The sequence below is a fragment of the Duganella margarita genome, from assembly GCF_009857535.1.
In the GTDB taxonomy this organism is placed as follows: domain Bacteria; phylum Pseudomonadota; class Gammaproteobacteria; order Burkholderiales; family Burkholderiaceae_D; genus Rugamonas; species Rugamonas margarita.
In genome coordinates this window covers 1-109,089 of the sequence record NZ_WWCS01000002.1, presented here as the reverse complement: position 1 = coordinate 109,089, position 109,089 = coordinate 1, and the positions used below count along the sequence as shown (strand labels likewise).

Annotated in this window: 112 protein-coding genes, 1 pseudogene and 1 riboswitch (1 of these 114 only partly in view); of the genes and pseudogenes, 37 read left to right on the top strand and 76 right to left on the bottom strand. The window is 63.3% G+C overall.

What is annotated here, in order from left to right; genetic code table 11:
- Nucleotides 1-834: the 5' portion of an AI-2E family transporter gene (locus GTP55_RS03060; protein WP_161043515.1), read on the bottom strand. It extends 210 nt beyond the left edge of the window; 834 of the gene's 1,044 nt are visible here — the first part of the coding sequence; the start codon lies at nucleotides 832-834; its stop codon lies off the left edge, out of view.
- 14 nt (nucleotides 835-848) lie between these two features.
- Nucleotides 849-1,445, bottom strand: a complete 597-nt coding sequence (locus GTP55_RS03055) for an SCO family protein (protein WP_161043514.1) — start codon at nucleotides 1,443-1,445, stop codon at nucleotides 849-851.
- A gap of 73 nt (nucleotides 1,446-1,518) precedes the next feature.
- Between GTP55_RS03055 and GTP55_RS03050 the strand changes: the two genes are divergently transcribed.
- Nucleotides 1,519-1,785 carry a hypothetical protein gene (locus GTP55_RS03050; RefSeq protein ID WP_161043513.1) on the top strand — a complete coding sequence of 89 codons (267 nt, stop codon included), beginning with the start codon at nucleotides 1,519-1,521 and terminating at the stop codon, nucleotides 1,783-1,785.
- A 1-nt stretch (nucleotide 1,786) separates the two neighbouring features.
- Nucleotides 1,787-2,110 (top strand): hypothetical protein, encoded by a 324-nt coding sequence (locus tag GTP55_RS03045; protein WP_161043512.1) that lies wholly within the window; start codon nucleotides 1,787-1,789, stop codon nucleotides 2,108-2,110.
- Here the strand turns inward: GTP55_RS03045 and cyoE are convergent, their stop codons facing one another.
- The 4 genes from cyoE to GTP55_RS03025 are packed head-to-tail and all read right to left on the bottom strand — an operon-like array spanning nucleotide 2,111 to nucleotide 5,524.
- The gene (gene cyoE / locus GTP55_RS03040) at nucleotides 2,111-3,007 is read right to left on the bottom strand and encodes a heme o synthase (RefSeq protein ID WP_161043511.1); all 897 of its coding nucleotides are present in this window, start codon (nucleotides 3,005-3,007) and stop codon (nucleotides 2,111-2,113) included.
- A 13-nt stretch (nucleotides 3,008-3,020) separates the two neighbouring features.
- Nucleotides 3,021-4,175: a COX15/CtaA family protein gene (locus GTP55_RS03035; protein ID WP_202423505.1), complete on the bottom strand. Its 1,155-nt coding sequence runs from the start codon at nucleotides 4,173-4,175 to the stop codon at nucleotides 3,021-3,023.
- Between the two features lie 4 nt (nucleotides 4,176-4,179).
- Nucleotides 4,180-4,809, bottom strand: a complete 630-nt coding sequence (locus GTP55_RS03030) for an SCO family protein (protein WP_161043510.1) — start codon at nucleotides 4,807-4,809, stop codon at nucleotides 4,180-4,182.
- Entirely contained in the window at nucleotides 4,793-5,524 is a 732-nt protein-coding gene (locus tag GTP55_RS03025) for an SURF1 family protein (protein WP_161043829.1), read from the bottom strand. Before GTP55_RS03025 ends, GTP55_RS03030 begins: the two co-directional genes overlap by 17 nt.
- 33 nt (nucleotides 5,525-5,557) lie before the next feature.
- Between GTP55_RS03025 and GTP55_RS03020 the strand changes: the two genes are divergently transcribed.
- Nucleotides 5,558-5,764, top strand: a complete 207-nt coding sequence (locus GTP55_RS03020; protein ID WP_161043509.1) for a twin transmembrane helix small protein — start codon at nucleotides 5,558-5,560, stop codon at nucleotides 5,762-5,764.
- A gap of 41 nt (nucleotides 5,765-5,805) precedes the next feature.
- Here GTP55_RS03020 and GTP55_RS03015 read toward each other — a convergent pair whose 3' ends face one another.
- The 7 genes from GTP55_RS03015 to GTP55_RS02990 form a co-directional block, all read right to left on the bottom strand.
- Nucleotides 5,806-6,675, bottom strand: coding sequence for a cytochrome c oxidase subunit 3 (locus GTP55_RS03015; protein WP_161043508.1), 870 nt, complete (start codon nucleotides 6,673-6,675; stop codon nucleotides 5,806-5,808).
- Nucleotides 6,676-6,695: 20 nt separating this feature from the next.
- Complete coding sequence (locus tag GTP55_RS03010) at nucleotides 6,696-6,890, bottom strand: DUF2970 domain-containing protein (protein ID WP_161043507.1); 195 nt, start codon at nucleotides 6,888-6,890, stop codon at nucleotides 6,696-6,698.
- 1 nt (nucleotide 6,891) lies between these two features.
- On the bottom strand, nucleotides 6,892-7,431 hold the full coding sequence (locus GTP55_RS03005; protein ID WP_161043506.1) for a cytochrome c oxidase assembly protein: 540 nt from the start codon (nucleotides 7,429-7,431) through the stop codon (nucleotides 6,892-6,894).
- Between the two features lies 1 nt (nucleotide 7,432).
- Nucleotides 7,433-7,540 carry a cytochrome oxidase small assembly protein gene (locus GTP55_RS29740; RefSeq protein ID WP_217363440.1) on the bottom strand — a complete coding sequence of 36 codons (108 nt, stop codon included), beginning with the start codon at nucleotides 7,538-7,540 and terminating at the stop codon, nucleotides 7,433-7,435.
- A gap of 2 nt (nucleotides 7,541-7,542) precedes the next feature.
- Nucleotides 7,543-9,132 carry a cytochrome c oxidase subunit I gene (gene ctaD / locus GTP55_RS03000; RefSeq protein WP_110847327.1) on the bottom strand — a complete coding sequence of 530 codons (1,590 nt, stop codon included), beginning with the start codon at nucleotides 9,130-9,132 and terminating at the stop codon, nucleotides 7,543-7,545.
- A gap of 15 nt (nucleotides 9,133-9,147) precedes the next feature.
- Entirely contained in the window at nucleotides 9,148-10,377 is a 1,230-nt protein-coding gene (gene coxB, locus GTP55_RS02995) for a cytochrome c oxidase subunit II (protein WP_161043505.1), read from the bottom strand.
- 280 nt (nucleotides 10,378-10,657) lie between these two features.
- On the bottom strand, nucleotides 10,658-11,581 hold the full coding sequence (locus GTP55_RS02990; RefSeq protein WP_161043504.1) for a methyltransferase domain-containing protein: 924 nt from the start codon (nucleotides 11,579-11,581) through the stop codon (nucleotides 10,658-10,660).
- 96 nt (nucleotides 11,582-11,677) lie between these two features.
- Here GTP55_RS02990 and GTP55_RS02985 point away from each other — a divergent pair, with 96 nt between their 5' ends.
- Both GTP55_RS02985 and trmL read left to right on the top strand, forming a co-directional pair.
- Nucleotides 11,678-12,583 (top strand): ComF family protein, encoded by a 906-nt coding sequence (locus GTP55_RS02985; protein WP_161043503.1) that lies wholly within the window; start codon nucleotides 11,678-11,680, stop codon nucleotides 12,581-12,583.
- 19 nt (nucleotides 12,584-12,602) lie between these two features.
- Nucleotides 12,603-13,073, top strand: a complete 471-nt coding sequence (gene trmL, locus GTP55_RS02980) for a tRNA (uridine(34)/cytosine(34)/5-carboxymethylaminomethyluridine(34)-2'-O)-methyltransferase TrmL (protein ID WP_161043502.1) — start codon at nucleotides 12,603-12,605, stop codon at nucleotides 13,071-13,073.
- Nucleotides 13,074-13,124: 51 nt separating this feature from the next.
- Here trmL and GTP55_RS02975 read toward each other — a convergent pair whose 3' ends face one another.
- From GTP55_RS02975 to GTP55_RS02955, 5 genes are read right to left on the bottom strand one after another with little or no spacing between them, the layout of a single operon-like run.
- Nucleotides 13,125-14,072 (bottom strand): DMT family transporter, encoded by a 948-nt coding sequence (locus GTP55_RS02975; protein WP_161043501.1) that lies wholly within the window; start codon nucleotides 14,070-14,072, stop codon nucleotides 13,125-13,127.
- A 60-nt stretch (nucleotides 14,073-14,132) separates the two neighbouring features.
- Complete coding sequence (locus GTP55_RS02970) at nucleotides 14,133-14,870, bottom strand: AraC family transcriptional regulator (protein WP_161043500.1); 738 nt, start codon at nucleotides 14,868-14,870, stop codon at nucleotides 14,133-14,135.
- Nucleotides 14,871-14,874: 4 nt separating this feature from the next.
- Complete coding sequence (locus GTP55_RS02965) at nucleotides 14,875-15,162, bottom strand: hypothetical protein (RefSeq protein ID WP_161043499.1); 288 nt, start codon at nucleotides 15,160-15,162, stop codon at nucleotides 14,875-14,877.
- Complete coding sequence (gene rfaE2, locus GTP55_RS02960; RefSeq protein WP_161043498.1) at nucleotides 15,159-15,638, bottom strand: D-glycero-beta-D-manno-heptose 1-phosphate adenylyltransferase; 480 nt, start codon at nucleotides 15,636-15,638, stop codon at nucleotides 15,159-15,161. Before rfaE2 ends, GTP55_RS02965 begins: the two co-directional genes overlap by 4 nt.
- A 9-nt stretch (nucleotides 15,639-15,647) precedes the next feature.
- Nucleotides 15,648-16,829 (bottom strand): PilT/PilU family type 4a pilus ATPase, encoded by a 1,182-nt coding sequence (locus GTP55_RS02955; protein ID WP_161043497.1) that lies wholly within the window; start codon nucleotides 16,827-16,829, stop codon nucleotides 15,648-15,650.
- A 99-nt stretch (nucleotides 16,830-16,928) separates the two neighbouring features.
- Between GTP55_RS02955 and GTP55_RS02950 the strand changes: the two genes are divergently transcribed.
- From GTP55_RS02950 to GTP55_RS02940, 3 genes are all read left to right on the top strand, one after another.
- Nucleotides 16,929-17,864 (top strand): hydrogen peroxide-inducible genes activator, encoded by a 936-nt coding sequence (locus tag GTP55_RS02950; protein WP_161043496.1) that lies wholly within the window; start codon nucleotides 16,929-16,931, stop codon nucleotides 17,862-17,864.
- A 55-nt stretch (nucleotides 17,865-17,919) separates the two neighbouring features.
- Nucleotides 17,920-18,774 carry a 4-hydroxybenzoate octaprenyltransferase gene (ubiA, locus tag GTP55_RS02945; protein WP_161043495.1) on the top strand — a complete coding sequence of 285 codons (855 nt, stop codon included), beginning with the start codon at nucleotides 17,920-17,922 and terminating at the stop codon, nucleotides 18,772-18,774.
- A gap of 95 nt (nucleotides 18,775-18,869) precedes the next feature.
- Nucleotides 18,870-19,205, top strand: coding sequence for an ElaB/YgaM/YqjD family protein (locus GTP55_RS02940; RefSeq protein WP_161043494.1), 336 nt, complete (start codon nucleotides 18,870-18,872; stop codon nucleotides 19,203-19,205).
- 42 nt (nucleotides 19,206-19,247) lie between these two features.
- On the opposite strand, the gene proC is transcribed toward GTP55_RS02940, so the two are convergent.
- Together proC and GTP55_RS02930 are read right to left on the bottom strand one after the other, a co-directional pair.
- Entirely contained in the window at nucleotides 19,248-20,069 is an 822-nt protein-coding gene (gene proC / locus GTP55_RS02935; protein WP_161043493.1) for a pyrroline-5-carboxylate reductase, read from the bottom strand.
- 3 nt (nucleotides 20,070-20,072) lie between these two features.
- Nucleotides 20,073-20,786 (bottom strand): YggS family pyridoxal phosphate-dependent enzyme, encoded by a 714-nt coding sequence (locus GTP55_RS02930; RefSeq protein WP_161043492.1) that lies wholly within the window; start codon nucleotides 20,784-20,786, stop codon nucleotides 20,073-20,075.
- A gap of 59 nt (nucleotides 20,787-20,845) precedes the next feature.
- Here GTP55_RS02930 and GTP55_RS02925 point away from each other — a divergent pair, with 59 nt between their 5' ends.
- From GTP55_RS02925 to GTP55_RS02910, 4 genes are all read left to right on the top strand, one after another.
- Nucleotides 20,846-21,889, top strand: coding sequence for a type IV pilus twitching motility protein PilT (locus GTP55_RS02925; RefSeq protein ID WP_161043491.1), 1,044 nt, complete (start codon nucleotides 20,846-20,848; stop codon nucleotides 21,887-21,889).
- A 12-nt stretch (nucleotides 21,890-21,901) separates the two neighbouring features.
- Nucleotides 21,902-23,038, top strand: a complete 1,137-nt coding sequence (locus tag GTP55_RS02920; protein ID WP_161043490.1) for a PilT/PilU family type 4a pilus ATPase — start codon at nucleotides 21,902-21,904, stop codon at nucleotides 23,036-23,038.
- Nucleotides 23,038-23,523: a glutathione peroxidase gene (locus tag GTP55_RS02915; protein WP_161043489.1), complete on the top strand. Its 486-nt coding sequence runs from the start codon at nucleotides 23,038-23,040 to the stop codon at nucleotides 23,521-23,523. Before GTP55_RS02920 ends, GTP55_RS02915 begins: the two co-directional genes overlap by 1 nt.
- Nucleotides 23,524-23,690: 167 nt before the next feature.
- On the top strand, nucleotides 23,691-26,189 hold the full coding sequence (locus GTP55_RS02910) for a putative bifunctional diguanylate cyclase/phosphodiesterase (RefSeq protein WP_229257714.1): 2,499 nt from the start codon (nucleotides 23,691-23,693) through the stop codon (nucleotides 26,187-26,189).
- Here GTP55_RS02910 and glcF read toward each other — a convergent pair.
- From glcF to GTP55_RS02895, 3 genes are read right to left on the bottom strand one after another with little or no spacing between them, the layout of a single operon-like run.
- Entirely contained in the window at nucleotides 26,181-27,407 is a 1,227-nt protein-coding gene (glcF, locus tag GTP55_RS02905; RefSeq protein ID WP_161043488.1) for a glycolate oxidase subunit GlcF, read from the bottom strand. The genes GTP55_RS02910 and glcF overlap by 9 nt on opposite strands.
- Entirely contained in the window at nucleotides 27,388-28,455 is a 1,068-nt protein-coding gene (glcE, locus tag GTP55_RS02900) for a glycolate oxidase subunit GlcE (protein ID WP_161043487.1), read from the bottom strand. Before glcE ends, glcF begins: the two co-directional genes overlap by 20 nt.
- 2 nt (nucleotides 28,456-28,457) lie before the next feature.
- Nucleotides 28,458-29,936 (bottom strand): FAD-linked oxidase C-terminal domain-containing protein, encoded by a 1,479-nt coding sequence (locus GTP55_RS02895; RefSeq protein ID WP_161043486.1) that lies wholly within the window; start codon nucleotides 29,934-29,936, stop codon nucleotides 28,458-28,460.
- Between the two features lie 99 nt (nucleotides 29,937-30,035).
- Here GTP55_RS02895 and GTP55_RS02890 point away from each other — a divergent pair, with 99 nt between their 5' ends.
- On the top strand, nucleotides 30,036-30,590 hold the full coding sequence (locus GTP55_RS02890; protein WP_110847349.1) for a cob(I)yrinic acid a,c-diamide adenosyltransferase: 555 nt from the start codon (nucleotides 30,036-30,038) through the stop codon (nucleotides 30,588-30,590).
- A gap of 7 nt (nucleotides 30,591-30,597) precedes the next feature.
- Here the strand turns inward: GTP55_RS02890 and GTP55_RS02885 are convergent, their stop codons facing one another.
- Both GTP55_RS02885 and GTP55_RS02880 read right to left on the bottom strand, forming a co-directional pair.
- Nucleotides 30,598-31,338 carry a M48 family metalloprotease gene (locus GTP55_RS02885; RefSeq protein WP_161043485.1) on the bottom strand — a complete coding sequence of 247 codons (741 nt, stop codon included), beginning with the start codon at nucleotides 31,336-31,338 and terminating at the stop codon, nucleotides 30,598-30,600.
- Nucleotides 31,339-31,402: 64 nt separating this feature from the next.
- Entirely contained in the window at nucleotides 31,403-32,308 is a 906-nt protein-coding gene (locus tag GTP55_RS02880; RefSeq protein WP_161043484.1) for a LysR family transcriptional regulator, read from the bottom strand.
- A gap of 99 nt (nucleotides 32,309-32,407) precedes the next feature.
- Here GTP55_RS02880 and GTP55_RS02875 point away from each other — a divergent pair, with 99 nt between their 5' ends.
- Nucleotides 32,408-33,628, top strand: a complete 1,221-nt coding sequence (locus GTP55_RS02875) for an SGNH/GDSL hydrolase family protein (RefSeq protein ID WP_161043483.1) — start codon at nucleotides 32,408-32,410, stop codon at nucleotides 33,626-33,628.
- On the opposite strand, the gene dxs is transcribed toward GTP55_RS02875, so the two are convergent.
- The 3 genes from dxs to GTP55_RS02860 are packed head-to-tail and all read right to left on the bottom strand — an operon-like array spanning nucleotide 33,615 to nucleotide 36,634.
- On the bottom strand, nucleotides 33,615-35,486 hold the full coding sequence (gene dxs, locus GTP55_RS02870) for a 1-deoxy-D-xylulose-5-phosphate synthase (RefSeq protein WP_161043482.1): 1,872 nt from the start codon (nucleotides 35,484-35,486) through the stop codon (nucleotides 33,615-33,617). The genes GTP55_RS02875 and dxs overlap by 14 nt on opposite strands.
- Nucleotides 35,487-36,374, bottom strand: a complete 888-nt coding sequence (locus GTP55_RS02865; protein ID WP_161043481.1) for a polyprenyl synthetase family protein — start codon at nucleotides 36,372-36,374, stop codon at nucleotides 35,487-35,489.
- Nucleotides 36,371-36,634 (bottom strand): exodeoxyribonuclease VII small subunit, encoded by a 264-nt coding sequence (locus tag GTP55_RS02860; protein WP_110847355.1) that lies wholly within the window; start codon nucleotides 36,632-36,634, stop codon nucleotides 36,371-36,373. Before GTP55_RS02860 ends, GTP55_RS02865 begins: the two co-directional genes overlap by 4 nt.
- Before the next feature lie 328 nt (nucleotides 36,635-36,962).
- On the opposite strand from GTP55_RS02860, the gene GTP55_RS02855 reads away from it, so the two are divergent.
- From GTP55_RS02855 to GTP55_RS02845, 3 genes are read left to right on the top strand one after another with little or no spacing between them, the layout of a single operon-like run.
- Nucleotides 36,963-38,063: an aromatic ring-hydroxylating oxygenase subunit alpha gene (locus GTP55_RS02855; protein ID WP_161043480.1), complete on the top strand. Its 1,101-nt coding sequence runs from the start codon at nucleotides 36,963-36,965 to the stop codon at nucleotides 38,061-38,063.
- A gap of 9 nt (nucleotides 38,064-38,072) precedes the next feature.
- The gene (locus GTP55_RS02850) at nucleotides 38,073-38,996 is read left to right on the top strand and encodes a DMT family transporter (protein ID WP_161043479.1); all 924 of its coding nucleotides are present in this window, start codon (nucleotides 38,073-38,075) and stop codon (nucleotides 38,994-38,996) included.
- A gap of 11 nt (nucleotides 38,997-39,007) precedes the next feature.
- Nucleotides 39,008-39,859 (top strand): sulfurtransferase, encoded by an 852-nt coding sequence (locus GTP55_RS02845; protein WP_161043478.1) that lies wholly within the window; start codon nucleotides 39,008-39,010, stop codon nucleotides 39,857-39,859.
- Here GTP55_RS02845 and GTP55_RS02840 read toward each other — a convergent pair.
- The 4 genes from GTP55_RS02840 to GTP55_RS02820 all read right to left on the bottom strand — a co-directional run bounded on the left by GTP55_RS02840 (nucleotide 39,856) and on the right by GTP55_RS02820 (nucleotide 43,500).
- On the bottom strand, nucleotides 39,856-40,158 hold the full coding sequence (locus GTP55_RS02840) for a type II toxin-antitoxin system RelE/ParE family toxin (RefSeq protein WP_161043477.1): 303 nt from the start codon (nucleotides 40,156-40,158) through the stop codon (nucleotides 39,856-39,858). The genes GTP55_RS02845 and GTP55_RS02840 overlap by 4 nt on opposite strands.
- Nucleotides 40,130-40,411 carry a hypothetical protein gene (locus GTP55_RS02835; protein WP_161043476.1) on the bottom strand — a complete coding sequence of 94 codons (282 nt, stop codon included), beginning with the start codon at nucleotides 40,409-40,411 and terminating at the stop codon, nucleotides 40,130-40,132. The genes GTP55_RS02840 and GTP55_RS02835 overlap by 29 nt, the downstream gene beginning before the upstream one ends.
- Nucleotides 40,412-41,192: 781 nt before the next feature.
- Nucleotides 41,193-41,381, bottom strand: a complete 189-nt coding sequence (locus GTP55_RS02825; RefSeq protein WP_161043474.1) for a hypothetical protein — start codon at nucleotides 41,379-41,381, stop codon at nucleotides 41,193-41,195.
- A gap of 94 nt (nucleotides 41,382-41,475) precedes the next feature.
- Nucleotides 41,476-43,500 carry a M13 family metallopeptidase gene (locus GTP55_RS02820; RefSeq protein ID WP_161043473.1) on the bottom strand — a complete coding sequence of 675 codons (2,025 nt, stop codon included), beginning with the start codon at nucleotides 43,498-43,500 and terminating at the stop codon, nucleotides 41,476-41,478.
- 218 nt (nucleotides 43,501-43,718) lie between these two features.
- Between GTP55_RS02820 and GTP55_RS02815 the strand changes: the two genes are divergently transcribed.
- From GTP55_RS02815 to groL, 3 genes are all read left to right on the top strand, one after another.
- On the top strand, nucleotides 43,719-44,348 hold the full coding sequence (locus GTP55_RS02815) for a diguanylate cyclase (RefSeq protein WP_161043472.1): 630 nt from the start codon (nucleotides 43,719-43,721) through the stop codon (nucleotides 44,346-44,348).
- 142 nt (nucleotides 44,349-44,490) lie between these two features.
- Nucleotides 44,491-44,805, top strand: coding sequence for a co-chaperone GroES (locus GTP55_RS02810; RefSeq protein WP_161043827.1), 315 nt, complete (start codon nucleotides 44,491-44,493; stop codon nucleotides 44,803-44,805).
- A 24-nt stretch (nucleotides 44,806-44,829) separates the two neighbouring features.
- Complete coding sequence (gene groL / locus GTP55_RS02805; protein ID WP_161043471.1) at nucleotides 44,830-46,434, top strand: chaperonin GroEL; 1,605 nt, start codon at nucleotides 44,830-44,832, stop codon at nucleotides 46,432-46,434.
- Between the two features lie 6 nt (nucleotides 46,435-46,440).
- Here the strand turns inward: groL and GTP55_RS02800 are convergent, their stop codons facing one another.
- The 3 genes from GTP55_RS02800 to polA all read right to left on the bottom strand — a co-directional run bounded on the left by GTP55_RS02800 (nucleotide 46,441) and on the right by polA (nucleotide 51,148).
- On the bottom strand, nucleotides 46,441-47,145 hold the full coding sequence (locus tag GTP55_RS02800; protein WP_161043826.1) for a ZIP family metal transporter: 705 nt from the start codon (nucleotides 47,143-47,145) through the stop codon (nucleotides 46,441-46,443).
- Between the two features lie 259 nt (nucleotides 47,146-47,404).
- Nucleotides 47,405-48,289 (bottom strand): dienelactone hydrolase family protein, encoded by an 885-nt coding sequence (locus GTP55_RS02795; RefSeq protein ID WP_161043470.1) that lies wholly within the window; start codon nucleotides 48,287-48,289, stop codon nucleotides 47,405-47,407.
- 87 nt (nucleotides 48,290-48,376) lie between these two features.
- Nucleotides 48,377-51,148 (bottom strand): DNA polymerase I, encoded by a 2,772-nt coding sequence (polA, locus tag GTP55_RS02790; protein ID WP_161043469.1) that lies wholly within the window; start codon nucleotides 51,146-51,148, stop codon nucleotides 48,377-48,379.
- A 198-nt stretch (nucleotides 51,149-51,346) separates the two neighbouring features.
- Between polA and GTP55_RS02785 the strand changes: the two genes are divergently transcribed.
- Genes GTP55_RS02785 through GTP55_RS02775 form a run of 3 tightly spaced genes read left to right on the top strand, consistent with a single transcriptional unit; the run spans nucleotide 51,347 to nucleotide 53,520 of the window.
- Entirely contained in the window at nucleotides 51,347-51,754 is a 408-nt protein-coding gene (locus GTP55_RS02785; protein WP_161043468.1) for a hypothetical protein, read from the top strand.
- 27 nt (nucleotides 51,755-51,781) lie between these two features.
- Nucleotides 51,782-52,738 (top strand): homoserine kinase, encoded by a 957-nt coding sequence (locus tag GTP55_RS02780; protein WP_161043467.1) that lies wholly within the window; start codon nucleotides 51,782-51,784, stop codon nucleotides 52,736-52,738.
- The gene (locus GTP55_RS02775) at nucleotides 52,738-53,520 is read left to right on the top strand and encodes a BPSS1780 family membrane protein (protein WP_161043466.1); all 783 of its coding nucleotides are present in this window, start codon (nucleotides 52,738-52,740) and stop codon (nucleotides 53,518-53,520) included. The genes GTP55_RS02780 and GTP55_RS02775 overlap by 1 nt, the downstream gene beginning before the upstream one ends.
- Here the strand turns inward: GTP55_RS02775 and GTP55_RS02770 are convergent.
- From GTP55_RS02770 to thiC, 14 genes are all read right to left on the bottom strand, one after another.
- Entirely contained in the window at nucleotides 53,517-55,817 is a 2,301-nt protein-coding gene (locus tag GTP55_RS02770; RefSeq protein ID WP_161043465.1) for a UvrD-helicase domain-containing protein, read from the bottom strand. The two genes, GTP55_RS02775 and GTP55_RS02770, sit on opposite strands and share 4 nt — an antisense overlap.
- A gap of 33 nt (nucleotides 55,818-55,850) precedes the next feature.
- Nucleotides 55,851-58,016, bottom strand: a complete 2,166-nt coding sequence (locus GTP55_RS30015; protein ID WP_161043464.1) for a M56 family metallopeptidase — start codon at nucleotides 58,014-58,016, stop codon at nucleotides 55,851-55,853.
- Nucleotides 58,017-58,139: 123 nt separating this feature from the next.
- Entirely contained in the window at nucleotides 58,140-59,246 is a 1,107-nt protein-coding gene (locus tag GTP55_RS02760; RefSeq protein ID WP_161043463.1) for an S-(hydroxymethyl)glutathione dehydrogenase/class III alcohol dehydrogenase, read from the bottom strand.
- A 125-nt stretch (nucleotides 59,247-59,371) separates the two neighbouring features.
- Nucleotides 59,372-59,569: a hypothetical protein gene (locus tag GTP55_RS02755; protein ID WP_161043462.1), complete on the bottom strand. Its 198-nt coding sequence runs from the start codon at nucleotides 59,567-59,569 to the stop codon at nucleotides 59,372-59,374.
- The gene (locus GTP55_RS02750) at nucleotides 59,569-59,916 is read right to left on the bottom strand and encodes a hypothetical protein (RefSeq protein WP_161043461.1); all 348 of its coding nucleotides are present in this window, start codon (nucleotides 59,914-59,916) and stop codon (nucleotides 59,569-59,571) included. Before GTP55_RS02750 ends, GTP55_RS02755 begins: the two co-directional genes overlap by 1 nt.
- An 11-nt stretch (nucleotides 59,917-59,927) precedes the next feature.
- Nucleotides 59,928-60,302, bottom strand: coding sequence for a hypothetical protein (locus GTP55_RS02745; RefSeq protein WP_161043460.1), 375 nt, complete (start codon nucleotides 60,300-60,302; stop codon nucleotides 59,928-59,930).
- A 235-nt stretch (nucleotides 60,303-60,537) separates the two neighbouring features.
- Entirely contained in the window at nucleotides 60,538-61,470 is a 933-nt protein-coding gene (locus tag GTP55_RS02740; RefSeq protein ID WP_161043459.1) for a Gfo/Idh/MocA family protein, read from the bottom strand.
- Between the two features lie 99 nt (nucleotides 61,471-61,569).
- Nucleotides 61,570-62,022: a response regulator gene (locus tag GTP55_RS02735; protein WP_161043458.1), complete on the bottom strand. Its 453-nt coding sequence runs from the start codon at nucleotides 62,020-62,022 to the stop codon at nucleotides 61,570-61,572.
- A 202-nt stretch (nucleotides 62,023-62,224) separates the two neighbouring features.
- The gene (locus tag GTP55_RS02730; protein ID WP_110847373.1) at nucleotides 62,225-62,857 is read right to left on the bottom strand and encodes an ANTAR domain-containing response regulator; all 633 of its coding nucleotides are present in this window, start codon (nucleotides 62,855-62,857) and stop codon (nucleotides 62,225-62,227) included.
- 70 nt (nucleotides 62,858-62,927) lie between these two features.
- A complete protein-coding gene (gene thiE, locus GTP55_RS02725; RefSeq protein ID WP_161043457.1) occupies nucleotides 62,928-63,545 on the bottom strand; it encodes a thiamine phosphate synthase in 618 nt (205 codons plus the stop codon).
- Between the two features lie 15 nt (nucleotides 63,546-63,560).
- Nucleotides 63,561-64,484 (bottom strand): bifunctional hydroxymethylpyrimidine kinase/phosphomethylpyrimidine kinase, encoded by a 924-nt coding sequence (gene thiD / locus GTP55_RS02720; protein WP_161043456.1) that lies wholly within the window; start codon nucleotides 64,482-64,484, stop codon nucleotides 63,561-63,563.
- Complete coding sequence (locus GTP55_RS02715; RefSeq protein WP_161043455.1) at nucleotides 64,481-65,260, bottom strand: thiazole synthase; 780 nt, start codon at nucleotides 65,258-65,260, stop codon at nucleotides 64,481-64,483. The genes thiD and GTP55_RS02715 overlap by 4 nt, the downstream gene beginning before the upstream one ends.
- A gap of 12 nt (nucleotides 65,261-65,272) precedes the next feature.
- Nucleotides 65,273-65,476 (bottom strand): sulfur carrier protein ThiS, encoded by a 204-nt coding sequence (thiS, locus tag GTP55_RS02710; protein WP_161043454.1) that lies wholly within the window; start codon nucleotides 65,474-65,476, stop codon nucleotides 65,273-65,275.
- Nucleotides 65,477-65,479: 3 nt separating this feature from the next.
- Nucleotides 65,480-67,363 carry a phosphomethylpyrimidine synthase ThiC gene (gene thiC / locus GTP55_RS02705; protein ID WP_161043453.1) on the bottom strand — a complete coding sequence of 628 codons (1,884 nt, stop codon included), beginning with the start codon at nucleotides 67,361-67,363 and terminating at the stop codon, nucleotides 65,480-65,482.
- Between the two features lie 75 nt (nucleotides 67,364-67,438).
- Nucleotides 67,439-67,552: riboswitch (TPP riboswitch) on the bottom strand.
- 93 nt (nucleotides 67,553-67,645) lie between these two features.
- Between thiC and GTP55_RS02700 the strand changes: the two genes are divergently transcribed.
- Nucleotides 67,646-70,693 carry a diguanylate cyclase domain-containing protein gene (locus GTP55_RS02700; protein ID WP_161043452.1) on the top strand — a complete coding sequence of 1,016 codons (3,048 nt, stop codon included), beginning with the start codon at nucleotides 67,646-67,648 and terminating at the stop codon, nucleotides 70,691-70,693.
- Here GTP55_RS02700 and GTP55_RS02695 read toward each other — a convergent pair.
- Complete coding sequence (locus tag GTP55_RS02695; protein ID WP_161043451.1) at nucleotides 70,683-71,036, bottom strand: hypothetical protein; 354 nt, start codon at nucleotides 71,034-71,036, stop codon at nucleotides 70,683-70,685. The genes GTP55_RS02700 and GTP55_RS02695 overlap by 11 nt on opposite strands.
- A 165-nt stretch (nucleotides 71,037-71,201) precedes the next feature.
- Nucleotides 71,202-72,020, bottom strand: a complete 819-nt coding sequence (locus GTP55_RS02690) for a crotonase/enoyl-CoA hydratase family protein (RefSeq protein WP_202423492.1) — start codon at nucleotides 72,018-72,020, stop codon at nucleotides 71,202-71,204.
- Nucleotides 72,021-72,101: 81 nt separating this feature from the next.
- Here GTP55_RS02690 and GTP55_RS02685 point away from each other — a divergent pair, with 81 nt between their 5' ends.
- The 3 genes from GTP55_RS02685 (at nucleotide 72,102) to GTP55_RS02675 (ending at nucleotide 77,601) form a co-directional block, all read left to right on the top strand.
- Nucleotides 72,102-72,566, top strand: a complete 465-nt coding sequence (locus GTP55_RS02685) for a (2Fe-2S)-binding protein (RefSeq protein WP_161043450.1) — start codon at nucleotides 72,102-72,104, stop codon at nucleotides 72,564-72,566.
- A gap of 10 nt (nucleotides 72,567-72,576) precedes the next feature.
- Nucleotides 72,577-74,700 (top strand): xanthine dehydrogenase family protein molybdopterin-binding subunit, encoded by a 2,124-nt coding sequence (locus tag GTP55_RS02680; protein WP_161043449.1) that lies wholly within the window; start codon nucleotides 72,577-72,579, stop codon nucleotides 74,698-74,700.
- A gap of 105 nt (nucleotides 74,701-74,805) precedes the next feature.
- Nucleotides 74,806-77,601, top strand: a complete 2,796-nt coding sequence (locus GTP55_RS02675; RefSeq protein ID WP_161043448.1) for a valine--tRNA ligase — start codon at nucleotides 74,806-74,808, stop codon at nucleotides 77,599-77,601.
- A 42-nt stretch (nucleotides 77,602-77,643) separates the two neighbouring features.
- Here GTP55_RS02675 and GTP55_RS02670 read toward each other — a convergent pair whose 3' ends face one another.
- The 3 genes from GTP55_RS02670 to GTP55_RS02660 are packed head-to-tail and all read right to left on the bottom strand — an operon-like array spanning nucleotide 77,644 to nucleotide 79,545.
- Complete coding sequence (locus GTP55_RS02670) at nucleotides 77,644-78,612, bottom strand: threo-3-hydroxy-L-aspartate ammonia-lyase (protein ID WP_161043447.1); 969 nt, start codon at nucleotides 78,610-78,612, stop codon at nucleotides 77,644-77,646.
- Between the two features lie 18 nt (nucleotides 78,613-78,630).
- Complete coding sequence (locus tag GTP55_RS02665) at nucleotides 78,631-79,257, bottom strand: helix-turn-helix transcriptional regulator (RefSeq protein WP_161043446.1); 627 nt, start codon at nucleotides 79,255-79,257, stop codon at nucleotides 78,631-78,633.
- A 36-nt stretch (nucleotides 79,258-79,293) separates the two neighbouring features.
- Entirely contained in the window at nucleotides 79,294-79,545 is a 252-nt protein-coding gene (locus GTP55_RS02660) for a hypothetical protein (RefSeq protein ID WP_161043445.1), read from the bottom strand.
- Nucleotides 79,546-79,707: 162 nt separating this feature from the next.
- Between GTP55_RS02660 and GTP55_RS02655 the strand changes: the two genes are divergently transcribed.
- On the top strand, nucleotides 79,708-80,148 hold the full coding sequence (locus tag GTP55_RS02655; protein WP_161043444.1) for a DUF2147 domain-containing protein: 441 nt from the start codon (nucleotides 79,708-79,710) through the stop codon (nucleotides 80,146-80,148).
- On the opposite strand, the gene GTP55_RS02650 is transcribed toward GTP55_RS02655, so the two are convergent.
- The 14 genes from GTP55_RS02650 to tyrS form a co-directional block, all read right to left on the bottom strand.
- A complete protein-coding gene (locus GTP55_RS02650) occupies nucleotides 80,149-80,925 on the bottom strand; it encodes a ThuA domain-containing protein (RefSeq protein ID WP_161043443.1) in 777 nt (258 codons plus the stop codon).
- 152 nt (nucleotides 80,926-81,077) lie between these two features.
- A complete protein-coding gene (locus GTP55_RS02645; protein ID WP_161043442.1) occupies nucleotides 81,078-81,827 on the bottom strand; it encodes an SDR family oxidoreductase in 750 nt (249 codons plus the stop codon).
- 76 nt (nucleotides 81,828-81,903) lie between these two features.
- On the bottom strand, nucleotides 81,904-82,830 hold the full coding sequence (locus GTP55_RS02640; protein ID WP_161043441.1) for a LysR family transcriptional regulator: 927 nt from the start codon (nucleotides 82,828-82,830) through the stop codon (nucleotides 81,904-81,906).
- Nucleotides 82,823-83,284, bottom strand: a complete 462-nt coding sequence (locus GTP55_RS02635) for a YaiI/YqxD family protein (protein WP_161043440.1) — start codon at nucleotides 83,282-83,284, stop codon at nucleotides 82,823-82,825. The genes GTP55_RS02640 and GTP55_RS02635 overlap by 8 nt, the downstream gene beginning before the upstream one ends.
- The gene (gene ruvB / locus GTP55_RS02630) at nucleotides 83,284-84,342 is read right to left on the bottom strand and encodes a Holliday junction branch migration DNA helicase RuvB (protein WP_161043439.1); all 1,059 of its coding nucleotides are present in this window, start codon (nucleotides 84,340-84,342) and stop codon (nucleotides 83,284-83,286) included. Before ruvB ends, GTP55_RS02635 begins: the two co-directional genes overlap by 1 nt.
- 27 nt (nucleotides 84,343-84,369) lie before the next feature.
- Nucleotides 84,370-84,948, bottom strand: a complete 579-nt coding sequence (gene ruvA / locus GTP55_RS02625; protein WP_161043438.1) for a Holliday junction branch migration protein RuvA — start codon at nucleotides 84,946-84,948, stop codon at nucleotides 84,370-84,372.
- A 20-nt stretch (nucleotides 84,949-84,968) separates the two neighbouring features.
- Nucleotides 84,969-85,520 (bottom strand): crossover junction endodeoxyribonuclease RuvC, encoded by a 552-nt coding sequence (gene ruvC, locus GTP55_RS02620; protein ID WP_161043437.1) that lies wholly within the window; start codon nucleotides 85,518-85,520, stop codon nucleotides 84,969-84,971.
- 128 nt (nucleotides 85,521-85,648) lie between these two features.
- Nucleotides 85,649-87,235 carry a bifunctional phosphoribosylaminoimidazolecarboxamide formyltransferase/IMP cyclohydrolase gene (gene purH, locus GTP55_RS02615; RefSeq protein ID WP_161043436.1) on the bottom strand — a complete coding sequence of 529 codons (1,587 nt, stop codon included), beginning with the start codon at nucleotides 87,233-87,235 and terminating at the stop codon, nucleotides 85,649-85,651.
- A gap of 84 nt (nucleotides 87,236-87,319) precedes the next feature.
- On the bottom strand, nucleotides 87,320-87,553 hold the full coding sequence (locus GTP55_RS02610) for a helix-turn-helix domain-containing protein (RefSeq protein ID WP_072788986.1): 234 nt from the start codon (nucleotides 87,551-87,553) through the stop codon (nucleotides 87,320-87,322).
- A gap of 110 nt (nucleotides 87,554-87,663) precedes the next feature.
- The gene (dusB, locus tag GTP55_RS02605) at nucleotides 87,664-88,680 is read right to left on the bottom strand and encodes a tRNA dihydrouridine synthase DusB (RefSeq protein ID WP_161043435.1); all 1,017 of its coding nucleotides are present in this window, start codon (nucleotides 88,678-88,680) and stop codon (nucleotides 87,664-87,666) included.
- Between the two features lie 120 nt (nucleotides 88,681-88,800).
- Entirely contained in the window at nucleotides 88,801-89,451 is a 651-nt protein-coding gene (locus GTP55_RS02600) for a histidine phosphatase family protein (RefSeq protein WP_161043434.1), read from the bottom strand.
- Nucleotides 89,452-89,459: 8 nt separating this feature from the next.
- Nucleotides 89,460-89,933: a YbhB/YbcL family Raf kinase inhibitor-like protein gene (locus GTP55_RS02595; protein WP_161043433.1), complete on the bottom strand. Its 474-nt coding sequence runs from the start codon at nucleotides 89,931-89,933 to the stop codon at nucleotides 89,460-89,462.
- Between the two features lie 3 nt (nucleotides 89,934-89,936).
- Nucleotides 89,937-90,383, bottom strand: coding sequence for a D-aminoacyl-tRNA deacylase (gene dtd / locus GTP55_RS02590; RefSeq protein ID WP_161043432.1), 447 nt, complete (start codon nucleotides 90,381-90,383; stop codon nucleotides 89,937-89,939).
- Entirely contained in the window at nucleotides 90,380-91,633 is a 1,254-nt protein-coding gene (gene tyrS / locus GTP55_RS02585; RefSeq protein WP_161043431.1) for a tyrosine--tRNA ligase, read from the bottom strand. Before tyrS ends, dtd begins: the two co-directional genes overlap by 4 nt.
- Before the next feature lie 157 nt (nucleotides 91,634-91,790).
- Here tyrS and GTP55_RS02580 point away from each other — a divergent pair, with 157 nt between their 5' ends.
- Together GTP55_RS02580 and GTP55_RS02575 are read left to right on the top strand one after the other, a co-directional pair.
- Nucleotides 91,791-93,185, top strand: a complete 1,395-nt coding sequence (locus GTP55_RS02580) for a M23 family metallopeptidase (protein WP_161043430.1) — start codon at nucleotides 91,791-91,793, stop codon at nucleotides 93,183-93,185.
- Nucleotides 93,186-93,287: 102 nt separating this feature from the next.
- Nucleotides 93,288-94,385 (top strand): anhydro-N-acetylmuramic acid kinase, encoded by a 1,098-nt coding sequence (locus GTP55_RS02575; RefSeq protein WP_161043429.1) that lies wholly within the window; start codon nucleotides 93,288-93,290, stop codon nucleotides 94,383-94,385.
- A 3-nt stretch (nucleotides 94,386-94,388) separates the two neighbouring features.
- Here GTP55_RS02575 and GTP55_RS02570 read toward each other — a convergent pair whose 3' ends face one another.
- Nucleotides 94,389-95,054 (bottom strand): TetR/AcrR family transcriptional regulator, encoded by a 666-nt coding sequence (locus GTP55_RS02570; protein ID WP_161043428.1) that lies wholly within the window; start codon nucleotides 95,052-95,054, stop codon nucleotides 94,389-94,391.
- A 72-nt stretch (nucleotides 95,055-95,126) separates the two neighbouring features.
- On the opposite strand from GTP55_RS02570, the gene GTP55_RS02565 reads away from it, so the two are divergent.
- Entirely contained in the window at nucleotides 95,127-96,245 is a 1,119-nt protein-coding gene (locus GTP55_RS02565) for an FAD-dependent oxidoreductase (RefSeq protein ID WP_161043427.1), read from the top strand.
- Nucleotides 96,246-96,289: 44 nt separating this feature from the next.
- Here GTP55_RS02565 and erpA read toward each other — a convergent pair whose 3' ends face one another.
- Complete coding sequence (erpA, locus tag GTP55_RS02560; RefSeq protein WP_110847420.1) at nucleotides 96,290-96,640, bottom strand: iron-sulfur cluster insertion protein ErpA; 351 nt, start codon at nucleotides 96,638-96,640, stop codon at nucleotides 96,290-96,292.
- A gap of 85 nt (nucleotides 96,641-96,725) precedes the next feature.
- Entirely contained in the window at nucleotides 96,726-97,763 is a 1,038-nt protein-coding gene (gene argC / locus GTP55_RS02555) for an N-acetyl-gamma-glutamyl-phosphate reductase (RefSeq protein ID WP_161043426.1), read from the bottom strand.
- Between the two features lie 58 nt (nucleotides 97,764-97,821).
- On the opposite strand from argC, the gene GTP55_RS02550 reads away from it, so the two are divergent.
- Nucleotides 97,822-97,995 carry a hypothetical protein gene (locus GTP55_RS02550; RefSeq protein ID WP_161043425.1) on the top strand — a complete coding sequence of 58 codons (174 nt, stop codon included), beginning with the start codon at nucleotides 97,822-97,824 and terminating at the stop codon, nucleotides 97,993-97,995.
- 3 nt (nucleotides 97,996-97,998) lie between these two features.
- On the opposite strand, the gene rpsI is transcribed toward GTP55_RS02550, so the two are convergent.
- Nucleotides 97,999-98,391 carry a 30S ribosomal protein S9 gene (rpsI, locus tag GTP55_RS02545; RefSeq protein WP_110847422.1) on the bottom strand — a complete coding sequence of 131 codons (393 nt, stop codon included), beginning with the start codon at nucleotides 98,389-98,391 and terminating at the stop codon, nucleotides 97,999-98,001.
- Nucleotides 98,392-98,400: 9 nt separating this feature from the next.
- Nucleotides 98,401-98,829, bottom strand: coding sequence for a 50S ribosomal protein L13 (gene rplM, locus GTP55_RS02540; protein ID WP_056157909.1), 429 nt, complete (start codon nucleotides 98,827-98,829; stop codon nucleotides 98,401-98,403).
- A gap of 222 nt (nucleotides 98,830-99,051) precedes the next feature.
- Here rplM and GTP55_RS02535 point away from each other — a divergent pair, with 222 nt between their 5' ends.
- Nucleotides 99,052-99,477 carry an OsmC family protein gene (locus tag GTP55_RS02535; RefSeq protein ID WP_161043424.1) on the top strand — a complete coding sequence of 142 codons (426 nt, stop codon included), beginning with the start codon at nucleotides 99,052-99,054 and terminating at the stop codon, nucleotides 99,475-99,477.
- Here GTP55_RS02535 and cysS read toward each other — a convergent pair.
- The 3 genes from cysS to GTP55_RS02520 form a co-directional block, all read right to left on the bottom strand.
- Nucleotides 99,474-100,844: a cysteine--tRNA ligase gene (gene cysS, locus GTP55_RS02530; RefSeq protein WP_161043423.1), complete on the bottom strand. Its 1,371-nt coding sequence runs from the start codon at nucleotides 100,842-100,844 to the stop codon at nucleotides 99,474-99,476. The genes GTP55_RS02535 and cysS overlap by 4 nt on opposite strands.
- Nucleotides 100,845-100,994: 150 nt before the next feature.
- Nucleotides 100,995-101,636 (bottom strand): 2-polyprenyl-3-methyl-6-methoxy-1,4-benzoquinone monooxygenase, encoded by a 642-nt coding sequence (coq7, locus tag GTP55_RS02525; RefSeq protein WP_161043422.1) that lies wholly within the window; start codon nucleotides 101,634-101,636, stop codon nucleotides 100,995-100,997.
- 50 nt (nucleotides 101,637-101,686) lie between these two features.
- Nucleotides 101,687-102,121 carry a hypothetical protein gene (locus tag GTP55_RS02520; protein WP_161043421.1) on the bottom strand — a complete coding sequence of 145 codons (435 nt, stop codon included), beginning with the start codon at nucleotides 102,119-102,121 and terminating at the stop codon, nucleotides 101,687-101,689.
- 230 nt (nucleotides 102,122-102,351) lie between these two features.
- Here GTP55_RS02520 and GTP55_RS02515 point away from each other — a divergent pair.
- From GTP55_RS02515 to GTP55_RS02500, 4 genes and pseudogenes are all read left to right on the top strand, one after another.
- Nucleotides 102,352-103,014 (top strand): annotated as a pseudogene (locus tag GTP55_RS02515) (ABC transporter ATP-binding protein); the annotation flags it as partial.
- A 3-nt stretch (nucleotides 103,015-103,017) separates the two neighbouring features.
- Nucleotides 103,018-104,214, top strand: a complete 1,197-nt coding sequence (locus GTP55_RS02510; protein WP_161043419.1) for an ABC transporter permease — start codon at nucleotides 103,018-103,020, stop codon at nucleotides 104,212-104,214.
- A 180-nt stretch (nucleotides 104,215-104,394) separates the two neighbouring features.
- Nucleotides 104,395-105,288: an ABC transporter ATP-binding protein gene (locus GTP55_RS02505; protein WP_161043418.1), complete on the top strand. Its 894-nt coding sequence runs from the start codon at nucleotides 104,395-104,397 to the stop codon at nucleotides 105,286-105,288.
- Nucleotides 105,289-105,297: 9 nt separating this feature from the next.
- Entirely contained in the window at nucleotides 105,298-108,882 is a 3,585-nt protein-coding gene (locus GTP55_RS02500; protein ID WP_161043417.1) for an ABC transporter permease/M1 family aminopeptidase, read from the top strand.
- Nucleotides 108,883-109,089: the final 207 nt, after the last annotated feature.

Here is a 109,089-nt window from a genome sequence, read left to right as displayed (position 1 = left end):
GACGAACATGAAGATGGCCCAGCCGGTGTCGCCATGGTTGAACAGCCAGATGGTGGCCCCGCCCCAGATCAGCGGCGGCCCGACCGGAATCAGCGATAACAGGAACGTGGCGACCGACAGCAGCGCCACGGCCGGCACGCCGGCAATCAAAAAACCGACCGCCGCCACCGCCGCCTGCGCCAGCGCCGTGCCCAGCAGACCGTACATGACGCCGCGCACGGTGCGGCTGACGGTATCGACCACGGTGACGCTTTGTTCGCCGATCAGCTTGTTCATGCCGGTGGCCAGCGCCTGCAAAATGGCGTGGCCGTCGCGGTACAGGAAGAAACTGACGAACACCGCCAGGCTGACCTGCGCCACACCCGAGCCCAGCACCATGCCGCCACCCAGCAGCAGACGGCGGCCCGGCTCCAGCAGGTTCTTGGCGACGTTGAGCAGTTCCTCGCGGCTGTGCAGCAGCTTGCGCAGGTAGGTATCGACCATCTCGCCCACCAGCGGCACATCCTTCAGCCATAGCGGCGGGTCCAGCGTGCCGCTGTCGAGATTGGCCTTGATCTGGTCGTAGTACGACGAGGCGTTATCGGCGATATTCCACGTCACCAGCGTCAGCGGCACGATGATCAGCAGGGTCAGACCAATGCTCATCACCAGCGCGGCGATCACGCGGCGCTGCTTGAGCCGGGCCAGCAGACGCACATACAGCGGCCAGCTGGAGATGGTGATGGCGGCGGCAAACAGCACCGCCGCCAGAAACGGCCGCAGCACCACCAAACAGCCGATCACCAGCAGGATGACGGCGGCCAGGCGGGTGAAAGGCTGGAAGCGCTGTTGCATGCGGCCTCCGGCGCTCAGGACAGCAGCAGTTTCAGGTCATGCACGGTGGTGGAAGTCGGCTGGCCCGGACGCAGCAGCAGGCGGATCTTGCCCTGCTTGTCGAACACATAGCTGGCGGCGGTGTGATCCATCGAATAGCTGCCCGGCGTGGTGCCCGGCACCTTGGCGTACATCACCTTGAATTCCTTGGCGACGGCGGCGGTCTGCTCCGGCGTGCCGTACAGGCCGAGGAAGCGCTTGTCGAACACCGGCACATATTGCGCCAGCAGTTTTTGCGTATCGCGCTCGGGATCGACGGTGACGAACAGCACCTGTACCTGGTCGGCCTGCGGGCCGAGCTGCTTCATGACTTCCGACATCTCGGCCATGGTGGTCGGGCAGACGTCCGGACACTGGGTATAGCCGAAGAACATGATCACCACCTTGCCCTTGAAATCGGCCATGGTGCGCGGCTTGCCGTTGTGGTCGGTCAGGGCGAAATCCTTGGCGAACGACGCGCCGGTCAGGTCGGTGCCCTGAAACACCACCTTGGCCGGCGCCTCCGCCTTTTTCTCGCTGCAAGCGACCAACAGGGAAACAGCAATCAAAGCAAGGGCGAGAACTTTTTTCATCGAGATAGGTCTGTTAGTTGAACTTGGTCTGCTGAGGCAGGTCTAACAGCATGATACCGCCATGGAGGCCATCATGAGTGAAAGCGACGCTAAAGAAAAGATTCGTACCGCAATCCGCCAATCCAGCTATGTATGGCGTACGGCGACAAGCTTGGCTAAGGAAACCGGAATCCCGTTGGAAACGGTATTAACTTTACTAGAAACCAGCGGATCGTTTTTGCGCGCCTACAACACAAACGCCAGCGGGCAATCGCTCTTTACGACTAGAGAAAAATACCTTGCGGACTCTACATGGAACCGGCGATTGCTAGACTTACTAGCAAACAAGGTTGGGGTATAACATGGCAGCCATTGACCCGCTTACCACTTGGCAGCTCGTTACGATTGCCGGTTCTGGAGGTTTTGTCTGGAATATGATGGATCTGTGGGAGGACGGAAAAAAGCCGTCGGACAAGCGGACACCAAAAGATCTGCGATACTGGATTTTCTTTATCTTTTGGCCGTGTGCGGGAGCCGCCTTGGCTTGGCTCTACATCCTGGACGGCTCTACTTTGCGACCGCTACTGGCATTTTCTATTGGCCTGAGCATTTCCTCCACGCTGCAAGCCATGGTGGCAAAAGTCGTCCCTCTTCCGCCTCCAGATAAGGAGGAAAGGCAAAATTGATTAGATTTTGATGTAGTGATCCACCAGCAGCGCGAGGAACAGCAGGCCAAGGTAGATGATCGACCAGGTGAAGGCTTTGCGGGCAATCAGGTCGGTGTAGTGGCGGTAGATTTTCCAGGCGTGGTGCAGGAACACGGCGTTCAGGATCACGGCGCTGGCCAGGTAGATCAGGCCGCTCATCTGCACAGCGTACGGCAGCAGCGTGGTGGCCGCCAGCGCGATCGAGTACAGCCACACGTGGAACTGCGTGAACTTCATGCCGTGCGTGACCGGCAGCATCGGCAGGCCCGAGCGCGCGTAATCGTCGCGGCGGTACAGCGCCAGCGCCCAGAAGTGCGGCGGCGTCCAGACGAAAATAATCATCACCAGCAGCCAGGCTTCCATCGGCACATCATTGGCCACCGCGGCCCAGCCCAGTGCCGGCGGCATCGCCCCCGACAGCCCGCCGATGACGATGTTCTGCGGCGTGGCCGGCTTCAGTATCATGGTGTAGATAATCGCGTAACCGAGGAAGGTGACGAAGGTCAGCCACATGGTCAGCGCATTGACGAAGGTGTACAGCACCCACATGCCAGCGCCGCCGATCACCAGCGCAAAGATAATGGTCTGCGTCACGGTAATGTCGCCCATCACCATCGGCCGGCGCGCGGTGCGGGCCATGCGCGCATCGACTTCCCGCTCCGCCAGGCAATTGACCGCAAACGCCGCACCGGTCAGCAACCAGATACCCACCGTCGCATACAGCACCAGCGACAGACTCGGCAAACCGTTCGGGATGCCGAGGTACATGCCGATGACGGCACAAAACACCGCCATCATGGTGACGCGGGGTTTGGTCAGCGCCCAGAACTGCGCGACGAGCGGCGGGTGTTTGGAGGTTACGGTGTGCGTGGTCATGAGGGCAACTTAATCAATGCCGTACCGTCGACGAAGGGGGATGCGCGGCGCCCGAAGCTGCCTTTTTTGCAATGTCGTACTGGTACTTAGCCTTGTAGTTTAACATGGTCAGCAAAAGTACCAGCGCCGCCGCGCCGGCGTTATGCAGCACGGCGATGGTCAGCGGGAAACTCAGGTAGATGGTGGCCACGCCGGTAATGATCTGCGCAGCCAGCACCAAAGCGATGTTGCGTGCGGTTTTATGCAGCACGTCATGCCCCCACGCGCGCCACGCGGCATAGCCCGCCACCAGCGCAACGATGAAGCCGAAATTGCGATGCACCCAGTGGATCGCCGTCAGCGCCGAAAACGGCAGGTAGTGGCCGGCGGCCGTCTTGCCCAGCTCGCGCCACAGCGTGAAGCCATGTTCGAAGTCCATTTCCGGCACCAGCTTGCCGCCGCACAGCGGGAAGTCGGTGCAGGCCAGCGTGGCGTAATTGGTGCTGGTCCAGCCGCCCAGCGCCAGTTGCACCAGCAGCAGCGCTGCCGCCACGCCGGCCAGGATGCGGATGTTGCGCATGGCTGGCGGCGAGGCGCTGACCAGCGTACGCGGCGCGTTCAGATGATTCTGGCGGCCGCCGTACCACACCAGCATGGACAGCAGGCCCATGCCCAGCAGCAGGTGAATGGTGACGATCACCGGCTGCAGCTTGAGCGTCACGGTCCAGGCGCCAAACGCGCCTTGCAGGCAGACGAAGAAGAACAGCGCGGTCGGCAGCCATGGCGCGTATTCGGCGCGTCTGGTCTTGCGCCATTGATACCAGGACTGCGCCATCATCGCCACGATCAGCACGCCGATGGTCATGGCCAGGTAGCGGTGGATCATCTCGATCCAGGCCTTGAACACGGTCACCGGACCAGTCGGCATCAGCGCTTCGGCGGCGACGATCTGGTCATGCGCGAGGAAGGGATTGGCGGCGCCGTAGCAGCCCGGCCAGTCCGGGCAGCCAAGGCCGGAATCGGTCAGCCGCGTGAAGGCGCCGAACACGATCAGATCAAACGTCAGGAACACGCTGACCCACACCAGCTTGCGGTACTTGTTGGCGTCCGACGAAGTCCAGACAATGGTGGCCGGCAGCAGCGCGATCAGCAGCGCCGTTACCGCCATTTGTGCGAGAGTGAGATGCATAAACTTAACCTATGGCCGAAGCCTTCAACAATTTCGCGATGTCCTTCTGGACCCGCTTGACCTTCTCCACATCGCTGGACACCGCGCCTTTCGGGAAGCGCATCATCAGATTGCCCAGCGGGTCGATCAGGTACACATGATCGGACACGCGGTCCGCGCCGTCCGTACCACTACTGCCATCCAGCGGCAGCCACTGGTCCACCACGGCGGCCGGCGCGCGCAGCATGCGGGTGCCGTCATTCACGCGCAGCAGCATGGTTTCCAGCGGCTCGTTATCGGTGATCAGCCACACCCGTTCGATGCGCTCCATCTCCTTGCCCTGCATGGTGCGCAGCTGGCGCATCGCAAACAGCTGGTCCTGGCAGTCCTGCTGGCAATCGGACGGCCCGACTTTCAACATGATCCACTTGCCCTTGTAATCCTCCAGCCGCGCCGGCTTGCCATCCAGCGTGGTGCTGGCCATGGCCGGAATCGGATACTGGCGCGGATCGATCAGCGCGCCATAATTGGTGACGCCGCCCTTCGGTTTGATCACGTAATAGGTGAAGTATGACGCAATCAGCGGCGCCGCGCACACCGCCAGCACGGCCAGCAGTTTCCAGCGGCCGCGCGACACATTATTTGCTTTTTCCACGTCTGAATCCGTTCACCACAAAGAAGATAACCGCCATCGCCGACAGTGCGTACCACTGGAAGGCATAGCCCTGATGTTTTTCCACGCCCAGCGACGGCGCCGGCCAGTCGCGCACCAGCTGCGCATCGTCGCCGGCCGGCTGGGCCGGCATGCCCTGCTCCACAACGAACGGCTGCATGGTCAGGCCGCTGTCCTTGGCCACCTGCAGCGGATCGGCGTTCTGCACGATGGCGTTGGGTGTCAGCGGCGGCGTCGTGCCCAGTTCCATCACATGGCCGGCATTGAGCCGCGCCACGCCCTGCAAAGTGACCGTGCCATCCGGCGTGGCGTACACCGGCAACTTGTCGCGCACCGCCGGATCGCGCGGCAGCCAGCCGCGCGCCACCAGCACGTGCATGTTCGACCCCGCTATTTTAAACGGCATCAGCAGATAGAATCCGGCCCGGCCCTGGTACGGGCGGTTGTCCAGATACACCGGCCAGTCGCGCACGAACTCGCCGCTGACGGTGATGCGGCGCCAGGCCACGGCATCGGCCGCCAGCGGCGCGCCATCCAGCACCAGCGGCACCGCCTCAACGCCCTGCGCCAGCTTGTGCTGCAAGGCGATCTTGTCGTTGGCGCGGCGCTCCTGCCAGTTGCCCAGCTGTATGCCGAGCGCCACCACCAGCACTGTGGCCACGAAAGGAATCAATTTAAAGCGGAACGCCATTACAATGGAACCTCGATCAAATCGCCACTCCCTCATGAGATGAAAATTGCTATTGCCATTGCATTCATGCTGATCCTTGGCAGCCTGGGATCGGCGCTGTTCTTCCTGATGCGCGACAAGGGCCGCAGCAACAACACCGTGCGCTCGCTGGCGGTGCGGGTGGCGCTGTCGATCACGCTATTCCTGCTGATCCTGCTGGCCTACAAGCTCGGCTACATCCAGCCCAAGGGCATCCGCATGGGCTAAAAAAAAAGCCGCACCGTGTGCGGCTTTTGCGGCGTATGCCATTATAACCAGTAGACCACCACGTAGAGGCCCAGCCACACCACGTCCACGAAGTGCCAGTACCAGGCCGCGCCTTCAAAGGCGAAGTGGTTGTCCGGCGTGAAATGTCCCTTCAGTACGCGGTACAGCACCACCGACAGCATGATCGCCCCCATCGTCACGTGGAAGCCGTGGAAGCCGGTCAGCATGAAGAAGGTCGAACCGTAGATGCCCGAGGTCAGCTTCAGATTCAGTTCGGTGTACGCATGGTGATACTCATACGCCTGGAAGCCCATGAACACCGCCCCCAGCAGCACCGTGGCAAACAGCCAGATCGCCGTCTGCGCGCGATGGCCGGCGCGCAACGCGTGGTGGGCGATGGTCAGCGTCACGCCCGAGGTCAGCAGCAAGGCGGTGTTGATGGTCGGGATCGGGAACGGCCCCATGGTCTGGAACGCCTCCACCGTGCCGGCCGGCGTGGCGCCGCCCCAGGACGGCGCGTAGTCCGGCCAGACGAATTTGCTGTCCAGGTCGCCCAGCCAAGGCATCGAGATGCTGCGCGCATAGAACAGCGCGCCGAAGAAGGCGCCGAAGAACATCACTTCGGAGAAGATGAACCAGCTCATCGACCAGCGATAGGAATGGTCGATGCGCTGGCTGTACAAGCCGCCCTCCGATTCCTTGATGGCGTCGCCGAACCAGAAATACAGCACGGTAATGGTGCCAAGGATGCCGATCAGATTGGCGGCCGGCCCCCATGACGCATCATTGACCCAGGCCGAGGCGCCGATCATGGTCACCAGCAGCGACAGGCCGGCCAGCAGCGGCCAGCGCGACGGACCGGGCACGAAATAATACGGTGCCGCGGCGCCCTGTGGACTTGTTGAACTCATCTTCATCTCCCCATTTTCACTTATTTAGCGACTACGAATTTGACGATTGTTATCAGTACGCCGATGAACACCGCCACCGCCAGCAAGGCCGCGATGATGATGTGCAGCGGATTCAGTCCCTGCTGGTCGGCGTCGAAATCGCGCTTGCGGCGCAACCCCACGAACGACCACAGCACGGCCTTGAGCGAATACAGGAACCCGGGCTTGTCCGCCATCTCAGTTGGCCGCCGTCTTCACCAGCCCGCCGCCCACCTCGAAGAAGGTATACGACAGCGTGATGGTTTTCACATCCCTGGGCAGCTTCGGATCGATGTAGAACACCACCGGCATCTGTCGCGCTTCCTTCGGCTTCAGCGTTTGCTGCTTGAAGCAGAAGCATTCCACTTTCATGAAATACGGCATCGCATTCTGCGGCGCGTAACTCGGGATCGCCTGCGCATTCATCTCGCGCGGCTGGGTGTTGACCACTTCGTACATCACCGTGTTCAGTTCGCCCGGATGCACCGTCATGCTGGCCTGCGTCGGCCGGAAGCGCCATGGTCCCTGGGCGTTGCCGTCGAACTCGATGGTGACGTTGCGGCTCTTGTCCACCTGCGTGTTCTGGTCCAGCGCCACCGTGCCGTCCTTCTGGGTCAGCACATTGATGCCCAGCGCTTCGCAGATCTGGCGGTAGAACGGATTGAGCGCATAGGCAAAGCCGAACATCACCGTCGCGATGACGATCAGCTTGCCCAGCAGCTTTTTGTTCTCGGTCATGTCAGCTCAGCCAGATGCGCTTGACGAACACCGAGGCGAAGAAGAACGCCGCCAGGCCGAACAGGATCAAGGCGGTGCGCAGGTTGTTCGGCTTCTTTTGCCCGTTCATGATTATTTGAACTCTGGTGGGGTTTCGAAGGTGTGGAACGGCGCCGGCGACGGCACGGTCCACTCCAGGCCTTCCGCGCCTTCCCATGGCTTGGCTTCGGCTTTCTTGCCGCCACGAATGGTCGGCAGGATCACGAAGAACAGGAAGAACACTTGCGACAGGCCGAAACCGAAGGCGCCGATGGTGGCCACCATATTGAAGTCGGTAAACTGCGCCGAGTAGTCGGCGTAGCGGCGCGGCATGCCGGCCAAGCCCAGGAAGTGCATCGGGAAGAAGGTGACGTTGAAGGTGATCAGCGACAGCCAGAAGTGGGTCTTGCCCATGGTCTCGTTGTACATATGGCCGGTCCATTTCGGCGACCAGTAGTAGAAGCCGGCGAACAGCGCGAACAGCGAACCAGCCACCAGCACGTAGTGGAAATGCGCCACCACGTAGTAGGTGTCCTGCAGCTGGATGTCGATCGGCGTTACCGCCAGGATCAGGCCGGTGAAGCCGCCGATGGTGAACACGAAGATGAAGCCGACAGCGAAGAGCATCGGCGTTTCAAACGTCATCGAGCCGCGCCACATGGTGGCGATCCAGTTGAACACCTTCACGCCGGTCGGCACTGCGATCAGCATGGTGGCGTACATGAAGAACAGCTGCGAGGTCACAGGCATGCCGGTGGTGAACATGTGGTGCGCCCAGACGATGAACGACAGAATCGCGATCGACGCGGTGGCATACACCATCGAGGCGTAGCCGAACAGCTGCTTGCGGGCGAACGCCGGCAGGATCTGCGAGACGATGCCGAACGCCGGCAGAATCATGATGTACACCTCGGGGTGGCCGAAGAACCAGAAGATGTGCTGGTACATCACCGGGTCGCCACCGGCGGCGGCGTTGAAGAACGAGGTGCCGAAGTGGCGGTCGGTCAGCGTCATGGTGATGGCGCCGGCCAGCACCGGCATCACGGCGATCAGCAGGTAGGCGGTGATCAGCCAGGTCCAGCAGAACATCGGCATCTTCATCAAGGTCATGCCGGGTGCGCGCATGTTGAGGATGGTGACGATGATGTTGATCGAGCCCATGATCGACGAGGCGCCCATCAGGTGCATCGCGAAGATGGCCATGTCCATGCCCGGTCCCATTTGCGTCGACAGCGGCGCGTACAGCGTCCAGCCGGCGGCGGTGGCGCCGCCCGGCGCCAGGAACGAGGTGGCCAGCAGGATCGCCGCTGGCGGCAGCAGCCAGAACGAGAAGTTGTTCATGCGCGCGAACGCCATGTCGGAGGCGCCGATCTGCAGCGGAATCATCCAGTTGGCGAAGCCGACGAAGGCCGGCATGATGGCGCCGAACACCATCACCAGGCCGTGCATGGTGGTCAGCTGGTTGAAGAATTCAGGCTGGAAGAATTGCAGGCCGGGCTTGAACAGCTCGGTGCGTATCATCAGCGCCAGCACGCCGCCGGACAGCAGCATGATGAACGAGAACCACAGGTACAGCGTACCGATGTCCTTGTGGTTGGTGGCAAACAGCCAGCGCGCCGGACCATGGGGATGGTCGTGGGCGTGGTCATGCTCGTGGCCGTGATCCAAAGTAGTAGTGCTCATCTGTAACGCTCCTGATTACTTACGTGCAGCCACAACTTCGGCTGGTTGAACGATGTTTTCCTCAGCCTTGTTCGTCCAGCTATTGCGGGTGTAAGTAATGACAGCCGCGATATCCGTATCCGACAATTGCTTCCAAGAAGGCATTTCGACGGGATATTTCCCGCTCTTTTTACCGTGCAACAGCACGCTGATTTGTTCCGCTTTCGGTCCGGTCACCACCGGCGAACCGTCCAGCGCCGGGTAGGTCGAAGGCAAACCGCGGCCGTTGGCCTGGTGGCAGGCCACGCAGTTGGTGCTGTAGACTTTTTCACCCTTGGTCTTCAGCTCGTCAATGGTCCAGGTTTTGTTCGGATCATCGGCCAGCGCCGCCATTTCCTTCTTCTTGCCGTCGACCCAGACCTTGTAGTCGGCGTCGCTGACCACCCGCACCACGATCGGCATGAAGGCGTGCTCCTTGCCGCACAGCTCCGAGCAGTAGCCGCGGAAGGTGCCGGTGTGTTCGGCCTTGAACCAGGCGTCGCGCACGAAGCCGGGAATCGCATCCTGCTTGACCGCAAACGCCGGAATCGACCATGAGTGGATGACGTCGTTGGCGGTGGTAATCATGCGGATCTTGCGGTGCACCGGCACCACCACCTCATTATCGACTTCCATCAGATAGTTGTCGCCACGTTTCTCGGTCGGCGCGAAGCCTGGCGCGCCGACTTGCGCGCGCGGCGTCGACAGATTGGACAGGAAGGAAATCCCCTCGCCCTCGCCTTTCAGGTAATCGTAGCCCCACTTCCACTGCATGCCGGTGACCTTGATGGTGATGTCGGCGTTGGAGGTGTCCTTCATGCCGACCACGGTGCGGGTGGCGGGCAGCGCCATGCCGATCACGATCAGGAACGGCACGATGGTCCAGGCCACCTCGACAGCGGTGGATTCGTGGAAGGTGGCCGGCTTGTGGCCGAGCGACTTGCGGTGCTTGAAGATCGAATAGAACATCACGCCGAACACTGCAATGAAGATGACCAGGCAGACGCCCATCATCCAGTTGTGCAGGTCGTAGACTTCGGTGGCGATGCGGGTGGCGGGTGGTTGCAGGTTCAGTTCGCCGGCTATGGGGCCGCCGGTACCCCCGGTGGCGGCGCCGTAGGTGCCGGCTGCGGCGCCGGTTGCGGTGTCAGCTGCCCACGCTGGTGCCCCGGCGGCCAGCATGGCCAGCCCGAACATCAACGCTTGAAGTCGCTTCGCATATGTCATGTTTTCCCCAACTGCCCAAGAAATTAAAATATTTTTTTAACGTCCTGCCGGCTATCGGTGAACTGAACCGGCGACGCTCCTTAAACAACCACCGCATCGTTGGATGCGCGATTCTGCTTAATGCTTCTGCTTAATTCACTGCACGTTCGTATTCGATACCTTGTTTGCCATGGTGGCAAAGTTAGTGATTGATTATATAGAACAAAAACGTAGCACATCAAGCAATAAACTATGGTGTTGCCATACGGCCCTACGCCGCATGGCAACATGAAACCCGCATTTAGCGCGGCTTGCGCGGCGGATCGAAGCGGATGATCGCTTCGCCCTTGGAAGTCACCTTGGGCGCCGGGCGGAACGCGTGGCCGTAGATAACCTCGAAGGTCAAGCCCAGTTTGCCGTCGCTGCGGCGGCCCCGTTCCAGCGTGCCCAGCATGCGTTGCCAGGCCACCTTGCCCATCATGCTGCGGCGCAGCGTGGTGAGCGGATTGCCGCCCAAAGCGCGCACGTCCGACAACAACGCCAGCGGCGTATCGTAGGTCACGGTGATGGTTTCCATGTCCAGCACCGGGGTCGAAAACCCGGCTTCGACCAGCTGATCGCCGAAATCGTGCATGTCAACGAAGGGCAACACGTGCGGCGCCAGGTCGGCTTCGGCAAAGGCGGTGCGCAGCTCGCGCAGCGAATCCGGGCCGAAGCAGGAAAACATCAGCAGGCTGTTCACGCGCAGCACGCGGCGCCATTCGGCAAACACGCGGTCCGGCTGCGGGTGCCAGTGCAGCGCCAGGTTGGACCAGACCAGATCCAGCGAGTTCGGGCCCAGCGGTAAGTCGGCAAAATCGCCGCACAGCAGCTCGACGCCGCTCCTTGACGGCAATAGCTTGCTCAGCAGCTGGTTCAGCGACGACGACTTGGCGCCCGGGCCCTGGGCCGTGCGCAGCATCGCTTCGGCGGCGTCCAGGCCCACAATCTGGGCGGTGGGATAGGCTTTTTGCAACAACGGCAGATCGGCGCCGCTGCCGCAGCCGGCATCCAAAACGCGCGAAGGCGCTATTTTAATCAATTCCAGCCGGTCGAACATGCGCGATGATATTTCCCGACGCAGGAAATCGGCCGGGGCAATACGTTGCGGACGGGAAAACAGCTGACGGACGCGCTCGAGGTCGATCGGAGCGCTCAGTTTGGGGGGATTGGCGGGGACTTGCATGATGATAGGTCGTTGTAATGCGATAATGTCGGCAGTGTACATGGTTGAACGCCATCGCGACGACGACCGGAGCGGTTTTCAGGGCGGAGGCGTGGCATGAATGACAAGATCGGGGCTACGGCCGGCGATCCGGCGACTAGTACGGCGCCGGATGCGGCGCTGGCTGCGGCTGCGGCTGCGGGGCCAGCGTGCGGCGCGAGGCTACGCGCGTTGCTGCGACATAGTGCGCGTGGCCTGCTGCGCCACCTGTTGCCCAGCGCTTGCGCCCTGTGCGGCGGCGACAGCGACGACGCCTTGTGTGCCGGCTGCGCAGCGCAATTCTTCGGTCCCGCCGCCGCCATCGCCCGCTGCCCGCGCTGCGCCAACCCGCTGCCCGGCCAGGCGTCGGGTGCTGTTGAGGCAACAGCGGGAGCGCCGCAAGGCCGCCCCGGCGCGCCTGGGCGAACGGCGATGGCTGGCCAGTTGTGCGGCGTCTGCCTGACCGCCCCGCCGGCCTTCGACCGCACGCTGGCCGCTGCCGACTACGCTTTGCCGGTCGACCAGCTGGTGCTGCAGTTGAAATTCGGCCACCGCCTGGCGCTGGCCCCGCTGTGCGCGCGTCTGCTGCGCGACGCCGTGCTGGCTGAAGGCAATGTCGCCTTGCCCGCCCTGCTGTGCCCGGTGCCGCTGGGACCGCGCCGGCTGGCGGGACGCGGCTACAACCAGGCACTGGAAATCGCCCGGCCGCTGGCACGCGGCCTGGGCATCGCGCTGGCGCCGCGCCTGTTGCAGCGGGTCCGTGAAACCGCCGCCCAGAGCAGCGTCGCCCCCGAACGGCGCCAGCAGAACATCGCCGGCGCCTTCGCGGTGCCGGACGCCGCCCTGGTGGCAGGTCGCCACATCGGCGTCGTCGACGACGTCATGACCAGCGGCCGCACCTTGAACGAAGTGGCGGCAACATTAAAACGCCACGGCGCCGCGCGGGTCAGCAACTTCGTGTTCGCCCGCACGCCGCCGCACTGATATAGCAAAGGAAAAAAGCATGTTCCACGTCGTCCTGGTCCACCCAGAAATTCCGCCGAACACCGGCAACGTCATCCGCCTGTGCGCCAACACCGGCGCCCAGCTGCACCTGATCGAACCGCTGGGCTTCCCGCTGGAAGACGCCAAGCTCAAGCGCGCCGGCCTGGACTACCACGAATATGCCCGCATGAAAGTGCACAAGGACTGGGACGCCTTCTTGGCCGAGATTCAGCCCGACCCGGCGCGCATGTACGCGATGACCACGCACGGCTCGTCGCCGTTCGCCCAAGCCAGCTTCCAGCCGGGCGACGTGTTCGTATTCGGCTCGGAAACCGCCGGCCTGCCGCCAGCGCTGCGCGACACCTTCCCGCCGGCGCAACGCATCCGCCTGCCGATGCGGCCCGACAACCGCAGCATGAACCTCGCCAACACCGTCGCCGTGGTGGTCTTCGAAGCCTGGCGCCAGAACGGCTACGCCGGCGGCGCCTGAACTCCGGGGTCAGGTCCCCCATTTCTACACGACCTCAACCCTAGCCGGCTGCTACGGCTCAGCTCCTGTAGAAATGGGAGACCTGACCCCGGGTTGGTGTTTCCATACGGAGCCGGCGACGCCGGCGATCAGCAGCACGATGGCCAGCAGTTCCAGCGGACGCGGCATCTGGTGCTGGTAGAGGAAGCCGTACAACAGGCCGAACAGGGTTTCAAACAGCAGCAGCTGGCCCGACAGCGTGACCGGCACGCGCCGGCTCGCGAGGTTCCATAGCTGGTTGCCGATCACCGACGCGCCCAGCGCGACGATCGTCACCACGCTCCAGAAACGCCACCAGTCGCGCCCCGCTGCACCGTCGCCGCCAACCGCCATTACCACCGCCCCCAAGGCCAGCGCCACCAGGCCGGTACTTAAACCGTACAAGCCCGACCACTCGGCGCCGCTGAAATGCAGGTTGCGTTTGAGGAAGCGGGCGTTGTCCACCGCGTACCACGTCCAGCACAGCAGCGCGCCGAACGCGCACAACATGCCCAGCGCCACCTTGGTCCAAGGCTGCGTCGCGCCCTGCGCATGCGTGAACACGTCCAGGTTGATGCAGACGATGCCCGCCGCCACCAGCGTCAGCGGCCACGCCAGTTGCCGCAGTGGCAAGGCGCCATGGTCGCGTCGCCCCAGCAGGGTCACGCTCAACGGCAGCATGCCGATGATCAGCGACGCCGCCGCCACGCCCGCCAGTTGCACGCCGGTCGACAGCAGCAGGTAATAGACGATGTTGCCGGCCAGCGCGTGCCGCAACAGCACCGCGCACTCGGCCCGCGTCACGCGGCGCAGCAGGCCGTTCAGGCGCGGCAATAGTAACAACAAGGTCATCAGGCCATAGGCCAGGTAGCGTCCCAGCGCCAGCTCCATCGGCGAAAATTCCGCCAGCCAGCGCGGCATCACAAAAATCATGCCCCAGAAGGCTCCGGCCGCAAGGCCGCATAACACGCCATACCACATACAGTTCTCCTTTTCCGGGAACCATTGTGGCGGCGCGCACCGCGCAAGGATTGTGTGGGACTAGCGGATTTTTGTCTGGCCCTGCTTGCGGTAAGCCAGCGGCGTGATGTCCATCGCGCGCCGCATGGCGTGCGTCAGTGCGCTCTGGTCGGCGTAACCGGCCTGCGTGGCCAGCTGTGCAATCGGCTGCGACGATTCCACCAGCTGGCGGCAGACGAAGCGCAGCCGCATCGCGTTCAGCCAGGCCTGCGGGGTGGTGTCGAGTTCTTCGCGGAACACGCGGTGCAGGCTGCTGACGCTCATGCAGGCCAGGCGCGCCATGCTATCGGTATTCCATGGCTGGCCGGGCGCTGCTTCAAACTGCGTCAGCGCTGCCTGCAGGCGCGAGGCGGGCCGCAGCGGCTGGTGGGTCAGCGATTCCAGCAGCAATGGTGTCCAGTGCGTCAGTACACCGGCGCCGGCCGCGCCTTGCGCATAGATCAGGCCCATGAAGTCGATCAGCCTGGCGCTCGCCGCCCCGATCGGCGCATACGGACGTTCGGCCAGCCGCCCCGCCGTCTCAGGCGCCACACCGGCCAGGTCGAAGTCGAGGATCAACGATTGATTGGATTCCTGCGAAAACTGCGTGTGCACCAGTCCCGGCGCGATGAAGGCAGCGCGCAGCGGATGCAGCACACCGCTGGCGCCGTTGATATCCAGCATCAGCTTGCCCCTGAGCGGCAGCACCATCTGGGCGAAATCGTGCGCATCCGAGAATGGCGCGCTGTAGCTGCGCAAGTCGATTCCGGTCGCTGTCATGGCGTTAGCGGCGGACCGCCCACAGCGCCAGCAGGGCCAGCAGGCCGGCGCCCAGCAAGCCCACCAGAATCGTCGTGGCCGCCATGATGGCGGCCGGATTGCGCAAGCCGGAGAATTCGGCGGCAAAGGCCAGCGTCACTGCTGTGATCAATTGCCCCGGCAGCACGAAGCGCAGGCTACGGAATGCCCACGGATTGGCGCGTAGCCAGAAGCGGCGCGCCACCATCAGCGGCGGTCCCCACAGCGCCAGCAAAAACGCCAGCACCGCCACCAGGATAAGGATCAGTCTCATTTGAACGTGCGAACCTTGGTCAGCAGCTTGGTGGTCGAGCGGTCGTGCTCGAAATCGATGGCGACCGCCTGGCCGCCGTAAGCCAGCACCGCCTGACCTTCGGGAATCGCATCCATCTGGTAATCGCCGCCCTTGGCGTAGATTTCCGGACGCGCCTGCTGCACCACTTCCAGCGCGGTGTCTTCGTCAAAGTCCACCACCAAGCTGACCGACTCCAGCGCAGCCAGCACCGCCATGCGGTCGGCGGCGGTGTTGAGCGGGCGGTCGTCGCCCTTGCCCAGCCGTTTGACGGAAGCGTCGGTATTGGCGGCTACCACCAGCGAGGCGCCCAGCGCGCGCGCCTGCGCCAGATAGGTGACGTGGCCGCGGTGCAGGATGTCGAATACGCCGTTGGTCAGCACGACCGGCTTGGGCAGCGCCGCGACGCGGGCGGCCAGTTGTTCGCGGGTGCAGATTTTTTCTTCAAATTGAGGCATGGCTGGTTTCTAGGTGTTGGATTCGTGGTCTGGTGCTGCTTCTTGTTCAATGCTCAGCGCGCCAAAGGCGGCGCCGCCCTCGCCCGGTTCGGCGCGGCCGCCGTGCAGCTTGATCTGCAAGCGCAGGCCGTTGGCCGAGTCGGCATTGCGCAGCGCCTCTTCGTAGGCAATATAGCCTTTATTATAAAGTTCATACAGCGCCTGGTCGAACGTGCACATGCCCAGTTCGCGCGATTTGTGCATGATCTCCTTGATGCTCTGGAAATTCCCCTTGAAAATCATCTCGGCGATGGTGGGCGTGTTGAGCAAAATTTCAATCGCCGCCTTGCGGCCCGTGCCATCCTCGGTGCGGATCAGCCGCTGCGAAACGATGGCGCGCAGGTTGGACGACAAGTCCATCAGCAGCTGGTTGCGCCGCTCTTCCGGGAAGAAGTTGATGATGCGGTCCATGGTCTGGTTGGCGTTGTTGGCGTGCAGCGTGCCCAGGCACAGGTGGCCGGTTTCGGCAAAGGCAATCGCGTGCTCCATGGTTTCGGTGTCGCGGATCTCGCCGATCAGGATCACGTCCGGCGCCTGGCGCAGCGTGTTCTTCAGCGCGTTGTGCCACGACAGCGTATCGACGCCGACCTCGCGGTGCGTGACCAGGCAGGCTTTGTTCTTGTGCACGTACTCGACCGGATCTTCCACCGTGATGATATGGCCGGCCGAATGGGCGTTACGGTGATCGATCATCGCCGCCAGCGTGGTCGACTTGCCGGAACCGGTGCCGCCGACCACCAGCACCAGCCCGCGCTTGGTCATAACGATGTCCTTCAGCACCTCCGGCAGTTCCAGCTTTTCCAGAGTCGGGATCTCGGAGGCGATGGTGCGGATCACGATGCCCACATGCTGTTGCTGCACGAAGACATTGACGCGGAACCGGCACACCTCCGGTAGCGAGATGGCAAAATTGCATTCCAGCTCGGTCTCGAACTCGCGCTGCTGCTTGTCGTTCATGATCGACAGCGCCAGTGCACGCGTCACGCTGCCGCTCAGCTTCTGCTGGCTCAACGGCTTCATCGCCCCTTGCGCCTTGATACTGGGCGGGAAATCGGCGGCGATGAACAAGTCCGAACCGCCGGTGTGGTGCATCACCTTCAGCAACTTGTGCAGATAGGCCTGAGCTTCTTCCGGACCAAATGTGGTGGACATATACGCCTTTCGGATTGTCGTCGCATTATATTCCGCTACAATAGCTCAACTTGGCGTTCCTTTATTGCATCCCAGCATCGCCTGTGTTCAAATAACTTCATGACACTGACCGAACTGAAATACATTGTCGCCGTGGCAAGGGCGAAGCACTTCGGACACGCGGCCGAAGCCTGTTACGTTGCCCAGCCGACGTTGTCGGTCGCCATCAAGAAACTCGAAGACGAATTGGGCGTGGTCCTGTTTGAACGGGGCGGCGCCGAAATCTCCGTCACGCCGCTGGGCGCGCAGATCGTCGCCCAGGCCGAGCGCGTGCTCGAACAAACCGCCGCCATCAAGGAACTCGCCAAGCAGAACAAGGACCCGCTGGCCGGACCGCTGCGCCTGGGCGTGATCTACACGATTGGCCCGTACCTGCTGCCGCCGCTGGTCAAAGGCATGATAGCCAACGTGCCGCAGATGCCGCTGATCCTGCAGGAAAACTTCACCGTCAAGCTGCTGGAGATGTTGCGCCAGGGCGAACTGGACGCCGCCATCATGGCGTTGCCGCTGCCGGAACACGGTATGGCCATGCAAGTGTTGTATGACGAACCCTTCGTGGTGGCGATGCCGGCCGCGCACCCGTGGACCAAGCGCAAGCTGATCCCCGCCGACGACCTCAAGACCGAGAACATGCTGCTGCTTGGTAACGGACACTGCTTCCGCGACCAGGTACTGGAAGTATGTCCCGAGATGGCGCGTTTCTCTGCGCCGGGCAATGGCATGCAGCGCACCTTTGAAGGGTCGTCGCTGGAAACCATCCGTCACATGGTAGCCAGCGGCATCGGCCTGACCGTGCTGCCGCGCGCCTCGGTGCCGGACATGGACACCAAGGAAGGCATGCTGCAATTCCGCCCGTTCGAGGAACCGGCGCCGTCGCGCCGCGTGGTCATCGTGTGGCGCAAAAGCTTCACCCGCAAGGCCGCGATCGACGCCGTGTGCGACGTGGTGGCATCCTGCAACTTGCCGGGCATCACCACCCTCTGCGCCGAAGCATGACGCCGGGCGCCAGGATTTGCGATAATCACCGCTTTCCTGTTACCCGAAGTGACATATGAACAAGCTGGGGCTCTACCTTCGTCTGATCCGGATGGACAAACCGATCGGCACCGTGCTGCTGCTGTGGCCGACGCTGATCGCGATGTGGCTGGCCAGCGGCGGCGTGCCGGACTGGCACCTGCTGCTGATCTTCATCCTCGGCACCTTCCTGATGCGCTCGGCCGGGTGCGCCATCAACGACTACGCCGACCAGGACATCGACAAATTCGTCAAGCGCACGGCGCAGCGCCCGATCACCAGCGGCCGCGTCAGCGGCAAGGAAGCAGTGGCAATCGCCGTAGTGCTGACCTTGGTCGCCTTCTGCCTGATCCTGCCGCTGAATGCGCTGACCAGGCAGCTGTCGGTGGTGGCGGCAATTCTGGCCGGCACCTATCCCTACTTCAAGCGCTTCTTCGCGATTCCGCAGGCTTACCTCGGCATCGCCTTTGGCTTCGGTATCCCGATGGCGTTCGCGGCGATCCAGAACCACGTGCCGCCGGTGGCCTGGCTGCTGCTCATCGGCAACGTGTTCTGGACCCTGGCCTACGACACCGAATACGCCATGGTCGACCGCGACGACGACCTGAAGATCGGCATCAAGACCTCGGCGATCACCTTCGGCCGCTACGACGTCGCCATCATCATGGTGTGCTACGCGCTGCACCTGGCGATTCTGCTGGTGTGCGGCTGGCAACTGGGCCTGCGCCTGTGGTTCGTGGCCGGGCTGGCGGTGGCGGCCGGCATGGCCTGCTATCACTACACGCTGATCCGCAACCGCGAACGCGATCCCTGCTTCTACGCCTTCCGCCACAACAACTGGCTGGGCGGCGCCGTGTTTGCCGGCGTGGCGCTGGATTACGCGCTGCGCTAGGCTTCACAGCGTCAATTGAGCGCACGCAAAGTGGTGACTTGGCCGATACTTACACTGGTTCTCTTTTCCCACCAGCACACACAGACGAGGTCACCATGAGTCAGAACGACATTGCAGACAGCCAGTCCGCCAGCGCCACCGCCCGCGACCAGCTGATCGACGGCCTGAAAAGCTCCATCAACGAAGCCGAGAAATGGCTGGAGGACAGCGCCGACGACGTCAGCGAAGCCGCCTCCGCCGCCCGCATCCGCTTCGACGACACGCTGCGCACCGCCATCAGCGACCTGCGCAAGCTGGAAGACAGCATCCTCGCCCACAGCCGTGACGCCGCCGACAGCGTCAACGTCTACGTGCGCGACAATCCATGGAAGGCCGTCACCGTCGGCGCCACCATCGGCCTGCTGGTCGGCGTGCTGCTCAGCCGTAAATAATTCCGGACGCCGCGCCGTCGCGCGCGGTGGCCGGACAGCCGATCACACGCTGCCCAGCTCGTCGCCCAGCTCCTTGCCGCGGGCGGCGGCGGCTTTCATGGCGCTGATGATGGATGCTTTGATGCCGCTGCGTTCCATGCTGGTCAGCGCGGCGTAGGTGGTGCCGCCTTTCGACGTGACCCGCTCGCGCAGCAGCGACACCGGTTCGCTCGATTGCAGCGCCAGCTGGGCCGCGCCGGTAAAGGTGGCCAGCGCCAGCTGCTTGCCCTGCTCCGCGCTCAGGCCCATTTCCTCGGCCGCCTGCTGCATCGCTTCGATGAAGTAGAACACATAGGCCGGGCCGCTGCCGGAGACCGCCGTCACCGCATCGATCTTGCTTTCATCATCCAGCCACACGGTCGGGCCGACTGCGCGCAGGATGTCGTCGGCGGCCTTGGTCTGCTCGGCGCTGACGCCCGGCATGGCCACCATGCCGGTGATGCCCTGGCCGATCAGCGCCGGCGTGTTCGGCATGCAGCGCACGATGGCGCCATGGCCGCCGAGCCAGCGCGACAGGTCGGCGCCGCGGATGCCGGCCGCGATCGACACGATCAGCGGCGGCCGCGCCGCATCGAGGAACGGCAGCAGCTGCGCCGCCACTTCGCGCATGCTTTGCGGTTTGACCGCCAGCACGATCACATCCGCCGCGCCGACCGCTGCACCGGTTGCGGCGGCAGTGGTCACGCCGTACTGCTGGTGCAGCCGCGCCAGCGCGTCCGCGTTCGGGTCCGCCACGTGGATGTTGGCGCCGGCGGTCAGTTTATTCGCCAGGCCGGCGATCAGGGCCGCGGCCATATTGCCGCCGCCGATAAATGCAATTTTCATGATTCAAGCCTTGTTGTAATGGCGCGCGCCAAAAATCGCGCTGCCCACGCGTACGATCGTGGCGCCCTCGACAATCGCGGCCCGCAGGTCGGCCGACATGCCCATCGACAGCGTGTCGAGCGCCAGCCCGTCGGCGCGCAGTTGGTCATATACAGTCCGCAGCTGGGCGAAGGCCGCGCGCTGCTGGTCAAAGTCCTCGGCCGGCTCGGGGATCGCCATCAGGCCGCGCAGGGTCAGGTTGGGCAGCGCGGCGACCTTGTGGGCCAGCGCCGCCACGTCCTGCGGGGCGACGCCGCTTTTGCTGGCCTCGCCGCTGATATTCACTTGCAAACAAATCTGCAGCGGCGCCAGCCCGGCCGGCCGCTGTTCGGACAGCCGCTGCGCGATCTTTTCGCGCTCGACCGTGTGGACCCAGGCGAAGTGCTCGGCAATCGGCCGCGTCTTGTTGCTCTGGATCGGGCCGATGAAATGCCACTCCAGCGCCGGCCCGCTGTCCCCCAGGGCCTGCTGCACGGCGAGGATCTTGTCCACGCCCTCTTGCAGATAGTTCTCGCCGAACGCGCGCTGGCCGGCCGCAACCGCCTCCAGCACCGCCTCCGGCCCAAACGTCTTGGACACCGCCAGCAGCTGCACGGCGTCCGGCGGACGGCCCGATTCTTGGGAAGTGGCAACAATTGTCGCGGTGATGGCTTGCAAGTTCTGGCGGATCGGGGACATAATCAATGAGTAAGGACCGTTAAAACAGCTAGATAGACGTCTGGGCACAGGGATTATAAATGGACATCTCCGAACTACTCGCATTCTCCGTCAAGAACAAGGCTTCGGACTTGCACCTGTCCGCCGGGCTGCCGCCGATGATACGGGTGCACGGCGACGTGCGCCGCATCAACCTGCCGCCGCTGGAGCACAAGGACGTGCACGGCATGATCTATGACATCATGAACGACTCGCAGCGCAAGGCCTACGAGGAAATGCTGGAGGTCGACTTCTCGTTCGCGATTCCCGGCCTGGCGCGTTTCCGCGTCAACGCTTACAACCAGGAGCGCGGCGCCTCGGCGGTGCTGCGCACCATTCCGTCCAAGATCCTCAGCCTGGAAGACCTGAACGCGCCCAAGATCTTCGCCGAATTCGCGCTGAAGCCGCGCGGGCTGGTGCTGGTGACCGGGCCGACCGGCTCCGGCAAGTCGACCACGCTGGCGGCCATGGTCAACCACCTCAACGAAAACGAGTACGGCCACATCCTGACGATCGAAGACCCGATCGAGTTCGTGCACGAATCCAAGAAATGCCTGATCAACCAGCGCGAAGTGGGACCGCACACGCTGTCGTTCAACAATGCGCTGCGCTCGGCATTGCGGGAAGACCCGGACTGCATCCTGGTCGGCGAGCTGCGCGACCTGGAGACCATCCGCCTGGCCTTGTCGGCGGCGGAAACCGGCCACCTGGTGTTCGGCACGCTGCACACCTCGTCGGCGGCCAAGACCATTGACCGTATCGTCGACGTGTTCCCGGCCGATGAAAAGGAAATGGTGCGCGCCATGCTGTCGGAATCGCTGCAGGCCGTGATTTCGCAGACGCTGTTGAAAACCAAGGATGGCGCCGGCCGCGTGGCGGCGCACGAAATCATGGTGGCGACGCCGGCCATCCGCAACCTGATCCGCGAAGCCAAGGTGGCGCAGATGTATTCGGCGATCCAGACCGGCAGCAGCGTCGGCATGCAGACGCTGGACCAGAACCTGACCGACCTGGTCCGCCGCAACATCATCAGCGGCGCCGCCGCCCGCAGCGCCGCCAAGTCACCCGACAACTTCCCCGGTTAAAGAAAGCACAGAATGGAACGCGATCAGGCCTCAAAATTCATGTTCGACTTGCTGCGCCTGATGCTGGCCAAGAAGGGCTCGGACCTGTTCATCACCGCCGGCTTTCCGCCGGCCGTCAAGATCGACGGCAAGATGACGCCGGTGTCGGCCCAGCCGCTGACCGCCGCCCATACGCTCGATCTGGCCCGCGCCATCATGAACGACAAGCAGGCCGCCGGCTTCGAGCTGACCAAGGAAGCCAACTTCGCCATCAGCCCCGGCGACATCGGCCGCTTCCGCGTCTCCGCCTTCGTACAGATGGGCGCGGTCGGCATGGTGCTGCGGACCATCAACTCCGACATCCCCAAGCTGGAAGAGCTCGGCCTGCCCGAGGTGCTGAAGGACGTGGTGATGGCCAAGCGCGGCCTGGTGATCATGGTCGGCGCCACCGGTTCCGGCAAGTCCACCACGCTGGCCGCCATGGTCGGCTACCGCAATGAACACAGCTACGGCCACATCATCACCATCGAAGATCCGGTCGAGTTCGTTCACCCGCACAAGAACTGCATCGTCACCCAGCGCGAGGTCGGGGTCGACACCGACGACTGGGCGGTGGCGCTGAAGAACACGCTGCGCCAGGCGCCGGACGTGATCCAGATCGGCGAGATCCGCGACCGCGAAACCATGGACCACGCCATCGCCTTCGCCGAAACCGGCCACCTGTGCCTGGCCACCTTGCACGCCAACAGCGCCAACCAGGCGCTCGACCGCATCATCAACTTCTTCCCCGAGGAACGCCGCCAGCAATTGCTGATGGATTTGTCGCTGAACCTGAAGGGCATGATTTCGCAGCGCCTGATTCCGAAGAAGGAATCCAAGGGCCGCGCGGTGGCCATCGAAATCATGCTCAACTCGCCGCTGATCTCGGACCTGATCTTCAAGGGCGAGGTGCACGAGATCAAGGAGCTGATGAAGAAGTCGCGCGAACTGGGCATGCAGACCTTCGACCAGTCGCTGTTCGACCTGCACGAAGCCGACCTGATCACCTACGAGGACGCGCTGCGCAACGCCGACTCCGTCAACGACCTGCGCCTGACCATCAAGCTGGAAGGCAAGGCCGCGAAAAACCGCGACCTGTCGGCCGGCACCGAACATTTGGGACTCATTTAATGAACACGATTTTCGATCTCTCCGCCGACAGCCTGAGCGGCCAGCCGGTCGACCTGGCCCAGTACAAGGGCAAGGTGCTGCTGATCGTCAACACCGCCAGCAAGTGCGGCTTCACGCCGCAATACAAGGGACTGGAAGCGGTCTACCAGCAATTCAAGGACAAGGGGGTCGAAGTGCTGGGCTTCCCGTGCAACCAGTTCGGCGCACAGGAACCGGGCGCGGCCGACGAAATCGGCGCCTTCTGCGAGAAGAACTACGGCGTCACTTTCCCGCTGTTCGCCAAGATCGACGTCAACGGCGAACATGCCCACCCGCTGTTCCAGAAACTCAAGAAGGATGCGCCCGGCATCCTGGGCACCGAAGGCATCAAGTGGAATTTTACAAAGTTTCTGATTCGCAAGGATGGCACCGTCTACAACCGCTACGCCCCGACCACCAAGCCGGAAGAGCTGATCGCTGACATCGAAAAGCTGCTTGCTGAGTGATCTCGACAACAAAATGTCCAGTACAAAGGTTAAATGCCGAAAACGTTTTCCGAAAAAACGTGTCAGAGCTTAACTTTTAGGTAATAATGAATTTTGGTCGTTTCCTGTCGAATCCGTCGTCTATGTCCTTAATGGGAAAAATCCTGTCACCCTGGCTGCGGATGGGGATGTACTCCAGGCTGTTCCTGCCCATCTTCCTGATCATCGCGATGGTGGTGGGCATACGGTATCACCTGATGCTGGAGTCCGAGACCACCTACGCCAACGCGCGCTATCAGCATGATGCCGATGAGCTGGCCGCGCATTTGAGCAAGGCGCTGCTGCCGGCGCTGGCGGCGCCCGACCGCGCCGGCATCGATGCGACCTTGTCCTCGGCGCTGCTGCTCAACGCCGACCTCGACGCCGCGCGGCTCGACTATCCGGGGGGCCATCTGGAAGCGTTGCGCAGCGCGCATGCGGCGCCGGAATATCCGGCCTGGTTCACGCTGCTCAGCCCTATCGTCCATAACAGCCGCACGCTGGCCGTCGGCGACGCCACGCTGATGCTGGATTTCGAGCCGGTCCAGCCGCTGAACGGCGTCTGGCGCAACGTCCATCAGCAGGCCGTGATCTCGGCGCTCAACGTGGCCATCATCTACACCCTGCTGGGCATCATCATCTTCGCCAACAAGCGCATGTTGCGCCGCCTGGCCGACGCCACCAACCGCTTCCAGGCCGGCGACCACGACGTGCGCCTGCCGGTGCGCGGCACGCTGGAGGGACGCATGCTGGCCTCCACCTTCAACAACATGGCCCAGCGCGTGCAGGCGCTGGTGCACAAGCTGCAGCAAAGCCAGAATGACCTGAGCGCGCAGCTGACCCGCACCCTGCTGGCGCAGCAGCAGCTGCAAGTGGAGAAGGACCGCATCGAAGTGACGCTGGCGTCGATCGGCGACGCCGTCATCACCACCGATTTGCACGGCAAGATCGACACCATCAACGAAGTGGCGCAGCAGCTGACCGGCTGGCCCGAGTCGCGCGCGCGCGGCATGGAGCTGCACCAGGTGTTTGTGTTGGCGAATAACTTCGGCCAGCATTCGCTGCTGAAGGCGATGAAGCAGATCTACGCCGGCGGCGAAGTGGTCAAGGTCGGCAACCAGAGCCTGCGCAACCGCGTCGGCCAGACCAGCACCGTGGAATATACCGCCAACGCCATCCGCACGCCGCAAGGCGAGGTGCAAGGGTCAGTGCTGGTGTTCCGCGACGTGACCGAACGCCGCCAGCTGATGCAGCAGATTTCGTGGCAGAGCAATCACGACATCCTGACCGGCCTGCCCAACCGCGCCGCGCTGGCGCTGCGTTTCGAGCAGGAGGTGCAGCGCGCGCGTGAGCACAACTACCTGCTGGCCGTGTGCCTGTTCGACCTCGATCACTTCCAGCACGTGAACCAGACCATGGGCCAGGCGGTGGGCGACGAAGTCTTGAAGCAGGCCGCCAGCCGCCTGCACGACTTTGCCGGCCAGCGTCACTACGTGGCGCGCCTGGGCGGCGACGAATTCGTGCTGCTGCTGCCGGAACTGAACGACCGCGCCGCCATCGACTACGCCATGAGCAAACTGATGGCGGCCCTGGCGCGCGATTACGTCTGTAGCGGCAAGGCGGTCAGCATGTCGGCCAGCGTCGGCATCGCGGTCTATACCGGCAACGACATCAGCGCCGACAACCTGCTGCGGCATGCCGATCAGGCGCTGTACCAGGCCAAGATCACAGGACGCAATCGCCATCACTTCTTTGACGCCGACCTCGATGAGCAGGTCCGCACCCACCACAACCGCCGCACCGAAGTGCGGGCGGCGGTGCACGACAATGAACTGGTACTGTTCTATCAGCCCAAGCTGGATATGCGCAAAGGCCGCATCGTCGGCATGGAAGCGCTGCTGCGCTGGCAGCATCCGCTGCGCGGCATCATCTCGCCGGGCGACTTCCTGCCGATCGTGGAGCACAGCGATGTCATTGTCGATATCGGCGAGTGGGTGCTGCGCGAGGCCTTGCGGCAGCTGGAGTCGTGGCGCTCGTTCGATGCCGACTGGGTGATTTCCGTGAACATCGCGGCGCGCCATTTCCAGCGTCACGATTTCGTCGAGCGGCTGACAGAGATCCTGGCCGAATTCCCGGACGTGCCGCCGCATATGCTGGAGCTGGAGATCCTGGAGTCGTCGGCGCTGAGCGACATCGCCCACGTACGCAGCATCATGCTGGCGTGCCAGGCGCTGGGCATCAGCTTTGCGCTGGATGATTTCGGCACCGGCTATTCGTCGATGTCCTACCTGAAGCGGCTGCCGGCCGATGTGCTGAAAATCGATCAGAGCTTCGTGCGCAATATGCTGGTGGACCGGGATGACCTGCATCTGGTCAGCGCGGTGATCGGGCTGGCGCGCTCGTTCGGCCTGGGCGTGATTGCGGAGGGCGTGGAGACCATCGAGCATGGCGCCATGCTGATGCGCCTCGGCTGCGATCTGGTGCAGGGTTATGGCATTGCGCGGCCGATGCCGGCGGATGATGTGCTGGCGTGGGTAGGCAGCTTTGACACCGCAGCTGCGGTGTGGCAGGCTGCAGCCAGCTTGCCGCCGATCGTCAGCCTGCACGCGGACCCGGCGGGCGGCGGGTCGCAGCTGGCGTTAATTTAAGGCGCGGTCGATCAGTTCTATCCAGTGCATCACCGGCTTGTCGGTGCCGGATTGCAGATGCGCGCTGCAACCGACATTGGCGGAGACGATGGTGTCCGCGCCGGTGTCGTGCAGGTTGGCCAGCTTGCGGTCGCGCAGTTGTAGCGACAACTCCGGCTGCAATAGCGAGTAGCTGCCGGCCGAGCCGCAGCATAGATGGCTGTCCGCACACAGCACCACATCAACGCCCACCGCGCGCAACACGCCTTCGACCTTGCCGCGAATCTGCTGGCCGTGCTGCAGCGTGCATGGCGGATGATAGGCCACGCGCCCAGCCGTCTTCGCCGTCGCACGCCGCGCCAGTTCCGGCTCAAACTGCGGCATGACCTCACTCAGGTCGCGCGTCAACGCCGAGATGCGCTGCGCCTTGTCCGCATACGCCGGATCATGCGCCAGCAAATGGCCATACTCCTTCACCGTCACGCCGCAGCCCGACGCGGTCATCACAATCGCCTCCACCGCACCGGATTGCACATATGGCCACCACGCATCGATATTGCGCCGCATATCGTCCAGCGCCGCCTCCTGCTGATTCATATGATGCCGCAGCGCGCCGCAGCATCCCGCCTTCCGCGCCACGATCAACTGCACGCCCAGCGCATCGAGCACGCGCGCGGCGGCGGCATTGATATCCGGCGCCAGGGCCGGCTGCGCACAGCCTTCCAGCACCAGCATCTTGCGCGCATGCTCACGCGTGGGCCAGACACCGGCGGCCTGCTGGCGCGGCACCTTGTCCTGCATCGCCGGCGACAGCAACGGCCGGAAAACCTGCCCCGCCCGCAACGCCGTCTTGAAGACCGCCTTACGCGCCAAGCCCTCCACCAACACCTTGCGCTTGACCCGCTCCACCAGCGGACGCTGCACCCGCTCCTCCACCACCTTGCGTCCGATATCCAGCAAACGCCCATACCTCACACCGGATGGACAGGTGGTCTCGCAGTTGCGACAGGTGAGGCAACGGTCCAGATGCAGCTGCGTCTTGGCCGTCACCGGCTCCCCCTCCAGCACCTGCTTGATCAGATAGATACGCCCACGCGGCCCATCCAGTTCATCGCCCAGCAACTGATACGTCGGACAGGTTGCCGTGCAAAAGCCGCAATGCACGCAAGCGCGCAGAATCGCATCGGCCTCCTCGCCCTCGCGCGTATGCTTGATGAAATCAGCGAGATTGGTTTGCATACATACGTCCCGGATTGAAGATCCCGGCGGGATCGAACGACTGCTTCAAACGCTCCTGAATCTTTGCGACCGCCGGCGCCAGCGGATGGAATACACCAACGCTCTTGTCGCCACCCCGGAACAAGCTAGCATGACCGCCTGATGCTGCAACCGTGCGGCGTATGCTTTCCGCATCCGCATCATCCACCTTGAGCCAACGCTGCGAACCGCCCCACTCGATCAGCTGCTCCCCGCGCAGAATAATCGCGCTGGCATGCGACGGAACCGACATGCGCCACACGCTGCCGCCACTGAAATACGCGTGCGTCTGATCGCGCAACGCAGCCCAGAAGTTCGCCGCATCCGCTTCAGCAAGCGGCTGGCCGCCAAGGCGGCGCTGCGCCGCCTGCACCGCTGCATCCGCGCCGGACAGGCGCAAGGTCAACACACCCCGATGCCAGCAACTGGCCGATATCGGCAACGGCTGCCCAGCCCATTCGTTCAAGTGCGCCAGTGCGTCGATCTCGCTCATTTCAAACCGCAGGCTGGCTTCGCGCAGCGGTAACGGCAGCACTTTCAGCGACACCTCCAGGATCAAGCCCAGGGTGCCCAGCGACCCGGCCAGCAATCGCGAAACGTCATAGCCCGCCACGTTTTTCATCACCTGCCCGCCGAAGCGCAGCACCTCGCCACGGCCATCCATCAACACCGCGCCAAGCACAAAATCACGCACCGCACCTGCACTGGCGCGACGCGGCCCGGACAGCGCTGTGGCCACCACGCCGCCAATCGTGGACTCCGGGCCGAAGCGCGGCGGTTCAAACGCCAGCATCTGGTGGTGCTGCGCCAGCAGCGTCTCGATCTCCGCCAACGGCGTGCCGCAGCGCGCCGTGATCACCAACTCGGTCGGCTCATACGAAATGACGCCGCTGTTGGCGCGCGTATCCAGCAGCTCGCCGTCCAGCGCCTGTCCATACCAGTCCTTGGTGCCGCCGCCGCGCAGACGCAACGGTGCACCGGCGGCGCTGGCGGCACGAATACGGTCGGAAAAATCAGCGTAAGAAGTCATCGTCAAAAGCGCGGAAGGTGGGCAAACGGCAGCGCGCCGCCACTTACACGCATGCGGCCGAATTCAGCGCAGCGGTGCAATGTGGGAATCGCCTTGTCGGGATTGAGCAAGCCGGCCGGATCGAAGCTGCGCTTCACCGAGAAAAACGCTTCCAGCTCGGACGGCGTGAACTGCACGCACATCGAATCGATCTTTTCGATGCCGACGCCATGCTCGCCGGTGATGGTGCCACCGACTGCCACGCATAGCGCCAGGATCTCCGCGCCAAAGGCTTCGGCGCGCTGGAACTCGTCCGGGATATTCGCATTAAACAGTATCAGCGGATGCAGATTGCCATCGCCCGCATGGAACACGTTCGCGCAGCGCAGGCCGTACTTGACCTCCATCGCCGCGATGCCGGCCAATACCTGGCCCAGACGCTTGCGCGGGATGGTGCCATCCATGCAGTAGTAATCCGGAGAGATGCGGCCGGCGGCCGGAAAAGCGTTCTTGCGGCCGGACCAGAACTTGAGCCGCTCCGCCTCCGACTGCGAGACCGCAATCGCACTGGCACCGGCGCCGTTCAGCACCGCCGACATGCGCGCGATCTCTTCTTCCACTTCCTCGATGGTGCCATCGGCCTCGCACAGCAGGATGGCGGCGGCGTCGGTGTCATAACCGGCCTTGACGAACGGCTCCACCATGCGCGACGAGGTCTGGTCCATCATCTCCAGGCCAGCGGGAATGATGCCGGCAGCGATCAGCGCCGCCACCGCGTGGCAGCCCTTCACCACCTCATCGAACGACGCCATGATGACGCGCGCGGTGGCCGGCTTGGGCACCAGCTTCACCGTCACCTCGGTGACGATGCCCAGCATGCCCTCGGAACCGATAAACACCGACAGCAGATCCAGCCCCGGCGCATCCAGCGCGCCGCTGCCCAGCTCCACCACATCGCCCTCGATGGTGACCACGCGCACGCGCAGCACGTTATGCACCGTCAGACCGTATTTCAGGCAATGCACGCCGCCCGAGTTCTCGGCCACATTGCCGCCGATGGTGCAGGCGATCTGCGACGACGGATCGGGCGCGTAATACAACCCATACGGCGCCGCTGCTTCCGAAATCGCCAGATTGCGCACGCCCGGCTGCACCACCGCCGTCCGCGACGTCGCATCCATGCGCACGATCCGGTTCAGGCGCGCGGTCGACAACACCACGCCTTCGGCAATCGGCATGGCGCCGCCGGACAAACCGGTGCCAGCGCCGCGCGGCACAATCGGCACGTTCAACTCATGGCACACCTTGAGCACCGCAACAATCTGCGCCTCGCTATCCGGCAGCACGACAATCATCGGCAGCTGCCGATAGGCGGCCAGACCGTCGCACTCATAGGGACGGGTATCCTCCGGCGCCGACAGCACGGCACGCGCCGGCAGCACTTGCTGCAACGCCGCAGCCACTTGCTCACGCCGCAGACCTGGATCAGTTACAGTGTTCATTGGTGCTCACGCCTGAAAACACAGATACACGATTGTAAGCACAAATCAGTGGCCCGTTGTTGTATTCTTCGGTGCATAACCAATCAGAGGCTGAACATTATGGGTAACCGACTTTCTAAAATCGCCACGCGCACCGGTGACGGCGGCACCACGGGCCTCGGCGACGGCAGCCGTACCGACAAGGACAGCATCCGCATTATCGCCATCGGTGAGGTGGATGAGTTGAACTCGCATCTGGGCCTGCTGCTGTGCGAGGACATGCCAGCCGATCTGCGCGAGGAACTGATTACCATCCAGCACGATCTGTTCGACCTCGGCGGAGAGCTGTGCATTCCCGGCTATCAGATGATCAAGGAAGCGCACGTGGAGCGGCTGGATGTGCTGCTGGCGAAGTACAACGCCACGCTGCCGCCGCTGACGGAATTCATTCTTCCGGCGGGATCGCGCGCGTCGTCGCAGGCGCATGTGTGCCGCACGGTGTGCCGGCGCGCGGAACGCAGCATCGTCACGCTGGGCAAGGCCGAGACCATCCACGAACATCCACGCCAGTATGTGAACCGTTTGTCCGACCTGCTGTTTGTGCTGTCGCGCGTATTGAACCGCTACGCCGGCGGCAGCGACGTGCTGTGGCAGCACGAACGCAAGCGCGACTAGTCTGCCATTAATCGCCGAACAGACGCGCCATGCCGCGCGCCATGCTCAGACGCGAGGCGTTGGCGGGATAAGCGCTCGAAATCAGCGCAGACGACTCGCCTTCCGCCAGCTTGCGGTAGAAGCTGACGATGTCTTCCGCCGACCAGCCGGCGCGGTGCGCCAGCACCATGCCGAGGTGGTCGGCCTCCGATTCCTGCAGACTGGATAGCTTCGACAAGCGGATTTGCAGCGACAGGTCGCTGTCCAGCCGCGCCATCACCACGTCCAGCGGCACGGCCGGCAGACGATTCACCAGCATCGCTTCCGAAAAGGTTTCACGATGATGCTCGGCCACCGCGTGCGCCACTTCATGCGCCAGCAGCATCGCCAGTTCGCCGTCGGTCAGCGCCAGCTGGTGTACGAAGGCACTGCCGACCAGGATCTTCCCGCCCGCCATGCAGATCGCATCCACTTCGGTATCGCTGGTGGTGTGGACTTCCCACTGCCATTGGGCGGTCTCCGGTTTCAAGTCGATAGCCACGCGTATCAGTTCGGCGCTGATGTAGCGCAGTCGCGCCAGCAGCGCGCGGTCTTCATCCAGCTTGCCGGCCGCCGCCAGATCCACCGTGCGGTCGATATAGCGGTCCTCCATGCCGGCATCCACTTCCGCCGCGCTGTACAGCAGCTCCTGCGCACGGCCGGACTCCGGCACTTGCGCTTGCACGGTGCAGGCTAGCAGCAGTAACAAGGTTGCGCAGGCGGTTCTCATGCCATCCTCTGATATAAACTGTTTATATCAATATAGGACAGCTTGCCGGCTACGCAAGGAAATTTCAGGAATCGTTGTATCCGGGCAGCAGCGCGATTTGTTCGGCGAGATAGTCCAGCAGCAATCGTGCCCGCAATGGCTGGTAGCGGCGCGACGGCGACAACAGGTGCAACGGCTGTTCCTGTCCATACCATCGCGGCAGCACGCGCACCAGCGCGCCACTGTCCAGCAAGTCCTGCACCAGCCATAACGGACACAGGCCGATGCCGCCAGCGGCAGCCAGCGCTTCGCGGATGGCCAGTGCGTGATTGACGCGATAACGGCCCCGCGTCGGCACAGTTTCGGTCTGTTCGCCGTTATGCAATGTGAGCAGATCGCCATCCGCCAGCCAGGCGAAACGGATATAGTCGTGGCGCGCCAGATCCTGCGGCTGCTTTGGTTTGCCATGCGCGCGCAGATAGTCCGGCGACGCCACCAGCTGGCGCGGCGAGCTTCCCGCCAGCCGCGCAATCGCATCGGGCGGCAGTTCGCGTCCCTGGCGGACGGCGATATCGACGCCTTCCTTGACCAGATCGACCATGCGGTCATCGAGTATCAGCTCGATGTCGACTTGCGGATGGCGCGCCAGGAACGGCGCCAGCATGGCGTTGAGGCAGAACTGCCCGAATGCCGCCGGCGCATTCACGCGGATCAGGCCCGCCGGCGTTTCGGTCTGGCCGCGCGCTTCCGCTACCGCTTCCTGATATTCGGCCAGCACGCCGAGCGCGCGCTGGTAGAAGCGCATGCCTTGCGGCGTGGCTTGCAAGCTGGTGGTGCTGCGTTCCAGCAGCCGCACGCCCAGTTCCCGCTCCAGCGCGGCGACGATTTTGCTGATGGTCGGCTGTGTTGTGCCTTCCTCGCGAGCGACGGCCGACAGGCTGCCCAATTCAACGGCGCGCACAAAGCAGCGTAGCGAACGGATGGTATCCATCTGATCCTCATTCGATATTTGAATGAAGTATAGTCACAATCGCCGTCTTCTGCACTTGAATGGAATGTCATATCGTGAGCTTTTCGACAGGAGAGCATCATGAAGCGATACCTTGCGGCTGCCGCGTTGGCAGCCATAATCAATACGCCGCAGGCGGCAGAAAACTGGCTGGCGACCTGGCAGGCCAGCCCTCACGCGGTCTGGGATAGCAACGGGTTTGCGCTGCCGACCGGTGTGCCGGCGGTGTTGGAGCGGCAGACGGTGCGTGAGACGGCGCGCATCAGCGTCGGCGGATCACGGCTGCGCGTGGTGCTGTCAAACCGTTATGGCACGCAGCCGCTCCTGGTGGGCGAGGCGCGCCTGGGCCGCGCCGGTGAGACCACGCGGCCGCTGACTTTCGGCGGCAAGGCCAGCGTGGTGATCCAACCCGGCGCGCCAGCCGTCAGCGACGCTCTGGAAATGCCGGTGGCGGTACTGGAGAAGCTGGCCGTCAGTGTGTATCTGCCGGAGCGCACGCCATTGGCGACCTTTCATTGGGGCGCGCAGCAGACAGGCGCTATTATGGCTGGCAATCGCACTGCCGACGCCACGCTGGCGGATGCGCAGCCATTGCACGGCCGCGCGCTGCTCAGCGGGATCTGGGTAGATGCGCCGGCCGGAGCGGCGACGGCGACAGCGGCTCCGGCGGCGGGCGTGGTCGCCGCATTTGGCGACTCCATCACCGACGGCAATGGCTCCACGCCCGACCAGGACCGCCGCTGGCCCGACTACCTCGCCGCGCGCTTAAGCCCAGGCGGCGTTGCGGTAGTCAACGCCGGTATTTCCGGTGCGCGCCTGCTGGGCGACCGCATGGGCGTCAACGCGGCGGCGCGCTTCGAGCAGGACGTACTGTTGCAGCCCGGCGTCCGCACCGCGATTGTGCTGATGGGGATTAACGATATCGGCTGGCCCCAATCCATCTTCGCCCCGCATGAAGCGCCGATGACGGCGGACCGCATGATCGCCGCCTACCGCCAGCTGATCGCCCAGGCCCGCGCGCACCAGGTGCGAATCATCGGCGCCACGTTGCCGCCGTTTGAAGGCACGGCCATCGACGACTACTACACGCCCGCCAAGGACGCGCTGCGCCGGCAGGTCAATCAGTGGATCAGGGAGAGTAACGAGTTCGACGCGGTGGCCGATATGGATGTGCTGCTGCGTGACCCGCAGCAGCCGTCACGCATGCAACCACGCTACGACAGCGGCGACCACCTGCACCCGGGCGATGCGGGGTACGAGGCGATGGCCGCCGAAGCCGTTCGTGTGCTTAGCCGTTATTGACGACCAGGCGTGGTTCTTCGTTCTGGTAGCGCTGTTTGATCGAGGCTGTGATGCCGGCGGCATCCAGGCCCACGCTGGACAGCAGCTTGGCCGGGTCGCCATGGTCGATGAACTTGTCCGGCAGGCCAAGCATCAGCACCGGCTTGACGATGCCTTCCGCCGCCAGCGCTTCCGCCACGGCAGCGCCGGCGCCGCCCATGATGCAGCCCTCCTCCACCGTCACGAGGTAATCGTGATCGGCGGCCAGCTGCTTGACCAGTTCCACGTCCAGCGGCTTGACGAAGCGCATATTGGCCACGGTCGCGTTCAGCGTTTCGCCGGCGGCCACGGACGGCGCCACCATCGAGCCAAACGCCAGGATCGCGATTTTCTGGCCGGTGCGTTTGATCTCACCCTTGCCGATTTCAAGCGTGGTCAGCTCCGGCTTGATCGCCGCGCCGATGCCGGCGCCGCGTGGGTAGCGGATCGCTGCCGGACCGTTGTACTGGTAGCCGGTGGTCAGCATCTGACGGCATTCGTTTTCGTCCGATGCCGCCATCACCACCATGTTCGGGATGCAGCGCAGGTAAGCCAGGTCGTAATTGCCGGCGTGGGTGGCGCCGTCCGCGCCTACCAGGCCTGCACGGTCCAGCGCAAAGGTCACGTCCAGGTTTTGCAGCGCCACGTCGTGGATCAGCTGATCGTAGGCGCGCTGCAGGAAGGTCGAGTAAATCGCCACCACCGGCTTGAGGCCTTCGCAAGCCAGGCCGCCGGCAAAGGTTACGGAGTGCTGCTCGGCGATGCCGACGTCGAAGTAACGGTCCGGATACTCATGGTTGAAGCGCACCATGCCCGAACCTTCGCGCATGGCCGGCGTGATGCCGACCAGTTTTTTGTCGGCGGCAGCCATGTCGCACAGCCAGTCGCCGAATACATCGGTGTAGCTTTTCTTGGCCGGCGCTGCGGCTGGCTTGATGCCTTCGGCCGGATTGAATTTCGGCGTGCCGTGGTACAGGATAGGCTCGGCCTCGGCCAGCTTGTAGCCCTGACCCTTCTTGGTCACCACGTGCAGGAACTGCGGGCCTTTCAGGTGCTTGATGTTTTGCAGCGTCGGGATCAGCGAGTCCAGGTCATGGCCGTCGATCGGGCCGATGTAGTTGAAGCCGAATTCCTCGAACATCGTGGCCGGGACCACCATGCCCTTCGCATGTTCTTCCAGCTTCTTGGCCAGTTCCAGCACCGGGCCAGGCAGCACCGACTTGCCGACGTTCTTGGCGGCGGCGTAGAACTGACCGGACATCAAGCGCGCCAGATAGCGATTCAGCGCGCCGACCGGCGGCGAGATCGACATATCGTTATCGTTCAGGATCACCAGCAGATTGACGTCGTCCTGCACGCCAGCGTTGTTCAGCGCCTCGAACGCCATACCGGCCGTCATCGAGCCGTCGCCGATCACCGCGATCGCGTGGCGATGCTCGCCCTTGATCTTGGCCGCCTGCGCCATGCCCAGCGCCGCCGAAATGGAAGTCGACGAGTGCGCGGTGCCGAAGGTGTCGTATTCCGATTCGTCGCGTTTGGGGAAGCCCGAGATGCCGTTCAGCTGGCGCAGCGTGTGCATGCGGTCGCGGCGGCCGGTCAGGATCTTGTGCGAGTAGGTCTGGTGACCCACATCCCAGACGATGCGGTCGTGCGGCGTGTTGAACACGTAGTGCAGCGCTACCGTCAGTTCCACCGTGCCGAGATTGGACGACAGATGGCCGCCGGTCTTGGACACGGAATCGAGCAGGTAGGCGCGCAGTTCATGCGCCAGCGGCGTCAGTTGGCTGTACGGCAGTTTGCGTACGTCGGCCGGGGAATCTATTTTTTCGAGCAAGTTCATTTATGCCTTCCGCTGCACGATCAGGTCCGCGAGTTCGCGTAATCGCAAAGCTTTTTCTCCAAACGGCGCGAGCGCTGCATGCGCGTCGAGCCGCAATTTTTCCGCCAGTGCGCGCGACGGTTCCAGACCCAGGATCGATACATAAGTCGGTTTGTTGTCAGCGGCGTCCTTGCCGGCGGTCTTGCCCAGCGTGGCCGAATCGGCCGTCGCGTCGAGCACATCGTCCACCACCTGGAACGCCAGGCCGATGGCGCGCGCATACACATTCAGCGCGCTCAGTTCTTCATCCGTCAAATCCTTGCCGGCCAAGGCGCCCAGCACCACCGAGGCGCGCAGCAAGGCGCCGGTCTTCAGCTGGTGCATGCGTTCCAGCTGTTCCAGCGTCAGGCTGATGCCCACGCTGTCCAGATCAATCGCCTGGCCGCCGCACATGCCGGCCGAACCGGATGCCTCGCCCAGCAGGCGCACCATCGCCAGTACGCGTGCCGGCGGGATCTGGTCCGCTGCCGACAGCACCATGAAGGCCTGCGACTGCAAGGCGTCGCCGACCAGCAGCGCGGTGGCCTCGTCGTAGGCGATATGCACGGTCGGTTTGCCGCGGCGCAGTTCATCGTCGTCCATGCAGGGCATGTCGTCGTGCACCAGTGAGTAGGCATGGATCATTTCGACGGCGGCGGCGGCGCGGCTCAGGGTTGCCGAGTCGGCGCCGAACAGCGCACCGGCCGCGTACACCAGCAGCGGACGCACCCGCTTGCCGCCACCCAGCAGCGCATAGCGCATCGCCGCGTGCAGCTTGGCCGGGATCACGTCGGCTGCAGGCAGATAACCGGATAAATCGTTTTCCGATCCGGCCTGCACGGTTTTCATCCAGTCGTCAAAGGCGCTCATTGTTCGCCCTCGCCGGTGACGACGAAGGGTTTCAGCATCTCGCCTTCCAGCACTTTGACCTGGGATTCCACTTTTTCCAGCTGGGCGGCGCAGAACTGCACCAGCGCCGAGCCGCGCGCATAGGCGGCCACCGAAGCTTCCAGCGGCAGTTGGCCTGCCTCCATTTGCGCGACCAGCTGCGCCAGTTCCGCCATCGCCTCTTCAAACGAAGCGGGAGCGAGGGCGGCGGCGGTCGCGTCGGCAGTTAATTTCTTAGACATAGTCACTCAGTTATCTTTGGCATGCTTGGCACACTTGAGGCCCGCGCAGTGTAACCCGGTATTTTAGAACAAACCATCTTATCAGGTGGAACATTAGCGGGCCATGCAGCGGCGACTCTGGATTTTATCGCAATCGCCCCCATTTGCCTTGCAAGCATGCAGTTATTGCAATTTTTTGCACAATTAACGAGCACAGCATACTGTCAGTCGAGCGCAAAACACGGTATAATCGCCGGTTCCGTCCTAAATACCACCTCAACGCATTCGTATGCGGGTCTTTACGGATTCTGTCTCTTCTTGGTTTGAACATTAATTAAGGGGGGTTTGGATGTCCGATCTGGGTACCCACGCCAAGCTAGCGCGGCCAACTGCGCAACTTCCGGTAAGCGTCTATTTTGACGAATCGCTACTGCAGCGAGAAATGCAGCAACTGTTTAAGGCCGGTCCGCGCTATGTCGGACACGAGCTGATGGTGCCGAACGCCGGCGACTACGCCACCCTCGCCGCCGAGAATGAAGGCCGCATGCTGGTGCGTAACGCCGACGGCATCGAACTGGTGTCCAATGTCTGCCGTCACCGGCAGGCGCTGATGCTCAACGGCCGTGGCAATACGAACAACATCGTCTGCCCGTTGCACCGCTGGACCTATGACCTCAAGGGAGAGCTGATCGGCGCGCCGCACTTCCCCGAGACGCCATGCCTGAACCTGCCCAAGACCCCGTTGCAAAACTGGAACGGCCTGCTGTTCGAGCAAAACGGCTACGACGTCATGGCAGCGCTGAACGGCCTGTCGGTCACCAAAGACCTCGATTTCAGCGGCTATATGCTGGATCACGTGGAAGTGCACCACTGCGACTACAACTGGAAGACTTTCATCGAAGTCTACCTGGAGGACTACCACGTCGAGCCGTTCCATCCCGGGCTGGGCAGCTTCGTCACCTGTGACGACCTGCGCTGGGATTTCGGCCGCGAGTACAGCGTGCAGACGGTGGGCGTGCACAAGGGCCTGCAAAAGTCCGGCTCGGAAGTCTACAAGCACTGGCAGGAACAGGTGCTGAAGTTCCGCGGCGGCGAACCGCCACCATACGGCGCCATCTGGCTGACGCTGTATCCGAACATCATGGTGGAATGGTATCCGCACGTGCTGATCGTCTCGACCCTGTGGCCGGAAGGTCCGAACCGCACCAGGAACGTGGTGGAGTTCTACTATCCGGAGGAAATCGTGCTGTTCGAGCGCGAATTCATCGAGGCCGAACGCGCCGCCTACATGGAAACCTGCATCGAGGACGACGAAATCGGCCAACGCATGGACGCCGGCCGCAAAATCCTGATGGAACGCGGCGAGACGGACGGCGGGCCGTATCAGTCACCGATGGAAGACGGCATGCAACACTTCCACGAGTGGTACCAACGCAAAATGGATTTATAAGGTTTCACGATGCAGTCACTCTGGATGTTGTTTGCGAGTTTTATGTTTGCCGTCATGGGGGTCTGCGTCAAGCTGGCTTCCGCAGAATTCTCAACATCCGAATTGGTTATGTACCGGGGCGTGGTCGGCGTGATCACCCTCGGCACCATCATCACCTTGCGCGGCGAAACCTTCCGCACCGCGATGCCGGGCGCCCACGTGTGGCGCGGCCTGATCGGCGTCACCTCGCTGTGGCTGTGGTACTACTCGATCGGCCAGCTGCCGCTGGCCACCGCCATGACGCTCAACTACATGTCGCCGATCTGGATCGCCGTCTGGCTGTTTGCCATGGGCTGGTGGCATGCCAAGGGCGACATCAAATGGCCGCTGATGGTGGCCGTGGGGCTGAGCTTTGTCGGCGTCACGCTGCTGCTGCGCCCCGCATTCAATGCCAATCAACTGACGCCGGCGCTGATTGCGCTGGGTTCCAGCGTGATTACCGCCACCGCCTACATGCAGGTCCGCAAAATGGGCCTGGCCGGTGAGCCGGAAAACCGCGTGGTGTTCTATTTCACCGTCATGAACCTGGCTGCCGGCATCGTCGGCGTGTTCCTGACCGGCGGCAGCGACGGTCCCGTCTGGCATCCGATTGCCAGCCTGCGCAGCGGCTTGCTGCTGCTGGCCATCGGCGTGTGCGCCACCAGCGCGCAGATCGCCATGACGCGCGCCTACCGCCTCGGCAACACGCTGGTAGTAGCGAATTTGCAGTACACCGGCATCGTGTTTTCCAGCGTCTGGGGCGTGTTTATCTTCGGCGACGTGTTCGACTGGCATAGCTGGGCGGGCATCGGCATCATTCTCGCGTCAGGCATGGCCGCAACGTTCTACAATACGCGCAGCACCGACAAAGGCAAGGCTATTGCCGATACCGATCCCATCGCCAGCGAAGTATAAGGAAACCGTTCATGCACACCACCCTGATCGACGCCGCCACCCTGTCCCAGCATCTGGACGATCCGAAATGGGTCATCCTCGATTGCCGCCACGACCTGATGAACCCGAACGCGGGCTTCGACAGCTTCGCCATCGGCCACATCGCCGGCGCGCAGTTTGCCAATGTGGACACGGATCTGTCGGGCGCGAAAATTGGGGCGGATGGCAAGTTCCAGGGCCGTCACCCGCTGCCGGGCCGCGCTGCTTTCATCGAAACGCTGCGCGGCTGGGGCATCGACGACGACACGCAAGTGGTGGCCTACGATGCGCACGGCGGCATGTTCGCGGCACGCCTGTGGTGGCTGCTGCGCTGGGTCGGTCATCCGGCGGCCGCGGTGCTGGATGGTGGACTGGTGGCCTGGCAGGCGGCCGGCCAGCCGATGGTGACGCATGCCGAGCGCCGCACACCGGGTTCGATCAGCGAGCGTGATGCGCTGGTGTCGACGGTGAGCGTGGATGAGGTGGTGGCCAACCTGTCGACGCAAGCGCGCACCGTGGTCGACGCCCGCGCCGCCGACCGCTATCGCGGCGAGAACGAAACCATCGACCCGGTCGGCGGCCACATCCCCGGCGCCAAAAACCGCTTTTTCAAAGACAACCTGACTGCCGATGGCCGCTTCAAGGACGCCGCGCAGTTGAAGGCCGAATTTGCACCGCTGTTCGCCAGCGCACCAGAGGCCATCATGCAATGCGGCTCCGGCGTCACCGCCTGCCACAACCTGCTGGCCCTGGAAGTCGCCGGTTTGCCGGGTGCGGCGCTGTATCCGGGGTCGTGGAGTGAGTGGGTGGGTGATGCCAGCCGGCCGGTTGCGACCGGCAATTAAGATTTACGCCGTTGCCGCATCCACCGCAAGACCAAGATTTCACTCTGTTCAACGCGGTAGTCAATTGTGTGACCTGTCTTAGGAACAGGAAATCTGCGTGAGCGACGGCGATTTGTTGGCGTGCCGATATGCGGTTGAATTGCAATCAGATCGAGTGCGACCTGCAAGCGCTGCAAAACCAGCCGTCCTGCGGACTCATCTTGCGCGTTAATATGGGCCAGGGTTTGCTCTAAAGAGTGCTGGGCCTTGGCTGACCAGCGCACTGCCAGCTTAGCCGGTTTTGCGCTTGGTTTTGACATTGGCTTCCAGGATCAGCAGAGCCTTCGCCATGACTTCTTCGTGCGCGACAGTCCGGCCCGCCTTGATGTCTTCATCAGCATCCAATCCAGCTTGAACGCTCTCCTCTACATCCTCAAAACCGTACTGCCAAACTTCTGGCCATATCTCTTCTGGAGTAAGTTCAGCAAGCGCAGCAAGTCGCTCCAGACGAACATGGTCGTCAGCAGAAAGCGCAGCCAAAGCTTCAGCCTGTTTTTTAAGCCCCAGATTCATTTAGGATATCCCGACTGTAAAAGCATCATCTGCCACCAGTTCCTACCCCAGCGATCATACTACTGGCGATTACGATGGAGGCCGACAAAGGATTGAGGTGTCGCAAAAATACGTATCATCGGCTTCGGGCTGAATATAAGTCACGGTCGGACACCCAACCGCGTGTACGCTTGCGTTCAGGGCTTTCATACTCCACCCGCACCCAGCCAGATTGCGATTCGAATACACGTAGTACATTACCCTGAACTGCATAAGCTTTACGTGGACGAGTTCCCGACGAGTCATCGTGAAAATAAGCTCTCTTTGCAGAGACAACCCGGATGGCCTGCCAGCTTCCTTTTTCCGTAAGCCCAAATACCGCCGGTTCCGATGCAAAATGCTGTACATTCCAGCATCCTCCATGCTCCTCTTTCAACTTCACCCGAATAGCGCCCTGTCCCTTCTCCGCAAGAGACTCTATCGTTCCTGGAATTACATCTCTCGGGCTTAAATCTGTCGGGAACCAACTATCCACATGCGTTATGGGGGACGAGCCTGATTTTCCGTTCACGAAGAATATGCAACTGAATTGACCATTACCAGTTGAGCTTTTGAAATATCCAGTCAAAGCCCCCTCATTGTCTACGCCAATTAACATTCCATCATAATCGCCTGAAACTATGGGGGCGGCGATGCTGAACGCAGTGATCAAGCAGAGATTAAAGATAAGAAGAAATCTACACAATTCAAATAATTCCTTCATCCTTGGAAAAAAAACTTGCCTTTACGCAATGTATTGTCTTCAATGCCTAGAAATCTTCGCGATGAGCCAGCGGGCGGCGGCTGTGGTGGTGTAGAGGGCGATGCCGCTGACGAACAGGAACGCGCCGAGGGTCTGGCTGCCCCCCATGAAAGCCATGACGCCGATCAGCGCGAAGAAATCGCCAAAAACCATCCCGGCACTACGTTTGGTGCTTGTGATGTGTGACATAGCGTGGTCTCCAACGCTGCAGTGAGCTTCAGGATAACACAGTCAAATCCCCCTCGACTGCCTGATGCCGGCGAGGGGGACTCAACTTATATCATTACCACATGATCACGCGCTGCTCAGGCGGCAGGTACATCGGGTCGCCTGGTTTGATGCCGAACGCTTCGTAGAAGCCTGGCTGGTTCATCACGGTGCCCTTGGCGCGGAATTCGCCTGGCGAGTGCGGGTCGCTCTTGATCTGGGCGATGGCCGCTTCCGGACGCAGCTTGGCGCGCCATTTCTGCGCGAAGCCGATGTACAGGCGCTGCTCACCGGTCAAGCCGTCAATCACCGGCGATGGCTTGCCGCCCAGCGAACGCTGGTAGGCCTTCAGCGTCAGCGACAAACCGGAGTTGTCGCCGATGTTTTCACCCAGCGTCAGCTCGCCGTTGATGAAGTAGCCAGGCACCGGGCTGTACGAACCGTACTGCTTGACCAGGCCGGCAGCGCGCGCTTTGAAGGCGGCGCGGTCGTCGGCGGTCCACCAGTTACGCAGGCGGCCCTTGGCGTCGTACTGGCTGCCGGAGTCGTCGAACGCGTGGCTGATTTCGTGGCCGAAAGTGATGCCCAGCAGGCCGTAGTTGACCGCGTCTTCCGCTTTGACGTTGAAGAACGGCGGCTGCAGGATCGCGGCCGGAATGGTGATCGCGTTCAGCGATGGGTTGTAGCTGGCGTTGACGGTTTGCGGCGTCATCGACCATTCTTCGCGGTCGACCGGTTTGCCCAGTTTGTCCAGGTTGCGTTGACGCGCCCAGGCACGCGAGGCGCGGACGTTGGCGATCAGGTCGTTCGGCTGGGTTTTCAGCGCGCTGTAGTCGCGCCATTTATCCGGGTAGGCGATGTTCGGACGCAGCGCGGCCAGCTTGGCTTGCGCTTCTTTCTTGGTCTCCGGGCCCATCCAGTCCAGCTTGTCGATGCCTTCCTTGAACGAGGCGACGAAGTTGTTGAACATGGCCATCACGCGCGGCTTGGTTTCCGGCGCCAGGTAGGTCTTCACGTACAGCTTGCCGACCGCATCGCTGAGTGCGCTGTCGGTGAAGCGCAGCGCCAGTTGCCATTGCGGTTCGCTTTGCGGCACGCCGCGCAGCACGGTGCCTTCAAACGCAAAGCGTTCCTTGACGGTGTCGCTGTCCAGGTAGGACGCATAGCTTTCGATGATGCGCCAGGTGAAGTAGCTCTTCCATGCATCCAGCGGCACCTCGGCCACGACGTCGGAGAAGCCGGTCAGGAAGCTCGGCTGACGCACCACGGCCGACGACGCTTTTGGCGCCATGCCGCTGGCGGCGAAGTACGCCTTCCAGTCGAAGGCCGGCGCCAGTTCGCTGAATTTGTCGAAGTCGACGCGGTTGTACGATTTGACCGGATCGCGCATCTGCACGCGGGTCCATTGCACTTTGGCCAGGCGGGTCTCGATGTCGAGCACTTGCGCGGCGTGGGTGGCGGCATCCTTGTCGCCGCTCTTCGCCAGCAGCGTGGCGATGTGTTGCTGGTACTTGTCGCGCGCGCCTTTCAGTTTGACGTCGTCATCCTTCAGGTAGTAGTCGCGGTCCGGCAGGCCCAGGCCGGACTGGCCGACGTTCAGCGTGTACTGCTCGGGGTCTTGCGCATCGACCGACACGCCCGCCGAGAACGGCGTCTGGATGCTGTTGCGTTGCAGGTAGGCGAACAGCGCCGGCAGATCCTTCTTGTCCTTGATGGCGGCCACATGCGCCAGGTCGCCGTGCAGCGGCTTGAAGCCGGCCGCATTGCGCGCCTTCTCGTTCATGAAACTGGTGTACAGGTCCGCAATCTTGTGGGTCTCGCTACCGGCCTTGCCCGGATTCTTCACGGCCGCATCGATGACCGAACGCAGCTGGCCTTGCGCGGTTTCGCGCAGTTCGATGTAGGTGCCCCAGGTTGATTTGTCGGCCGGGATTTCGGTGTTGCGGGTCCAGATGCCGTTGACGTAACCGTAGAAGTCATCCTGCGGACGCACTGCCGAGTCCAGCGTTTTCAGGTCGATGCCGGAAGTTTGCTGAGCATGCGATGGGGAGGATAGGAAGAATAAGGCGCAGCAGGCAGCGCTGATAAGCGTACGGTTCACGAGGAATTCCTTTAATTGTAGTGAGAGTCGCGGCGCATGGACCTTGCGGCCATGCAGCGGACGATTATAGCGGTCCATTGCACATAGGTAATGCTGCGAAGCAGCACTTTGTGGTAAAGACGCTGCATTGGCTGAAACGTTGATTTACAATTCTCTGCCGCCCTGGCGATGGGGCGGTGCTCTGTTTGTCTAACGCGAATGATCAGGAGAACTTTCTCATGCACATTTTCGATATCGTCTGTGCCCACATGGACGCGGTGCGGCTGCCGCTGTACGCCGTCCACGCCACCCGCCTCAATCAGCCCGATAGCCCGACCCTCCTCTTCCTGCACTGGCACGGTTTCCGCCGCGCCACGCCGCTCCGGCTACCCGGTGTGACGCTGCCGGCCCGCGCCGTGCCCAGCTCCGCGCTGCAATTTGACGGCCCCTGGGCCAGCAGCAACGCGGCCGAGGAAGAACTGCTGGACGCCGCCTGGCGCCTGGGCGCGTGGGATGTGGAGCGGCTGCAGCAGCGCGCCTGCAATAGCGCCGGCGCGCCGGCCAGCGAGGCATACGCTTGCCGCCTGGCGTTCGGCGACAACGCCGCCGGCCATCCGGACGACGCCGTGCTGGGCGCCGGCGCCCCCGTGCGAGGCGAGCTGATGCGACAGGCCGCGCAACGCGGGTATGCGCGCTGGCTGTTCCAGCCGGTCAAGGGCGGCGTCTGGGCCGGGGTCGGCCCGGGCGATGACAGCCTGGACGCCGACGGCGGCCGCCGGTCCGCTTGCCCGGTGCGCCCGCTCCCGCGTGGCAGCGATTCGCGCACCGTTTACCGGCTGGGCCGCCTCGACCGGCTGCTGCTTCCTTGATACATTTTGTTACACATTGACCGTCAAACCGGCTCTTGAAAACAAAAAAATCCAAACCTACTTTTTGCATCGCTGAAGTCAGGTCCTGGGCATCAGGGCCGGTTCACTTTGGAATGATCTGTAACCATTGGAGATAAAAATGATCAAGATTCGTCCCCTTTACGACCGGGTTATTGTTAAGCGAATTGAGCAACAACGCCAAACCGCTTCGGGCATCGTCATCCCCGATGCCGCCGCCGAAAAGCCTGAGCAAGGCGAGGTGCTGGCGGTTGGCCACGGCCGCGCCCTGCCCGACGGCACCCTGCGGCCGCTGGCGGTGCATATCGGCGACTCCGTGCTGTTCGGCAAGTACGCCGGCCAGACCGTCAAGCTGGATGGCCAGGAAGTGCTGGTGATGCGCGAGGAAGACATCCTCGGCATTGTCGACAGCGCCCAGTCCACCCTCAAAGCTGCTTAACACTGACTCAACGGAGAAAAGAAAATGACTGCAAAAGAAGTACAGTTCCATGAAGATGCACGCGCCCGCATTGTGAAGGGCGTCAACGTGCTGGCCAATGCGGTGAAGGTCACGCTGGGCCCGAAAGGCCGCAACGTCGTCATCGACCGCAGTTTCGGCGCGCCGCACATCACCAAGGACGGCGTGTCGGTGGCCAAGGAAATCGAACTCAAGGACCGCCTCGAAAACATGGGCGCGCAGGTGGTGAAACAGGTGGCCTCCAAGACCGCCGACGTGGCCGGCGACGGCACCACCACCGCCACCGTGCTGGCCCAGTCGATCGTGCAGGAAGGCATGAAGTATGTGGCCGCCGGCATGAACCCGATGGACCTCAAGCGCGGCATCGACCAGGCCGTATCGTCCGCGATCGACGCGCTGAAGAACATCTCGCGGCCGATCGCCACCGGCAAGGAAATCGCCCAGGTCGGCGCGATTTCGGCCAACGCCGACCGCGCCATCGGCGACATCATCGCCCAGGCGATGGAGCGCGTCGGCAAGGAAGGCGTCATCACCGTCGAGGACGGCAAGTCGCTGGACAACGAGCTGGAAGTGGTCGAGGGCATGCAGTTCGACCGCGGCTACCTGAGCCCCTACTTCGTCAACGATCCGGACAAGCAGCTGGCGCGCCTGGAAGACCCGCTGGTGCTGCTGGTCGATAAAAAGATCGGCAATATCCGCGACCTGCTGCCGGTGCTGGAGATCTCGGCCAAGGCCGGCAAGCCGCTGTTCATCGTGGCCGAGGACGTGGAAGGCGAAGCGCTGGCCACGCTGGTGGTCAACTCGGTGCGCGGCATCCTGAAAGTGGCGGCCGTGAAGGCGCCGGGCTTTGGCGACCGCCGCAAGGCCATGCTGGAGGACATTGCCATCCTGACCGGCGCCACCGTCATCTCGGAAGAGACCGGCTTCACGCTGGAGAAAACCACGCTGGAGCAGCTGGGCAGCGCCAAGCGCATCGAGGTGCAGAAGGAAGCCACCACCATCATCGACGGCGCCGGCGAGCGCCAGCGCATCGACGCGCGCGTGGCCACCATCAAGACCCAGATCGAGCAGGCCACCAGCGACTACGACAAGGAGAAGCTGCAGGAGCGCGTGGCCAAGCTGGCCGGCGGCGTGGCGGTGATCAAGGTCGGCGCCGCCACCGAGGTGGAAATGAAGGAGAAGCGCGACCGCGTCGATGACGCGCTGCACGCCACCCGCGCCGCCGTCGAGGAAGGCGTGGTGCCGGGCGGCGGCGTGGCGCTGCTGCGCGCCCGCGCCGCCATCAGCCAGCTGAAAGGCGCCAACGCCGACCAGCAGGCCGGCATCCAGATCGTGCTGCGCGCGCTGGAAGAGCCGCTGCGGGTGATCGTCGCCAACGCCGGTGACGAGCCCTCCGTGGTGGTGGCCAAGGTGGTCGAGGGCCAGGGCAACTTCGGTTACAACGCCGCCACCGGCGAGTACGGCGACCTGGTACAGAACGGTGTGATCGATCCGACCAAGGTCACCCGCACCGCGCTGCAGAACGCGGCCTCGATCGCCGCGCTGATCCTGACCACCGAGGCGACCATCGCGGACACGCCGGCCGAGGATAAGGAAACGCAGCCCGCCTAAGCAGGCTTAGTGGTGGGTGCCGACCAGGAACACGACAATGGCGACACCCGCCGCTATCAGCAACACTTGCGGGACCGATTCCCGCAAGGTCGCGCGGCGCTGCATCTGCGGCATCAGGTCGCTGAGGGCGATGTAGATGAAGCCGGATGAAGCGAATACCAGCACGTACGGGATCAGGCTGCTGGCGCGGTCCAGCGTGTAGTAGCCCAGCAGGCCGCCGGCAATCGCCAGCAGGCTGCACAGCAGGTTGTACACATAGGCGCGGGTGCGCGAGAAGCCGGCATTCAACAACACAATGAAATCCCCGATTTCCTGCGGAATCTCGTGGGCGATGATGGCCAGCCCGGTCACCAGCCCCAGCTCGGGATTGGCCAGGAAGGCGGCCGCGATCAGGATGCCGTCGGTGAAGTTGTGCATGCCATCGCCGACCAGGATCATCCAGCCGGCCTTGCCGGCTTCGTGCTTGTCGTGGCCATGGTGGTGATGGTGGCCGTCATGCTCGTGATGGTGCGAGTGGCGCAGGATCGCCAGTTTCTCCAGCAGGAAGAACGCCAGCAGCCCGCCCAGCAGCGTGGCGAACAGGCTGCGCGCGCTGGCGCTCGACTCGAACGCTTCCGGCAAGGCATGCAGCAGCGAGGTCGACAGCATGATGCCGACCGACAGGCTGACCATGCGCTCGACCACCTTGGACAGCAAGGTAAACGAGAACACGGCCGCCGCAGTGATGCTCACTACGCCAGCCAGTGTGGTTGCCAATAAGATGGAGATGAGTACGGGATCGATGTTATAGCCTCTGGTGCTTGGGCGGTGCGCGCTGTCGCGCAGGCCGGGGCGTTATTTTACTCCCCAGCATGCTTTTTTGCTTAAAATCCGTTCAAATGCTTGCTGGTCATTCCCGCGAAAGCGGGAATCCATACTCAGTTTGCTGCTCACAGGCTATATGGCTTCCTGCTTTCGCAGGCATGACGGCTTAGCTGACGCCGTTTTGCTTGAACCAGGCCAGTGTGCGGCCCCAGCCGTCCTTGGCGTCGGCCTCGACATAGCTCGGCCGGTAGTCGGCGTGGAAGGCGTGGCCGGAGTTCGGGTAGATGATGAAGGTGGACTTGTTCGGGCCCTTGGCCAAGGCCGCTTTCATCACGGTGATCGACTCTTGCGAGATGCCGGTGTCCTTGGCGCCGTACAGGCCCAGCACGGGCACCGTCAGAGTGCCAGCAACATCGATCGGGTGCCTGGGAAAGTTGGCGTTGCTGTCCCCCATCAAACGGCCGTACCAGGCCACGCCGGCCTTGATCGACGGATTGTGCGCGGCGTACAGCCAGGTGATGCGGCCGCCCCAGCAGAAGCCGGTGATGGCGATCTTGTCGGCGTTGCCGCCGTTGGCCTTGGCCCAGTCGACCACGGCGTCGAGGTCGGTGAACACTTGCGCGTCGGGGGTTTTGGAGATGATGTCGCGTTGCAGGTCGGCGATGGAGGCCACCTTGGTCGGGTCGCCCTGGCGAATGAACAGGTCCGGCGCCAGCGCCAGGTAGCCTTGCTTGGCGAAGCGGCGGGCGACGTCGGCGATGTGCTCGTGCACGCCGAAGATTTCCGAGATCACCAGCACCACCGGCAGGTTGGTCTTGCCTTCCGGCTGGGCGCGGTACACGGGGACGTTCTGGCCGTTGACGTTGACCTGGATGGTGCCGGCGCTCAGGCCCACGGTGTCGGTCTTGATGACGTTTTGCGCCATCACCGGCAGGGTGGCGGCGGCGAAGCCGGTGCCGAGGGCGGTCTTGAGGAAGCCGCGGCGGTCGACGCCATCCGACAGCTTGGTTTTAGTCAGCAAACTCTCTGCATCACGCGTCAAATCGTCCATCTACCCTCCGTAATAAGGCCGTCGCTCCGGCGCAAGCCGGAGTCCATACTCAGCATGGGTCCCCGCTTGCGCGGGGATGACGAGGTGTTAGTGTGCTTCATCCCAGTTGCTGCCAACGCCGACTTCGGCAATCAGCGGTACTTTCAGCTGCGCCACGCCGGCCATCAGCTCCGGCAATTTCTGCTTGATCAGTTCCAGCTCGGCATCCGGCACTTCCAGCACCAGTTCATCGTGCACCTGCATGATCATGCGCGTGCCCAGCTGCTCGGCTTCCAGCCAGTTCTGCACCGCGATCATGGCCAGCTTGATCAGGTCGGCGGCCGTGCCCTGCATCGGCGCGTTAATTGCCGCGCGTTCGGCGCCCTGGCGGCGTGGGCCGTTCGGCGAATTGATCTCCGGCAGCCACAGGCGGCGGCCGAACACCGTCTCCACATAGCCGCGCGCTTTCGCTTGCAGGCGCGTGTCGTCCATATACTGCTTGACGCCCGAGAAGCGCGCGAAGTAACGCTCGATATAGCTCTGCGCCGCGCCGCGCTCGATGCCCAGGTTGCTGGCCAGGCCAAACGCGCTCATGCCGTAAATCAGGCCGAAGTTGATCACCTTGGCGTAGCGGCGCTGCTCGTTCTCCACCGTCTCCGGCGCGACGCCGAAAATCTCGGCGGCGGTGGCGCGGTGAATGTCCACGCCCTCGGCAAACGCGCGCAGCATGTTGGCGTCTTCCGAAATGTGCGCCATGATGCGCAGTTCGATCTGCGAATAGTCGGCCGACACAATGTGCGAGCCGGCCGGCGCCACGAACGCCTCGCGGATGCGGCGGCCTTCCTTGGTGCGGATCGGAATGTTTTGCAGGTTCGGATCGTTGGACGCCAGCCGCCCCGTCACCGCCACCGCCTGCGCGTAGTTGGTGTGCACGCGGCCGGTCTGCGCGTTGATGCCCTTTGGCAGCTTGTCGGTGTAGGTCGATTTCAGCTTGGACAGGCTGCGGTATTCCAGCAGCACTTTCGGCAGCGGATAATCCTCGGCCAGCTTTTGCAGCACTTCTTCGTCGGTCGATGGCGCGCCGCTCGGCGTCTTCTTCACCACCGGCAGCTTGAGCTTCTCAAAGAAAATCTCGCCGATCTGCTTCGGCGAACCGAGGTTGAACGGCTGTTCGGCCAGCTCATGCGCCTTGGCTTCCAGTTCGATGATGCGCGCGCCGAGTTCCGTGGACTGCTGCGCCAGCAGCGCAGCGTCGATCTGCACGCCGTTGCGTTCGATCTTTTGCAACACCACCGCCGTCGGCAGCTCGATGTTGCGATAGATGAAGTTCAGCTTCTCGTCCTTCTCCACCTCGCCGATCATGTTCTGGTGCAGGCGCAGGGTGATGTCGGCGTCTTCCGCCGCGTACTCGGTGGCGCGGTCAATCGCCACCTGGTCGAAGGTGATCATGTTGACGCCCTTGCCGCACACGTCCACGAAGGGAATCGTGGTGTGGTTCAGGTGGCGCAGCGCCAGGCTGTCCATGTCGTGCGTGCGGTGCGATTCAAACACATACGATTCCAGCAGCGTGTCGTGGTGAATGCCTTGCAGCGATACGCCATGGTTGGCGAAGATGTGGCTGTCGTACTTGAGGTTCTGGCCGACCTTGAGCTTGGTGGCGTCTTCCAGCCACGGTTTCAGCCTGGCCAGCACATGCTCGCGCTCCAGTTGCGCCGGCACGCCCTGGTAGGCGTGCGCCACCGGGATGTAGCAGGCTTCGCCCGGCTTGACCGACAGCGAAATGCCGACCAGCTGCGCCGTCATCGGCTCCAGCGAGGTGGTCTCGGTATCGACGGCGGTCAGTTCGGCGGCGTTGATGCGGGCGATCCACTGGTCCAGCTGTTCGTCGGTGCTGACCGTTTCATAGGTGGCGACCACCGGTTCGGCGAACAGGTCGCCATTCATGGAGGCGGCGCCGCCAACCGGCGCATCCAGCGACACCTTCACGGTCGAGGCCGGCGCACCGGCCGGCGTGCTGGCCGCCGCGCCCAGTTCGCGCAGCAGCGTCTTGAAGCCGTATTTGCCGAAGAAGGCCAGCAGCGCTTCCTTGTCTTCCTCGCGCGCGACCAGTGACTCGCTGATCGACACCATGTGGCCGCTCAGGTCGCAGTCCAGCTTGACAGTGATCAATTCGCGGCCTTTCGGCAGCCACTCCAGCGCATCGCGCAGGTTCTGGCCGACGGCGCCGCTGATCTTGTCGGCGTTGGCGATCACGCCGTCCAGCGAGTCGTAGGCGCTCAGCCATTTGAGCGCGGTCTTCGGCCCGCACTTGCTCACGCCCGGCACGTTGTCGACGGTGTCGCCGATCAGGGTCAGGTAATCGATGATGCGGTTCGGCGGGACGCCGAACTTGGCCAGCACGCCGGCCTCGTCCATCTTCTCGTTGGTCATGGTGTTGATCAGCATCACCTTGTCGTTGACCAACTGCGCCAGGTCCTTGTCGCCAGTGGACACCACCACGTTCATGCCGGCCTTGGCCGCCTCGTACGACAGTGTGCCGATCACGTCGTCCGCCTCTACGCCCTCGACCATCAGGATCGGCCAGCCCATGGCCTTGACCGCCTCGTGGATCGGCTCGATCTGCAGGCGCAGGTCGTCCGGCATCGAGGCGCGCGTGGCCTTGTATTCCGGATACATATCGTCACGGAAGGTCTTGCCCTTGGCGTCGAATACGCAGGCGATGTAGGCGGCCGGATAATCCGCGCGCAGGCGGCGCAGCATGTTGACCATGCCGTGCATGGCGCCGGTCGGATGGCCGTCGGCGCTGCGCAGGTCGGGCAGCGCGTGGAAGGCGCGATAAAGATAGCTGGAGCCGTCTACTAACAACAGGGTATTTTGCATAGGTACTAAGTGAGGATGCTTGGGCGTGAATGCAACATTATCGCAGGTTTTGACCGCCGTCCGGCAGCGCAGCAAAGTTTAAGAATTGGCAATTCCCCTGTCTCCCCCGAAGGGAAAGCACAGCGATGGGTGTCTGTTTGTTACAATGGATCATACATAAAAATTCCGCAGCCATCTCTCTGCTAAAGGCGACCCATCATGACGCGCACTTCCCTCCTCTGGCCTGCCCTGCTGCTGACGCTCAGCGCCCACACCGCGCTGGCGCAGTCGACGCCGAGCCAGGCGCCGCCCAAAATGGAAAAACTGGAAGAAGTGACGGATGATCCGGTCACCATCAGCGCCAAGCCGGCGCAAAACAAGATTACCGAACGCCGCGACAACAGCGGCAATGTGGTCGAAGCCACCGTCAAAAGCGGTCCCAGCACCTATACCTTGCGCCCCAACCACCCGGTCGGCACCTCCGTGCCGGGCGACGCCATGAGCGGCGCCCCACGCGGCGCGCAATGGACGCTGTTCGAATTCGACCTCGGCAAGAAAAAGAAAGCACCGGAAGACGACGCCGCGTCGGACAACAATCCGCCGCCACAGCCTGCTCCGGCCAAATAAACCACCACGGAATTACACACTTTTCACATGGCAGTCTTTACCCCGGTAGCGCTGGACGATGTCGCCCAGTGGATCACCCAATTTCCGCTCGGCAAAGCGCTTGAGCTCAAAGGCATCAGTTCCGGCATTGAAAACAGCAATTTCTTCCTGACGACGGAGCGCGGTGAGTATGTACTCACCATCTTCGAAAACCTGTCGTTTGAACAACTGCCGTTCTATCTCAACCTGATGCGCCACCTGGCCGAGCGCGGCGTGCTGGTGCCGGCCCCGGTAGCCAATGACAAAGGCGAGCTGATTGTCGCTCTGCACGGCAAGCCGGCCTCGATCGTCAGCAAACTGGAAGGCCGTTCACAAATGGACCCGCAGCCGGTGCATTGCGCCGCCGTCGGCGCCATGCTGGCCAGGATGCATCTGGCCGGCCAGGACTACGCCTTGCAGCAGCCTAACCTGCGCGGCCTGGCCTGGTGGCACGCCACCACGCCGGCAGTGCTGCCCTTCATCCCGGACGAGCAGGCGCACCTGCTGCGGGCCGAAGTGCACTTCCAGGACGCGTTTGCCGCCTGCGACATCCACAAGCAGCTGCCGGCCGGCCCGATCCACGCCGACCTGTTCCGCAACAACGTGATGTTTGACGGCGAACGCCTGACCGGCTTCTTCGACTTCTACTTCGCCGGCTGCGACACCTGGCTGTTCGACGTCGCCGTCACCGTCAACGACTGGTGCATCGATGTCGGCACCGGCGTGCTGGACCAGGCCCGCGTGCGCGCCCTGCTGGACGCCTACCACGCGGTGCGGCCGTTCACCGCCGCTGAACACACCGCCTGGCAGCCGATGCTGCGCGCCGGCGCGCTGCGTTTCTGGCTGTCGCGCCTGTATGACTTCTATTGTCCGCGCGCAGCCGAAATGCTGACCCCGCACGATCCCGGCCACTTTGAGCGCATCTTGCGCGAACGCATCGCCACGCCGGCGCCAGGACTGTTCTGATGGAAAAACTTCCCGCACGCGCAGGCTGGCAATGGGTCAAGCAGGGCCTGCAGCTGTTCCGCAAACAGCCCGGTGGACTGATGGCGCTGCTGTTCATCTGCATGTTCTCGTCCTTCTTCATCCTGCTGCTGCCGGTGCTGGGGCAGATCGTCTGGTGCGTGATGATGCCGCTGTTCAGCATCGCCCTGCTGCAGGGCTGCGCCGAGGTCGACCAGGGCCGGCGCGCCATGCCGCACCTGCTGCTGGTGGGCGTGCAGTCGCCGATGCGCAAGCAGCTGTTGCTGCTGGGCGGCATCAACTGCCTGCTGATGGTATTGGCGATGGTGGCGATCTACAGCCTGTCCGGCGACGCCATCAAGGCCATGAGCGAAGCCCAGGCCAAGGGCGCGATCAAGCCGGGCGATGTGGAAGGTTTGTTCAGCGGCATGCTGGCCGGCTCGGCCATTTACATGATCGGCTGGATATTGATGTCGATGACGGCGCCGTTGATTTTCTGGCAGAAGATAGCGCTGACCAAGGCGCTGTTCTTCAGCGTGGTCAGCGTGCTGCGCGGCGTCAAGGCCTTTGCCACCGCCGTGATCGTGCTGCACCTGCTGTACTTTGTCAGCGTGCAACTGGTGGTGCTAGTGCTGGGCATATCGAGCCTGACCGTGGCCGCCGTCTTCACGCTGTTTTTGATCTCGCTCGTGCTGGTGCACTGCATGGTATACGCAGCCTACACGCAGATGTTCGGCACGCCTCCGGCGCTGCCGGAGGTGATCGACCTGAACAAGCCGCTCTAGATTTTCTCCAGCTTGGCGATGCTCAAGTCAAGCACTTTCATGCCCGCGCTGCCGAAGTTGATCTGAGCGCGGGCGTTGTTGCCGCTGCCTTCGATATTCACAATCACGCCCTCGCCGAACTTGGCGTGGGCGACCGATTGGCCCAGTCGCCAGCCGGTGCTGGCCGCCAGCGACTTGCTGGCGATCTGCTGCGCCAGCGCCTTGTCCGACCCCACCAGCGGCGCCTCGTCCCAGGCCGATTTCTTGGCGCCGAACCAGTTCGGCTGCACCTTCGGTGTCAGCCACTTCAGCGACTCTTCCGGCAATTCTTCAAAGAAGCGCGACTTCATGTTGTAGCGGGTCTGGCCGTGCAGCATGCGGGTCTGCGCGAAGCTCAGGTACAGACGTTCGCGCGCACGGGTGATCGCCACGTACATCAGGCGGCGCTCTTCTTCCACACCGTCGTGCTCGCGCGAGCTGCTCTCGTGCGGGAACAAGCCCTCTTCCAGGCCGGTGATGAAGACATTGTTGAACTCCAGCCCTTTGGCCGAGTGCACCGTCATCATCTGCACGGCTTCCTGGCTGGCGGCGGCCTGGTTGTCACCGGCCTCCAGCGAGGCGTGCGACAGGAAGGCCGACAGCGGCGACATCACGGTCGACAGCGGCGCATCGGCATCCAGGATCTCGATGCCGTCCTGATTGATGATGGCGTCGCCGGACTGCGCCTGCGACTGCGGGCCCAGATGCGCCGGCGAGCCCTGGCCGTAGCCCTCTTCCGACAGGAACTGGGTGGCGGCGCTGACCATCTGCTCCAGGTTTTCGATGCGGTCGGCGCCTTCTTTTTCCGTCGCGTAGTGGGTCAGCAGCGTCGATTGCTCCAGCACGACGCGCACCAGTTCCGGCAAGGCCATCTGCTGCGTTTCAAAGCGCACACCCTCGATCAGCTTGACGAAGCCCGACAGCGAGGTGCCGGCCTTGCCGGTGATATACGGCACGGCGGCGTACAGCGAGATGCGGTACTGCTCGGCGGCGGCCTGCAAGGTCTCCAGCGTGCGGGCGCCGATGCCGCGGGTCGGGAAATTCACCACGCGCAGAAAGGCCGAATCATTGTGCGGATTGTCCATCAGCTGCAAATATGCAATGGCGTGCTTGACCTCGGCGCGCTGGAAGTAGCGCAGGCCGCCGTACACATGGTACGGAATGCCGGCCGAGAACAGCGCATGCTCGATCACGCGCGACTGCGCGTTGGAGCGGTACAGCACCGCGATCTCGCTGCGCGAGGCGCCGTCGTGGATCAGGTTCTTGGTCTCTTCGATAATCCACGACGCTTCGGACAGGTCCGAGTTGGCTTCGTAGACGCGCACCTGCTCGCCGTGACCGGCGTCGGTGCGCAGATTCTTGCCCAGGCGCTTGCTGTTATTGGCGATCAGGATGTTGGCCGCGTCCAGAATGTGGCCGTGCGAGCGGTAGTTCTGCTCCAGCTTGATCAGGTTCTTGACGTTGAACTCGCGCTCGAAGGCGCTCATATTGCCGACGTTGGCGCCGCGGAAGGCGTAAATCGACTGGTCATCGTCGCCGACGGCAAACACCACGCCGCCGCGCTGGGTGCCGTGACCGGCCAGCAGCTTCAGCCACTTGTACTGCAAATCATTGGTATCCTGGAACTCGTCGACCAGGATGTGCTGGAAGCGCTGCTGGTAATGTTCGCGCAGCGGCTGGTTGCGCAGCAGCAGTTCATAGGTACGCAGCAGCAGTTCGGCGAAATCGACCACGCCTTCGCGCTGGCACTGGTCGTCGTACAGCTGGTACAGCTCGACCTTCTTGCGCTCGTCGGCGTTGTAGGGATCGATCTTGTCGGCGCGCAGGCCCTGGTCCTTGGCGCCGTTGATGAAGTACATGATCTCCTTCGGGGGAAACTTCTCGTCATCGACGTTATTGGCCTTCAACAGGCGCTTGATGGCCGACAGCTGATCCTGCGAATCGAGGATCTGGAAGGTCTGCGGCAAGGCGGCGTCGCGGTGATGGGTGCGCAGCAGGCGGTTGCACAGGCCGTGGAAAGTGCCGATCCACATGCCGCGCGTATTAATCGGCAGCATGGCGGACAGGCGGGTCAGCATCTCCTTGGCGGCCTTATTGGTAAAGGTCACGGCCAGGATGCCGGATGGCGACACCTGGCCGGTCTGGACCAGCCAGGCGATGCGGGTGGTCAGGACACGGGTTTTACCGGAACCGGCGCCCGCCAGGATCAGGGCGCTCTGCGCGGGCAAGGTGACAGCGGCGAGCTGTTCCTCGTTAAGGTTGTGGAGAAGATTTTGCATCCCGTGATTATACCGGGATGCAAAATTCGCAGTTTAAGCAGATGGTGCCGGAACGGCTTTGCCGTTTTGCAGGGATTCCTGCATCAGCGCTTGCATGGCGCGTTCCGCGTCGCGCACGGCGTCAGCATGTTGAAGGTTGAGCTTGGCCATTTGCGCGCTCATCTCCCCCATGGGACGCGCGGCGTCGGCCATACGCTTGTTCAACGCATCCAGCGGGCGATTCTGCTCGCGCAACTTTTCCATCTTGGCTGACAGCTCGCGCTGCTTTTCAGCCATCTGCTTGCGCAGCGGCTCCATTTCACGCTGCAGGCTCGCCTGCTTTTCGTGGAAGGCACGGATTTTTTCAGGATTACTGCCGGCGCCCAGTTCCTGGGTGGCGGCTTCCGCCATGCGGCGCGACAAAGCCTCCTGCGCCCTGGCCAGTTGCTCGATCGCGCGGCGGTGCACCTCGGACTCCTGCAGCGATTGGCGGCCGAATTCACCGGCCTCTTTGCCGATCTGAGAGGCGGTGGCTTCAAGCAGCTTGCCTTGCGCATCGAGTTTTTTGCCTTGCTCGTCCATCTGGCTGCCGATGCGGTTGACCGGCGTCCACGCTTCGTCCAGACGGGCCAGCAGGGCGGGATCTTTGATGACGTAGGTTTTGTCGCCATCACGGAACCAGAGGAAATCGCCTTTCATGGTGGCCCGCAACTGCGCCACTTTGCGGATTTCAGCGGTACTGGCCGAGACAGTCATGCTGTCACTGCCGCCACGCACGATCGCGTAGGCACTGCGCTCACCTTTCGGAAAGCGTGAACTCAGCTGGTCGCTCTTGATGCGCAGCACGCCAGCGTCACCTGCCAGGCTGACTTTGGCAGAAATCGCGCCCAGCACGGGCGCGGGGGCGGCGGGAGCTGCTGGCGCGGCGGGAGCTGCTGGGGCTGCCGGAGCTGCTGGGGCCGCGGGGGCTGCGGGGGCTGCTGGCGCTGCGGGAGCTGCTGGCGCAACAGGCGCGATCTCTTCCGTTACCGGGTCTACTGGTGCCACGGGTGCAACCGGTGCCACCGGAGCGACTTGCGCCACCAGCTCAGGTGCGTCGGGTGCATCAGGTGCATCAGGTGCATCAGGCACGTCCGGCGCATCTGCAATGGCCGGCGTGGCGGGTACGGCTGGCACTTCGGCTTCCATCGGCGCGGCCGGTGGCGCGGGTGGTGCTGGCGGTGCGGCATGGGCATAGAACATGGCGCCGGCCGCCAACAGACCTGCCAACGGCATGGCAATTTTCCAGCTGACCGGTTCAACATCGGGACGCAGCAGGCGTTTGATACGAGACATGAGATTTCCTCCGTGAGCCGCGTGGGCTAGTTGGGTGGTGTCGAACTGAAAGCGATCCAGTTGCGACAGGGCTTGCGCCAGCCTTTGCGGCTGGCCGAGCATACCCACGGCCAGGTCGTCGGCGATTTGTTCCCGCTCGATCCGTATCCTGCGCGATAGTGCCCAAACACTAGGGTGATAGAACAGCCCGATTTCAATCGTGCTTTGTATGAGGTTGACCAGGTAATCGTGCCGCTTGATATGCGCCAGCTCGTGCGCCAGCAGCGCTTCCAGCAGATCGGCCGGCATGCCGGTGATCAGCGCGGTGGGCACCAGCACGATCGGCTTCCAGCAGCCCGCCGTGATTGGGCTGTCCAGCTTGTCGGCCACGCCCAGTCGGACGTGAAAATCGATGTCGAAACGGCGCGCCAGCTCGGACAAGCGGCGCTGCCAGTAAGGATTAGTGGTGTATTCATCGGGCCGCGTGCGATCCGCCACCCACTTGAGGCCGATGGCCAGGCGCAGTGCCATCAAGGCCGCACCGGCCAGCCACAGGCCGACCACCCACGGCAGTTGCCGGCGCAGCAGGTCTTTCAAGCTATCCAGCGCGCTATCGCTGAGCAGGGCGCCGGCGCTGTCGGCCCCGCCGGACACGGCCACGGACTGCGTCGCACCAAAGCCAGCGCTGGCCTGCAGGTCAGCCAGTTGAATAATGATGCTCGACAGCGGCAGCGCGGCGCACAACAGCATGCCGCCGCAGGCCACGGCGTAACGCGTCTGCGGACGCGCCTTGCGCAGCAGGTGCATGGCCAGCGTGACGGCCCAGCCGATCAACAGCCCCTGCCAGATAAAATGCAGCAGTGCCCAGCCCACGGCGGACACGATGGCTGACAGCAGGCTATTCATCGCCGCTGTCCGCCGAGAAATTGAGATTGAGATCCATGCCGCCCTCCGAGTCGATGGATGTAGAATAAATTATCTAGATTGCGAAGTCTAGAACTTTTTTTCTACATCCATCCGGGCACAGCTTTAGTACAGCACCACCGAGCGGATCGACTCGCCGCTCTTCATCAGGTCGAAGCCCTGGTTGATGTCTTCCAGCTTCAGGCGATGGGTGATCAGGTCGTCGATATTGAGTTTGCCTTCCATATACCAGTCGACGATCTTCGGCACGTCGGTGCGGCCGCGGGCGCCGCCGAAGGCCGAGCCCTTCCACTCGCGCCCGGTCACCAGTTGGAACGGACGGGTGGAGATTTCCTGGCCGGCCGCCGCCACGCCGATGATGATCGACTTGCCCCAGCCTTTGTGGCAGCACTCCAGCGCCTGGCGCATCAGCGTGGTATTGCCGACGCACTCGAAGCTGTAGTCGGCGCCGCCGTCGGTCAGCTGGATGATGTGGTCGACCACATTTTCCACTTCGTTCGGATTGATGAAGTGGGTCATGCCGAACTTGCGCGCCATGGCCTGGCGGGCCGGATTGATATCGACGCCGATGATCTTGTCCGCGCCGACCATCTTGGCCGCCTGGATCACGTTCAGGCCGATGCCGCCGAGACCGAACACCACCACATTCGCGCCCGCCTCCACCTTGGCGGTGAACAGCACGGCGCCCACGCCGGTGGTGACGCCGCAACCGATGTAGCAGACTTTATCGAATGGCGCGTCTTCGCGGATCTTGGCCAGCGCGATTTCCGGCACCACGATGTAGTTGGAGAAGGTCGACGTGCCCATGTAGTGATAGATCGGCTTGCCGTCGATGGAGAAGCGGCTGGTGGCGTCCGGCATCAGGCCGCGGCCTTGCGTGGAGCGGATCGACTGGCACAGATTGGTTTTTTGCGACAGGCAGAATTTGCACTGGCGGCATTCCGGCGTGTACAGCGGAATGACGTGGTCGTCTTTTTTGAGCGATTTGACGCCCGGACCGACGTCCACCACCACGCCGGCGCCTTCATGGCCCAGGATGGCAGGGAAGATGCCTTCCGGATCGGCGCCGGACAGGGTGTAGTAATCGGTATGGCAGATGCCGGTGGCCTTGATTTCCACCAGCACTTCGCCTTCGCGCGGGCCGCCCAGTTCGACTTCTTCAATCGTCAGGGGCTTGCCCGCTTGCCAGGCAACGGCTGCTTTGGTTTTCATGATGTTCCTTTCGCGTTGGAACATCATGATAACAAATTCCCCTGTACCAAAAGAACATCTAAGCTGAGGGAGATGCCTCGTTTTTTCTAAAAGCAGCGTTGTCGCATTGTTGACAATGCGGTGCGCTAAAGATCGAGCTTTTGTTGTGCCGACGCCGGATTCTCCGGCAAGTCTTCGATTGATAACGCCTTCATCCCAAGGCGCTCAGCAAATCGTCTCAGCCCTGCATCTTCAGAGTAAATGGTGGTCACCCTGTTGCACTTTGCAATTGCCACGATCTGATGATCAAACTTGATGAGTATCCCCGCATCGAAGAGCACCATCAATCAGATCCTCGCATGTGATGGTGTTCTTTGATCGGATCATCCAGTTCGTTCCATCCGTTGCCCTTCGTATTACGTGCAGCATTGACTATGTCAGCTATCGGCTTCTCGTCCAAAGATTCCCACGCAGTGATTTTGAACCTCTCTAACGTCCAAGCGCCATCCTCACCACGCAGCCAATCCCCCTGCCCTGTGACACGAAGTGGGCTCGAAAGATACTCTTTGATAAGCTCACGAGCCATTTCACTGTTTGCCTCGCATTTATGGATGGTGCCATCCATATCCTTGAGCCATACCGGCACAGTGTTGTCCTTGCCGCCAATACGGATAAGCACGCCATCAAGCACACCTACCTCTTTCACTCGATAGTTTTTTGAACCGGTGTATTCCTACCTGGGAATGCCAGAATCACGGCACCCTGCGCCTGTTTGATTTCGCCCACCGCCCTATCGGATTTCAGCATGCCGTTAAGGCTTTGATAGGCTCTTTTTAGATCATCAGGTGCGGCTTGGTCGTGCACCAGACGCAAACGTGACTCAACCGTCTCTGTAGCGGACGCATCCACAACAGCTTTTAAGATCGCACTTCCTGAGCGAAGCTCTTTGAAGTGTACCAACGGCTCGCTACCATACAGTGCAGCCAACTCGCTCATGTATTGGGCGAGCCGTGACATCGGAATAGTGTCCGGCTTGAAGATATCTATGCTGAATTCAAGTGCTTTAGGCGTTTCCATGGCACCACCATACTATAGATAGAAATTCAGGAAATTATGAGTTACAAAGTACCATACAGCTTAAACCGTGCCTATGCTCAGTATGAATCGACCGCAAGCAATGTCAACGCCCGGTGTATATGCTCACGCTCATCTTAATTCAGGACCGTCTGTCGGAGCGATTAGCATCCTACAAAATCACAAGGGCTCACATTTCTGTAAGCCCTTGGCTCATGGGTGCGGCTGCCGATATAAATCAGTCGTGGAAAGCGTCCACCACTTTGCGTTGGCCCAGCATGAACGCGTCGGCCACGTGACGCAGCGGCGCCACGTCCACGTCGGATTTGCCGGCGCGGATGATTTCAGCGAAGCGCTGGTACAGCGACGGGTATTCGGCTTCCTTGGGCAGCGTCTGCTCGTCGCCGTTGATCCACAGGCGTGAACCGCCGTCGGCCAGGCGTACTTCGCCTTTCGCCGTGGTGACGATGATGTCCCAGCTTTGCTTGCCGGTCTGGCGCCAGTCGAACTCGGCGTGCACCTTGACGCCGTCGGCGTCCTGGAAGTGCAGGTCGGCGCCGATCGGCGCGTCGCGGTTTTCCGGGAATTCCAGCGCGGCCTTGGTCAGGAACACGGCGGACGGCAGGATTTCGGTGACGATCGACAGCGCGTTGATTCCCGGATCGAACACGCCCAGGCCGCCCGCCTGCCAGATCCAGTCCTGGTTCGGGTGCCACTGGCGCACGTCCTCTTTCCAGATCACGTGCATGGCGGTGGGCTTTTGTTCGGCCAGATAGGCCTTGGCCGGCTGCACGCCCGGCGCATAGCGCGAGTGCCAGCTGGCGAACAGGCTGACGCCCTGCGCGGCGGCGAAGGCTTCCAGGTCTGCTACTTCCGACAGCGTGGCGCCCGGCGGTTTCTCCAGGAACACGTGCTTGCCGGCGGCCAGCGCCTTGCGCGCGGCGGCATAGCGGTATTGCGGCGGCATGCACAGCGACACGGCTTCGATCGATGGATCGGCCGCCAGCATGGCTTCGATGGTCGGGAAGCTCGGCACGTTGTCGATGGTGTTGTTGCGGCTGGCCGTCGCGACCAGCGCGTAGTCGGCAGCTTGTCCGGTGATGGCTGGCAAGTGCTGGTCGTAAACGATCTTGCCGACGCCGACGATGGCGAGTTTGATAGGTGACGTCATCTGGGTATCCTGATTGAGTGAACCGGCAGACTATCATCTCCGCCAGTCACGCAACAAGGTCAGGACGACGTCATCCTGTAATTATTATCAATAACGCGATTATTGGGGTTCAACCGGCATCGCAGGGCCGATGCCCAGTAGGTCCGACACGGTGCGCCACAACTGGCGCGGCGAGGTCCATGGCTTGGGCAGGAAGGCGCTGCCGGCGTTGTGGTGCTCCGGATGGCGCGCCGAATACATCAGCACGCGGGTGTCGGGCTGGTGGATGCGGACCTCGGCCAGCAGGTCGACGCCGTCGCCGTCCGGCAGGTCCGGGTCCAGCACCACCAGCGCGAATTTCTCGCTGTGCAGCAGCGACACGGCAGCAGCCAGCGTCGGCACGTGGGTGACCTGGGTTTCCGGCACCAGCAGCGCGGTCAGCACCAGCGCGGCGTCGTGGTCGCTGTCGACATGCAGCACGCGGGGTGCGGCGGCAAAGATGGAAAAACCGATGGCGCCGCCCGTCTCTTCGGTGAACGGACGATAGGTACTGGTAGGGTGATCGTTGGTCATGGCTGTCTCCGCTTGATAAGCTCAGTGCAAGCTCGGCGGAGTTGGGCCGAAAGAATCTGGGGTGGCGCGGGGAACAGGCGGCCAGTGAGGCGACAGGCGGCATTGGGCCCGGCGCGGCTGAGGCAGGCGGATGGCTCATCCGCTGCTCAGACCATAGTGTATAACAAAAGTACCTCAGGGCAAGAAAAATTACCCTGGGCGTCTATTTTTTGAGACGGCTGTTGAATGCAGCATGCAAGCTGTTGAGGGTCTCTTCGGCCGCCAGCAACTGATCCGCCACCTCGTTGACCTTGCGCCGGTTGGAGCGGGCATGGTCGCGCAGCACCTCGAAGGCGGTGTTGCGGTCGGTCTGGAATTTGCACATCAGCAGGCCCACGGCCAGGCTGGTTTCGCGGCCGGCGGCCAGCGCGGCATTCAGGTTGAGCTCGGTGCGGCGCAGCTGACGGATCTCGTCGGCGCGCGCCAGACCGGCGGCAAACGCCGGCATCAGCTGCTTTTCGTCGACCGGCTTGACCAGGAAACCGACCGCGCCATACGAGGCGGCCTGCTTGCCGGCGTCAGCGTCGCCGCGTCCGGACAGGAACATGAACGGCACCGAACTGGTGGCGTGCAGCTGCTTGGCCAGTTCCAGGCCATTCATACCGGGCATGTGGATGTCCAGCAGGGCCAGGTCGGGCTCGCGCTGGGCGATGGCTTGCAGGGCTTGTTCTGCGGATGAGGCCTTGGCGACGTCGTAACCGGCATGGCCCAGGACTTCGCCAAGGAAGTCGAGCAGCAGAGGATCGTCGTCGACAATGAGGATCAGACGCTTAGGATTGGCGGAAGTTAAAGGCATAGGGGCGGCTACCTCAGGCAATTGTGACGATTCCATTATAAAGCGGAAAACCGTCTGCACTCCAAGCGTTTTATTGCTGGGCGAAAAGCGTATGAAACTGGCCAACGGCCTGCGCCACACTTTCAGCTTGATAGACGCTGCTGATGGCGGCCACCATATTGGCGCCCCGGGCCACCAGCGGCGCAGCGTTGTGCGGCGTCATGCCGCCGATGACCACGGTCGGTACGCGGATCAGTTCGCGTGCCTGATCGAGGATGGCCGGCTGCGTGGTGACGGCGTATTGCTTCACGCGCGACGGATAAAAGCCGCCGAAGGCGACGTAGCTGGCGCCGGCATCCTGCGCGTGCAGCGCGCGCGGCAGGTCGCCATAGCAGGAAGCGCCGATGATTTTTTGCTGGCCCAGACGGGTGCGGATGGCGGCGACTTCGGCGTCGGTGCCGCCGAGGTGGACGCCGTCGGCATCCAGCTGTTCGCACAGGTCAACGAAGTCGTTGACGATGAAGGGCACGTTGTGGCGGCGGCACAGCGCCAGCAGCGCGGCGGCCTGTTCGGCGCGCTGGGCCGGGCCGGCTTCCTTGTGGCGGTATTGCAGCAGCGCGATGGGGGCGGCCTGCAGCGCCTGTTCGGTCAGTTGCAGCAGGCGGTCGGTGGCGTCCCAGTTGGGGGTGACGAGATAGAGTCCTTGCATGGTGTGATTTCCTGATTAGCGTAACGGAATGCGCTGGCCGGGGGCGATGGCGTAGGCCTCGCGCAGCGCGTGGTAGACGTAATGCTGGGCGTGTTCCAGCGCTACGGCGGTGGGCAGACCCAGCGCCAGCTGCCCGGCGATGGCGGATGCCAAGGTGCAGCCGCTGCCGTGAAAGGCGCCGTCAAGGCGGGGCCAGCGCCACGTGCGATGCTGCGTGGCGACGTGGCCGGGCGCCAGCACCGTCGGCCCGCCGGTGGCGCCGCCGGCCCCGCTGTCGGGGAAGCGGACCGCGCCGGCGGAGACGCTAGCCAGACGGCTGGACGCATCGGCCGCGCCGGGGCCGTACCAGCGGTTGATGATGTCGTCGCCGTCGCCATGACCACCGGTGATCAGCACGTGGCGACAGCCGCGCGCGCGCAGGGCTTGCGCTTGCGCGTCGGGCTGGGTGGCGTCGCTGAGGGCTTGCGCTTCCGGGCCGTTGGGTGTCAGCACGGTGGTCAGCGGCAGCAGCGGCGCCAGCGCCTGCACCGCATCGTCGCGCGACAGCAGGTCGCCATGGCCGCTGGCCAGCACCGGGTCCAGAACCACCGGCAGTTCCGGACGCGGCATCGCATCGCCGCGCGCACGCAGCCACACGATGAACTCCGCAATCGCCTGCGCGTTGGCGGCGCTGCCGGTGATGCCGATCTTGATCGCGCTGATCGCCATCTTGCCGGCCAGGGCCTGCGCCTGTCGCAGTACCAGCTCCGCTTCCACCGGCTGCACGCCATACACACGGTCGTTGTCCTGCACCGTGAGCGCCGTGCAGACAGTGAGCGCGTGCGCGCCCTGCGCTGAAATCGCCTGCGCGTCCGCCGTCAGCCCGGCGCCGCCGGACGGATCGAGTCCGGCGAACACCAGCACACAGGGACGCGCATCGACTCCCCCCACGCCATTCATGCCAGGCGGCCCGCCATTGGCGACGACGGCGACGCCGCAAACTTGCGCGCAATGCGGCCCGCCAGATAAGCCTCACGGCCCGCCTGCACGCCCAGCTTCATCGCGCGCGCCATGCGCACCGGGTCCTGCGCGCCGGCGATGGCGGTGTTCATCAGCACCCCATCGCAGCCCAGTTCCATCGCAATCGCCGCATCCGACGCCGTGCCGACGCCGGCATCCACCAGCACCGGCACCTTGGCCTGCTCGATAATCAGCGACAGGTTCCACGGATTCAGAATGCCCATGCCGGAGCCGATCAGCGACGCCAGCGGCATCACCGCCACGCAGCCGATATCCTCCAGCATGCGCGCCTGGATCGGATCGTCGCTGCAATACACCATCACATCGAAGCCGTCCTTGACCAGCAGTTGGGCGGCCACCAGCGTCTCCGGCATATTGGGGAACAAGGTCTTCTCGTCGCCCAGCACCTCCAGCTTCACCAGCTTATGCCCGTTCAGCAGCTCGCGCGCCATTTGCAGCGTGTAGATCGCGTCCTTGGCGTTGTAGCAGCCGGCCGTATTCGGCAGGATGGTGTACTGCGACGGCGGCAGCACATCCAGCAACGACGGCGCCTTCGGGTCCTGGCCGATGTTCACGCGGCGGATCGCCACCGTAATAATTTCCGCCTCGGCGGCGTCGGTCGCCTCGCGGGTCTGCTGCAAATCCTTGTACTTGCCGCTGCCCACCAGCAGCCGCGATTTATATGCCTTGCCGGCAATCGTCAACACATCATTCATCTCAATCTCCATTTAGCCGCCACCGATGGCGCGCACGATATCCACTTTGTCCTGCGCTTGCAGCACCCGGTCCGCCCACTGCTGGCGCGGCACCACGTTGCGGTTGACTGCCAGCGCCAGCGCCTGGCCGCTCAAGGCCAGCGCATCGATCAACTGATCCAGCGTCTGCTGCGCCGGCACGCGGTGCGGCGCGCCGTTCAATTCAATCTCGATCATGATTCAGGCCTTGGTGTACAGCTCGGCGCCGTTCTTGATGAACTCCACCGCCTTGACCTGCATGCCGTTCTCCGCATACGCGCGCACCTCCTGCGTGATCTTCATCGAGCAGAAATGCGGTCCGCACATCGAGCAGAAATGCGCCACCTTGGCGGAATCCTTGGGCAAGGTCTCGTCGTGGAATTCGCGCGCCTTGTCCGGGTCCAGCCCCAGATTGAACTGGTCTTCCCAGCGGAACTCAAAGCGCGCCTTGGACAGCGCGTTGTCGCGGATCTGCGCGCCCGGATGGCCCTTGGCCAGATCCGCCGCATGCGCCGCGATCTTGTATGTGATGATGCCGTCCTTGACGTCGTTCTTGTCCGGCAGGCCCAGATGCTCTTTCGGCGTCACGTAGCACAGCATGGCCGTGCCGTACCAGCCGATTTGCGCGGCGCCGATGCCGGAGGTGATGTGGTCATAGCCCGGCGCGATATCGGTGGTCAGCGGCCCCAGGGTATAGAACGGCGCCTCGTGGCACTGCTCCAGCTGCAGGTCCATATTCTCTTTGATCAGCTGCATCGGCACGTGGCCCGGACCTTCGATCATCACCTGCACGTCGTGCTTCCAGGCGATCTGGGTCAGCTCGCCCAGCGTCTTCAATTCGCCCAGCTGCGCCTCGTCGTTGGCGTCGTAGATCGAGCCGGGACGCAGGCCGTCGCCCAGCGAGAACGACACGTCATACGCCTTCATGATTTCGCAGATGTCTTCAAAGTGCGTGTACAGGAACGATTCCTGGTGATGCGCCAGGCACCACTTGGCCATGATCGAACCGCCGCGCGAGACGATGCCTGTCATGCGCTTGGCCGTCAGCGGCACATAGCGCAGCAGCACGCCGGCGTGGATGGTGAAGTAGTCGACGCCCTGCTCCGCCTGCTCGATCAGCGTGTCGCGGAAAATCTCCCAGGTCAGGTCCTCGGCCTTGCCGTTGACCTTTTCCAGCGCCTGGTAAATCGGCACCGTGCCGATCGGTACCGGCGAATTGCGGATGATCCATTCGCGCGTTTCGTGGATATGCCTGCCGGTCGACAGGTCCATCACCGTGTCGCCGCCCCAGCGGATCGACCAGGTCATCTTCTCGACTTCCTCGCCGATCGACGAGGTCACCGCCGAGTTGCCGATGTTGGCGTTGATCTTGACCAGGAAGTTGCGGCCGATGATCATCGGCTCCACTTCCGGGTGGTTGATGTTGGCCGGGATGATGGCGCGGCCACGGGCAATTTCCGCGCGCACGAATTCCGCCGTGATCTCGTCCGGAATACTGGCGCCGTAGTTCTGGCCCGGATGCTGGCGGCCCATCAGCTCCGCCAGCCGCTGGCCCATCGGGCCGGAGGTTTTCAGGCTCGCGATGTACTCCTTGCGGCGCAGGTTCTCGCGGATGGCGACAAACTCCATCTCCGGCGTGATGATGCCCTGGCGCGCGTAGTGCATCTGCGTGACGTTCTTGCCTTCACGCGCGCGGCGCGGCTGGCGGTGCAGGTTGAAGCGCAGTTCTTCCAGCGCCGGATCGGCCAGGCGCGCCTTGCCGTAGACGGAGGTCGGGCCATCCAGCGCCTCGGTATCGTCGCGCTCCAGGATCCACGGCAGGCGCGGCGTTTCGGCCAGGCCGGAGCGGATGTCGATCTGCGCGGCCGGATCGGTGTATGGGCCGGAGGTATCGTAGACGGTCACCGGCGGATTGGCCTCGAAGCCGAACGAGGCCGGCGTGTCGGCCTGCGTGATCTCGCGCATCGGCACGCGCAGATCGGCGCGGCTGCCTTGCACATAGATTTTGCGGGAATGGGGAAGTGGCTGTATCGCTGCCTCGTCCACCGTGGCGGTGGCGGATACGAATTTCAGGTTGGCGTTCATTTGGCTCCTTTGTTGGGCTACAGGAGCCAGCAAAGGAGGTTGGACGACGGCCCTTCCACACAAGGAATGGTGGCGGCACGGCATCCTAAGCTTCCCTTCGCTGGCATTATCCAGATCAGGTTCGGAGGGTATTTCTCACCCGCGACGCGCACCTTCAATTCGCGCGACGCAGGACCCCTAGCGTTTGCCACCAATGCGGTGGCGCACCGATTATAACCATCTGCGGCAGAAAGTGGCAAAAATCCGACAGGCGTGGCGCTGGTGCTCAGGTATAGTGTCCTCATGCCATACAGCAACGCTCACCAGTCCTCCGCCCCTGTAGCGCGCCTGACGCGCGTCACCGCCGCGCTGTGCCTGGTGCTCGGCCTGCTGTCGCCGGCGCACGCCAGCCAGGACGAACGCTGGACCGGCCTCAGCCACACCGCCTTCAAGCACACCGTGCACGCCGATCTCAGCAGCGGGCTGTGCTTCGCCCAGGACCGCCAGGGCTTTCTGTGGATCGGCACCCAGGCCGGCCTGACGCGCTGGGACGGCAACCGCCACGTCAAATACCTGGCCGACGCGCGCGAGGACGCGCTGCCCGACAGCTTCATCATGAGCCTGCACGTCGACTCCCAGGGCCGGCTGTGGGCCGGCATGAATTCCGGCGGCCTGGTGCGCTACGATCCCGACCACGACCGGTTCATCCGTTACCGCGCCAGTCCCAGCGGCCTGCGCGATCCGCGCGTGGCGGCCATGGCCGACGACGGCCAGGGCGGCCTGTGGATCGCCACCGGCAGCGGCCTCGACCACCTGGGCGCCGACGGCCGCTTCGACCGCCTGGGCGACAGCTTTGGCGCCGCCACGCTGCCCGACAGCGGCATCGACACGCTGCTGCGCGACGCCGACGGCGTGCTGTGGGCCGGCACCCGGCGCGGCCTGTTCCTGCTGCGCCAGGGCCAGCCGGTCCAGCAGATCACCTTGGGCGGCCAGGCCGGCCTGCCGGTCAACAGCCTGCTGCGCGACAGCACCGGCCGGCTATGGATCGGCAGCCGCACCAGCGGCGCCTACCTGCTGGCGGCCGGCGCGCCCAACGCCGCGCCGGTGCTGGAAAGCGGCGCCCAGCCGACGCTGCAAAATGAACGGGTGGCGGCCATCGTCGAAGCCACGCCGGATGAAATCTGGTTCGGCACCAATGGCGGCAACGGCGGCATCGTGGTGCTCGACGTGCCGCACCACACCACGCGCCGCATCCGCCACCGCAGCGACACCCCGGACAGCCTGGCCGACAATGATGTGCTGACCATGTTCCGCGAACGCAGCGGCATCATCTACGCCGCCAATATGGCAGGCATCAGCCAGCATGCGCCGCAGCCGCGCGCGGTGGCCACCATCCGCCACCTGGCGCCGGGCCGCAGCGGCGTGCTCAGCGTGCCGAGCGTGATGAACGCGCCGGACGGCAAGCTGTGGCTCAGCCTGATCAGCGGCGGGGTCGAGCTGATCGATCCGTATCGCGGCTACAGCGGCCGGCTGGCCGGCAGCGACGGCCTGCCGCCGGGGCGCGTGCTGACCACCGCGGCCGGTCCCGACGGCGAGACCTATATCGGCACCCAGCACGGCCTGTTCCGCGCCAGCGCCGACGGCCGCAGCGTGCAGCGCGTGACGCTGCCGCAGCGGCGCGACGAGGAAGAAGTCTGGAACCTGACGGTGGCCGGCCGCACCTTGTGGATGGGCGGCCTGGACGGCCTGTGGGCGCTCGCGCTGCCACCAGGCGGCGGCACGCCGCACCTGCTGCGCCACGAAAGCAAGAGCCTGGGCGATCCGCGCGTCACCGCCATTTTGCCGGCCGGCGACGACGTCTGGGTCGGCACCCGCACCGGCCTGGCGCGGCTGGGGCCGGACGTGGTGGAAGTCATGCCGGCCGACCTCGGCACGCCGGACCGGCTGCCGCCCGGCTATGTATCGTCGCTGCTGCTGGATGCGCAGGGGCGGCTGTGGCTGTCCAATTTCGGCACCGGCGTGGTCGTCCTCGAACGCACCGACGCCGACGGCCGCCGCCGCTTCCGCCGGATCGGCATGCAGCAGGGCCTGCCCGACAGCGGCGCCAATAAGCTGCTGCAAGACCGCCAGGGCATGATCTGGGCCAGCACCGACGCCGGCCTGGCGCGCATCGATCCGCGCTCGCTGGCGGTGCAGCCGCTCGGCCCCGGCGAAGGCGTGCAGGTCGGCATGTACTGGACCAATTCCGGCGCCGTCACCCGCGAGGGCGAACTGGTGTTCGGCGGCCTGTCCGGCCTGACCGTGGTGCGGCCGCAGGCGCTGGCCAGCTGGCACTACACGCCGCCGATGGTGGTCACCCGCATCCTGCTCAACGACAAGGAAATGCCGGTCGGCCCGTACAACGCCGGTCTCGGCGGCAAGGCTGCGCCGATCACCGTCGCCACCGCCGCGCGCGAACGCGGCTTCTCGGTCGAATTCGCCGCGCTGGACTACTCGGCGCCGGAACGCAACCGCTACGCCTACCAGCTGAAGGGTTTCGACCCGCACTGGGTCGAGACCGACGCCACCTCGCGCCGCGCCAGCTACAACAACCTGCCGCCGGGCGACTATGTGCTGCTGCTGCGCGGCTCCAACCGCAACGGCGACTGGGCCGCGCCATTGGAAGTGCCGGTGCGGGTGCTGCCGGCCTGGCACCAGCGGCCGGAGGCGCGGCTGGCGATGCTGGCGCTGGCGCTGCTGCTGGGCGCCGGCCTGGTGCAGACGCGCACCGCCTATCTGCGCCGCCGCCAGCGCGAGCTGGAAGCCATGGTCGAGGCGCGCACCGCCGAACTGCGCGCCACCCAGGCGCAGCTGGAAACGCTGGCTTACGGCGATCCGCTGACCGGCCTGGCCAACCGCCGCCTGTTCAACGACGAACTGCGGCACCTGGTGGCGCAGGCCGAACGCGGCGGCGGCGCCTTCACGCTGCTGCTGGTCGACCTCGACCGCTTCAAGCCGGTCAACGACACCCACGGCCACGACGCCGGCGACGCCTTGCTGGCCGCCGCCGCCGACCGCCTGTGCGCCGCCGTGCGCGAAGCCGACCGGCCGTTCCGCCTGGGCGGCGATGAATTCGCCGTGCTGCTGGCCCACACCGGCGACGGCGCCACGCTGGAACCGGTGTGTGCGCGCATTCTCGCCAACCTGGCCCTGCCGCTGTCGTATGGCGCGGCCACCATCGAAATCAGCGCCAGCATCGGCGCCGCCATCTACCGCGACGGCGAAAGCCACGAGCAACTCTACAAGCGCGCCGACCTCGCCCTGTACCAGGCCAAGGCGGCCGGCCGCGACACCTGGCGCCTCAGTCCGTGAAGGCGGGCGCGGCGGAGGTGTCGGCCAGGAACTGCCGCAGCACCACCCCCCATTCATCCCAGCGGAAGAAGGCGCTGGGATGGCGGATGAAGAGCAAGTCCAGCGGCCGCTCACCGAGGTTGACGGTCAGCCGCAGCGGGCGATTCCTGCCCACCGCCGGCAGGCGCTGCTCGGCCAGCAGCGCGCCAGGCGGCAGCACAGCGCGCAGCGCCGCGATCTTCGCCCCCTCCAGTCCATAAACAATGCAGCGGCGCGCGCCGATCAGGCCGGCCATCGTCAGCAACATCTGCCAGCCATCCCGATAATCCTGGCCGTCCGGCCGCTCGCGCAGGCTGGCCATCATGCGCGGCATCGCCGTTGCTGTAGTCGTAAATGCTCTCGCCCAGCACAATCGTGCGGCTTGCCGAGGCGCGAAAACCGCTGCCGATCCAGGGCAGCCAGGCCATGCCGGCAGCTTCAAAGCCGGCGTCGAAGTGGGTATCGAAGTAGGTGCTGTCGTCTTGCATCTTTAATCTCTAAAGGTCGGCGTGGATTTGCTCATGCCGGCCGTCATGGCGGCCTGCAGATCGGACGACATCAGCATGGCGGCATTCCAGGTGGCGACGTAGTTGAGGCCGTCGGCGACGGTGTGGTCGCGGGCGTAGCTGATCATCTCCTTGACGCCGCGCACCGACAGCGGTGACTTGGCGGCGATGACGTCGGCGATGGCGCGCACGCCGGCCCGCAACGCGTCCGGCGATTCGAACACGCGGTTGACCAGCCGCATCTCCCTGGCCTCGGCGGCGTCGAACTTGCGCGCGGTGTAGGCCAGTTCGCGCGCCATGCCGTCGCCGATCAAACGCGGCAGGCGTTGCAGCGTGCCCACATCGGCCACCATGCCGATGTCGATTTCCTTGATGGTGAACCAGGCGTCGGCCGCACAGTAGCGCATGTCGGCGCAGCAGATCAGATCGATGCCGCCGCCGACGCAGGCGCCGTGCACGGCCGCCAGCACCGGCTTGCGGCAGCGCTCCAGGCTGGTCAGCGTGTCCTGCAAATCGAGGATCACGCGGCGCAGGTTTTCGCGGGTGCGGCCGTCGCAGTCGTCGCGCACCTGGGCGCCGACGCCCATCATCATCTGCAGATCGATGCCGGCGGTGAAGGCCTTGCCCTCGCCTTCCAGGATGGCGACGCGGATCGCCGGCGTCTCGTCGACGTAGCGCAAGGCCGTGCGGATGTCATGCCACATGGCAAGGTTCATCGCATTCAGCTTGTCCGGGCGGTTGAGGCGGATGGTGGCGACGGCGCCGTCCACGGTCAGGCTGACGGCTTCCAATAATGGGATCATGCAAGTCTCCTTTTTGTCGTTGAAATACGTTATATTGGTCTTTGCGGCATGAATATTCCTAATGATAACGAGGAGATAGACATGGCAACACAGTTCAAGCTTAACGGCAAAGAAGTCAGTGTGCAGGCCGAGCCGGATACCCCACTGCTGTGGGTGATCCGCGACGAAATCGGCCTGACCGGCACCAAGTTCGGATGTGGCCTGGCGCTGTGCGGCGCCTGCACCGTCCACCTCGACGGACAACCGATCCGCTCTTGCCAGACGCCGGTCTCGGTAGTCGCCGGCAAAAAAGTCGCCACCATCGAATCGCTGTCCAAAGATAATTCCCACCCGTTGCAAAAAGCCTGGATCGCGCACGACGTGCCGCAATGCGGCTACTGTCAGTCGGGACAACTGATGAGCGCGGCCGCGCTGCTCAGCACTAACCAGCATCCCAGCGATACCGACATCGACAACGCCATGAGCGGCAATATCTGCCGCTGTGGCACCTACAACCGCATCCGCGCCGCCATCCACACCGCCGCCGCTGAAATGCGCAAGGCATAAGGAGACGGCCATGACCACCAATCGCAGGGAATTCCTGAAAACCACCGCCGTGGTCGGCGGCGGACTGACGCTGGGCGTGTTCCTGCCCGCGCAACTGGACCAGGCCGTGGCGGCCGGCACGCTGCACACGCCCAACGCCTGGGTCCACATCGCCGACGACAATACCATCACGCTGCTGTCGGCCCGTTCCGAAATGGGCCAGGGCGTCTACACTTCGATGCCGATGCTGATCGCCGAGGAACTGGGCGTGGACATCCGCAAGGTCAAAGTGGAAATCGCACCGGTGGCGCCGGTCTATACCAACGCCCTGCTCGGCGCGCAGATCACCGGCGGCTCGACCTCGGTGCGCGACGGCTGGGACAAATTGCGCATCGCCGGTGCCCAGGTGCGCACCATGCTGGTCAACGCGGCGGCGGCCAAGTGGAAACTCGACGCCGCGCAACTGCGCGCGGCCGACGGCAAGGTCACCGGTCCCGGCGGCCGCAGCGCCACCTATGGCGAACTGGCCGAGGCGGCCTCCAAACTGCCGGTGCCGGAGAAAGTGACGCTGAAACCGGCCAGGGACTTCAAGGTCATCGGCAAGCCGACCAAGCGGCTGGACACGGCGCACAAGGTCAACGGCACGGCCGAGTACGGCATCGACGTCAAGCTGCCCGGCATGGTGTACGCGTCGCTGGAGCAATGCCCGGTCATCGGCGGCAAGCCGGCCAGCTTCGACGCCGCCAAAGCCAAGGCCATGCCCGGCGTGATCGCCGTGGTGCAGATCCGCGACGGCGTGGCGGTGGTGGCCGATACCTGGTGGCATGCGAAGAAAGCGCGGGAGGCGCTGGCGGTGCAATGGGACGAAGGCGCGGTTGCGCGCATCAGCAACGCCTCGATGCAGGACGGTATCCGCAACGCCAGCGACGCCACCATCCCGATCAAGCAAACCGGCGACGCCAGGGCCGCGCTGGGCAGCGCCAGCAAGAAACTCAGCGCCGAATACTGGTCGCCGCTGCTGGCCCACGCGACCATGGAGCCGCAGAACTTCACCGCCTCGTACAAGGATGGCAAATGCCTGGTGATCGGGCCGGCGCAATACCAGCAAGGCACCCAAGGGAATGTCGCCACCGCCATCGGCCTCAAGCCGGAAGACGTGACGGTGAAAACCACCTTCCTCGGCGGCGGTTTCGGCCGCCGGCTGGAATATGACTTCGCGGTGCAGGCGGCCGAGATTTCCAAGGCGGTCGGCAAACCGGTCAAGCTGCTGTGGACGCGCGAGGACGACACCACGCATGACTTCTACCGGCCGATGGCGCTGCACCGCATGACCGGCGGCCTCGACGCCAGCGGCAAGCCGGTGGCGCTGACCTTGCAGCTGACCTCGCAATCGATCACGCAGCGCGCCTTCGGCCTGCCGAAGGGCACGCTGGATCCGTTCATGGCCGAAGCGGCGGTGGTCGGCTACGACATTCCCAATATGACGCAGGAACTGATCGAACACGACAGCGGGCTGCGGGTGGGCTACTGGCGCTCGGTCAGCCACGCGCTGAACGCGTTTGCCAACGAGAGCTTCATCGACGAGATGGCGGCGGCGGCCGGCAAGGATCCGTACCAGTTCCGCCTGGCGCTGCTGGGCCAGCAGCCGCGCTTTGCCAAGGTGCTGAAGCTGGCGGCGGACCAATCCGGCTGGGGCAAGCCGCTGCCGAAAGGCCACTATCGCGGCATCGCGCTGATGGAGGGCTACGACACGTATATGGCGCAGGTGGCCGAGATTTCGGTCGACAAGGACCACGCCATCAAGGTGCACCACGTGTGGGTGGCGGCCGACCTGGGCCAGATGATCAATCCGGACACGGTGGAAGCGCAAATCCAGTCCAGCATCGCCTTCGGGCTATCGTCGGCGCTGGGGGCGGAGATCACGCTGGACAAGGGACGCGTGCAGCAGACCAACTTCCACGACTACCCGGTGCTGCGCATGAACGAGATGCCGAAGATCGACATCACGCTGGTGCCCAGCAGCGAGAAGCCGGGCGGCATCGGCGAACCGGCGACGGCCCTGATCGGCCCCGCCGTCGCCAACGCCCTGTTCGCCGCCACCGGTAAACGCGTGCGCCGGCTGCCGTTATCCGCACAACACATCCAGTCCGCCTGATGCAGGCTTGATGCATAAAAATCATCGGCGGGCCATGCCAGTTTCCAGCGCACGGCTTGCCGGTCATCTATAATGGCTGTTTCGCCCAACAAAATCAGCCATATCATGGAATTAGCCAAGTCTTTCGAGCCTGCCGACATTGAACAGTTCTGGCGCACCGAGTGGGAAGCGCGCGGTTACTACACCGCCACCCTCGACGCCGGCAAACCTTCTTTCAGCATCCAGCTGCCGCCGCCGAACGTCACCGGCACCTTGCACATGGGCCATGCATTCAATCAGACCATCATGGATGGCCTGACCCGTTACCATCGCATGCTCGGCCATAACACCGCCTGGATTCCGGGCACTGACCACGCCGGTATCGCCACCCAGATCGTGGTGGAACGCCAGCTGGACGCGCAGAAAATCTCGCGCCACGACCTCGGCCGCGAAGAGTTCATCAAGAAGGTCTGGGAGTGGAAAGAGAAATCCGGCTCCACCATCACCGGCCAGATGCGCCGCCTGGGCGCCTCGCCGGACTGGAAACGCGAATACTTCACCATGGACGAGACCCGTTCCAAAGTGGTGACCGATGTCTTCGTGCGCCTGCACGAGCAAGGCCTGATCTACCGCGGCAAGCGCCTGGTCAACTGGGACCCGGTGCTGGGCACCGCCGTCTCCGACCTGGAAGTGGTGTCGGAAGAGGAAGATGGTTCGATGTGGTACATCAAGTACCCGCTGGCCGACGGCAGCGGCTCGCTGACGGTCGCCACCACCCGCCCTGAAACCATGCTGGGCGACGTCGCCGTGGCGGTCGATCCGACCGACGAACGCTATCAGGCGCTGGTCGGCAAGATGCTGACGCTGCCGCTGGTCGGCCGCGAAATCCCGATCATCGCCGACGAATACGTCGACAAGGCCTTCGGCACCGGTTGCGTGAAGATCACCCCGGCGCACGACTTCAACGACTACGCCGTCGGCCAGCGCCACAAGCTGGCGATGCCGTCGATCCTGACGCTGGAAGCCAAGATCACCGACGACGCGCCGGCAGCCTATCGCGGCCTGGACCGCTTCGTGGCCCGCAAGCAGATCGTCGCCGACCTGGAAGCGCAAGGCCTGCTGGTCGAAGTCAAGCCGCACAAGCTGATGGTGCCGCGCGGCGACCGCACCGGCGTGGTCATCGAGCCGATGCTGACCGACCAGTGGTTCGTCGCCATGAGCAAGCCGGCGCCGGAAGGCACGTTCTTCCCGGGCAAATCGATCGCCGAAACGGCGCTGGAAAAAGTCGCCAGCGGCGACATCAAGTTCGTCCCTGAAAACTGGAGCAACACCTACAACCAGTGGCTCAACAACATCCAGGACTGGTGCATCTCGCGTCAACTGTGGTGGGGCCACCAGATCCCGGCCTGGTACGACGACAACGGCAATATCTACGTCGCCAAGACCGAAGCGGAAGCCGTTGCCAAGGCCGCCGCGCAAGGCGTCACCACGCCGCTGCGCCGCGACAACGACGTGCTGGACACCTGGTTCTCGTCCGCGCTGGTGCCGTTCTCGACCCTGGGCTGGCCGGAAGAGACCCCGGACCTGAAAGCCTTCCTGCCCTCGTCGGTGCTGGTGACCGGCTTCGACATCATCTTCTTCTGGGTGGCGCGCATGGTGATGTTCACCCTGCACTTCACCGGCAAGGTGCCGTTCGAGACCGTCTACGTGCACGGCCTGGTGCGCGACTCGCAGGGCCAGAAGATGTCCAAGTCCAAGGGCAACACGCTGGACCCGATCGACCTGATCGACGGCATCGGCATCGAGGCGCTGGTGCAGAAACGCACCACCGGCCTGATGAACCCGAAGGCAGCCGAGAAGATCGCCAAGGCCACCCGCAAGGAATTCCCGGAAGGCATCGCCGCCTACGGCACCGACGCGGTGCGTTTCACGATGGCTTCGTACGCCTCGCTGGGCCGCAACATCAACTTCGACTTGGGGCGCGCCGAAGGCTACCGCAACTTCTGCAACAAGCTGTGGAACGCCACCCGTTTCGTGATGATGAACACGGAAGAGAAGGATTGCAGCGCCAGCGACGCCGACCTGTCCAACGCCGACAAGTGGATCATCTCGCTGCTGCAAAAAGCCGAGCTGGACGTGGCCAAGGGCTTTGCCGACTACCGCTTCGACAACATCGCCTCGACCATCTACAAGTTCGTCTGGGACGAGTATTGCGACTGGTATCTGGAAGTGGCCAAGGTGCAGGTGCAAAACGGCACCGAAGGCCAGCAACGCGCCACCCGCCACACGCTGCTGCGCGTGCTGGAAGTGGTGCTGCGCCTGGCCCATCCGGTGATTCCGTTCGTGACCGAAGCGCTGTGGCAAGCCGTGGCGCCGCTGGCCGGCAAAACCGGTGACTCGATCATGCTGCAACCGTACCCGATCGCCAACACCGCCAACATCGACGAATCGGCCGAAGCATGGATGCAACAGCTGAAAGCGCTGATCGACGCGACGCGTAATCTGCGCGGCGAAATGCAGCTGGCGCCATCGCTGCGCGTGCCGCTGATCGTCGAGCCGGGCAGCGCCGCCGACAAGCAAGCGCTGGCGCTGTGCGCACCGTACATCCAGGCGCTGGGCAAGCTGGCCGAAGTGCAGATCGTCGACGCGCTGCCGGATTCGCCGGCCGCCGTGGCCGTGGTCGGCACGACCAAGCTGATGCTGAAAGTGGAGATCGACGTCAAGGCCGAGCGTGAGCGCCTGAGCAAGGAGATCACGCGTTTGGAAGGCGAGATCAACAAAGCCAACGGCAAACTGTCGAACGAAAGCTTCGTGGCCCGTGCGCCGGCCGAAGTGGTGGCGCAAGAGAAGGAACGCGTCGCCAACTTCTCCGCCACGCTGGACAAGATGCGCGAACAGATCGCCAAGCTGCCCGCAGCTTGATGAATCAAAAGGCCGCTCAGTTGTGAACTTAGCGGCCTTTTTTTATCGCGCCAGCAATTCGGCGTAGCGGGCGATATCGACGTTGCCGCCGCTGATGATGATGCCGACGCGCTTGCCTTGCAGCTGCGCCTTCATCGCACGCGCCGCAGCCAGGCCCAGCGCACCGGTCGGCTCCACCACCATCTTCATGCGCTCGGCGAAGAAGCGCATGTCGGCGCGCAGCTGTTCGTCGCTGGCGGTCAGGATGTCATCGACGTCGCGCTTGATGATCGGGAAAGTCAGGTTGCCCAGGTGCTGCGTCTGCGCGCCATCGGCAATCGTCTTCGGCGTCTCGATGTGCACGATGCTGCCGCTGCGGAACGATTGCTGGCCGTCGTTGCCCGCCTCCGGCTCCACGCCAAACAGCTTGGCCGAAGGCGACAATGCCCGCGTCGACAGCGCCGTGCCGCTCAGCAGGCCGCCACCGCCCAGCGGCGCGAACACATAATCCAGCCGCCCCACTTCTTCAAACAGCTCCTTTGCGGCCGTGCCCTGCCCGGCGATCACGTCCGCATGGTCGTACGGCGGAATCAAGGTCAGGCCATGCCTGGCGGCGAGGTCGCGACCGATCTGTTCGCGGTCTTCCGTATAGCGGTCGTAAATCACCACTTGCGCGCCGTAGCCGCGCGTGGCGGCCACCTTGGCGGCCGGCGCATCATGCGGCATGACGATGGTGGCCGGCATCCCCAGCAGCCTGGCCGAGAGCGCAATCGCCTGCGCGTGATTGCCCGACGAGAACGCCACCACGCCGGCCTTGCGCTGCTCCGGCGTGAACCTGGCCAGCGAGTTGTAGCCGCCGCGGAATTTGAACGCCCCCATGCGCTGGTAGTTTTCGCACTTGAAGAAGATCTCCGCGCCCAGCTCGGCGTTGGCGGTGCTGGAGCTCAGCACCGGCGTGCGGTGCGCGACGCCGGCAATGCGCTCCGACGCGGCAACCACGTCTTCAAAGGTAGGCAGTTTCTGTTCGCTCATGATGATTCCTGTGGTGATTTAGCGGGCGTCGTTGTAGACGGTGGCGCGGGAGACGTTGAGATAGGCGGCGACGATGTCCATCGCCCGCCGCACATCGCTGAGGCCGGCTTCTTTCAGCTCGCGCATCAGCGCCTTGCGCTCCTCGGCTTTCAGCGCGCGCGGGGTGGTGCCCAGACGGGCGGCAAACTGGTCGATGCGCTGGCGGATGGCGTCGGCGCCGGCCGGCGCCATGGTTTCGCTGACGGCGATGGCCGTGTCGACGCTGCCGAATTGCGTCAGCATGCTGTTGAGGCTGCGGAAAACGGTCAGGTCCACATTCAGGCACAGCGCGGCGATGTACTGTCCCTCGCTGTCCTTGATGCCGACCGACGTGCTCTTGGCCAGGCGGCCATCGGGGAAGGTGTTGGGATAGTTGGCGATGACCTGCTCGAAGGCCGGATCGGCCGCGCGCGCTAGGCCGAGCTCGGTGGCGGGCGCGCCGACTGCGCGGCCGGACAGGTTGTTGTGGATCGCCAGGATGGCGTGTTCCGGCTGGGTCAGGTCGTGCAGCACCACTTCGCAAAACGGCGCCAGCGTCTTACCCAAGCCCTCGGCCACCTGCTGCAGTTGCACCAGCAGGTTTTGATGTTCAGATGTTTTCGTCATCTGAACATATTATCTCATTTTAGACTTTTCGTGCAATCACGGTCCGGGTTGCCGTTCCTCGACGTTTTCACGCGGTTCCTTTTGCATAACGCCGCTGCTGGACTGACGGCTGTCGGTGCTGTTGCCGCCCAGTGCCGGCGTCGGGTGACGCTCGGGGCCGCTGTTCGTCTTCGGCGGCGCGCCCTTGTCGACGCCGGCGCCGCTGGTGGCGCCTTCGGTGCCCGCCGGGCTGCCGGCGATGCCATCGGCGGCGCCGGGACCACCGATTGATTGATCATGCTGAGTCATGGCAATTCTCCTATGTGAGTGGAGCCATGCTAGCGGCGCACCCGGAGTGCCGCCATCGGCGCGCGCCGCACGGGGCTGTAGGAAATTGGATGAGAGCCTCTAATTAGCACGGTCGGTCAGTTCGTATAATAGTCCCACACAATAACTATCTGGAGACCCAAAATGAAAATCCTCGCTTTTCTCGCCGCCGCCGTCCTGAGCATCTCCCCGGCGTTTGCCGACAACACCTCGCCGGTCGGCCTGTGGAAGAACATTGACGATGTCAGCGGCAAACCCAAGGCGCTGATCCGCATCACCGAGTCGAATGGCGTCCTGCAAGGCAAGATCGAGCAGCTGTTCCGCGAGCCGAATGAAGACCCGGCGCCAAAATGCGATAAATGCGACGACGCCCGCAAGGACCAGCCGGTGCTGGGCATGACCATCCTGTCCGGCCTGAAGAAAGACGGCGATGAATATGCCGGCGGCGAGATTCTTGACCCGAACAACGGCAAGGTCTACAAGAGCAAGATGCACCTGACCGACGGCGGCAAGAAACTCAGCGTGCGCGGCTACATCGGCGTACCGATGCTGGGCCGCTCGCAAGTCTGGGTGCGCCAGGAGTAATCACGGTTTGACGCCTTTGCCGGTGGCAGTCCACCAGATGCCGCCCATCAGGTGCGCCAGGTATTGCGGGTCCTTGTACATATTGCCGTCGTGCCCCAGCGCGGTGACGAACACGCGGCTCTTGTCGACGTAGTGATACCAGCTGACCGGATGCTCCTTGCCCATGCCGTGTGACACCTGCCCCGGCCAGATCCTGGTCGGGTCGTAGCTGGTCTCGTCGACGTTCAGCACCGGGTGGATCCTGATCTGGTACGGATCGTCGAACACATACCATTCATCGCTCCAGATCCAGTGATCCGGCAGGCCGAAGGTGGCGGGAAATTTTTTATCGACCACGTCGGCCACGCCGGTTTGCAGCATCGGATGGGTGCCGACGTGGCGGCCGATCAGCTGTTCAAACCACGGCCAGGTGTTGGGCGGAATGATCAGCGAACGGTGCACCAGCATGGCGTTGCCGCCGTGCTGCATATACGCTTCAAACTTCTTGCGGCGCGCCTCGTTCAACTCTTCCGGCGGCGCGTTGAGGAACATCACGGCGGCATACTGGTTCAGGTCGCCATCGAAGACTTCCGGCTTGTTGGTGTAGGTCATTTCGAAGGCGTGCAGCTTGCCCAGCTTTTCCAGACTGTCGCGCGCTACCGGAATGTATTCGTAGTGGTACTTGCTGGGCATGGCCAGCACCAGGATTTTGTACTGGGTGTCGGCGTGGGCACCGGCCATCATCATCATCATCATCGTCATCAGACCGGCCACCAAGGCCAGCAAGCGTTGCTTCATCGTCTCCTCCTTAAGTTAGCGCTACCATTTTGTCATAGTCTAACGCAAGGTGATACGATTTGGCCAAATGAAAATATTCTCAACGTCGTCGGCCTGCTGGCGGTGATGTCGGGCTTGCTTTCGTGCCGACAATGCGCATCGACGAGGAGTGATTACGTGGCCTGCTTGGTCGGCATGACGACCACCTGTTGCAGGTTTACATGCTTAGGCTGCGCCGCCAGGAAAGCGACCACTTCCGCCACGTCCTGCGGCTGCAGGAATTCCATGTTCTGCGCCACACCGGCGATCCAGTCCTTGGCACCCTGGAAGGTCCAGTGGCCTTGCAACTCGGTCTCGGTGATGCCCGGTTCGATCAGCGACACGCGGATATCCTTGGGACCCAGTTCCGCGCGCAGGTGGCGGCTCAGGTGGCTGACATAGGCCTTGGTGCCGCTGTAGACCGCGAAGTACGGATAGATATTCTGCGCGGCGATTGACGAGGTGTTGATCAGATCCACCGTGGCGCCCTGCGCCGCGCTCTTGACCAGGTGCGGCACGAAGGCCGAGATCACGCGCATCACGCCGGTCACGTTCAGGTCGATCTGGTGCTCCCACACCTCCGTTTCACGCGCCTCGATGGCACCCGGCAGCATCACGCCGGCATTGTTGAAGACTAGGTTGGCCGGGCCGTAAGCGCGCTCCACGGCGGCGGCGGCGGCATCGACCGACGCCTGGTCGGTGACATCGACCCCCAGCGCCAGCGCCTCGCCACCGGCGGCGCGGATGTCGCTCACAACCTGGTCTAGCACTTCCTTGCGACGCGCCAGCAAGGCGACTTTGGCGCCGCGTGCGGCCAGCAGTTTGGCGGTGGAAAGGCCGATGCCGCTCGAGGCACCGGTAATAACAGCAACGCGATTGTTCATGGTAGTTCTCCTGTTGGGTTAAAAGACAGGTGAACTATAGGCGCGCTATCACAACCAAAGTAGTAGCAATAAGCCGTTACAGTGGAAACTTAAAGTTGATATAAAACTCCTGGCTATCGAGCAGGCGTTCGACGATGAAGTCGACAAAGCGCCGCACCCGGCCCGGCATGTCGGACCGCTGCGGGAAGTACAGGTAAAAACCCATGCGCTCGCTAAGGTATTCGGTCAGCAGCGGTTGCAACTGGCCGGCGCGGATGGCGGCGCTGGCGTTGATGCTGTCGATCTGGCCGATGCCGATGCCGGCCAGCACGGCGTGCATTTCGGTGTCTGGATCGTTGCTGAGCAGGACCGGCTGGACGTGGTGGAACACCGTCTCGCCATCGATCTCGAATTCCCACGCCATGGCGCGTCCACTGCCCGGCTGGCGATAGGCGGTGCAGCGGTGCGCCGCCAATTCCTGCAGATTGCGCGGCGCGCCGTGGCGTTGCAGATAGGCCTGTGAAGCGCAGACGATTTGCTGGACCGGAAACAGCCGCCGGCTGACGATCTGCGCTTCCGGCGCATTGCCGCCGCGGAAGCCGACGTCGATGCGGTCCTGCACCAGATCGCTGAAGCCGTCGTCCTGCACCAGGTTGATCTGGATGCCCGGATAGGCCAGCTGAAACTCGGCCACCAGCGGCATCAACACGCGCCGCGCAATCGAGCCGGACGCGGCCACGCGGATCAGCCCCTCGTCCTCGCGCGCGGCGCTGCGGACCCGCGCCAGCGCGCCGACCACGCCATCCAGGCTGGGCTTGATCGATTCCAGCAGGCGCTGTCCCTCTTCGGTCAGCGTGCTGTTGCGCGTGGTGCGGTGGAACAGGCGCACGCCGAGGTGCTGCTCAAACTGGCGGATGGTTTTGCTGACGGCTTGCGGCGTGCTGCCCTGCGCTGCGGCGACCTTGTTGAAGCTGCCCAGTTCGGCAGCGCGGATGAAGGTCGAGATGGCGCGCAGTTCATCCATTGCTGCTGCGTTTGTGCTTGGCCAGATGGCGGTCGAGGCTGTTGGCGAAACTCTGCCGGTCAGCCTGGCTGAAGGCGGCCGGGCCGCCGGTGTCGACGCCGCTGCCGCGCAGTTCGTCCATGAAGGCGCGCATGGTCAGCATCTGCGCGATGTTGTCGTTGGTGTAGAACTCGCCGCGTGGATTGAGCGCGTAGCCGCCCTTCTTCAACACGTCCGACGCCAACGGGATGTCGCCGGTGACCACCAGGTCGCCGGCCTCCAGCAAGCGCACGATTTCCTGGTCCGCCACATCGGCGCCGGACGGCACCTGCACCGAGCGGATGAAACGCGACGGCGGCACCCGCAGCAGCTGATTGGCCACCAGCGTCACCTGCATCTGCATGCGGTCGGCCACGCGGTACAGAATGTCCTTGATGACGGCGGGACAGGCGTCGGCGTCAACCCAGATCTGCATTACAGATCGCTCCACAGCTCGCCATTCGGATTTGTGCGCGGCGGGCTCATGCCGAAATGCTTGTAGGCGGCCGGCGTCGCCACCCGGCCGCGCGGCGTGCGTTGCAAAAAGCCTTGCTGGATCAGGTACGGTTCCAGCACGTCTTCGATGGTGTCGGCCGCTTCGCCGATGGCCGCCGCCAGGTTGCCGATGCCGACCGGGCCACCGCCGAATTTATACAGCACCGCTTCCAGCAGCTTGCGGTCCATGACGTCGAAGCCGACCGTGTCGACGTCCAGCATCACCAGCGCGGCGTCGGCCACGGTCTTGGTGATTTCGCCATTGCCCTTGACCTCGGCGTAATCGCGCACACGGCGCAGCAGGCGGTTGGCGATGCGCGGCGTGCCGCGCGCGCGGCGGGCGATTTCGCGCGCGCCGTCTTCATCGATGTGGGCCTTCAGCAGCGCGGCGCTGCGGCTGACGATCTTGGTCAGTTCGTCGGTGGTGTAGAACTCCAGCCGGGCGACGATGCCGAAGCGGTCGCGCAGCGGATTGGTCAGCATGCCGGCGCGGGTGGTGGCGCCGACCAGCGTGAACGGTTGCAGGTCGAGCTTGACCGAGCGCGCGGCCGGCCCTTCGCCGATCATGATGTCGATCTGGTAGTCTTCCAGCGCCGGGTACAGGATCTCTTCGACCACCGGCGACAGGCGGTGGATTTCGTCGATGAACAGGACGTCGTTGGCTTCCAGGTTGGTCAGGATGGCGGCCAGGTCGCCGGGGCGTTCCAGCACCGGGCCGGAAGTCTGGCGCAGGTTGACGCCCATCTCGCGGGCGATGATGTTGGCCAGCGTGGTCTTACCCAGGCCCGGCGGGCCGAACAGCAAGGTATGGTCGAGCGCTTCCTTGCGCTTGCGGGCGGCGGAGATGAAGATTTCCAGCTGGTCGCGGATCTTGGACTGCCCGACATATTCATCGAGATGCTTGGGCCGCAGCGCGCGTTCGATCGCCTCTTCATTCGGCGATGAGGGGGCGGCGTCGATGATGCGCTGCTCGGTAAAACTGTCGGTCTGTATGCTCATACAGGTATTTTACCCTGCATTGAGCGATCAGCCCTTCGACAGCGCCTTCAACGCCTGCTTGATGCCGTCGGAGACGGTGGCGCCGGCGGGCACGGTTTTGAGTGCCAGCAAGGCTTCCTTGTCGGAGTAGCCCAGCGCCAGCAGGGCGTTGAGGATGTCCGATTTCGCGTCCGGCACGGCGGCGACGCCACCGGCGCCGATGTCCGCCCCCAGCTTGCCCTTCAATTCCAGCAGCAGGCGCTCGGCGGTTTTCTTGCCGATGCCGGGCACTTTCACCAACCGGCCCGCTTCCTGCAAGGTCACCGCCTGCGCCAGGTCGGCGATCGACATGCCGGACAAAATCGACAGTGCCGTGCGCGCGCCGACGCCGGTGATCTTGATCAGCTGGCGGAACACCGCGCGCTCCTCGGCATTGCCGAAGCCGAACAGCAAATGCGCATCCTCGCGGATCGCCTGGTGCGTGAACAGCACCACTTTCTCGCCCACGCCGGGCAGGTTGTAGAAGGTGCTCATCGGCACATCGACTTCATAGCCGACGCCACCTACGTCCACCAGCAATTGCGGCGGATTTTTTTCGAGCAGAATACCGGACAGACGACCAATCATGTGTGAGACCTTAGGAAAATTTAACCGACCAGGCGGCCGCGCCGCATGCGCAGCCCGGCCAGCGGGCCGTTGGCGGTGGTGTTGGTGGCGCCGGCAATCAGCGTCAGCGTTTCGCGGCTGTGGGCGTGGCAGATGGCGATGCCGAGCGCATCGGCGGCATCGGTGCCCGGCAGGCCGGGCAATTTCAGCAGGCGCGCGACCATGTCCTGCATCTGCGCCTTGACCGCGCGGCCGGTGCCCACCACCGCTTGTTTGATTTGCGTCGGCGAATACTCGGCCACGCTCAGGTCCGCCGACACCAGCGCGCAGATCGCCGCGCCGCGCGCCTGGCCCAGCAGCAGCGTCGATTGCGGGTTGACGTTGACGAACACCTGTTCGATGGCCGCGCAGTCCGGGGAATAGGTGCGCGCGACTTCGCCCACGCCGTCCAGGATCACCTTGAGCCGCGCCGGCAAACCGCCCTCGCCGCTCTTGATGGTGCCGGAGGCAATGTAGAGCAACTTGCTGCCCTGCTTGTGGATGACGCCAAAGCCGGTGGTGCGCAAGCCGGGGTCGATGCCGAGAATTATCATTAGGGGATTGTATGCACTAAGGCAAGCGTCAGCAAGCTTAGTTGCACGTCGCCCCCGCGCACGCGGGGGCCCATGGCCAAGTTGCTCAGCATGGGTTCCCGCCTGCGCGGGAACGACGCAGCGGGAAATTAATGGCGGAAGTGGCGGGTGCCGGTGTACACCATCACCACGCCGCGCTCGTCGGCGGCGTCGATCACTTCCTGGTCGCGCATCGAGCCACCCGGATGGATCACGCAGGTCGCGCCGGCGTCCACCACCACATCCAGGCCGTCGCGGAACGGGAAGAAGGCGTCCGACGCCACCACCGAACCCGCCAGCGACAAGCCGGCATTCTGCGCCTTGATCGAAGCGATGCGGGCCGAGTCGATACGGCTCATCTGGCCGGCGCCCACGCCCAGCGTCATGTTATTGCCGCAGAAGACGATGGCGTTCGATTTGACATACTTGGCCACGCGCCATGCAAACATCATGTCCTGCAGTTCCTGCTGGGTAGGCTGCTTCTTGCTGACCACCTTGACGTCGGCCAGCAGCACGTTCTTCGAATCGGCCGACTGCACCAGCAGGCCGCCGCCGACGCGCTTGAAGTCCATGGCGTTGACGCCATTGCCCAGCGGGATTTCCAGCAGACGCACATTCTGCTTGGCCGACAGGATCTGCTTGGCTTCGTCGGTGAACGACGGCGCGATCAGCACTTCCACGAACAGCTTGGCCAGCTCGGTCGCGGCGGCCGCGTCCACATCCACGTTGAAGGCGATGATGCCGCCAAACGCCGACGTCGGATCGGTCTGCAGCGCGCGCTTGTAGGCTTCGACGGCATTGCTGCCGAGCGCCACGCCGCACGGATTGGCGTGCTTGACGATCACGCAGGCGGCCGACTGCTCGAAGCCGCCCATGCTCTTCACGCATTCCCACGCTGCATCGGCGTCGGCGATGTTGTTGAACGACAGTTCCTTGCCTTGCAGCTGCTTGTAGTTGGCCAGCGCGCCATCGGTCTTGGTGACGTCGCGGTAGAACGCCGCCGACTGGTGCGGATTCTCGCCGTAGCGCATGTCCTGCACTTTTTCAAATGCCACGTTCAGCTTGGCGGGATAGGCGCTGCGGCTGCCGTGCGCACGGGTCGCGTCCAGGCTGGTCAGGTAGTTGGCGATGGCGCCGTCGTACTGCGCGGTGTGCGAGTAGACCTTGGTGGCCAGCGTGAAGCGGGTCTCGTAGCTGACGTAGCCTGGAGCGTTGTCGGTGGTCTTCATTTCCGCCAGCACCACGCCGTAGTCGGCCGGGTCGCAGATCACCACCACGTCCTTGTGGTTCTTGGCGGCGGAACGCAGCATGGCCGGGCCGCCGATGTCGATGTTCTCGATGGCGTCGTCCAGCGTGCAGTCATCCTTGGCGACCGTGGCCTGGAACGGGTACAGGTTGACCACCACCATGTCGATGGTCGGAATGGCGTGCTCTTCCAGCTTGGCCACGTGCTCAGGGAAGTCGCGGCGCGCCAGAATGCCGCCGTGAACTTTCGGGTGCAGCGTCTTGACGCGGCCGTCCAGCATCTCCGGGAAACCGGTGTAGTCGGCCACTTCGGTCACGGCCACGCCGTTATCGGCCAGCAGTTTGGCGGTGCCGCCGGTCGACAGGATGTTGACGCCCATGGCGGACAGCGCGCGGGCGAAGTCCAGCACACCGGTTTTGTCGGAGACGGAGATGAGAGCTTGTTTAATCATGGCGATGAAAGGCGAGGTGGTTGAATATTCGGTCAGCAACAGCGGCTGTCCCCAGCCACTTCATGCCGGATAGAACGGGCGCTTTTACAGCAGGCCGTGTTCCTGTAATTTCTTGCGCAAGGTATTGCGGTTGATGCCCAGCATCTGCGCGGCATGCGACTGATTGCCGTCGGCCCGCGTCATGACCACTTCCAGTATCGGTTTCTCGACGGTCAGCACGACCATGTCGTAGATGTTCGAAGCCTGTTGCTCGCCCAGGTCGGCGAAGTATTCTTCGAGACTCTTCTGGACTACTTCCTGGATACTTTCTTTGCTCATTGTCTTGTCGTTCGGCTAATTAATCTATAACGCTGGCAAATCGTCCGGCTTATGGCTGGAAACGTTTGCCCTTCTGATGATGTGACTTTTTTGTACTCTCTCGCCGCCGTTCAGGCGGCCTGCAAATCTTCAGCGAGGCGGTATTGTAACCGGTCGCCGTACCGCCATTGCGATTCGAAGAATTGGTCGACGGCAAGTAACTGTTCGTCGACGGATTCCAGCAGGTTCATTTTCTGGCGGAATTCCTCGCCGCCCTGCAGGTCGCGCACATACCAGCCGATGTGCTTGCGCGCGGTGCGCACGCCAAGGTAGTCGCCGTAGAAGGCGTAGTGGCCGCGCAGGTGTTCGTCCATCAGCGCCCGCACTTCGTCCACCAGCGGCGCCGGCAGATGCTGGCCGGTGCGCAGGTAATAATCGATCTCGCGAAAGATCCACGGCCGGCCCTGCGCCGCGCGGCCGACCATGACGGCGTCGGCGCCGGTGTAGTCCAGCACAAATTTGGCCTTCTCCGGCGAGGTGATGTCGCCATTTGCCACCACCGGAATTGAAACCGATTTCTTGACGGCCGCGATCATGTCGTACTCGGCGTCGCCCTTGTAGCCGTCGGCGCGGGTGCGGCCATGCAAGGTCAGCATGGCGATGCCGGCGTCCTCGGCGATGCGGGCGATGTTCAGCGCATTCTTGTTGTCGCGGTCCCAGCCGGTGCGGAACTTCAGCGTAACCGGCACGTCCACCGCGCCGACCACCGCATCGACGATGCGCTTGACCAGCTCTTCATCCTGCAACAGGGCCGAGCCGCACCAGGCGTTGCACACCTTCTTGACCGGGCAGCCCATATTGATATCGATGATCTGCGCGCCGCGCTCGACGTTGAAGCGCGCGCAATCGGCCAGATCCGTGGGGTCGGCGCCGGCGATCTGGACCGCCTTCGGCTCCATCTCGCCGGTGTGGTCGGTGCGGCGCGAACTCTTTTCCGTCGCCCACAGGCGCGGATTGGAGGCCGCCATTTCGGACACTGCATAACCCGCGCCCAGCTCCTTGCACAGCTGGCGGAAAGGACGATCCGTCACGCCCGCCATGGGGGCGACAAAAACGTTGTTACGCAGTAAATGAGGGCCGATTTGCACTGACGATACCTGAATGTCGGGAGAGGGAACCGTCTATTTTAACCGAAGCCCTGCTCAAATAATAAGCACTATTTTTTATGGATTCGGCAAATGTGCAGCCTGGCCGTTATGAAGCGTGTACTAAATGACATCATCCCTGGCGGTCACCGCAAGGTGGTCCACCTCGCCCCAGCTAGTGAGTACCAACTTGCCGCTGACGCAGTTAAACCGATTGATGCTGGCGTTTTTGACCTGAAAGTCGCGCGGACTGTCGAGCTGGATGCCGCGCGCTTCGCGGTAGGCGCACTCCAGCACGCCGCCGTGCGCCACCACCGCCACCGTCTGGCCCGGATGGCGCGCGGCCACCTCGCGCAGCGCGGCGATCACGCGGTCGTAGAACTGGCGAAAGCTTTCCGCCAGACGGTCGCCGTGCGGCATCATGGCGTCGATATCGCGCGACTGCCACAGCTGGAAGTCGGCCGGGTATTCGTCCTGGATGTCCTGGTACAGCATGCCTTCGAAGACGCCGTAAGCGCGTTCGCGCAGTTGCGCATCGGTGCTCGGCGTCAGGCCGGGATGATACGCAGCCACCGCCTGGGCGGTCTGCATGGCGCGTTGCAGGTCGCTGCTGAGCACAGCATCAAGCTTTTCGGCGGCCAGCGCGCGGCCCAGCGCGGCAGCCTGGCGTTCGCCCTCCTCGTTCAGCGGGATGTCGATATGACCTTGCAGGCGGCGCACGGCGTTCCAGGCCGTCTCGCCGTGGCGGATCAGCAGAATGGTGGTTTGAGTCATTGGTAGGCTTATTTATTGGGATATGCGCCAATCAGCTGCGCTTCGTCGATGATATGGCCGTAAATGGCGCTCAACACGTCGGCACAGGAGAAGCCGGGCGGCAATTCCAGCCGGGGCACGTCGAGCGCATAAATGCGGAAAATATAGTGGCGGGCGGCGTCTGGCAACGGCCCGGGGCCGTCATAGCCGGGACGGCCGTTGTCGCTCAGCCCCTGACGCAGCGGCACGCCGTCCAGCATGGTTTCTTCATCGCCCGACAGCGCGCCGGCGGCCAGCGACGACAGCGTCGGCGGCAGGTCTACCACGCTCCAGTGACAGAAATCGCCGTCCGGCCTGTCCGCAGCCAGGCACAGCACCACAAACGAGGCGGTGCCGGCCGGCACGTCGCGCCAGCGCAGTTGCGGGTGGCGGTTGCCGCCCCCGGCTGCATGCACCGTCGGCATGGCGGCGCGATTGCGGAAACTGTCGCTGGAAAGCTTCATCGCTTATTTCGCGTTGGTTTGCAGCCAGAAGGTCACCGGGCCATCGTTGGTCAGCGACACTTTCATGTCGGCGCCGAATTGACCGGTTTCCACTGTGGCGTGCTTCAGTCGCGCCTGTTCGACAAAGTAACTGAATAGACGCAGGCCATCGGCCGGCGCCGCCGCCGGCGTGAACGATGGCCGCGTGCCGGACTTGGTGTCGGCCGCCAGCGTGAACTGCGGCACCAGCAGCAGGCCGCCGGCGATATCGGACACACTGCGGTTCATCTTGCCGGCATCATCGCCGAACACGCGGTAAGCCAGCAGCTTGGTCAGCAAGGCGTCGGCGTCTTTTTCGGTGTCGTTGCGCTCGGCGCACACCAGCACCAGCAAGCCGGCGTCGATGGCGCCGATGGTCGCGCCATCGACCACCACGCTGGCATTGCTGACGCGTTGCAGCAGCGCGATCATGCCGACAAGGTCACGCGCGCAAACTTGCGCTTGCCGACCTGCAGCACAAAGGTGCCGGCTTGCAGTTGCAAGGCTTTGTCGCTGATGACGGTGCCGTCGACGCGCACGCCGCCCTGCTCGACCATGCGCATCGCTTCCGAGGTGGACGCGCACAGGCTGGCCTGCTTGAGCAACTGCGCCACGCCCAGCGGCGCGCCGCCCAGCGCCACTTCCGGAATGTCGTCCGGGATGCCGCCTTTCGAGCGGTTGACGAAGTCGGCCAGCGCATCTTCTGCGGCCTGCTGCGAGTGGAAGCGCGCGACGATTTCTTGCGCGATGGCGACTTTGGCGTCGCGCGGATTGCCGCCGGCGGCCACGGCCGCCTTCAGTGCGGCCACATCGGCAATCGAACGGAACGACAGCAAATCGAAGTATTTCCACATCATCTCATCGGAGACGCTCATGATCTTGGCGAACATGGTGTTGCCCGGCTCGGTGATGCCGATGTAGTTGTTCTTCGACTTCGACATTTTTTCAACGCCGTCCAAACCTTCCAGCAGAGGCATGGTCAAAATACATTGAGGCTCCTGGCCGTAGTCCTTTTGCAGTTCGCGGCCGACCAGCAGGTTGAACTTCTGGTCGGTACCGCCCAGTTCCAGATCGGACTTCAGCGCCACCGAGTCGTAGCCTTGCATCAGCGGGTACAGGAATTCGTGCACGGCAATCGGCGTGCCATTTTTAAAGCGTTTGGTGAAATCGTCGCGCTCCATCATGCGCGCCACCGTGTAGCGCGAGGCCAGCTGGATCATGCCGCGCGCGCCCAGCGGGTCGCACCATTCGGAGTTGTAGCGGATTTCGGTCTTGGCCGGGTCCAGCACCAGCGAGGCTTGCTTGAAGTAAGTCATGGCGTTTTGCTCGACCTGCTCCTTGGTCAGCGGCGGCCGGGTGGCGTTGCGGCCGGACGGGTCGCCGATCATCGAGGTGAAGTCGCCGATCAGGAAGATCACCTGATGGCCGAGGTCTTGCAGCTGGCGCATTTTGTTCAGCACCACGGTGTGGCCCAGGTGCAGGTCGGGCGCGGTTGGATCCAGGCCCAGCTTGATGCGCAGCGGCACACCGCTTTGTTCCGAGCGCGCCAGCTTTTGGGCGAACTCACTTTCAATCAGCAACTCGTCGACACCGCGTTTGGTGATGGCGAGCGCCTCCAGCACGCTGTCAGTCAACGGCAACGCTTTAGAGGGAGCCGACGGTATCGAAGAAGAAGTAGTCATGATTTTTTTACGGTTTTTTCAGAAAAAGGTAGCGGGGCTCAGGAGTTTGTTATAATCCCCGATCCATCAATCTTGCCGCATGAAAACGAACAAAACCGATAATTAGAAGAAATAAAACGTTCCTGAATAGTTCAAGCGGCAAATTTTAACTGATTGCATGAACCAAATACATAAATTCACAAGCTCACGCTTGTTCAGTCTGCTAGGTTCTACGCACAAGGCGCGCATCATCAGCGCGTCTGCATTGTTTCTCGCAGTATGTGCGTTTGGTGCCGCCGGCGTAGCGCCGCTGGCGCCTGACGCCTCGGATCTGCCCGTGAAAACTGTTCAGGAAGCGGTCGTCGTTCCTGACCTGAGCGCGCAGATCAACAGCCTGGAACAGCAGTCTTCTAACGCGCACTTCGTACACGAAGAGAAAATTCGCGCCGGTGACACGCTGGCCACCTTGTTGACCCGCCTCGGCGTGGACGACGATGCGGCTGAAAACTTTATCAAAAAGGATAAGGTCGCCAAAGGCGTGATGCAGCTCAAGACCGGTAAACGCGTCCAGGCGCAAACCGATGACGAGGGCAACCTGCAGTGGCTGCGCGCCACCGTGGTTGACGGCAAAGACGATCCCGTCACCAACATCAAGATCACCCGCCAGGGCAACGGCTTCGTTGCCAGCGCCGAGCCAGCCAAGCTGGAACGCCGCATCGAAATGCACGCGCGCAACATTACCTCGACCCTGTACGCAGCGACCGACTCCAGCGAAGACGGCGCCAAGCTGCCGGACAATATCGTCAAGCAAATCATTGAGATGTTCTCGACCAACGTCGACTTCCGCGGCGACCTGAAGCGCGGCGACAGCTTTAACGTGGTGTACGAGACGTTCTGGCAGGATGGCGAGTTCGTGCGCGCCGGCCGCGTGCTGGCGGGCGAACTGACCAATAAAGGCACGACCTATCAATCGGTGTGGTTTGAAGATCCGCAAAGCAAGCAAGGCGGCGGTTACTACAGCTACGACGGCAAATCCCTGAAAAAAGCGTTCCTGAAATCGCCGGTGGAATTCTCGCGGATTTCGTCCGGCTTCGCGATGCGCGTGCATCCGCTGTCCGGCCAATGGAAGCAGCACAAGGGCATCGACTTCCCGGCGCCGACCGGCACCCCGATCCGCGCAGCGGGCGACGGCGTGGTCGATTTCGCCGGCACCCAGAACGGTTACGGCAATTTCGTCGTGCTCAAACACTGGAGCAACTACACCACCGCCTACGCGCACATGAGCCGCTTTGCGCCAGGCCTGAAAAAAGGCGCGCGCGTCAGCCAGGGCGACATCATCGGCTACGTCGGCACCACCGGCTGGTCGACCGGCGCTCACCTGCACTACGAATTCCGGGTCGCGGGCGAAGCCAAAGACCCGAGCAAGATGAACGTGCAGGCCCAGGCGCCACTGACCGCAGCCGAAATGAGCCGTTTCAAGGTCTACTCCAACGACATGATGCACCGCTTCGCGCTGCTGCGTCCGGCGGGATCCGGCGGCGGGACGCGCATGGCGTCCGTCGCCTCCAAATAAGCTTTTCTGAAACAGGCCGCCTAGCGGCCTGTTTTTTTATTATCATGCGCTGTTGAGCACGTTTCTTCCGTGCGCCATACCACACAGATCGCGAGGCAGGGAATGACGTTGTATATCGGGTTAATGTCGGGCACCAGCCTGGACGGCGTGGACGGCGCGCTGGCGCAGTTTGACGGCGCTGTCACCACCACCGTGGCGGCGGCGTATATCGCCTTCCCGCCCTTGCTGCGGGCCGAGCTGATGGCGCTGCAAGCCAGCGGCGACAACGAAATCGAACGCGAGGCGATGGCCGCCAACCAGCTGGCGCAGTATTACGCCCAGTGCGTGGCCGAGCTGCTGCGCGTCTCGGGCCGCGCGCCGCAGGACGTGCGCGCGGTGGCGGTGCATGGCCAGACCATCCGCCATCGCCCCGAGCTGGGCTTTACGCGCCAGACCAACAACCCTGCCCTGCTGGCCGAGCTGTGCGGCATTGACGTGATTGCGGACTTCCGCAGCCGCGACGTGGCCGCCGGCGGCCAGGGGGCGCCGCTGGTGCCGGCCTTCCACCAGGCCTTGTTCGGCAAGGAGGGCCAGCCGCGCGTGGTGGCCAATATCGGCGGCATTTCCAATATCAGCGTGCTGAGCGGCGATGGCCGCGTGGTCGGCTTCGATACCGGTCCCGGCAATGTGCTGATGGATGGCTGGATCCACCGCCATCGCCGCCAGGAATATGACGCCGACGGCGCGTGGGCGGCCAGCGGCAAAGTAGTACCAGGCTTGCTGGACGAACTGCTGAAGGAGCCTTACCTGGCCCGTGCGGCGCCGAAGAGCACCGGCCGCGAGCTGTTCCATCTGGCGTGGCTGGATGCGCGGCTGGCCGCGCACACGGCGGCCGCGCCGGAAGACGTGCAGCGCACGCTGACCGAATACACGGCCGTCACGCTGGCGGACGCCATCAAGGCCTATGGCGGCGGCGCCGATGCAGTCTATATCTGCGGCGGCGGCGCCTACAACAGCGTGCTGATGCAGGCGTTGGGGGCGGCGTTGGGCAACCAGGTGATGGTGGCGTCGACGCAGGCGCTGGGCGTGGCGCCCAACTGCGTCGAAGCGCTGGCGTTCGCGTGGCTGGGCTACCGCTTCACCGAACGGCTGGCCGGCAACCTGCCGGCCGTTACCGGGGCCAACGGCGAACGCGTGCTCGGCGCGCTCTACCCGCGTTAATCCTTAGCCGGGCAAGGCCATCCCGCGCAGGATCAGGTCGATGCCGGCGAGGAAATCGGCCCGGTCGTCGTGCTCGCGGAACTGCGGCGCGATGCTGCGCGTGAACGGATAGGCGTCCGCATCCAGCGCCGACCATGCAGCGGCCACCTGCGCAAGAATCGCCTCGCGGTCACCGCCCAACTCCTTGCCGATCTGCGCATTGGCCGCGTTCTGCCCGCTGACGCCGAGGATGTAGCTCAGCAGCGCTGACACAGCCGCAAATTGCCCGGCCGGCGCCACGCCCATCGCCCTTACCTGCTGGCCCAAGCGCTCCAGCAAACGCACAATCGGCGACTGCCACGGGGCGCGCGCCAGCGCCGAGCCGATCCATGGATGGGCGTTGATCGCATCGAACATACCGAGCGCCACCGCGCGGATAACATCCTGAGGCGCGGCCTCGATTACCGGCACCTCCAGCGTGCGGGCCACCAGGGCATCGCAGGCAGCGGTCATCAAATCGTTCTTGTTGGCGACGTGCCAGTAGATGGCGCCGGCGCCGGTGGACAATTCCTCGGCCAGCGCGCGGAACGTCAGGCCGCTTTCGCCCCGGCTGTCCAGCAGACTGATCGATGCTTCAATAATGCGCTCGCGCGTCAATGCCTGTTCGCGGCGGGGGGTGTTTTTTGCCATGGCCGCTATCTTGACATATCTGGCTGACTGCCGCAAAATCCTTGTGGAACAACGTTCCATTATCGGATAAATATGAAAATTCCCTCTATTGCCATCATCGGCGCCGGCCCCGGCGGACTAACGCTGGCCCGCGTGCTGCACCTTCAAGGCATCGCCGCGACCATCTACGAAGCAGAGGCCTCGGCCCAGGCGCGCTCGCAAGGCGGTATGCTCGACATTCACGATTTCAACGGCCAGCTGGCCATCAAGGCGGCCGGACTGTTTGAGGAATTCCAGGCGCTGATCCATCCCGGCGGGCAAGCCACGCGCGTGCTGGGCCACGACGGCGCGGTATTGTTTGAGCAATTGGACGACGGCAGCGGCGGCCGGCCGGAAGTGCAGCGCGGCGAACTACGCCGCATTTTGCTGGAATCGCTGCCGGCCGACGCGGTGCAGTGGGGACGCAAGCTGACGCAGGTAACGCCACTCGGCGACGGCCGTCATCATCTGACGTTTGCCGACGGCACGCTGGTGACCTGCGGCCTGCTGGTCGGCGCGGACGGCGCCTGGTCCAAGGTCCGCCCGCTGCTGTCGGATGCCAAACCGGCCTACGCTGGCATCTCGCTGATCGAAACCTGGCTGCGCGACAGCGACCGCCGCCATCCCGCCAGTGCTGCGGCGGTCGGCGATGGGGCGCTGTTTGCCGTCGCGCCAGACAAAGGCATCCTCGCGCACCGCGAGCCGGACGGCGTCCTGCACGCCTATATCGCGCTCAACAAACCGGAGGCATGGCTGGAAGACGCCTTTGCCGACCCGGCCGCCGCCGCAGCCCGCATCGCCGCCGAATTCGACGGCTGGGCGCCAGCACTCACCGCGCTGATCACCGACAGCGACACGCCACCAGTGCTGCGCGTGATCCGCCAACTGCCGGCTGACCACCACTGGCAGCGCGTGCCGGGAGTCACCCTCGTCGGCGACGCCGCCCACCTGATGGCCCCGTCCGGCGAAGGCGCCAACCTCGCCATGCTGGACGGCGCCGAACTGGCCCAGGCCATCGCCGCCCACGCCGGCAACCTCGAAGCAGCGTTAACCGCCTACGAACGAGCGCTCTTCCCCCGCAGCGCCCAAGCCGCCGCCGAAGCCGCCGACCTGCATGAGATCCTCTATGGCCCCAACTCCCCGCACAGCCTGGTCAAGATGTTCAGCCAATAAAAAAGGCAGCCCGCAGGCTGCCTTTTGGCGGGTAAAGCTAAAACTTATACCGAGAACGACGAACCGCAACCGCAGGTCGAGGTAGCGCTCGGATTTTTGATGACGAACTGCGCGCCTTCCAGATCATCCTTGTAGTCGATTTCCGCGCCGACCAGGTACTGGTAGCTCATCGAATCGATCAACAGCTGGACGCCGTTCTTGACCATGGTGGTGTCATCTTCATTCACAATTTCGTCGAAGGTGAAGCCGTACTGGAAACCAGAGCAGCCGCCGCCCTGCACGAATACGCGCAGTTTCAAGTCGGGATTGCCTTCCTCTTCGATCAGTTGGGCGACCTTATCAGCAGCGCTATCGGTGAAAACGATAGGTGCTGGCATTTCGGCAACAGCGTTCATTTCTAACTCCTACGAGAAAACAATTAGAGGCCATTATAGACCCTGAAGATAAGTTCTGCTGCGGACCCCGCAAAAACAGCGGGTTTTAAGGCAACAGGGCAATCTGCATCAAGCCGGTGGTCTCTTCCAGACCGAACATCAGGTTCATACACTGCACCGCCTGGCCGGACGCGCCCTTGACCAGGTTGTCCTGCACCACCAGCACGATGACGGTGTTGCCGTTGTCCGGACGGTGCAAGGCCAGACGCAGCATGTTCGAACCACGGGTCGAGCGGGTTTCAGGATGCGAGCCAAACGGCATCACGTCGACGAAGGCACTGTCCTTATATTGGTCTTCAAACAGTTTCTGCAAGTCTTCGTTGCTGATGTCCTTGGTCAGGCGCGCGTACAGCGTCGAGTGCATGCCGCGGATCATCGGCACCAGGTGCGGCGTGAAAATCAGGCTGACCTTGTCCGACGTGAAACGTTGCAGCTGGGCCGAGGTTTCCGGCGTGTGGCGATGGCCAGCCACGCCGTAGGCCTTGAAGTTGTCCGACGATTCCGAGAACAGGGTGCCGATTTCCGCCTTGCGGCCGGCGCCCGACACGCCCGACTTGCAGTCGGCGATCAGCGAGCCGGCATCGACCAGGCCGTTCTTCAGCAACGGGTAGTAGCCCAGCTGCATGGTGGTCGGATAGCAGCCCGGATTGGCGACCAGGTTGGCTTTTTTGATGTCTTCACGGTTCAATTCGGCCAAGCCATAGGCGGCGTGTTCCAGCAGGTCCGGGCAGGTGTGCTCGATCTTGTACCATTTTTCGAAGACGGCCTTTTCCTGGATGCGGAAGTCGGCCGCCAGATCGATCACCTTGACGCCCGCTTTCAGCAGCGCCGGCGCCTGGGCCATGGCGACGCCGTGCGGGGTGGCGAAGAACACTACGTCGCACTTGGTCAGGTCGGCGTTGTCCGGCGACGAGAATTTGAGGTTCACGCGGCCGCGCAACGATGGGAACATATCAGCGACTGGCAAGCCGTCCTCTTTGCGCGAGGTGATTGCCGTCAGTTCCACATCCGGGTGGACTGCCAACAAACGCAGCAGTTCTACCCCGGTGTATCCGGTGCCGCCGACGATGCCAACTTTGATCATGTTATTTCCTTAAAAGAGTTTCAATGTACCGACGTCGTCCCCGCGCAGGTGGGGCCCCATGGCACGGCCGATCCGGGTCAGCATGGATGCCCGCGTGCGCGGGCATGACGCCTGGAATTCTATCAGCCATGCGCGACAGGCGTATGACCATAGCCAGATGGAAAAAAAGCCGCCCGGCACAAGGCCGGCGGCTTTTTCGGAGATGCGCCGCAAGCAGCGCACCAGAGCGTAAAAATTAACGCTTCGAGAATTGTTTTGCGCGACGTGCTTTGCGCAGACCAACTTTTTTACGTTCAACTTCACGTGCATCGCGGGTGACGAAGCCGGCGCGTGCCAGATCGCCCTTCAGCGTTGCATCGTAGTCGATCAGAGCGCGGGTGATACCGTGGCGCACTGCACCTGCCTGGCCGGACTCGCCGCCGCCGTGCACGTTGACTTTGATGTCAAAGCGCTCAACGTTGCCGGTCAGTTCCAGTGGTTGACGAATAACCATCAGGCCGGTTTCGCGCGAGAAGTATTCCGCTGCTGGCTTGCCGTTAACGATGATTTGGCCAGTGCCCGTTTTGATGAAAACGCGAGCCACTGCACTCTTGCGACGGCCGGTGCCGTAGTTGTAGTTACCGATCATGTCAGTTCCTTAGATTTCGAGTGCTTTAGGTTGCTGGGCAGCGTGCGGGTGCGAACCTTCGGCGTACACTTTCAGCTTCTTGATCATTGCGTAGCCCAGTGGGCCTTTTGGCAGCATGCCCTTGACGGCTTTTTCCAGAGCGCGACCTGGGAAACGCTGTTGCATTTTCAGGAAGTTGGTCTCGTAGATGCCACCTGGGTAGCCCGAGTGACGGTAGTAGGTCTTCTCGGTTGCTTTGGTGCCGGTCACGCGCAGTTTGCCTGCGTTGATGATGACGATGAAATCGCCGGTATCGACGTGAGGGGTGAACTCAGGTTTGTGCTTGCCGCGCAGTCGGAGTGCCACTTCGCTGGCAACACGTCCGAGGACTTTGTCCGTCGCGTCAATCACGAACCAGTCGCGCTGGACTTCATGTCCTTTAGCGGAAAAAGTTTTCATGTGATGACTTTCTGTATATAGAAATTACCGCTCATATGGTGGTTCCGCCATTGCTTCAGCGGACTCGGCCTTTTTATTTACTTTCCTGAGCGAATGGAAAGCCGACAACTATAACCGCTTGTGGGGTCGGCCGTCAAGCCCCATCGACGGCGCAAGCCGCACAAACACAGGGTTTGCGCGCTCCATTACAATGGGGACAAAGTTTTTCTTACGGAGAATGCAATGGAATGCAAAGTTAGCTGGAATGGCCCGTCGGGCATGAGTTTTCTGGCCCAGACCGGCTCCGGTCACCTGGTCACGATGGACGGCGCGCCCGAAGGCGGCGGCCACAATCTGGCGCCGCGGCCGATGGAAATGGTGCTGCTCGGCACCGGCGGCTGCACCGCCTATGATGTCGTGCTGATCCTGAAAAAAGGCCGCGCCGACATCCGCGGTTGCGAATGCGTGCTGAAAGCCGAGCGCGCCGACACCGAGCCGAAGGTCTTCACCAAGATTAACTTCCACTTCGTCGTCACCGGCAAAGGCCTGAAGCCAGAGCAGGTCGAACGCGCCATCACGCTGTCGCACGACAAATACTGCTCGGCCTCCATCATGCTGGGCAAGACCGCCGACATCACCCACTCGTTCGAGATCGTCGAAGTCGCCTAACGCTGCACGCTGGTGCCCGCTGGCGTGTCGCGCACGGTGAAGCCGGATGACTCGATCGCCTGGCGCAGCGTATCGGCGTCGGCCCAGCGTTTTTCCTGGCGCGCCTGGTCGCGGGCGGCGACCAAGGCCTGCACTGCGTCCGGCACTTGCAGCACTGCCGGTCCCCACTCCGCCAGCCCCAATCCCAGAACCTGATCCAGCCAGCGCAGCGTGGCTTTTTGCGTTGCGGGCGGCAGGTCGGATTTCAGCAGCTCCCACATCAAGGCCAGCGCGCGCGGCGTATTCAAGTCCTGGTTCAGTTCGGCCTGCATGGCCTGCTGGTAGCCGGCGTCAGGCTGGCCGCCGTCCGGTAAGCGATGGTACGCCAGACGCAGGCGGCCGAGCGCGGTCTGGGCCGCGTCCAGCGCCGCCCACGAGAACGTCAGCGGCGAACGGTAGTGCGCCGACAGTACCAGGTAGCGGTAGGCCAGCGGATCGAAGCCGCGCTCCACCAGCGTGGCCAGCCGCAGGAATTCGCCGGCCGATTTCGACATCTTGTCGCCGCCGTCCACGTTCAGGAAGGCGCCGTGCAGCCAGTAGCGCGCTGGCGGATGGGCGTGGCACGCCTCGTGCTGGGCGATCTCGTTGCTGTGGTGGACCGGGATGTGGTCCTCGCCGCCGATGTGGATGTCGAACAGCGCGCCGAGATACTTGGTCGACATGGCCGAGCATTCGATGTGCCAGCCGGGAAAGCCGCGTCCCCACGGGCTGTCCCATTCCATCTGGCGTTGCTGCGCGCCGCTGAATTTCCACAGCGCGAAATCGGTGGCGGCGCGCTTGTCGCGCAGGTCGACGCGGTGGCCCGATTGCAACCCGCCGATATCCAGCCGCGCCAGGTGGCCGTAGCGCTCCAGCTTTTGCGTGTCGAAATAAATGCCGTCGGCGGTGCGGTAGGTAAAGCCGTTGCGCTCGATGTCGGCGATGAAGTCGATCTGCTCCTGGATGTGCTCGGTCGCACGCGCCCACACGGCCGGCGCCAGGATGTGCAGCGCGGCGATGTCCTGCTGGAACGCGCGCGTATAAAACGCGGCAATCTCCCACGCCGACTGACGGGTGCGGCGGCTACCCTTCTCCATCTTGTCCTCGCCGGTATCGCCGTCCGAGGTCAGGTGGCCGACGTCGGTCACGCAGATCACGTGATTGACCGCATAGCCGTTCAGCGCCAGCACGCGCCGCAGCAGGTCGCCGAACAGATAGGTGCGCAGATTGCCGATGTGGGCGTAGTCGTAGACCGTCGGGCCGCAGGCGTACAAGCCCGCCGTGCCGGTCTGCAAAGGAACGAAGGGACGCAAGCGCCGCTCGTAAGTATCGTAGAACATCAACTCCATGGCCGCTCCAAAAAGAAAAAGGCCACAGGAGCAAACTCGCTGTGGCCTTTAGAAAACTGTAGATGTGCAAATACGATCAGCAGGCTTCTATGGCCTGCGGGAACACGCTCCGAATCGGGATGGTTGCTTGATCATGCTGCAATATTAGCATCAAACGTAGTAGGCGGTGGTGGTCATCACCTTGCCCATCACCGCCATCACGCCCTGCACCGGCGCCGGCACGTTGACCGCGCCGAGACGCTGGGCGGCCGCGCCGTGTTCGATTTCGTCGAGGCGCATCTGGTCGACGATCGCGCGCGACTTGGCATCCTGCGGCGGCAATTTGTCCAGATGGCTGGCCAGATGCGCTTCCACCTGGCGTTCCGTTTCCACCACAAAGCCCAGGCTGCGCGCATCGCCCAGCACCGCCGCCACCGTGCCCAGCGCGTAGGCGCCGCCGTAGAACAAGGGATTGAGCACGCTGATGTGCGAGTTCAGCTCGCCCAGCCGCTGCGCGGTCCAGGCCAGATGGTCTTCTTCCTCGCGGCTGGAATGCTCGAACTGTTCGCGGATCGCGTCGGTGCGGGCAAAGCGCGCCTGGGCGTTATACAGCGCCTGCGCGCACACTTCGCCGACGTGGTTGACGCGCATCAGGCCGGCCGCGTGGCGGCGTTCCGCCTCGCTCATTTCCGCATCCGCCGCGCGCGCCGCCGGGTTTGGGCGCGATGCCGAGGCCACGCCGGCAATGACGCGCAGCGCCTTGTCGGCGCCGGCAATGAATCGGTCCAGGGGATGGTGGTGATAGGCGGCCATAAACGAACTCGTGTCTGCGATGGAAAATCCCATTATAAGGGAGCGCCTGTTTATTTTGCGTCTGCCGCCTCACGCAGCTGCCGCTGGCGCTCGATGTAGTCGGCCACCGGCCCGCGCACGTCGATCTTGGAGATGTCCTTGGCAACGCCCAGGTTCAGCCCCAGCAGGAAGGGAATGTTTTCCACCGGCACCTCATCGCAATGCTCGGCGAACGCTTTCAGGAAACGTTTAGACTCGACCACCCGCACCACTTTCTCGCCGCTCATATATTGCAGCACGCTGGTGATGCTGTGGCCGCGGCCGATGGCGTGGTAGATGAAGCGGTTGAAATCGGCATCCAGCTCGGCGAAATCCAGCGTTTCCTTGGTCATCAGACCGGCCAGGTAATACAGGCCCAGCGCCACGCGGAAGAAACCGGTGGACTCATCGCGGTCGACGCCGTACTGCATCACCGCCAGGATTTTTTCCTTCAGTTGAGGACTCATTTTTCGCTCCGCTCCTGTGTGCGACTATAGCAAGAGTTCTCTACAATCAGTAGCTTGCGTGTCAGAATTTTTGCATGCTATTCTTGAAACTTTTTAACCCCGGGACAAGTCCGATGATCGAGGTAAACAACCTGGCCAAGCGCTTTCGCCTGCCGTCACGCGGCGCCAAGTCGCCGGCCGCGCGCGATCCGCGCGATCATGACGGCTGGTTCCACGCGGTGCGCGACGTCAGCTTCCGCTGCGCGCCGGGCGAAGTCCTGGGCCTGCTCGGGCCAAACGGCGCCGGCAAGACCACCACACTGCGCATGCTGTCGAGCGCGCTCAAGCCGGACGGCGGCAGCATCCGCGCCAACGGCATCGACCTGCTGGCCGACCCGCTGGCGGCGCGCCAGCACATCGGTTTCCTGTCCGGCTCGACCGGCCTGTACGGCCGCCTGACCGCGCGCGAAAACGTCGAATACTTCGGCCGCCTGCACGGCATGAGCCCGGTCCACCTGCAGCGCCGCTGCGACGAGCTGTTCACGCTGCTGCAAATGCACGAGTTCGGCAACAAGCGGGCCGACCAGCTGTCCACCGGCATGAAGCAGAAATGCGCGATCGCCCGCACCGTGGTGCATGAGCCGCAGATCGTCATCCTCGACGAACCCACCACCGGGCTGGACGTGATGTCGGCCAAGATCCTGCTGGATTTTATCGCCAGCTACAAGGCGCTGCGCGTCCCGCTGATTTTCTCCACCCACCACCTGCACGAAGTGGAAAAACTGTGCGACCGGGTATGCATCATCAACCATGGCAAAACCGCCTTCCACGGCAGCATGGATGCGCTGCGCCAGCAAGGCGGCAGCGCCGATCTGTACGACGCCTTTGTCGGCGTCATCCACCACGGAGCTTGAGCCATGTGGACCATTTACCTCAAGGAATTGCTGGAACTGGTGCGCGACCGCCGCACCTTCATCTTCACCGTGTTCATTCCGGTGTTCGGCATGCCGCTGATTTTCTCCGGCTTCGGCTACCTGTCGTCGACGCTGTTCAAGCAGGCCAGCACGGCCGACATGACGTATGCCGTATTTGGCAAGGAACATGCGCCGCAGCTGGCGGCACGCTTCGCCCGCGAAAAAGGCTTCCATGAAATCGTGCTGGCCAGCCAGGACCAGATCAAGCCCGCCATCGGCGCCGAGCGCATCAAGTTTGCGCTGGTGATCCCGGCCGGCCTGAGCGACCAGCTGGCGGCCCAGCAACAGGGCAGGATCGAGCTGCATTACAACAGCGCCGCCACGGTCGACGTCACCCGCAAGCGCGTGCTGGCGGTGCTGGGCGCCGAGAACGGCGCGCTGCGGGAACAGGCGATGGCGCGCTTCAACCTCAGCCCGCAACAACTGGCCTACACCCTCGATCCGATCCGGCTGGAAGACCACTCCACCGCCGACAAGCGCGAACAGATGGGCGCGGTGATCGGCGGCATGCTGCCCTACATCCTGCTGATGGTGTGCCTGATGGCGGCGATGTACCCGGCGATCGACACCGGCGCCGGCGAGAAGGAGCGCGGCACGCTGGAAACCCTGCTGCTGGCGCCGGTCTCGCGCAGCGCCATCGTGTTGGCCAAGTTTTTGATGCTATTCACCGTCGGCCTGACCTCGGCGCTGCTGATGATCGTCAGCGTGGGGGTGCTGATCCACTTCTTCGGCAGCCTGGCCGGCAGCGAACTGGTGCAGATGCTGCACGCCATCGGCCCGCTCGACCTGGCGATGGTGGCGCTGATGCTGGTGCCGACCGCCGCCATCTTCGCCGCCATCCTGCTGTCGATCTCGATCTATGCCAAAAGCTACAAGGAAGCGGCCGGCATGATCTCGCCGCTGATCATCGTCACCATCCTGCCCACGCTGGTGGCGCTGCTGCCGGGCGTGGAACTGAACTGGCGCTGGGCCATGGTGCCGCTGACCAATGTGGCGCTGGCGATGAAGGAACTGGTCAAGGGCACCATGGACTACCGCATGTTCTCGGTGATCCTGCTGTCCACCGCGCTAACCGCCGGCCTGCTGCTGGCCCTGTGCCGCTGGTGGTTCCACCGCGAGCAGGTGTTGTTCAGGAACTAAGGCGTCCCAGCTTCAAGTTGTCTATTCAACCACCGAACCCAGCCTGCGGTCTGTGCCGCCAATTTTGCACTCTGGCGCAGCATAATGCGGCCCATCGCAATGGCGCCCCCCAGTGTGGACCAAATTCAATACAATGCCATCATGTGAAAAGTGGTTGTTCGCGCGGAATCAGGAGTTAGCATGGAATTAAGCATCAGCAATTTGTCGAAGACCTACGCCAATGGCGTGGTGGCGCTGGACAAGATCTCGCTCACCATCCCGGCCGGGATGTTCGGCTTGCTCGGCCCGAACGGCGCCGGCAAGTCGACGCTGATGCGCACCCTGGCCACTTTGCAGGAATGCGATTCCGGCTCGGTGTTCTTCGGCGACCTCGACGTGCTGGACGAGAAAGACGAGCTGCGCCGCCAGCTGGGCTACCTGCCGCAGGACTTCGGCGTCTACCCCAAAGTCACCGCCTACGAAATGCTGGACCACTTCGCCGTGCTCAAAGGCCTGAGCAACCGCCACCGCCGGCGCGAGGTGGTCGACGGACTGTTGCAACAAACCAATCTTTTTGAAGTGCGCCACCAGCGCCTCGGCGGCTTCTCGGGCGGCATGCGACAGCGCTTCGGCATCGCCCAGGCGCTGCTGGGCGACCCCAAACTGATCATCGTCGACGAACCCACCGCCGGCCTCGACCCGCAGGAACGGGTGCGCTTCCACAACCTGCTGTCCGACATCGGCGAAGACAAGACCGTGATCCTGTCGACCCACATCGTGTCCGACGTGGCCGACCTGTGCGCCAACATGGCCATCATCAACAAGGGCCATCTGCTGCTGTGCGGCCCGACCCAGGAGCTGATCCACGAAGTCAGCGACAAGATCTGGGCCCGCTTCATCAACAAAAGCGACCTGCAGTCGTTCCAGCTGCGCCACCCGGTGATTTCGTCGCGCCTGCTGTCGGGCCGCACGCTGATCCACGTCTACAGCGACGACGACCCGGGCGACGGCTTCGAGGAAGCCATCGGCGACCTGGAAGATGTCTATTTCGCCACCATCGCCGGCCGCCACCGCGCCGCCAACAGCTGCGATTAAGGACTGCCCATGCTTGCCATCGCCCTCTTCGAAGCGCGCCAGCGCCTCAAGCTGCCATCGACCTGGGTTTACTTCCTCGGCTTCCTGGCCTTGTCCATGCTGTGGATGATGGCCGCCGGCGGCTTCTTCAAAGGCGCCTCGATCACCTTCGGCAGCCAGCTGATCGACTCGCCGCGCTCGCTGATGTTTACCACCAGCTTCCTCGGCTCGCTGGGGGTGGTGGTGATCGCCGCCATGATGGGCCGCTCGGTGCAGCAGGATTTCGAATACGGCATGCAGCACTTCTTCTTCAGCGCGCCGATCCGCAAGCACCAGTACATCTTCGGCCGCTTCCTCGGCGCCTACCTGACGCTGGCGGTGATCTTCACCAGCATCGTGCTGGGCGCGTGGCTGGGCAGCTTCATCCCCGGCGTCGATCCCGAGCGGCTGGCCCATCCGCCGGCGCTGGCGTATCTGATCCCCTACCTGATCGTCATCCTGCCGAATATCTTCATCTTCGGCGCGGTGTTCTTCATCCTCGCCGCGCTGACGCGGCGCATGCTGCCGGTCTACATCGCCAGCGTGGTGATGCTGGTCGGCTACATGGTGGCGCCCGGCCTGGCGCGCGACCTCGACTACAAAACCTTCGCCGCCCTGATCGACCCGTTCGGCACCACCGCAGCCATCCGCCTGACCGAATACTGGCCCATCGTCGAACGCAACACCCGCATGTTCTGGCCACAGGACGTGTACCTGCTGAACCGCGTGATCTGGGCCTCGGCCGCGCTGCTGGGCCTGCTGATGGGTTACTGGCGCTTCCACTTCATCGCCACCAGCGATAGCGGCCACAGCCGCAGCAGCAGTACCGGCGAAGGCGAAATGCCACAGCAGCTGTCGCAGACCTCGGCCAACACGCAGGAGGCGCCGGACTTCCAGGCCCGCAGCCTGGGCTGGCTGCTGCTCAAGAGCAGCTGGCTCAACCTGCGCGAAACCACCAAGAACATCTACTTCCTGGTGATCGTGCTGGCCGGCGTGCTGATGATGCTGGCGTCGGCGCTGGACCTAGGCTCGATGTACGGCACCAACACCTACCCGGTCACCTACCAGGTGCTGGAAGTGGTCAGCGAAACCTTCGCGCTGTTCATGATGGTGATCACCACCTTCTACGCGGGCGAACTGATCTGGCGCGAACGCGAGGCCCACATGGCGCAGATGCTGGACGCGCTGCCGGTGCCGAGCTGGCTGCCGCTGCTGTCCAAGCTGTTCGCGCTGATCGGCCTGCAGGCGCTGCTGCTGTTTATCGTCATGCTGAGCGGCATGGCGGTGCAGATCTGCCAGGGCTACTTCCTGCTGGAGCCGGGCCTGTACCTGCGCCACCTGTTCCTGATCCTGCTGCCCGGCTACGCGCTGACGGCGGTGCTGGCGATCGCGCTGCAAGTGATCATCAACCAGCGCTACCTCGCCTACTTCGCGATGATCGTCTACTACATCATCAGCGTGACGGCCGGCACGGTCGGCCTGGACAATCCGCTGCTCATCTACGGCAACATGCCGGGCCTGACCTACTCGGCCATGAACGGCTACGGCCACTTCCTGCTGCGCGAGCGCTGGTACGAAGCCTACTGGGCCGGCGCCGCGCTGCTGCTGGTGGTGGCCTCGCTGCTGTTCTGGGCGCGCGGCACCAACGACGGCTGGCGCCAGCGCCTGCAACTGGCGCGCCAGGCGCTGAGCATGCCGGTGCTGGCCAGCATCACCATCGGCGTGCTGATCTTCGGCGGCGCCGGCGGCGTGCTGTTCTACAACCAGCACATCGCCAACCACTACAAATCGGCCTACCGCAAGGAAGCCGACAAGGCCGACTACGAACGCCAGTACAAGCAATACGCCGTGATCCCGCAGCCGCGCATCAACGACGTCAAGCTGAACGTCGACATCTGGCCGGCGCAGCGCACGCTCAACATCAAAGGCCGCTACGTGCTGCAGAACAAGAGCGCACAGCCGGTCAGCGACATCATCGTCTCGCAGGACAACGCCACCACGCTGTACCGGGTGCGCTTCGACCAGCCGGTGCGCAACGGCCTGCAGGACCGCGCGCTGGGCTTCTACACCTACAAGCTGAGCAAGCCGCTGGCGCCGGGTGCGCAGCTGGCCATGGAATTCGACCTGCGCTACGAACCGGGCGGCATCCTCGGCCTCGGCCAGGACACCCCGGTGATCGCCAACGGCACCTTCTTCAACAACGGCATCATGCCGCACATCGGCTACCAGCAGGACTGGGAGCTGAACGACGCGCGCGACCGCAAGAAACACCAGCTGGCGGCGCGCGAACGCATGCTGCCGCGCGACGATGCCACCGGACTGGCCAACAACTTCGCCGGCAACGACGCCGACTGGATCAACTTCGACGCCACCGTCAGCACCAGCGCCGACCAGACCGCGATTGCGCCGGGCACGCTGGTCAAGGACTGGGGCAGCAAGGGCCGCCGCTACTTCCATTACAAGATGGAACAGCCGATCCTCAACATGTACGCATTCCAGTCGGCGCGCTACCTGGTCAAGCGCGACTGGTGGCAGGACGTCGGCATCGAGCTGTACTACCATCCCGGCCACGAGTACAACCTGGAGCGCATGGACAAGGGCATCAAGGAATCGCTCGATTACTACACGAAGAACTTCGGGCCGTACCAGCACAAGCTGGTGCGCATCGTCGAATTCCCGCGCTATGCGCAGTTTGCGCAATCGTATCCAAACACCATCCCGTATTCGGAATCGGTGGGCTTCATCGCCAAGGTCAACGACAAGAATCCGAAGGACATCGACTACCCGTTCTACATCACCGCGCACGAAGTGGCGCACCAGTGGTGGGGCCATCAGCTAGTGGCCGGCAACACCCGCGGCAGCACCGTGCTGAGCGAAACGCTGGCCGAGTACTCGGCGCTGATGGTGATGAAGAAAAGCTTCGGCCCCAGCAAGATGCGGCGCTTCCTGCACTACGACCTGGAGCAGTACCTGATCGGCCGCGCGCTGGAGCGCAAGAAAGAACTGCCGCTGGCGGAAAATGAAAACCAGAACTACATCCAGTACCGCAAGGGCAGCCTGGCGATGTACCAGTTGCAGGACATCCTGGGCGAAGCCAAGGTCAACGCCGCGCTGAAAGAGATGCTGGCGCAATACGGCCGCAAGACGGGACCGTATCCGGGCGTGGACGTGCTGGTGGCGGCGCTGCGTCAGATCACGCCGCCCGACCAGGCCTACCTGATCGATGACCTGTTCAACCACATCGTACTGTATGAAAACCACGCCGTGGCTGCCAGCGCGCGCAAGCTCAGCGATGGAAAATACGAAGTCAGCTTCACCGTCAACGCGGCCAAGGTGCGCGCCGGTGAACAGGGCGAGGAAAAAGACGTGGCGTTGAAGGACTGGATCGACATCGGCGTCGACGACAAGGATGGCAACAGCCTGCTGCGCGAGCGCAAGCTGATCGAGCAGAAAGAGAACCGCTACACGGTGATCGTCAGCGGCCGGCCGGCCAAAGCCGGCATCGACCCCGACAACAAACTCATCGACCGCAAGCCCGACGACAACATGATCAACGTCGAGCTGCAAGCGCAATAAACCCGGGGTCAGGTCTCCCATTTCTACACGAGCTCTACCGTAGCGTGCGCTACGGTAGAGCTCGTGTAGAAATGGGAGACCTCGTATATTGAACGTACCGCGTCGCCATCAGATAATCAGAAAGGTGAAGCGGTCAGGCAGGGTGATGCCGACCAGACTGTGGGCCATTAAGCCCGTGGGTCAGATAGGTACCCCTGCCTGTTTCAT

What these genes read in the sequence shown, in the direction of transcription:
- GTP55_RS02840 (WP_161043477.1), bottom strand. Translation starts at nt 40,158, where the DNA reads ATGTCAAAACCAAGCGCAAAACCGGCTAAGCTGGCAGTGCGCTGGTCA.
- ubiA (WP_161043495.1), top strand. Translation starts at nt 17,920, where the DNA reads ATGAACAAGCTGGGGCTCTACCTTCGTCTGATCCGGATGGACAAACCG.
- GTP55_RS02835 (WP_161043476.1), bottom strand. Translation starts at nt 40,411, where the DNA reads ATGAATCTGGGGCTTAAAAAACAGGCTGAAGCTTTGGCTGCGCTTTCT.
- GTP55_RS02655 (WP_161043444.1), top strand. Translation starts at nt 79,708, where the DNA reads ATGAAAATCCTCGCTTTTCTCGCCGCCGCCGTCCTGAGCATCTCCCCG.
- ruvA (WP_161043438.1), bottom strand. Translation starts at nt 84,948, where the DNA reads ATGATTGGTCGTCTGTCCGGTATTCTGCTCGAAAAAAATCCGCCGCAA.
- GTP55_RS02925 (WP_161043491.1), top strand. Translation starts at nt 20,846, where the DNA reads ATGGACATCTCCGAACTACTCGCATTCTCCGTCAAGAACAAGGCTTCG.
- tyrS (WP_161043431.1), bottom strand. Translation starts at nt 91,633, where the DNA reads ATGACTACTTCTTCTTCGATACCGTCGGCTCCCTCTAAAGCGTTGCCG.
- GTP55_RS02875 (WP_161043483.1), top strand. Translation starts at nt 32,408, where the DNA reads ATGAAGCGATACCTTGCGGCTGCCGCGTTGGCAGCCATAATCAATACG.
- GTP55_RS02650 (WP_161043443.1), bottom strand. Translation starts at nt 80,925, where the DNA reads ATGAAGCAACGCTTGCTGGCCTTGGTGGCCGGTCTGATGACGATGATG.
- GTP55_RS02535 (WP_161043424.1), top strand. Translation starts at nt 99,052, where the DNA reads ATGGAATGCAAAGTTAGCTGGAATGGCCCGTCGGGCATGAGTTTTCTG.
- GTP55_RS30015 (WP_161043464.1), bottom strand. Translation starts at nt 58,016, where the DNA reads ATGAATAGCCTGCTGTCAGCCATCGTGTCCGCCGTGGGCTGGGCACTG.
- polA (WP_161043469.1), bottom strand. Translation starts at nt 51,148, where the DNA reads ATGCAAAATACCCTGTTGTTAGTAGACGGCTCCAGCTATCTTTATCGC.
- GTP55_RS02860 (WP_110847355.1), bottom strand. Translation starts at nt 36,634, where the DNA reads ATGTCTAAGAAATTAACTGCCGACGCGACCGCCGCCGCCCTCGCTCCC.
- GTP55_RS02850 (WP_161043479.1), top strand. Translation starts at nt 38,073, where the DNA reads ATGCAGTCACTCTGGATGTTGTTTGCGAGTTTTATGTTTGCCGTCATG.
- GTP55_RS03015 (WP_161043508.1), bottom strand. Translation starts at nt 6,675, where the DNA reads ATGAGTTCAACAAGTCCACAGGGCGCCGCGGCACCGTATTATTTCGTG.
- GTP55_RS02700 (WP_161043452.1), top strand. Translation starts at nt 67,646, where the DNA reads ATGCCATACAGCAACGCTCACCAGTCCTCCGCCCCTGTAGCGCGCCTG.
- GTP55_RS02990 (WP_161043504.1), bottom strand. Translation starts at nt 11,581, where the DNA reads ATGCAAGTCCCCGCCAATCCCCCCAAACTGAGCGCTCCGATCGACCTC.
- dtd (WP_161043432.1), bottom strand. Translation starts at nt 90,383, where the DNA reads ATGATCGCGCTGCTGCAACGCGTCAGCAATGCCAGCGTGGTGGTCGAT.
- GTP55_RS02755 (WP_161043462.1), bottom strand. Translation starts at nt 59,569, where the DNA reads ATGGTGCTCTTCGATGCGGGGATACTCATCAAGTTTGATCATCAGATC.
- groL (WP_161043471.1), top strand. Translation starts at nt 44,830, where the DNA reads ATGACTGCAAAAGAAGTACAGTTCCATGAAGATGCACGCGCCCGCATT.
- GTP55_RS02740 (WP_161043459.1), bottom strand. Translation starts at nt 61,470, where the DNA reads ATGACGTCACCTATCAAACTCGCCATCGTCGGCGTCGGCAAGATCGTT.
- glcF (WP_161043488.1), bottom strand. Translation starts at nt 27,407, where the DNA reads ATGCAAACCAATCTCGCTGATTTCATCAAGCATACGCGCGAGGGCGAG.
- GTP55_RS02715 (WP_161043455.1), bottom strand. Translation starts at nt 65,260, where the DNA reads ATGAATGATGTGTTGACGATTGCCGGCAAGGCATATAAATCGCGGCTG.
- GTP55_RS29740 (WP_217363440.1), bottom strand. Translation starts at nt 7,540, where the DNA reads ATGAACGGGCAAAAGAAGCCGAACAACCTGCGCACCGCCTTGATCCTG.
- trmL (WP_161043502.1), top strand. Translation starts at nt 12,603, where the DNA reads ATGTTCCACGTCGTCCTGGTCCACCCAGAAATTCCGCCGAACACCGGC.
- GTP55_RS02670 (WP_161043447.1), bottom strand. Translation starts at nt 78,612, where the DNA reads ATGAGCGAACAGAAACTGCCTACCTTTGAAGACGTGGTTGCCGCGTCG.
- GTP55_RS02930 (WP_161043492.1), bottom strand. Translation starts at nt 20,786, where the DNA reads ATGTCCCCGATCCGCCAGAACTTGCAAGCCATCACCGCGACAATTGTT.
- GTP55_RS02865 (WP_161043481.1), bottom strand. Translation starts at nt 36,374, where the DNA reads ATGAGCGCCTTTGACGACTGGATGAAAACCGTGCAGGCCGGATCGGAA.
- GTP55_RS02695 (WP_161043451.1), bottom strand. Translation starts at nt 71,036, where the DNA reads ATGATGGCCAGCCTGCGCGAGCGGCCGGACGGCCAGGATTATCGGGAT.
- GTP55_RS03010 (WP_161043507.1), bottom strand. Translation starts at nt 6,890, where the DNA reads ATGGCGGACAAGCCCGGGTTCCTGTATTCGCTCAAGGCCGTGCTGTGG.
- ruvB (WP_161043439.1), bottom strand. Translation starts at nt 84,342, where the DNA reads ATGAGCATACAGACCGACAGTTTTACCGAGCAGCGCATCATCGACGCC.
- GTP55_RS02565 (WP_161043427.1), top strand. Translation starts at nt 95,127, where the DNA reads ATGAAAATTCCCTCTATTGCCATCATCGGCGCCGGCCCCGGCGGACTA.
- dxs (WP_161043482.1), bottom strand. Translation starts at nt 35,486, where the DNA reads ATGAACTTGCTCGAAAAAATAGATTCCCCGGCCGACGTACGCAAACTG.
- GTP55_RS02675 (WP_161043448.1), top strand. Translation starts at nt 74,806, where the DNA reads ATGGAATTAGCCAAGTCTTTCGAGCCTGCCGACATTGAACAGTTCTGG.
- glcE (WP_161043487.1), bottom strand. Translation starts at nt 28,455, where the DNA reads ATGACTTCTTACGCTGATTTTTCCGACCGTATTCGTGCCGCCAGCGCC.
- GTP55_RS02580 (WP_161043430.1), top strand. Translation starts at nt 91,791, where the DNA reads ATGAACCAAATACATAAATTCACAAGCTCACGCTTGTTCAGTCTGCTA.
- GTP55_RS02885 (WP_161043485.1), bottom strand. Translation starts at nt 31,338, where the DNA reads ATGAGAACCGCCTGCGCAACCTTGTTACTGCTGCTAGCCTGCACCGTG.
- thiS (WP_161043454.1), bottom strand. Translation starts at nt 65,476, where the DNA reads ATGATCGAGATTGAATTGAACGGCGCGCCGCACCGCGTGCCGGCGCAG.
- thiC (WP_161043453.1), bottom strand. Translation starts at nt 67,363, where the DNA reads ATGAACGCCAACCTGAAATTCGTATCCGCCACCGCCACGGTGGACGAG.
- GTP55_RS02845 (WP_161043478.1), top strand. Translation starts at nt 39,008, where the DNA reads ATGCACACCACCCTGATCGACGCCGCCACCCTGTCCCAGCATCTGGAC.
- GTP55_RS02505 (WP_161043418.1), top strand. Translation starts at nt 104,395, where the DNA reads ATGGAATTAAGCATCAGCAATTTGTCGAAGACCTACGCCAATGGCGTG.
- GTP55_RS02965 (WP_161043499.1), bottom strand. Translation starts at nt 15,162, where the DNA reads ATGAGACTGATCCTTATCCTGGTGGCGGTGCTGGCGTTTTTGCTGGCG.
- ruvC (WP_161043437.1), bottom strand. Translation starts at nt 85,520, where the DNA reads ATGATAATTCTCGGCATCGACCCCGGCTTGCGCACCACCGGCTTTGGC.
- GTP55_RS02570 (WP_161043428.1), bottom strand. Translation starts at nt 95,054, where the DNA reads ATGGCAAAAAACACCCCCCGCCGCGAACAGGCATTGACGCGCGAGCGC.
- GTP55_RS02595 (WP_161043433.1), bottom strand. Translation starts at nt 89,933, where the DNA reads ATGAAGCTTTCCAGCGACAGTTTCCGCAATCGCGCCGCCATGCCGACG.
- argC (WP_161043426.1), bottom strand. Translation starts at nt 97,763, where the DNA reads ATGATCAAAGTTGGCATCGTCGGCGGCACCGGATACACCGGGGTAGAA.
- GTP55_RS02730 (WP_110847373.1), bottom strand. Translation starts at nt 62,857, where the DNA reads ATGCCTTTAACTTCCGCCAATCCTAAGCGTCTGATCCTCATTGTCGAC.
- purH (WP_161043436.1), bottom strand. Translation starts at nt 87,235, where the DNA reads ATGATTAAACAAGCTCTCATCTCCGTCTCCGACAAAACCGGTGTGCTG.
- GTP55_RS02975 (WP_161043501.1), bottom strand. Translation starts at nt 14,072, where the DNA reads ATGTGGTATGGCGTGTTATGCGGCCTTGCGGCCGGAGCCTTCTGGGGC.
- GTP55_RS02775 (WP_161043466.1), top strand. Translation starts at nt 52,738, where the DNA reads ATGGAAAAACTTCCCGCACGCGCAGGCTGGCAATGGGTCAAGCAGGGC.
- GTP55_RS02550 (WP_161043425.1), top strand. Translation starts at nt 97,822, where the DNA reads ATGGCACGGCCGATCCGGGTCAGCATGGATGCCCGCGTGCGCGGGCAT.
- GTP55_RS02780 (WP_161043467.1), top strand. Translation starts at nt 51,782, where the DNA reads ATGGCAGTCTTTACCCCGGTAGCGCTGGACGATGTCGCCCAGTGGATC.
- GTP55_RS02685 (WP_161043450.1), top strand. Translation starts at nt 72,102, where the DNA reads ATGGCAACACAGTTCAAGCTTAACGGCAAAGAAGTCAGTGTGCAGGCC.
- GTP55_RS03005 (WP_161043506.1), bottom strand. Translation starts at nt 7,431, where the DNA reads ATGACCGAGAACAAAAAGCTGCTGGGCAAGCTGATCGTCATCGCGACG.
- GTP55_RS02500 (WP_161043417.1), top strand. Translation starts at nt 105,298, where the DNA reads ATGCTTGCCATCGCCCTCTTCGAAGCGCGCCAGCGCCTCAAGCTGCCA.
- GTP55_RS02745 (WP_161043460.1), bottom strand. Translation starts at nt 60,302, where the DNA reads ATGGAAACGCCTAAAGCACTTGAATTCAGCATAGATATCTTCAAGCCG.
- GTP55_RS02635 (WP_161043440.1), bottom strand. Translation starts at nt 83,284, where the DNA reads ATGCAGATCTGGGTTGACGCCGACGCCTGTCCCGCCGTCATCAAGGAC.
- GTP55_RS02600 (WP_161043434.1), bottom strand. Translation starts at nt 89,451, where the DNA reads ATGACTCAAACCACCATTCTGCTGATCCGCCACGGCGAGACGGCCTGG.
- GTP55_RS02735 (WP_161043458.1), bottom strand. Translation starts at nt 62,022, where the DNA reads ATGACCAACGATCACCCTACCAGTACCTATCGTCCGTTCACCGAAGAG.
- GTP55_RS02770 (WP_161043465.1), bottom strand. Translation starts at nt 55,817, where the DNA reads ATGCAAAATCTTCTCCACAACCTTAACGAGGAACAGCTCGCCGCTGTC.
- thiE (WP_161043457.1), bottom strand. Translation starts at nt 63,545, where the DNA reads ATGCAAGGACTCTATCTCGTCACCCCCAACTGGGACGCCACCGACCGC.
- rfaE2 (WP_161043498.1), bottom strand. Translation starts at nt 15,638, where the DNA reads ATGCCTCAATTTGAAGAAAAAATCTGCACCCGCGAACAACTGGCCGCC.
- GTP55_RS02640 (WP_161043441.1), bottom strand. Translation starts at nt 82,830, where the DNA reads ATGGATGAACTGCGCGCCATCTCGACCTTCATCCGCGCTGCCGAACTG.
- GTP55_RS02520 (WP_161043421.1), bottom strand. Translation starts at nt 102,121, where the DNA reads ATGAGTCCTCAACTGAAGGAAAAAATCCTGGCGGTGATGCAGTACGGC.
- rplM (WP_056157909.1), bottom strand. Translation starts at nt 98,829, where the DNA reads ATGAAAACTTTTTCCGCTAAAGGACATGAAGTCCAGCGCGACTGGTTC.
- GTP55_RS02970 (WP_161043500.1), bottom strand. Translation starts at nt 14,870, where the DNA reads ATGACAGCGACCGGAATCGACTTGCGCAGCTACAGCGCGCCATTCTCG.
- GTP55_RS03050 (WP_161043513.1), top strand. Translation starts at nt 1,519, where the DNA reads ATGAGTGAAAGCGACGCTAAAGAAAAGATTCGTACCGCAATCCGCCAA.
- GTP55_RS03055 (WP_161043514.1), bottom strand. Translation starts at nt 1,445, where the DNA reads ATGAAAAAAGTTCTCGCCCTTGCTTTGATTGCTGTTTCCCTGTTGGTC.
- GTP55_RS03045 (WP_161043512.1), top strand. Translation starts at nt 1,787, where the DNA reads ATGGCAGCCATTGACCCGCTTACCACTTGGCAGCTCGTTACGATTGCC.
- GTP55_RS02760 (WP_161043463.1), bottom strand. Translation starts at nt 59,246, where the DNA reads ATGAAAACCAAAGCAGCCGTTGCCTGGCAAGCGGGCAAGCCCCTGACG.
- GTP55_RS02940 (WP_161043494.1), top strand. Translation starts at nt 18,870, where the DNA reads ATGAGTCAGAACGACATTGCAGACAGCCAGTCCGCCAGCGCCACCGCC.
- ctaD (WP_110847327.1), bottom strand. Translation starts at nt 9,132, where the DNA reads ATGAGCACTACTACTTTGGATCACGGCCACGAGCATGACCACGCCCAC.
- GTP55_RS02575 (WP_161043429.1), top strand. Translation starts at nt 93,288, where the DNA reads ATGACGTTGTATATCGGGTTAATGTCGGGCACCAGCCTGGACGGCGTG.
- GTP55_RS02880 (WP_161043484.1), bottom strand. Translation starts at nt 32,308, where the DNA reads ATGGATACCATCCGTTCGCTACGCTGCTTTGTGCGCGCCGTTGAATTG.
- rpsI (WP_110847422.1), bottom strand. Translation starts at nt 98,391, where the DNA reads ATGATCGGTAACTACAACTACGGCACCGGCCGTCGCAAGAGTGCAGTG.
- thiD (WP_161043456.1), bottom strand. Translation starts at nt 64,484, where the DNA reads ATGAATGGCGTGGGGGGAGTCGATGCGCGTCCCTGTGTGCTGGTGTTC.
- GTP55_RS02785 (WP_161043468.1), top strand. Translation starts at nt 51,347, where the DNA reads ATGACGCGCACTTCCCTCCTCTGGCCTGCCCTGCTGCTGACGCTCAGC.
- GTP55_RS02660 (WP_161043445.1), bottom strand. Translation starts at nt 79,545, where the DNA reads ATGACTCAGCATGATCAATCAATCGGTGGTCCCGGCGCCGCCGATGGC.
- GTP55_RS02910 (WP_229257714.1), top strand. Translation starts at nt 23,691, where the DNA reads ATGTACTCCAGGCTGTTCCTGCCCATCTTCCTGATCATCGCGATGGTG.
- GTP55_RS02955 (WP_161043497.1), bottom strand. Translation starts at nt 16,829, where the DNA reads ATGTCCACCACATTTGGTCCGGAAGAAGCTCAGGCCTATCTGCACAAG.
- GTP55_RS02855 (WP_161043480.1), top strand. Translation starts at nt 36,963, where the DNA reads ATGTCCGATCTGGGTACCCACGCCAAGCTAGCGCGGCCAACTGCGCAA.
- GTP55_RS02510 (WP_161043419.1), top strand. Translation starts at nt 103,018, where the DNA reads ATGTGGACCATTTACCTCAAGGAATTGCTGGAACTGGTGCGCGACCGC.
- coq7 (WP_161043422.1), bottom strand. Translation starts at nt 101,636, where the DNA reads ATGGCCGCCTATCACCACCATCCCCTGGACCGATTCATTGCCGGCGCC.
- GTP55_RS02950 (WP_161043496.1), top strand. Translation starts at nt 16,929, where the DNA reads ATGACACTGACCGAACTGAAATACATTGTCGCCGTGGCAAGGGCGAAG.
- coxB (WP_161043505.1), bottom strand. Translation starts at nt 10,377, where the DNA reads ATGACATATGCGAAGCGACTTCAAGCGTTGATGTTCGGGCTGGCCATG.
- GTP55_RS02665 (WP_161043446.1), bottom strand. Translation starts at nt 79,257, where the DNA reads ATGACGAAAACATCTGAACATCAAAACCTGCTGGTGCAACTGCAGCAG.
- GTP55_RS02610 (WP_072788986.1), bottom strand. Translation starts at nt 87,553, where the DNA reads ATGAGCAAAGAAAGTATCCAGGAAGTAGTCCAGAAGAGTCTCGAAGAA.
- GTP55_RS02690 (WP_202423492.1), bottom strand. Translation starts at nt 72,020, where the DNA reads ATGATCCCATTATTGGAAGCCGTCAGCCTGACCGTGGACGGCGCCGTC.
- GTP55_RS02815 (WP_161043472.1), top strand. Translation starts at nt 43,719, where the DNA reads ATGCACATTTTCGATATCGTCTGTGCCCACATGGACGCGGTGCGGCTG.
- GTP55_RS02825 (WP_161043474.1), bottom strand. Translation starts at nt 41,381, where the DNA reads ATGTCACACATCACAAGCACCAAACGTAGTGCCGGGATGGTTTTTGGC.
- GTP55_RS02890 (WP_110847349.1), top strand. Translation starts at nt 30,036, where the DNA reads ATGGGTAACCGACTTTCTAAAATCGCCACGCGCACCGGTGACGGCGGC.
- GTP55_RS02920 (WP_161043490.1), top strand. Translation starts at nt 21,902, where the DNA reads ATGGAACGCGATCAGGCCTCAAAATTCATGTTCGACTTGCTGCGCCTG.
- erpA (WP_110847420.1), bottom strand. Translation starts at nt 96,640, where the DNA reads ATGAACGCTGTTGCCGAAATGCCAGCACCTATCGTTTTCACCGATAGC.
- GTP55_RS02645 (WP_161043442.1), bottom strand. Translation starts at nt 81,827, where the DNA reads ATGAACAATCGCGTTGCTGTTATTACCGGTGCCTCGAGCGGCATCGGC.
- GTP55_RS02915 (WP_161043489.1), top strand. Translation starts at nt 23,038, where the DNA reads ATGAACACGATTTTCGATCTCTCCGCCGACAGCCTGAGCGGCCAGCCG.
- GTP55_RS02680 (WP_161043449.1), top strand. Translation starts at nt 72,577, where the DNA reads ATGACCACCAATCGCAGGGAATTCCTGAAAACCACCGCCGTGGTCGGC.
- GTP55_RS02795 (WP_161043470.1), bottom strand. Translation starts at nt 48,289, where the DNA reads ATGGACGATTTGACGCGTGATGCAGAGAGTTTGCTGACTAAAACCAAG.
- proC (WP_161043493.1), bottom strand. Translation starts at nt 20,069, where the DNA reads ATGAAAATTGCATTTATCGGCGGCGGCAATATGGCCGCGGCCCTGATC.
- GTP55_RS03020 (WP_161043509.1), top strand. Translation starts at nt 5,558, where the DNA reads ATGAAAATTGCTATTGCCATTGCATTCATGCTGATCCTTGGCAGCCTG.
- GTP55_RS03035 (WP_202423505.1), bottom strand. Translation starts at nt 4,175, where the DNA reads ATGCATCTCACTCTCGCACAAATGGCGGTAACGGCGCTGCTGATCGCG.
- GTP55_RS02985 (WP_161043503.1), top strand. Translation starts at nt 11,678, where the DNA reads ATGAATGACAAGATCGGGGCTACGGCCGGCGATCCGGCGACTAGTACG.
- cyoE (WP_161043511.1), bottom strand. Translation starts at nt 3,007, where the DNA reads ATGACCACGCACACCGTAACCTCCAAACACCCGCCGCTCGTCGCGCAG.
- cysS (WP_161043423.1), bottom strand. Translation starts at nt 100,844, where the DNA reads ATGGAGTTGATGTTCTACGATACTTACGAGCGGCGCTTGCGTCCCTTC.
- GTP55_RS02895 (WP_161043486.1), bottom strand. Translation starts at nt 29,936, where the DNA reads ATGAACACTGTAACTGATCCAGGTCTGCGGCGTGAGCAAGTGGCTGCG.